This window comes from Arsukibacterium indicum (assembly GCF_019100565.1).
Taxonomy (GTDB): domain Bacteria; phylum Pseudomonadota; class Gammaproteobacteria; order Enterobacterales; family Alteromonadaceae; genus Alishewanella; species Alishewanella indicum.
Map to the genome: position 1 here is coordinate 57,672 of NZ_JAHRID010000008.1, position 115,343 is coordinate 173,014.

The following is a 115,343-nucleotide window of genomic DNA, read 5'->3' on the forward strand; positions in this document are numbered from 1 at the left end:
GGTCAGGTTTATGTGCTGGTCAACGATGATGATGCTCTTGATTTCGCGGAGCTCACCGAATTTGGGATGCGGGATGGGTATTATCAGCCGTTTAATATCCCTGCTAATACCGGTGAGCCTGTGCGCTATGAAGGGTCAACCACCGGGCCTGCATATAATACTAAGGGCTCACCATTACAGGTTTCCTGGAGTGTTCGACCAAAAGTTGCCATGGTCGATATTCAAAGCGTAGGTAAATGGTGTGACAACAATCCATTTGAAGAGAAAAGTGCACATGGTGTACGTAATCTGGTGATTAACCCAAAACTTATTTCAGATATTGATCAGTAAGACAAAGGCTGAAACGATAACCGGTGCCCCGCAGTGTCTGAATACAACCAGCACTGCCGGGGCACATTATTTTCTGACGGAGTCTGCTAATATAAACATCCACAATATTAGTTTGTGGATCGGCCTGAGTGCCCCAAACCCGGTTCAAAATGCGTTCACGACTGAATACCACGCCTTCGTTTTCCAGAAATAGCTTTAACAAATCAAATTCAATTTTGGTAAGTGACAACAGTTGTTCGCCACTCCATGCCTGATGGCTGTTTAAATCCAGATTAATGTGGCCAAGATGTAATGCGGTTTGCTGGGTTGGCGGTGCAGCTGTATTCCGGCGAAGCAGTACCTCAATTCTTACTAGTAACTCATCAAAATCAAAAGGTTTAGCCAGGTAGTCGTCAGCACCACTCTTTAATCCGGCAATCCGGTCACTTACCTCATGTAATGCCGAAAGCAAGATAATTTTCGCTTGTGGTGCGTCCCGTCTTAATTGCGGCAGTACCGTCAGGCTGTCTTCATCAACAAACAGCCGATCGAGCACAATCACATCAGGCTGACAAAGCCTGGCGGTGCTGCATAACTGATGTAATTGGGTAATACTCTGGCATTGATAGCCTTCAGCCGTTAAGCCGCGTGCTAAAAAGTTAACCAGTGGCAGTTCATCATCTGCTATCAGTAATTTCACTGCAGTATCTCCGTGGGCAATACCACATTGAACACGGTGCCTTTAGCAGGCTCGGATTGCACGTCAATCTGGCCTGCATGGGCAACAATAATCTCTTTGGCAATTGCCAGACCAAGACCGGTACCGTCTTTGTTACGTTGTAACCTGACAAAACGGTCAAAAATGTAGGGCAGGTCAGTGGGCGCAATGCCCGGGCCATTGTCAGCAACGGTAATTGTCAGCAGGCTGTTTTTCATTGAGGCAGTTAAGGTAATGGTGCAGCCGGCATTAGTATATTTAATCGCGTTATCCAGAATCGCAGCAATGGCCTGACTTAGCCTTGATTCATCAGCCAGTAAAACCAGCAACTGGCAGCTTTCTTCAATCCTGTACTCAAAATGATGGCTGCGGGCATAACTACGCCATTGTTCAGCCAGTGTGATAAGCCAGTCTGCCACGTCAATTTCTGCCAGCTCCAGTTTAAGCTGGCCAATATCTGCGCGTGCCAACAGCAGCAAATCATCAATTAACCTGCTCATTGCTACCGCCTGCTCCAGCACAGATTGCAGCGCTTGCCGGTAATTTTGCTGGTTGGCATCCGTTTGCCGTAGCGTCACCTGGGCCTCCCCCCGGATAATGGTCACAGGGGTACGCAATTCGTGACTAATATCAGTCAAAAACTGTCGTCGCTTATTATCGGTAGCCGTTAAAAGTTGGTTGGCCTGCACCAGTTGCTGAGTTCGCTGCTGTACTTCACTCTCCAGTGCTACCCTTGAACGCTGATCATCCTGCTGGTGTTGCCATAATTTTTCTGCCATTGAATTAAACGCCAGCGCCAATTGGCGGAACTCATCATCCAGGTTCTCTGGTAAACGGTGAGTATATCGGCCTTGTGCGAGGGCTTCGGTACCTGCTTTAATGGTTTGCAGTGGTTGATACAGCTGGTTTAACAGCCATAAACAGCTCAGCACAATCAGCGGGATACCCACCACGCCCAGGCCAATGCTGAACCATATAATGGTGCTATTCAAAGTGTCTATTCGTGAGTTTATGGCACCCACTACAAGGGTTTGACGTGAAACTGCGGCGTTAATGGCGTCCCGAAACTGATTGTCTATGGTCACTTCAAGCAAACGTCTTACCTGTTCTCGCTGGCCGGGTGCAATGGTTGCCGGCTCGGCGGTAATGATGGCAAATTCACTGACAATAGTGTTAATCAGCCGGGCCAAATCTTCAGTGTCTTCAACACTGCCCTGGGTCATTTCCGGGCCCAGATCATCACGCTGCTGGCGTTCAAGCATCCTGATTTTATTTAACGACTGATCAATGAGCTTTTGTTTATTGCGTATGTTTGCCTGGTTGGCATTTTTACCAAATAAAAGTTCGTCGGTTAGTTGCTTAAACAGCCGGTAAGAAATACTGGATAACTGCTGATGCTCTACCAGCAAGCTTTGAGCTGTTGTGCTTTGTGCCAGATTTTTGCTGGTAACATGCGCAGAAAGCGCCGCAGACACCATAACAACCGTCAGCACTAATGTCAGCGCTGCCCCCAGTATAAATAACTTATATCGATACATAGTCGCTCAAAACATAAGATAACGAATGAATTCATAAGTTACGGCCAGCAGCACGTAACCTGACTGACAGCTAGTCTAAGCCAGTTAATTCATTTTATGAATCTTTAGCTGTCAGGTATTTCAGTTTTAGCCAGCCTGACCCTGATAAGGGTGTAGCAAGCAGGTTCTGGCAATGGCTGATAAAGCCGCTGAAACATTAACCATCAGTAACGTCTGGTTGTCAGGCTGTAGTCGATATCAGACAGTCACAAAATGCCCTATTGTTTTAACCTTAGAATCAGCTCGGCCACTTCGGCCACCCCGCGCTGCACGTCGTCAAGCCCGCTGCTCACCCCCGATATTTTTTGCTGACCCTGAGCCGACGCCTGCTGAATTTTACTCATTTGCTGATAAATCTGGCTGATTAAGCCGGCGTTGCTTTCAATAACCGTTGCCACTTTATTGGTGGCCTCGCTGGTGCGCGCGGCTAAAGTACGCACTTCATCGGCTACCACGGCAAAGCCCCGGCCCGACTCTCCGGCCCGGGCCGCTTCTATTGCTGCGTTTAATGCCAGTAAATTCGTTTGATCCGCTATCGCTCTGATGGTGGTAACAATTTCCTGAATACTGTTAGACTGCTCGTTCAACTGTTTGCTGATAGCACTGGCACCGTCGACCTCGCTGGCTATCATGCCAGAGGTGGTGACGGCTTCGCTAAGCGCCTGGCTGGCCGATGCGGTTATCCGGGCTGTTTTGTCTGAGGTGGCCGAGGCCTGATCAGCAGCATCATAAGCCCGGATAATGCGCGCGGTAATGTCGCTGGCCAGTTTAACAATTTTGGTAACCTGGTTTTTTTCGTTAAATATCGGATTGTAGCTGGCTTCCAGCCATATCGACTGGCCAGCTTTGTTTTTTCGCTCAAACAAGCCTGAAAAAGCTTTGCCCGCCGCCATTTCCTGCCAGAACCGGGGATTTTTTTTATAGAAATCGGGGTAACAGAACATTTCGTGATGCTTACCAACTATTTCCTGCTTCTGGTAGCCGGTTGCTGCCAGAAACAACGAGTTAGCATCTTCAATAATGCCTTGTGGTGTAAAGTGAATAATGGCGGTGGTGCGGTCAAACGCGTCAAACACCGCATTCTGAAAATCCAGCCGCTGCTGGTTTTTGGTAATATCACGGGCAATTTTTATAATTCTGGTTACCTTGCCTGCCGGATCTTTCACCGGAAAATAACTGGCATCCAGGTACATTACCTCTGCCTGTTTAGTACGCCGTTCAAATACACCACTATGGCTTTGCCCCACCGCCAGCTCGCGCCAGAATTGTTTATAATCGGCCGACGCCGCATAGTCTTTGTCACAAAACAGCCGGTGGTGCTGGCCCAGTACCTCATGTTCCTGATAACCGGTTGCCTGCAAAAACAACGGGTTTACCCGGCTGACCACGCCATCGGGGGGTAAATTCAATATAGGCAACATGGGTGCGAATGGCTTGCAGAGCAGCGTTGCTCTCGTCCAGCTGCTGCTGGCAGGCCGTCAAAGCGGGTTGCAAATCAGGTGTATTCCAGAACATAGGTACTCCGTAGTTTGGGCTATATGTCAACGCTATCAGGGCGTCAGTTAGTTTTGCGTCTTAATAAACCGCATCGGTGCTCCGTTACACCCTTAAGTTGCAACTTTTTGTACCAACCAAACTGTCCTGGTATTTCAGTAAGCGTTAATCAATCAACCGCCAGCCTCTGCTGGTTATCGGTATTAAATCCATGCGTCTCCAGCCAGTCGAACGCCTGCTGCGGGTGCATAAATCTTTGCAATTCAAAGCGCTGTGGAACCTTCTTCACCATCTTGTCCAGCTGGAACTCTTTCACCGTATTGGGCCAGTAAACATGGGCCGAGTAACGCAAATTATGCTCAATAGTCCAGCCAACCAGTTCTTTAATAATTGGCTCAATACCGGGCACGCCTAAATGCCAGTTTTCCAGAAAGGTAATATTAGCCCAGTCACCACCAGTTAATGGTATTGCTGCAGCTTTAAAATCACGGGCATAATCTTTAGCATCCAGCTCGGTCCAGCTGCCTTTTACCATGGCGATTAATACGTTGTTATCCAGCCAGATATTAAATTTAGGGTTGTATTTCATATCAGCGGCCTTGCTGTCAAAAACAGTTTAAGCGTAGCAGGCATTGCTAAACCGGGCGCAATTTTAACCGGTATTAACAGAACAGCTGAGCCTAACCGTAATTCCAGCTTAGACCATGCTGGGCGAACAGGGCACAGTCTTTATCAAACCACTGTTTAAAGGGTGACACATCAAAGCCGTGCAACTGGGCCAGGTAGGCATAGCGCAGCGAGGTGCTCAGTAAATCAGGGTAGCGCCATATTTTGCCAAAGGCCACCACGCAAAGCGTTGGCTGTTCGGCCAGTATTTCAAGCACTTTCATTACCTGGTGTAAGTAGCGTAGCTCTGCAGTTAGCGCCGGGCTAATTGGTGCAGGCGGTGGAGTATGCTGCATAAGCCGGCCCTGTTAGGTTGTACTGTGCTTAATTTAGGGTATCGGCCGGGGTAATAATAGGTTTAGTCAGTTATCGTCAGTTTGATGTGTACTGATATCGTACATATCAGCATTCGCTCAGTGAACAATACATAGCTTCAGGGAGAATCGGTTTGCTCTAAGTCAACCGTTGAGGCCCTGGACGGGCGGACAAATGCGCATGGAGCGCATTTGAACAGCTCTGCTGGCCCGAAGGGTAAACTTCATGGATGGAAGTTTATAAACGAGCCCCCATGGATGGGTTCACGGCGTGTTGACGTGAGCAAACCGGTTCGGACTATCAACAATCTTTTTCCAAAAAGCACGCTGTTTAACTTCACCTATCAGGCTAACTGAGTCGGCTCTGTGGCTTAACTCTGGTTTGGTAAAGGTGCTCCAGTGCTTCGCTAATGGTCATATCGTCGTTTTCGCCAAGGTAACGCTCTACCTGCTTATTCACAAAAATAACCGCTTGTCTTTGTGCTGCTTAAAACATGAGTGAGCTTCTCCTCTAATAATTCACCGAAATTCAAATTTATATTGATGCGATAGCTGGTTATTGGTACAACAATCGCCAGTTAAGTAAGGCGCTAATGATGTCAGTCGAGTTTTATAACCTTAATGCCAGCCAATTTGCCGCAGACACGACTAATGTCGATATGTCAGAGCTTTATGCCCGTTTTTTACCAAAACTGCCGTCGAATGGCGTTATATTAGATGCGGGTTGTGGCACAGGGCGTGATAGTCGTTTTTTTCTAGCTAAGGGTTTTACTGTTTGTGCATTTGATGCTAGTACGGAAATGGTGCGTTTAGCCCGTGAGTTAACCGGGCTTGATGTTCGTCTTGATACTTTTTTGTCTTATCAGTCCGATATCCATTTCGATGGGATCTGGGCTTGTGCATCTTTGTTGCACGTCGCGGAGGCTGAGCTTGCTGCAACATTTAATCACCTTGGCACGTTTTTAAAACCAAATGGTGTTCTTTATTGCTCTTTTAAGTTAGGTTTAGCTGAAATGCAGCGTGATGGCCGCTGTTTTACCCAAATGACGGCTGACCGCTTGGGTGTTGCTTTATCCGATACTCGACTACAAATATCAGAGCACTGGATCTCGGATGATGCCAGACCGGGCCGTAGCCATGAGCAATGGCTTAATGCGTTATTGGAACCTAGGGTTTGACATCCTCAACTTTGTATCAAGGTAATATTCTCACCACTGGCGGTGCCGTTGATCCTTTACTGCCAAAATTAATCTATGCCATCAATCATGCCTCTGAGATTGAAATTAGCGTGTCTTTTATTCAAACCTCTGGCATACATTTATTGTTACCGGCACTTACCGATGCGCTTGAAGCTGGTGCTAGCATCAAAATTCTGACGTCAGATTATTTGCAAATTACTGCGCCGGAAGCGTTACGCCAACTGTTATTACTCTCTGAGCGCGGCGCAGCCATCAGGTTGTTTTGCTGTGGTGCCAGCACTGCCTTTCATATGAAGGCTTATATTTTTGTCAAATGCCAAAACGGGACAACAGAGCAAGGTTGCGCTTATGTCGGTTCAAATAACATCAGCCGCACCGCCCTGTTAACTTCGCATGAATGGACCTTGCGGCATGATTTTGTCGCTGCCGAGGCTAATTGTCAGTTCAGTGATATTCGCCGCCAGTTTGTCAGTATTTTTACTCATAAACAGAGCGTACCACTGACCGAGCAGGTTCTGGCAGGCTACCTTAAGCGCTATCAGCAAAATCGCCAGCAACGTTTGCAGCTAGTTGGCGCAGAGCTTGAACAAGAGGCCGTCATCACACCTAACCCGGCCCAACAGGATGCATTGGCAGCGCTACAACTTAGTCGTCAGCAAGGTTATAAACGTGGCTTAGTTGTATTGGCTACCGGCATGGGTAAAACCTGGCTGGCAGCCTTTGATGCAAGGCAAGTTGACGCGAAAAAAATACTTTTTGTTGCACACCGCGAAGAGATATTGCTGCAGGCACAGCAAAGTTTTGCCCGCTTAAACCCGTTAAAGAGCAGCGGTTTATATTTCAGTGGCGAAAAAGCTGCAACTGCAGATATGGTTTTTGCATCTATTCAAACATTAAGTAAAAAAGAGCATTTACAGTTATTCGCCACAGATCACTTTGATTACATAGTAATTGATGAGTTTCATCATGCTGGCAGCCCCAGCTATCATCAGGTGTTAAACCACTTTAAACCGAACTTTTTACTGGGCTTAACCGCGACGCCTGAGCGCAGTGATCAGGCGGATATTCTGGCGCTGTGTGATAACAACTTAGTGTTCGAGCGTAACCTGGTGCATGGTATTGAAAGTGGTATTTTGGTGCCGTTTCATTACTTTGGTGTTTACGATCAGTTTGTCGATTATCAGGAAATTCCCTGGCGTAGCGGTAAATTTGATGCCACAGCACTGGATGCCGCTTTTGCCACCCGCCAGCGGGCAAAGCATATTTTTGAACACTGGAATAAGCACAAACAACACCGGACATTGGCGTTTTGCGTGTCACGCAAGCATGCCGATTACATGGCAGACTATTTTACCCAGCAAGGGGTGAAAGCGGCTGCGGTTTATCAGGGGAGTACTTTGCGTCGCAATGAAGCCCTTGAGCAATTGGATAACGCAGTCATTCAGGTATTGTTCTCTGTCGACTTATTCAATGAAGGAACAGATTTACCCTCAATAGACACGGTGTTAATGCTTAGACCAACCGAGTCAAAAATCTTATTTTTGCAGCAACTAGGGAGGGGCTTGCGCCGAGCTGACTTATTGAATAAAAGCCGTCTGGTGGTGGTTGATTTTATTGGTAATCACCAGTCTTTTCTTAATAAACCTGCCGCTTTATTTAATGTCAGCGGCGTGAAAAATATTAGCCGCACCATCATAGATGAACCGGTAATAGCACCAGGCTGCTACATAAATTTTGCGCCGCAAGTTGTTGAGTTTTGGCAGCAACTGGTACGCAGAGTTAAAAACACAGCAGCAGAAGATTTTGTCCAGCTGACAGCTGAAATTGGTCGCCGACCAACCGCTGCTGAGTTTGCTTTAGCCGGTTATGATCTGCTTAAAGTGCGTAAGCAACACGGCAGCTGGTTTCAGCTGGTAGCAGAGCAAACGCAGGATCAAGACTTGGCTAGGTTAGTGCAACGTTATGGTGATTGGTTGCTCGACGGCATTGAAACTACGGCTATGGCTAAGTGTTTCAAAATGGTGTTGCTGCGAGCTTTTCTGCAGTTAGATGGTTTTAATACTGCGGTTAATACTGAAGAGTTGTCAGCACTGAGTTGGCAAATTATTAAGCGCAGGCCAGATCTGATTGAAAAAGACGTACCAGCGGAGCTGCAACACCAAAAGGAAGCTAGTGTAAAATGGCATCAATATTGGTGTAAAAACCCGATCCATTTTTACGCCAAACAAGATAAGCATGCGGCAAAAGCCTGGTTTGTGCTGAGCGAAGAGCGATTTAGCGCCAACTTCAGCGTTCAGCCGGATGACGTGGCTTTGCTAACAGAGTTAAGTCACGAGCTGATAGATCTTCGCCTGCTGCAATATACTTTGCGCACGCCAGCTCCAGCAGAAACCTCTAGCGAGTTGGATCGCCAGCAACAGAACGTGACCAATGTGCTGCCGTTTTATCCCGCACTAAAAATTGCTTGTGGCCATTTTGGTAGAGGTATGCCGGATGGTGCAAAAATGCTGCAACTGCCAGAGCATTATGGCCATTTAAATTCTGAACAACATTTTATTGCACCGGCAAAAGGCAATTCGATGAACGGTGGTAAGCAGCCTATAGTAGATGGTGATTTGTTGCTACTGGAATGGGTTACACCTGTAAATGCAGGTTCAATTTCGAATAATGTTATGGCCATTGAGCGCCTAGATGAAGCCGGTGATGCCGAGTATTTGTTAAGGATAGTGAAAAAGCAGGGACCAGGCGTTTACCTGCTTAAAGCGCAAAACCCGGATTACAGCGACTTAGCAGCAAATGAGACTATGCGCACTTTCGCCAGGTTAAAAGCAGTGATTTTACCGCAAGATATCACCAAACTGTAGGCGGTAGGCAGTCAACACCTTTTTAGCTTCTATACTACTAAACCAATTTTCGGCTTCCTCTTTTTCTTCAATCCGACGACAGTGCCATCAAAAGACTGCAGGGCGGTTAGCTTTCAGGTTGTTTGGGTATCAGGTAAAAATAAGTATTACCTTGTTTTTTATAGGGTAGTTTGCCAGCTTCCCGAAGATGCATAAGCTCGCAGCTAGACACCTTCAGCGCAGCCTTCGCTTTTTTACTCGTCAACCAACTCTGATTATCTGGTTCTGGTTTAATTGGCTTTACTGGCACAGTAGCCTCCTGAATCAATGTGGTTGGGAAAAAGCTACTACCGCTTCGCCGCTATCTCCGCCAAATCATCCGCCAGCGATTTTGCTGGTTTTTCTATTATTCTCCCTAACTCGCGGCCGTTATCCAGCACGATAATTGTTGGGGTATAACGCAGGTTGTACTGGCTGTGCAGTTGCTGCGGGTGTTGTTTTTGCTGGTTTACCGTTTCTAACTGCAGAGTGTTAAGGGCAACGCCAGACTGCTGCACTAATTTTAGCAGGCGGGGTACTTCGCGTTCGCTGTCGTGACACCAGCTGCCGAATAGCACCAGTAGCTGCAGGCCGGTAAGCTGTTGCATTTGGGCCAGTGCCCCGGCTGACGGCTGATAACTGGCGTATTCTGCGGCGAAACCCGGGTACTGGGCCAGCAGCGCTTCACCGCTGATGCTGCCAATGGTTGCTGGCTGTACCATGCTGTGCGGGTTGGCTTTTGCGGGGGCCGTCGTTAACGCTAGGCTGGCGATGGCAGCACTAAGAACCGCAGCAGTAACAACAGCATAATAACGCATGGTAAAAACCTCAGGGCAGGCAGGGCAAGTTTGCGCTTTATAGTAGGCAAGCGGCGGCCAACATACAATGGCTTTAACCACAGCGCGTGGCTGCTTGCAGTGGGCTGCAAACCTGCAAGAAATACCTGTGTTATTGTAATTATTTTAAAAAACCTGCCAGCGATCTTTTAAAAATTAATATAAAACAAATGCTTACAGTTGGTTCGGTTTTTGCTTTTTCTGGGTGTTTTAAAGTAACTGCAGCGTGTTTATTACTGCAGCCAAATTTTTTAGCTTTTGCAAAGCAAGGAGAACACCATGGAAAATAAAACACCCCGTTGGTTAAGTTTAGTTATGGTTGCCTTATTCAGTACTGCTGTGGCGTCTTGTGCCACCATTGAAGGTGCCGGTAAAGATATTGAGAGCGCCGGTGAGGCCATTCAGGAAGAAGCTGAAGAAAATAACTAAGTTTGCTACCTGGCGTTTAGGCCATTAAGCCGGCTTTGTTGTTATGCAAAGCCGGCGATTATTGTTCAAAAACAGCTGCTTAGCATTCCCTTGTTATTATTTACAATTCTGGTTAAAAAAAACACTTAACATATGTTCCTAAATGTTCTGGCTACTGGTATGATGTGCTCGTTTAGTAACCGCTAATTAGCAGAATGTTTGAGGGATCAAGATGTCATTAGTTTCTGTTCGTACTTTATTAGGTGCCGCCACTTTGCTGGCTGCCAGCTTCAGTAGCCAGGCTACCTTAATCGTTAACGGCGATTTTGAAGAAAACTTTGTTGCTAGCAATAACTGGAAATCTTTTGCCAGCAGTGCTGTAGCAGGCTGGCAGGGTAGTAATATTGAAATTTGGAATGCGTTAAATGGTGTTATTGCCGCCAGTGGCAAAAACTTCATTGAATTAAATGCCCATGGTAGCAACGTTGGTGCCTGGTCTATTTTCCAGACTTTTGCTACCGAAGTGGGTCGTGATTACCAGTTAAGCTTTTATTACCGTGCCCGCAATAATAACAGTGAAGCTTTTGAAGTTAGCTTCGCCGGTTTAACTCAGGCCATGACCGACCACACCAAAGCGGGCTGGAGCTTTTTCAGCAGCATTTTTACTGCAACCGCTGAAACCTCAACGCTGCGTTTTACTTCATTAAACAGCGGCACCCAAGGTAACTTAATTGATGCGATAAACGTTTCGGCGTTACCAGTGCCTGCACCTACTGCTGTGCCAGAGCCTGCTACGCTGGCTGCCTTTGGTGCTGGCTTGCTGGCGTTAGTAGGTGGCCGCCGGCTGCGTCGCAACAAAGCGAAAAACAGCTTATAAGCAACCTGCTTAGCTAAATAACGCCAACCTCCGGGTTGGCGTTTTGCATTGTGGCGGGCAGAAGGTCAGGTTGTCATACGGTTGCAATATTCGCGTCTTATTCTACCCAGCTGCAGGGATGTAGCAACTGCCACGGACAGGGTTGGCTAAAGCGGTAAGCTAACTGAAAGAGTAATCAGCTTGGGTTTAAGTGACTATCATCGTGACGAGCTGCGCCATATTCTGGCCAACAAACGCCTGACCCCATTGTTTCAGCCCATAGTGCGGCTGAGTGATGGTCAGAATCTGGGCTTTGAAGCCTTGATCCGCGGGCCGTCGAACAGTGCCCTGCACTCGCCGGGCAACTTATTTAAAACCGCCATTAGTTATAACCTGCTGGAGCCGCTGGAGCTGCTGTGTCGCGAGCTTAGCATTAATGCTTTTGCCAAAGCCGGCGCTGCTGGTCTGCTGTTTTTAAATGTAAACCCGCTACTGCTGTTAACCTCTGATCACCCGTCCGGCCTGACTAAAAAAATGATTGAAGCGGCCGGCCTGGCGCCGGAGCAAATTGTTATTGAGCTGTCAGAACAGTTTCAGGTAGAAGACACCGACCTGTTTATTAATGCGGTAAAGCATTATCGCGAGTTTGGCTTTAAAATTGCCATTGATGATTTAGGCAGTGGCTTTTCCGGCCTCAGGCTCTGGTCAGAATTACGGCCGGATATTGTGAAAATAGACCGCTATTTTATCGACCAGCTGCACCAGGACCCGATTAAAAAAGCCTTTGTAAAAAACATTATTGAAATAGCCAAAGATACCGGCTCCAGCATTATTGCTGAGGGTATTGAAACCAGCGAAGAGCTGCAAATGTGCCGGGAGCTGGGCGCCGAATATGGCCAGGGTTATTTGCTGGGACGGCCGCAAGCCGATTTTCAGGACAGCCCCACTGCGCTGGCACCGCTGCTGGCCCAAAGCCCGGTAAAACTGAACCAGGCGCTGGACCCGGTAATTATTGCTATTGCGCCGGTGCTGCTGACAACCCCGGCAGCCGACGTAGCCGAGTTATTTACCGCCGATAAAAGCCTGGCTTGCATTGCCGTGGTGGACGACCAGCAGCGGCCGGTTGGTGTGGTCAGCCGCAGTGTGCTGAATGAAAAATTCTCCCATACCTTTGGCCGGGCGCTGTATCAGCGTAAACCGGTAAGCTACTGCATGGAAAAAGCCCCGCTGGTGGTCGAAAAAAGTATGTCGATAGACGATGTCAGCAGTCTGATCAGTGATGATGCCGACGACGCCAGCCTGTATTTTCTGGTAACCGACAACGGCCGTTATTATGGCCTGGGTTCGGTGCGCAAAGTGCTGAAGCAAATAAGTGAAAATAAAGTGTTTTTTGCCCGCTACACCAATCCGCTAACCCTGCTGCCGGGCAATGTACCGCTGAACCTGCATATCGATAACCTGCTGTAACAGTTCGGTAATTAACTGCTGGCTGTCGATACCGGACAAATCAGTAGCCCAGGGTTTGGCGTAGCGGTATAAGTCGCGCAGAATGCTGTCGCGCTGCCAGGCAGGCTCGATATCCTGCAGAAAATAGCGGCCGTAAACGTTATCGTTAATGGCGCTGATGGCCATAGCTGCAAGTCTTGCTGTGAGTCGAAGTCCTCATCGGTGAGTTCTTCATATTCTTCAGGTGTAATCAGCTGATTATCAATAGCCTCACGCAACTGCGCTTTTACCAGCATAATATCGTACGGGAACCCATGACCAGAGACGACAGCTTCCCGAATCAATTGCGGGTTATAGCACTCAACATGGCAGTATTTTCTTAATACGGTTTTAAGTGGTTCTTTAATTTTAGTCATTGATACATATTGGTTATGAGATTAGGAGGTAAACTAAAACCTATTCCGGATAAAGGGACTGCAAGCTTGCCCGACATTCCAGTAATCGATTTTTTATCCATACATCTTCAATTACGTCTGTCTGACATTTTTTATCAAGTAAAAGCTGTTTAACATTCACAAATTGATCAAACTCACCTTGCTGATGAATCTTTTTCATTGATTTCAAACAGGCTTCAACGTCTTTAACGTAAATCCATTCGTCATTTGACCAAATGGTGTTTTTAGTTTTATAGGCCTCTGAAATTCTTTTCACGGCTTCACTTTTACCGTCAATATAGTCAAGTAGCAGGTCTAATAAATTGGTCTTTGATATTTTCATTGATGTAACCAGGATCATACTAAGCTGTACCTCGGGCGAAACGTGCTGCGGCGTGTTGTTATCAATCGTGGCGATTTTTTTTATTAGTCGCTAGCTTCAGGGCATCATATTTCATAACTTGTTAAGAGTATGCTTTAGGAGCTGAATACAGGACCGGTTATTAAGTGATACCCAACTGACTCAGCAAGGGTAATAGCACGCTTTCCACCCGCTCATCAGTTATCTGAAATTCTTGTGGACGGGACGCCATAATATGCGATTTGCGGCTTTTATTTACAATTTTAAAGCCAGGTTTGGCGTAGTCACCCGCGTTCATACTGCGGCCCAGTAAAATCTCTTCACCGCTAAAAGTGGCCGCAACACTATGCTGATCTTTGGGTAAGCCGCCTGCCGATGGTTGACGCCAGAATCCGTTAATAATTGTGTCCTTCAGCCAGGGCAATGCAGTAAGGGGCAGTTCAAGCTGATTTTCCGTATCGTACAGTTTACCCTTGCTAATACGGTAAATAATCAGCAGTTTATCGCCAGTAAAATACTGAACAAGTTTATTAGCAGCGTCATCCAGCTGCTCGTCCGCTAGATGGCGATATGAAGTTCTTGCGGCAACCGTGTTTAGAAGAGTAATCTCATTCATAGTTTGCATTATTTCCCGGTAAGCCGGATGGCTTTAATTGTGTTACGGGACTCCAGCATTCTCAGCGTCTACGGCTTAAGCAGGTTCCGGGTGACTTCATCTATCAGGTTTTGCAGTACCATTTGCTCCGGGCTGGCAAGTTCTCGTGACGCCAGAACGGCATAGGTAAATTTCGTTCCCGACGATAGCTCGGTAGATGGATTCTTGCCAGCTGCGGCATTATCACGAATAAATACCATCTGGTTCCTAGTCGATATCAATACATCGGGCGAAACGTGCTGAGGCGCGTTGCAATCAATAGCGGCGATTACTTTATCTGCCGCCTGCTTCAAGGAGTTATAGTCCATAACTTGTTCAGAGTGCGCTGTAGGTGGTTTACCAATAAGGTAGGCTGATGTACTGACGAAACAGCAGCATGGATGCTGTGCAGGCTGAAGGGGCACAAGGATGTGATCCTTGAAGCCGGTGAAGTCGGTATTTCTGCCTGCCTGATATGTAATGAGTTTTAAAGCGCATTCTGCTGATATTTGTCTGCAAGGGTATGCCAGGTGTCTAACAAACCACCTTCAAATAGCAAGCTATCTGAGAACGAAATTTGCTGAAAAGTACTTGGCACTTTGCGATCTTCCCGGGAGAGGTTATTGATCTGGTAGCCGCCGTCACCACGTTGATTACCAGCATCGACTAATCTACAAATCGCCAACTGTTCTTTTGCTACTGGCTCCTCGTTTGTCATAATTTTGCCATGGGGTAAGCCGCCTTCATGTGGCATTTTCCTAAAAAAATTCAGCTTCTCGATAAACCATGGTAGTACTTCTAACGGAGCGTCAAATTGAGACGTAATTTGAAATTCTGGGCCGTCTTTGGGTTTTATAATTCTGTGACGGCAAATAGATAAATACGTATCTTGTTTGAAGAAAGAATAATAACGTCCTGGATAGTTCAGATGATCTTCAACCTTAGCAATTAGTTTGATTCCGGCAGGAGGGTCTGTAGGATCAGTTATAGTCTTAGTACTTTGTAAAAACAGCTGGTTCATGATTATCCTTTAATCGGCGTCAGTTTAGGATTAACAACAATAGCATCGCCATATTTGTCTATGGAGATCATCCTCCGTTCAAAGTTAACTGTCTCAACAACGCCATACTGTTGTTTACCGCCCAGTAAATTTTTGGTGAGGCCATTTCCAAGATAGTGCTGGTTGTTACCCAACGTTTTGTGCATGTCCGTTCTTTTTTTAAGTAGTGCCAACTCATCCTCAGGCATATTCTGCTCAGTAAAGTAATCATAAGCACCATCAATATCAGCTGGAGATTCCATAAACGGAGAGTTACAAGCTTCTTCATACTTCTTTGCGTAGTATTGCTGGTTTTCATCAGACAACAATAAATCAATTTCTTCATCAGTGAACTTGCTACTAAGCTCTTCTTTACAAAACTGATTTAATCCTTCAAACGATGCCACGACACATTTGGTATCAGCTATTTGGTAAGCTTTTTCAGTATCGATAATTGCTAATGCGTACTCTGTGTTTGGATCATACTCAATACCAATCATTTTGCAGATGAGTTCAGGGTCTGAATCTGCCGCTTCCATTTGGTCAAAGGTTGTAGACCAATATTTTGCTCCTTTGCCTGTATTGCCCTCCATTGCAGCGCCTAAAGAATTGTATTTTAAATTGCTGGCCGCCATAAATCTGACATGGAAACTCTCGTTGGCAACTTCACCGGCTTCTGCCATAGCCAACAACTCGGCATCTGAATACTTGGGCTGATAACCACTTTGTTCAATTTGTTTACGCCGCTCTGCCAGAATTTGCTGAGCATGTTCAAGGCTTTCTGGTATTACCTTTTTAGACGGTGCCGCTTTGGCGGTTGGTGTGCTGTTTGCCTCATGCCCCGCGGTTTTGGCGGCTACCGGCTGAGTTGTAGTGGTAGCGCCGCCTTTGGGTTTGCTGGCTTTGCTGCCAGAGCCAGAAGGGCTAGCGGAGTTTGCGGCAGCTGCACTATTGCCGGGCATGGCGGTGCTACCCGCCGGGGTGTAGGTATTGCCGCCGATGGGCTCGGGTGGGGAGGCCCAGCCGTCGGTCAGCTGCCATACCCGCAGCTCGTCCTGCTGAAATAGCTGCAACAGCTCGGTAATTAATTGTTGGTTGTCGATGCCGGATAAGTCACTGACCCAGGGTTTGGCGTAGCGGTACAATTCGCGCAGAATGCTGTCGCGCTGCCAGACAGGCTCGATATCCTGCAGAAAATAGCGGCCGTAAACGTTATCGTTAATGGCGCTGATAGCAAAAGTGCTGGCCATATCGGTATAACAGAGCCGGTTTTTACTGACAAAAAAGATCTCGCCCCATTTGCCATAAAACAGCTGGCCGTCGAATAACAGGGGTGTTAACTCCGCCGGGATTTCCGTTTCCGTGATCATTGCCGCATCCGTTACTGTAGATATTAACGTTTAATTAATTATTGGTAGCATTTTGTTTTCTTATTGACAGCTTGTCAATGCCAGATGGGCTTTTAGCAAGGATAAAAAAGGCCGGCAATTGCCGGCACCTAGACGAGTATAAACGGGTACAGACGGGTAGCAGATATCAGCCGTTGTAACTAATGTGTTGATGAAAGCGGACGGTTAAATCCTGTTTCTCCGGGTTAACGGCCAGTTTGTCGGCAAAGCTGCGCAGGGCAGTCTCAACCTGATTCATAAAGCGACCATAGCCGGTTTCGGTCATATCATCATTACCGGCAACGATAATAATATGGATGGCTTCCACCAGGTTATCGCCCTGCCAGTCACTGATAAACTGCGCGCTGTTATTGGCCGGGTCAAAGCCCAGTAGCTGCAGCTCGCCGGTGGTTTCCGGTTTATCAAACTTACTGTTGCGTACCAGCGGCGTTAAGCCGTTGCCAATAATGGCTACCCGGTTTAAGTCTTTAGCCTGAATGGCGCTTTTCAGCTGCTGCTCAAGCTGTTGATACAGCGGGCTGTAATCCAGACTGTCATTGGCGACATACTGCTGCTTCAGTGCCCGGCTAAGTGGCAGAGTAAGGTGCACATAGGTTAAGGCGCTATGCTCTGGTAATTTGAGCTTGCGGGTAGCATAACGGCCGGCAATCGCCCGCAGCTTATAGCCGTAACTTTCCCTGTCGCCTTTATTTTTCGCCAGTAAGTCGTAAGACAAATGCTGGTGGTCGCGGATTTTAACTTTCAGGTTCTGCTCTGGCAGGGTGGCTTGCAATTGCTGCAGCAACTGTAAAACCCGCTGATGGAAGTCTGCCGCATTGGCCCGGATGTCAGTACCGGTTGCCAGGAATAACAACCGGATTTTCCGGGCCTGATAGCCTGGCTGGCTGAACAGGTTTTGCGCCTCGTGGTAAGCCGGATTATAGAAAAACAGAATTTGTTCAGTAGTCTGAAATACATGGGCTTCGGTGTGAAACCGCACCACCGGCAGTTTATCAGTGGCAATTAAATGCACGTTATGCAGGTTCAGACTGTCGGCCAGACCAAACAGCTGCTGACTAAGTTGCTGATAGCACGCCTGCTCGCTGCTAAAATGCTGGTAAAGTGCCTCGGTGGCTTTAATTTCTGCCAGGATGTACTGGTTAGATTTCGCGCTGGCCGGAAGATACACTTTATGTTGGGTGCTGATAGGCATGGAAACTCCTGTATTGTCTGCGACGGGCGCATTATACCCTGATGCACGCTTTTTAGCCGCTGTTTAGCGGCTAATTAACCCGATTTTTTGCAATTTTTTTGCCGCAAATCAATGTCCGGCCGCAACAAGCTCCGGCCGGCACTACAACACGCCGGGATTAAGCTGCCAGATACTAAAGTTAAGTACAGCGGCAAAGCTGACCCACAAAATATAGGGGATCATCAGTAAGCCCGCCCGCTTTTTATGACGCCAGAATAGCAGCGACGTGATAATAATCAGCGGCAGCAACAGCATAATATTAACAAAGGCCAGCGCACCCTGATACCAGGCAAAAAACAACCAGCTCCATAATGCATTCACCGCCAACTGGACGAAATACAGCCCCAGCGCCAGTCTGGTTTGCTGGCCAGTGCGCCAGACCAGCCAGGCGGCTACGGCCATCAGGGTATAAAGTGCGGTCCAGACCGGGCCAAATAGCCAGGCTGGTGGCGCGAAAGCCGGTAATTGCAGTTCAGTATAAAAGCTGGCTGCGTTAATGGAGCCCAGCGCGCCGATAGCAGCGGCCAGATAAGTGAGTGCCAGTAAGGTCAGCAGCATCAGCGCCTGGCGTAACACAATTGTCAGATGCATAGTGAATAACCTCCCAAACGATTATTGCCAGATGTACGGAGCATATTCAGTTTAGATCATCTCAACCTCTGGCCGCAGTTTGCTGGCACAGCTGACGGAGTATTTGTAGGGCATGGCTGTCCTGATTACGGCCATGGGCCAGTACCAGGGTTCGTTCCAGCTGCAAGCCCTGAATTGGCCGCAGGGTAACATCGCTGCGCTGGCGCAGGCTGTCCAGATCGGGTACCAGGGCGCAGCCGACACCGGCCGATACCAGGCCAAGCGCGTATTCGATGGTTTGAATATCGGCGCGGATATCGGGCCGGATGTCGCGACGCAGTAACTGCGGATAAAACGCAGCCCAGGCATCGCATGGCAGCCGTTTAATTAACGGTAAGTCGGTAAAGTCGTCCAGGCTGATATGCGGCTGCAAACTAAGCGGCCAGGCGGGCGGCAGGGCCAGTAAGTAGCGGTCATGCCACAGCGGTTGCAGCACTTCGCCGGTTTTCTGTTGTTGCGGGGTAATAATCCGCGCATCGCAGGGTTCGTCCGGTTCCACTAAATGCAGTTCAAGGCCTGCTACCTGCTGGCTGAACTCGCGCAGCAGCGCACTCATCCGTTCTACCCCCAGTGCCTTAATTAAACCAAGCCGGAACTGCACCCGGTTTACCGGGGTATGAAACGACGCTTTTAACGATTGCAGCTGACTTAGCAATTTACCGGCATGCTCGTACAGTTTATCACCATCTTCGGTGGCCGTTACCCCTTTGGCCAGGCGAATAAACAGCTTAACGCCAAGCTCCAGCTCTAGCTGGCGTAACGCCGCCGACAGCGAGGGCTGCGCCACACAGCACTGCCGCGCCGCAGCACTGATGCTGCCTTGCTCATACACGGCGACAAAGTAGTTAAGCTGACGAATATCCATAGTCAAAAACTATACCAGATACAGAATTAATATATTTTAACTTTATATCAGGCCGCAGTAGAGTGAGCAACAGACATACGATAATGTTAATTTTTGACCCAGCATGAGGTAGCGATATGGCCCGCCCGGTATTCGATTGGCAAGACCCGTTTCAATTATCCGCAATGTTAAACGAAGAAGAGCGGATGATCCGCGATACCGCTCATCAGTATTGTCAGCAAAAATTGCAGCCACGGGTATTGCTGGCTAACCGCAATGAACATTTTCACCGCGAAATAATGACCGAACTGGGTGAACTGGGCCTGCTGGGTGCTACCCTGCCGGAAAAATACGGCTGTTCGGCAGTAAATTATGTTTGTTATGGCCTGGTAGCACGGGAAGTAGAGCGGGTAGACAGCGGCTATCGCAGTGCGATGAGTGTGCAGTCATCGCTGGTGATGCACCCTATTCATGAATATGGCACTGAAGCGCAGCGCCAGAAATACCTGCCGAAACTGGCCAGCGGCGAGTGGGTAGGTTGTTTTGGGCTGACCGAACCTGATGCCGGCTCAGACCCGGCCGGTATGCGCACCGTAGCGAAGAAAACCGCCAACGGCTATTTGTTAAATGGCAGTAAAATGTGGATCACCAATTCGCCGATTGCCGATGTGTTTGTGGTGTGGGCCAAACTGGATGGTGAAATCCGCGGCTTTGTGCTGGAAAAAGGCATGAAAGGCTTAAGTGCGCCGAAAATTGACGGTAAGTTCTCGCTCAGGGCATCCATTACCGGCGAAATTGTGATGGACAATGTGGAAGTGCCGGAAGATGCCATCTTCCCCGAAATCCGCGGTTTAAAAGGCCCCTTTGGCTGTCTGAATAAAGCCCGCTACGGTATTGCCTGGGGCGCCCTGGGTGCGGCCGAATTCTGCTGGCATGCAGCACGGCAATATACTCTGGATCGCACCCAGTTTGGCCGGCCGTTGGCTCAGACCCAGCTTATTCAGAAAAAACTGGCGGATATGCAAACCGAAATCAGTATTGGCTTACTGGGCTGTTTGCAGGCGGGGCGGTTAATGGATGCCGGCCAGCTGGCACCGGAGACTATCTCGCTGATTAAGCGCAATTCCTGCGGTAAAGCGCTGGATATTGCCCGCCAGGCCCGCGATATGCACGGCGGTAATGGCATTGCCGATGAGTACCATGTTATCCGCCATGTTATGAACTTAGAGGCGGTTAACACCTATGAAGGCACCCATGATGTACATGCGTTGATCCTGGGCCGGGCCCAGACCGGTTTGCAGGCATTCAGTTAGCCATGACAGAACCTTTTCATCCCTGGCTGCAGCAGTTTCTGCAGCAGATAGACAATAGCAGCCTGGCACCTGCCAGCAGTTTGCAACAAGGCCTGAGCGACAGCGAGCTTTACCAGCTGTGGCACAGCCAGCTTAGCAGCCGGCTGCTGGATTTGCAGTCTCGGCTGTTGCAGGCCAAAGGCCAGAGTTTTTATACCATTGGCAGCGCCGGCCACGAAGGCAATGCCGCAGTAGCCGCTGCACTGCGCTTAACCGATCCGGCGTTTTTACATTACCGTAGTGGCGCCTTTTTTATTGAACGCAGCAAGCAATTGCCGGGCAGCACGCCGCTGTACGATATGTTGTTGTCGTTTTGCGCCTCCAGTGATGACCCTATTTCCGGTGGCCGGCACAAGGTGCTGGGCAGCCTGGCCCTGAATGTGCCGCCGCAAACCAGTACCATTGCTTCACAGCTGCCCAAAGCTGTGGGTACCGCCTTTGCAATAGATTTAAGCAAGCGCCTGGGGCAACAGGGTACCTGGCCGGCAGATGCTATTGTAATGTGCAGTTTTGGTGATGCCTCGGCCAACCATTCCACTGCTCAGGGGGCGATTAATGCAGCCTGCTGGGCGGCGTATCAGCAGGTGCCGCTACCAATGCTATTTGTCTGTGAAGACAACGGCCTGGGTATTTCCACACCAACACCGCAGGGCTGGATAGAGCAAAGCCTGGCCGATCGGCCTGAGCTGCGCTATTTTGCCGCCGATGGTCGCGATTTGGCACAAACCCTGGCCGTTGCGCGTAAAGCCGCCCATTATGTGCGCAGTAAACGCCGGCCGGCACTGTTGCATTTATCTACCGTCAGGTTATTTGGCCATGCCGGTGCCGATACTGAAACCGCTTATCGCAGTAAAAACCTGATAAACGCCGAGCTGGAGCTGGATCCGATCCTGGCCAGTACCGCCACCATGCTGGCCCGCGGCATTTTAAGCCGGGCACAGTTATCAACAGCCGTGGTCGATTTAGCCCGCCAGATCAGCCGGGTGGCGGCGGTGGCCAGCAGCCGGCCTAAATTAGAAACTGCCGCTCAGGTAATGGCAGCCATAGCGCCACAGCGACCGGCATTGCCGGCGCCACCACTACCGGGCAGTGCGATTCGCAGCGCATTATTTGATTTTGATAAGCATAACCTGGGTAAACCACAGCATTTAGCCAAACTGCTGAACTGGACCTTGCATGACTTATTTGTTCAGTACAGTAATACCGTGCTTTTTGGCGAAGATGTTGCTAAAAAAGGCGGTGTTTACGGTGTATCGCAGCATTTAATTCAGGCGTTTGGTGGCAACCGGGTCATTAACACCCTGCTGGATGAGCAAAGCATTCTGGGTATGGCAATCGGGCTGGCGCAACAGGGCTTTTTGCCGGTTGCTGAAATTCAGTTTCTGGCTTACGTACACAATGCCGAAGATCAGATCCGTGGTGAAGCAGCTACCTTGTCGTTTTTCTCTAATGGCCAGTTTCATAATGGCATGGTGGTACGGATTGCCGGCCTGGCTTATCAGCGCGGCTTCGGTGGCCATTTTCATAACGATAATTCGTTTGCCATCTTCCGTGATATACCGGGTATTGTGGTGCTGTGCCCGTCTAATGGTGCTGATGCGGCCTTATTACTGCGCCAGGCCGTGCAGCTGGCGCATGAACAAAAGCGGCTGGTGATATTTTTAGAGCCGATTGCCCTGTATATGACCCGCGATTTACTGGCCCCCGGCGATGGCGGCTGGCTTTGTGAATACCCGCTACCCGATACGCCACTGCCGGCACTGGGTGAGCCGGCGGTGTTTATTCAGGGCCCTGAGCATGCCCCGGCAACACGGCCGCAACTGACAATTATCAGCTATGGCAATGGTTATTATTTAAGCCGGCAGGCAGCAGCCGAGCTGGCGCAGGCCGGTTATACCCTGCAGCTGCTGGATTTACGCACGCTGGTGCCACTGCATATCGAGGCCATTGCAGCGGCACTGGCCGATTGCAGCCAGGTGCTGATTGTTGATGAATGCCGCAAACGTGGCTCGCTTAGTGAAGAGTTATTTACTGGCTTACATGAAGCACGGCCGGGCTTTTATCAGCTTAGCCGGATAACTGCCCACGACAGCTTTATTCCGCTGGGCGCGGCTGCCTATGCGGTATTGCCGTCGAAGCAGCAGATTATCGAGAAGGTGCAGCAACTGCTAAGCGGAGAAAATGCAGCATGAGCCAGAAAAAAACCGCATTAGTGGTATGCCCGGGCCGTGGCAGCTATAACCGGCCGGAACTGGGTTACATCTCGCAGCAGCTGGCCGCTGACGCGCCGTTTCGCCAGCAGCTGGCCGAATTTGATCAGCTGCGCCGCGAGTTGGGCCTGGCAACGGTTACCGAGCTGGATAGCGCGGCCAGTTTCAGTAGAAGCCTGCATCTGAAAGCTGAAAACGCCGCTGCGCTGATTTTCAGTGCCGGTCTGGCCGATTTCAGCCAGATTAACCGCGATAAATACGATGTTGTTGCCATTACCGGTAATTCTATGGGCTGGTATACCGCGCTTGGTTGCGCCGGCGTCTGGCAGGGCCGGCAAAGTATGCAGCTGGTAACCAGTATGGCCCAGCTAACGGCTGGTGCTGCCGGCGCCCAGTTTATTTACCCGCTGGTAAACAGCGACTGGCAAATTGATATTGATCATCAGGCCCGGCTGGCAGAGCAATTGTATCTGCATCAGGGCGCGTTGTTTATGTCGATAGCCTATGGCGGTTATGCGGTGCTGGCCGGCACCCAAAGAGCGGTGCAGCAGGCAATGCAGGCATTGCCGCCTTGTGACGAACGGTTTCCGTTGCTGTTGCCGGGCCACGCGGCTTTTCACAGCCCGTTAATGCAACCAGCGGCAGATCAGGCCCAGGCCCGCTTCGCTGACAGCTTATTTACCACGCCACAATTTCCAATGATTGACGGCCGGGGCAAGCAGTGGCCGGCGCAACTGGCGCAGCCTGCTGCACTAAAAGCCTACACTCTGGGCCAGCAGGTTTGCGATACCTTTTATTTCAGCCGCGCCATTCAGGTTGCGGTTAAAGAGTTTGCTCCGGAGCACATTATTTTGCTTGGGCCGGGCAGTGGTTTGGGTGGTGCTGTGGCACAAAGCCTGATTGCGATTAACTGGCAGGGCCTGGAGTCAAAGCAGGATTTCAGCGCTGCCCAGCAGGCGCCATTGCCATTTGTCCTGAGTATGGGGTTGCCAGAGCAGCGCCAGCTGGTTATCTGATAGCGGCTTTATGCCGCTGTTTTTTCGTTTTATTCACCGTTAAAAGCCGGCTATTGAGCGCAAGCCGGTTTTTTTTGCTTGCTAACATACAGACGTGTATGTATATTGCCGGGCTAATCTGGCCGCAGTAGCCGGGTATTTTTATACCCGTATCCGGCGCAACGTTACTTTTAACTATCAACAGATATCGCCAATACAGGACACACTATGCAAGACATTAAGCCGTGGAGTAAACCACTGATGATGCTGGCCGGTATTTTGCTGCTGGCAGGCTGCAGCGAGCCCCCGGCGACAGCCAGCGTTAATAGCCCGGCGCCTGAAGTGGCGGTCGTCACCCTGGCTGAGACAACGGTACAGCTGACAACAGAATTGCCCGGGCGCACGACCGATTTTCTCCAGGCTGAAATCCGGCCGCAGGTTAGCGGCATTTTACAGCAACGGCTGTTTACTGAAGGCGAACAGGTGGCCGAAGGCCAGCTGCTGTATAAAATTGACCCTGCGCCATATCAGGCAGCACTGAGCAGTGCCCAGGCCGCGCTTAGCAGTGCCAAAGCAATGCAGCACAATGCCCGGTTAAAAGCACAGCGGATAAAGGGTTTACTGGGTAATAAGGTCATCAGCCAGCAGGATGCCGATGACGCAGAAGCTGCCCTGATGCAGGCCGATGCAGCTGTGGCCAGCGCTGAAGCCGCGTTGTTAACCGCCCGGATAAATTTAGATTATACCGGTATAACTGCGCCGATCGCCGGCCGGATTGGCCGCTCGATGGTAACAGTCGGCGCTTTACTTACTGCGAATCAGGCCGAGGGGCTGGCGACTATCCGCCAGCTTGATCCCATTTATGTTGACTTAACCCAGTCAGGCAATGAGCTGTTAAAGCTTAAGCAGCAACTGCGGGCCGATCCGACAAGCAGTGAAACCGCCAACATGCCGGTAGAGTTACTGCTGGATGATGGCAGCCGCTATAGCGCAACCGGCAGGTTACAGTTTTCTGAAGTAAATGTTGACCCTGGTACCGGGATGGTGACCTTGCGTGCGGTGTTTGGGAACGAACAAGGCGATTTGCTACCCGGTATGTTTGTCCGTGCCAGGCTGCACCATGGCAGCAACAACCAGGCGATATTAGTGCCGCAAAAAGCGGTAAGCCGCACGCCAAAAGGCGAGGCAACGGTGCTACTGGTAAACAGTGCCAATCAGGTTGAGCTCAGAGCAGTCAGCCTTGGCAAAAGCTATGGCCCAAACTGGCTGGTAACCGATGGCCTGCAAGCGGGTGACAGAGTGATTGTTGCCGGCTTACAAAAAGTGCGGCCGGGTGCCACGGTAACCGTAGTCAGCGCGCCAGACGGGGAGTAAGCCATGGCAAATTTCTTTATCAGCAGGCCTATTTTTGCCTGGGTTATTGCCATTGTGATTATGCTGGCCGGTTTGCTGGCTATTAAACAGCTACCCATTGAGCAATATCCGCGAATAGCGCCACCGGCAATCAGTATTAGTGCATCATACCGTGGTGCGTCAGCCCAGACCGCAGAATATGCGGTTACTCAGGTCATTGAGCAGGCTATGAATGGCCTGGATAACCTGATGTATATGTCGGGCAACTCAGACTCATCAGGTAACATCAGCCTGACCCTGACCTTTGAAACCGGCACCGATGCCGATATTGCTCAGGTGCAGGTGCAAAACAAACTGCAGCAGGCCCTGCCGCTGTTACCACAGGAAGTGCAGCAAAATGGCGTGCGGGTAGCGAAATCCAGCGGTGGCTTTCTGATGGTTGTCGGTTTTATCTCAGAAGATGGCAGTCTTGAGCGGGATGATATTGCCGATTTTGTGGTAGCCAATATTAAAGACCCGTTAAGCCGCACCTCCGGGGTTGGTAATGTCCAGGTATTTGGCAGCCAGTATGCGATGCGGGTATGGCTGGATGCCGATAAACTGAACCAGTTTCAGTTAACCCCGGCAGACGTGACCGCGGCGTTACGAGTACAGAATAATCAGGTTACGGCAGGACAGTTAGGCGGCGCACCAGCGTTACCCGGCCAGCAGTATAATGCGGCTATTCTGGCCCAGACCCGGCTGACGTCGGCCGAAGAATTTGGCCAGATTTTGCTGAAAGTAAACAGTGACGGTGCCATGGTTAAACTTAGCGATGTGGCGCGGGTTGAGCTGGGCGGTGAAGATTACTCTATTATTGCCCGCTACAACGGTAAGATGGCAACCGGTTTAGCAATAGAGCTGGCCACCGGTGCCAATGCGCTGGATACCGCTGCGGCGGTCAAGGCTAAGCTGGCAGAATTAGAGCCGTATTTCCCCCGCGGTTTAACGGCGGTTATTCCTTACGACACCACGCCTTTTGTTGAAGTATCAATAAGCTCAGTGGTGCAAACCCTGATTGAAGCGATTATTCTGGTGTTTCTGGTGATGTATCTGTTTTTACAGAACTTCCGGGCAACGCTTATTCCCACTCTTGCCGTACCGGTGGTGCTGTTGGGCACCTTTGGCGTTATGGCGGCCTTTGGTTTTACCATTAATACCCTGACCATGTTTGGCATGGTGCTGGCTATCGGTTTGCTGGTGGATGACGCCATTGTGGTGGTGGAAAACGTTGAGCGGGTGATGAGCGAAGAGGGCCTGGGCCCGGTTGAAGCCACCCGCAAATCAATGGGCCAGATCACCGGCGCGCTGGTGGGTATTGGTCTGGTACTATCGGCGGTGTTTGTACCCATGGCGTTTTTTGGTGGTGCCACCGGCGCCATTTATCAGCAATTCTCGATTACTATTGTTACCGCAATGGCGCTGTCGGTGCTGGTTGCGGTTATTTTTACCCCGGCGCTGTGTGCCACCATGCTCAAGCCTGTTCACGGCGATCACCAGGCGAAACGCGGCTTTTTTGGCTGGTTTAACCGCGGTTTTGAGCGCAGTAACCAAAGTTACCAGCGCGGTGTGGCCGGCATGCTGGCCCGGCCAAAACGTTCAATGCTGGTGTATGGCGTTATTGTAGCGGTAATGGCACTGATGTTTATGCGCCTGCCGACCTCGTTTTTGCCAGAGGAAGATCAGGGCGTGTTTTTAAGCATGATCCAGTTGCCAACCGGGGCCAGTCAGGAGCGTACCGAGGCGGTAATGGACAAGGTTGCCGCCCACTATGCCAGTGAGGATGCGGTTGAGTCGGTATTTACTGTATCGGGTTTCAGCTTTGCCGGGCGTGGCCAGAATATGGGCCTGGCGTTTGTGCGCTTAGCCGATTGGGACCAGCGTGGCCCTGCCGATAGTGTTCAGGCAGTAATAGGCCGGGCCTGGGGCTTTTTTGGTACGGTAAAAGAAGCACAGATTTTTGCCTTTAACCTGCCACCCATCGCAGAGCTTGGCCGGGCAACCGGTTTCTCGTTATTTTTACAGGACCGCGGCGGCCTGGGCCATGATGCGCTGCTTAACGCCCGTAATCAGTTGCTGGGCATGGCTGCGCAGCAGCCGAACCTGATAGGCGTAAGGCCCAATGGCATGGAAGATGCGCCGCAACTGCAAATTAATGTTGATCAGTTAAAGGCGCAGGCGTTGGGCGTATCACTAAGCGATATTAACCAAACCTTGTCGATTGGCTGGGGCTCTACCTATGTTAACGACTTTGCTGATCGCGGCCGGGTGAAAAAAGTGTTTGTGCAGGCCGAGCCTGAGTTTCGGATGACACCGGAAGATATTCAGCGCTGGCATGTGCGTAATCGCGACGGTGAGATGGTTAGCTTCGCGTCTTTTGCCAGCAGTGAGTGGGTTTACGGGCCGCAGCGGCTGGAACGTTATAACGGGGTATCGGCCATGGAAATTCAGGGCGAGCCTGCGCCAGGCACCAGTTCGGGTGACGCCATGGCAACCATGGAGCAGCTTATCAGTCAGTTACCTGACGGCATTGGCTTTGAATGGACGGCAACCTCTTATCAGGAAAAGCTGTCTGGCTCGCAGGCCCCGGCGCTGTATGCGCTGTCTGTTCTGGTGGTGTTTTTATGTCTGGCGGCGTTGTACGAAAGCTGGAGCGTGCCTTTTGCCGTTATTTTAGTGGTGCCACTGGGGATTATTGGCGCACTGAGCGCAGCCTACCTGCGTGGCATGGGTAACGATGTCTATTTTCAGGTGGGCCTGTTAACCACTATGGGGCTGGCATCGAAAAACGCGATATTGATTGTCGAGTTTGCCCGCGAGTTGCAAAACCAGGGCAAAGAACTTACCGCAGCCATTCTGGAGGCCGTGCGGCTGCGATTGCGGCCAATTATCATGACGTCGATGGCCTTTTCACTTGGCGTGCTGCCGCTGGTCATCAGTTCTGGTGCGGGTTCAGCCAGCCGCAATGCGATTGGTACCGGTGTGCTCGGTGGCATGATCTCGGCCACTGTGCTGGCAGTGTTTCTGGTACCGGTGTTTTATCTGGTGGTGATGAAAGTTTTTGCTAAAAAAGCGGCGGCGGTTAGCTGAGTTATGCCTTAGCAGTTCGCGCCGTTAACAGTGCGATTATAACAGCGCACTTATAACAGCGTGCTTATAACAGTTAGTACCTTTGCCAGCTGAACCGCCTAGCAATTGCGGCCAGCTGGCTTTTTTTATGGCTTTTTTAAACCCTGTAACATGGTATCAATCAGGGCCGGGGCATGCTGCATCAGATCACACTGCTGCGGCTTTAATAAAAAATGACTGATGATACCGCCAACGTACATATGCATGGCATTCGCTGCCAGCCTGGGCGTGATGCCGGCACGTAACAAGCCGGCGGCTTCGGCGCGTTCAAAGGCGCGCTGCATAACAGCGACTGTCTGGGTATCTAATTCATCCTGCTTGGTTACAGCGGGGTTTAACTCATCAATGTATTCGCAACGATGAAAAACAATAGTCAGGACCCGGCGCTTCTGCTCGCTGCTGGCGATCAGTTGCAAGCCATTGGCAAATAACTGCTGTAACTGGCTGAACGGATCAGCGTTAAGGTTATTATCTATTTCGGTTAACATGGTTTGAAACGGCAGCCGCACCCGCTCCATCATGGCATTAAATAAATCGGCTTTATTCTGAAAATGCCAGTAAATTGCGCCACGGGTAACATTGGCTGCTACCGCAATTTTCTCCAGAGTAGTGCGGGAAACACCCTGCTCAAAAAACAACAACTCGGCTGCATCCAATATGGCAGCACGGGTACTTTCTGCTTCGGCTTTAGTGCGTCTGGGCATAGTTAATTTACTGTCAGCTGGTTAAAAAATAGCATCTGCGAATTCTAACAGATCTGACGTAATTGGGTGCAGTTTTATGCCTGTAGCGGCAAGGTCAGGTAGAAAGTTGTGCCTTTTCCGGCCTCAGAGACGAAGGTGATATCGCCTTGCATGGCATGCATTAATTCCTGCGACAGCGCCAGACCTAAACCGGTGCCGCCCTGCTCTCTGGTGTTGCTGGCATTTTCCTGGGCAAACCGTTGAAATATCCGCTGCTGAAATTCAATAGCAATGCCGGGGCCTTCATCTGCAATGGCAATAATAAGATTGGTGCTTTGCTGTTGCAGGCTGATTTTTACCTCACCCTGCTCTGGTGAAAATTTAATGGCATTCGACAGCACGTTAGCCAACACCTGCAATAAACGGTTTTCATCAACCAGTGCAATGGTAGCCATGTTATCCGGCGCCGGTATATAACATAAGCTTACCTGGCGTTTATGGCCATAAGGAGAGTTTTCGGCAATGGATCGTTGCACAATTGCAGAAATATCGTGGGGTTGCATCGAGAACACCATCTGGCTGGCACTGAGTTTCTCTAAATCCAGTAAATCGTTAATCAGCAGGGTCAGGCGCTGGCTATTGCTGGCAGCAATCTGCAGTAAATGCTGCTTTTTATCCTGCTTGTCGTCAAGGGAGCCAGACAACACCAGATTAAGGGCACCGCTGATTGAGGTAAGGGGGGTACGCAATTCATGGCTGACAGTAGAAATAAACTGGTCTTTCATTAAATCAAGCTGCTGCAGTTCCTGGTAAGCCTGCTGCTGTTTTTTTAAACTGTGTTCCAGCTCAGTTGTCCGTTCGGCGACCGCTTGTTCCAGCAAGGTATTTACCTGATGTACCTTGCTAACGTGAGATTTAACGAGGTAACTTAACAGGCCGGTAATGGTTAGTAAAAATAGCGCCTGAATAGTTTTGCGTTGCCACCAGTGGGGCTGAACTTCGATGGTTAACTGGCTTATTTCGCCACTGAAAAGTTGCTGGTTGTTGCTGGCTTGCATATATAAGGTATAGGTACCCGGCGCCAGATTGGTATAAGACGCAATATTGCTGTTGTTCAGTTGTTGCCAGTTGTCGTCATAACCACTGAGTTTATATAAATAACGATTGCGGGCGGGATTGTTAAAGTCAAAGCTGGCGAAATGAAACGCTATTCTTGACACATCGGCCGGCACCGTTACTGATTCCAGTGGGGTTAACAATCCGCTGGCAGTGGCAGGCTTTTGATCAAATGTTACTTTGGTTATGGCTTGTGCAACCGCTGGTAAAGGTTGCAATAGCTGGCCGGGGGCAACTAACTCTAACCCGGCGTCCGATCCAAAATAAAGCTGGTGCTGATCTTCAGCCACCGCAGTAAACATTATTTCATTGCTGCGTAGCCCATCTACCTGGTCGAAGTGAGCAACAGTCCCGTCAGGCTTTATTACATCAAGACCAGTTGTACTCATTACCCAGATATTATTGAGCTTGTCGGTATAAGCCCCGACCAGTGATTTGCCAAAAAGGCCGGCATCGTTATCGATTAACCGGACGGCACCATTATCCGGGCTTATCCGCAACACCCCCTGTTCAGAACAGGCAACAACAGTATTGTCCGGTGCATGAGCAAGACAGGTAAGCTGGCCGGTGAAATCAGGCGACAATAACAACGAGTTAATTACGGTTGTGATTGGCACAATTGCCATCGTTTGCCGGTCGATTAAATATAAACCAGTCAGCCGGCTTGCCAGCCAGATATAGTCTGCTGTAACAAGCATGGCCTGAATGGCGTCGCCTACCATGTTCTGGCTGATATCGGCCAGCAAATGCCTGACCGCACCGGTTTGGTTGTCAACCAACAGCACCCCATTATTCCAGAGATTAATAATGGTTGTATGATCAGCAATAAATTGAATATCGCGGGCGTTTTGTTGCGCCAAGCCTATTGCGGTATAAGGCGAGGCAAACCGGCTAAACTGGCTGGTTGTATTATCATAATGGAAAATACCGTTGTCGGTGCCGACCCAGATTACGTTGTCGGGTGCACGGCGAATAACATTTACTCTGCCTGGCATGCTATGTTGCTGCACTTGCTGTGAGGTATGAGAATAACGACTTACGCTACCGTGCTGACCAAGCCATAGCTGGTCAGGTTCAGCCAGTAAACTTAAGACCGGGGCTGTAATATTGCTTTGCAATGTTGCCAGTGCCGGATCTGTAGTATTTTGGAAGGCACCGCGCTGGCGGGTTTTGAAGAACAAACCGCTTTCCCGGGTGCCAACCCAGGTAACCTGGCTTTTATCAATAAAAAATGTCCGGACATTAATATGCTCAAGCTCGACATAATGTTGTTGAAAACGTTTGATAAAAACCCGGTTTGCCGGGTCAACTGAATAGATGCCATTAAAGGTACCAATCAGTAAATTACCGTCCACGCTGGTACTCAGTACATTAATGACAGGTAGTGCTTGCTGATCAGGCAACCTGATCCGGCTAAAACGCTGTTTTTCAGGTTGATAGACGAATAAGCCCCGGCTGGTACCAAGCCACAGCTCGTTATCGATCACCTGCAACGCCCGGATAACATTATCGGCACTGCCACTGCCATGTGGGAAGAGTGGTTCAGCAAACCCTTTGTCTTCCTGCCAGCTTATCAACCCTGCAGAGGTGGCAATCCACAGTGTGTTATCTGTGGTTTGGGCAAAATCCCATATGCGTCTGCTGGGTAAGTTATCACTTTGCTGATCGATACGGCTAAAACCGCTTATTTCGTCATAGCGGTTTATTCCTTCGGTAGTCCCAACCCATACACGCTGCTGCTGGTCGGTAAATAACTTCTGCACAAACGGACTTGCCAGGGCGTCAGATGTGCCGTCAAACAGTTCAATTTTACCGCTGTCGGCATGAATTTTTGCCAGGCCGTAACCCCAGCTGCCTGCCCACAGGTTGTTTTGACGATCGAAGGCGATAGCATCAATATCGGGTACTGATTTCAGTTTGGTAAGGGTTTTGTTTAACAGTGGTTGCTGCTGGAACTGATAGCCGTCAAATTGCATTAAGCCGGTATTGGTAGATGCCAACCACAGGTAACCGTTGTGGTCCTGGTTAATACTGTAAATGCCGACATTGGGTAAATTGTTGTCTATCAGTATTTTTTCAAAATGTGTAGTAGTTGCGGCCGCTATGCCAGCAGCGCAGCAACCAAGGTAAACGATTACCAGAAGTGTGATGAGTCGCTTCAGAATTACAGCTGCCAAATGTTACTACCGCTGACACCAGAATAGCTTCAGTGTGTTAGATGGCACAACTGAAAGCAAGTTTTCAAGTGCGAAACTTGCCAGTTGCCGGATAATAAATCAGTGGCGGCACTGCTATTGCCGACAATAGCGGATTAACTGACTGGAAAGATATCGTCGCCATCCGCAAGGCTTAGCGGACAATAAAATCAAAATACTGATCGGTATACACCGGTGGCTGGTGGGTAAAATGCCACCATTCCATGCTGTACACCTTAAAACCGGCCTGCAACATAATGGTTTCCAGTAACTGACGGTTCGCTTGCTGCGCTTCACTGATAGTAGGGTTGCCGACATTGGATACCGGGTCAAACATATCAAAAGGCGAGCCCATATCCAGCGGTTGCCAGTTGCCCGCTTCATCTTTGGCCGCCAGGGTTAAATCAATGGTACTGCCACGGCTATGGCCGGATTTTTCAGCAATGTATTCCCCTACCAGTTTATCTTTCTCCAAATTAGGGTAGTACTCAGCTTTTGTGCTGGTATCGGATAAATCACTGGCCCAGCGCATAAAATGGTTTACTGCCCGCTGCGGCCGGTAGCAATCAAAAATCCACAGGGTTAAACCTCTGGCGGCGGCCGCTTGCTGGGCATGCACCAGGGCATTAGCAGCGTTCTGTTGTAAATAACATTTATTGGCCTGGTAGCCATCTACCTGACTGCCAACAAAATTATTGCTGCCAAGGTAGGCCATATGAATTTGCGCGTCAGGTACCAGCTTTGCAACGTTGATAAAGTCAGCAGGGACTTCAGGCTCTTGTTGCTGTGCTGCCAGCGCCGGGCTGGCAAGTGTGTATAAAGTAAGTAAGGTGATCAGGGTCTTTTTCATCTCATTGCTCATATCATTAGTACCCCGGCGATGACAAAGCCAGTCAGGGCAATGCCGCCACACACCAGCGCATAGGGCAGCTGGGTTTTTACGTGTTCCAGTAAGTCACAGCCGGCGGCTACCGAGCTTACTGCGGTGCTGTCGGAAATAGGCGAGCAGTGATCGCCAAACACCCCGCCGCTTAAAATCGCTGCCAGGATAAGCTGTGGTGGCAGCCCCAGCAGGCTGACCATCGGCATACCAATCGGAATAAGAATAGCAAAGGTGCCCCAGCTGGTGCCGGTGGTGAACGAAATTAATGCACCGGCTAAAAACAGCAGGGCCGGGATCAGCACCTGCGGCAGGTTCTGATCAACAATGCTGGCAATAAAGGTACCGGTGCCCAGCAGCTTTAAGCTGGAACCGAGCGACAGTGACAACAGCACTATAGTAACCAGTGGCAGTAACTCACTGATGCCTTTAAAGCCAATATCGACCAGTTGCTGGTGTTTAAAGCGCCGGCTTAGCAGCATCATGCAGTACACTACCACGCAGGACAGCGCCGTGGCATACAACACCGATTTAGAACCCGAGCCCTGCACCAGTTGGCCGTTACCGGTTAACAGCATAAAGCCCAGCATGGCACCCACCAGGGTGACCAGTGGCACTAACATGTAAGATGGATGGCTGGCTTCAGTTTCAATTTCAGAATGATGCGACAGGGTATGCAGCTGCTGCTCAGATTTACGCATTGGCCCGTATACCTTGCCGCTGATTATGGTGTAAAGCACCACTAACAAGGTGGTAAGCGCATAAAAATTAAGCGGAATAGTGCCAATTAAAATAGCCACCGGACTTTGTGGTAAATCGTAGGTGCTTAGCAGCCCCAGAATATAAGCGCCCCAGCCATTGAGTAAAATAATAATGCAAATAGGTGCACTGGTACTGTCGATAATATAGGCCAGGCGGGCCCGGCTCATTTTAAATTTATCAAATAAACCGCGCGAGCTGATACCGGCAGTCAGCGAGCTTAAATTAGACTCTATAAAAGTTACACTGCTGATAAAAAAGGTTAGCAATCCGGCCTGGCGGCCATTGCGGGCAATACCTTTGTTGACCAGCATCGCTACCGTGGCCGACACCCCGCCGGAATAGCGCATATAAGCCAGTAAGCCACCGACCAGCAATGAGAACATTAAAATACGGGCATTATCGGCATCACCAGTAACGGCAATAATCCGCTCCAGGGTCTGTATACTGCCATCAAGCAGTAAACCGGCACCAAAGCTCTGGCCATTCTGAATAAATATTAAAAGCTCAGCGGTGCATAGTGATAACAACAATGCCAGAATCACTTCTTTGCGCCACAGTACCACAGCAATGGCGACAACCGCCGGAAGTAGGGTTAACCAGTCTGCCACCATAGGCTCCTTTTATTATTGTTATTGTCTGGCTTAGTCATTTTCAAAGACTTAAGACAAGCTACTACTTTTATACAGAGAACCGCCGCGCCGGGCAAGCCAGCGACTGGCGTTTTAAAGGTTTTCTGCTTTACTTAGCAGGCTCTAAATTAAATATGATCAACCTGAGGTTTGCCTTCGTGGTCTGGTAAGCAGTTTAACCGGTGAAATGCAGCATCAATAACAGGGAGTGCTGGTTATGCGTTGCTTTAAATATGCTTTATTGGTGTTGCTGTTTTGTAGTTTTGTGGCTGAAGCTGCGTTAATCCGGGGCGCTGGTCGGGGCTCAGAAACGGCGACCAGCCCGCAAAGTTATGGTTTATATGATAATAGTTACCTAAGTACCGGGTATTTAGTGCAAGGTGCGCCTGCAGTTAACTACGTTAGTTTTACTTCAGGTGATATTCCGCTATTAGCGGTGCCGCGTGATTGTTGGTTAATAGTGCCCTTTGGTACTTTGCCGCCACCGGAGTTCTGGCAGGAAGATCCCTGCTACTACGAGTTTGAACAAGGCGAACAGCTGGACTTTGAAAGCGCATTGTTATGGGATTTCCCCTCCGCATTTGCCGCAGAGTTTAGCTGGACCCTGACGCAGGGCGAGCAAAGCTGGGCGTTTTCCGCTTTACGGGAGAATGGCTTTAATCCTGCTGCTGCCATGCCAGCCGATCTACTGCCCGGTCAATACTGGCTGACCTTTACCAGTACCTTTTACTCCGGCCCGGATCAGGACTTTTATTACCGCAATTTGCGGGATGACTGTTATCCCGTGTTTATCGATGATGGCGATGAGAATTGCTACTACCATCTTGGTCGCCCGTCCGATGTGCTGAGTTTTAGCTCGCCAGCGGAGTGGGTATTTATTCTGGAGCCCAGTGCGGTACAGGTGCCTGTGCCGGCGACGTTAAGCTTATTTGCCGGTTTGCTGTGGTTTTGCCGGCGCCAATTCAGCTTCGGCTCGCGCCAGCGCTAACTGGCGCTGCTCACTTATAGCCGTATCGAGTTGCTGGCGCAGTGGCGCCAGCTGCTCTGTCGGTAGTGTGGCAAATATCGGATCGTGAAAAGTCCACCATTCGCGCCAGCCATAGGCCATCGCTTGCTGTAATTGGTGTACTGCTAGTTCAGTATTACCATTTAGCGCCGCCAGCCGGGCAGCCAGATGATTCAGGTAACTATCGCGGAGCTCACTTTGCAGTGCATCGTGTAATTGTTGCTGGCATTGGGCCAGCAGTTTATCAGCTTGCTGAATTTGTTCTTGTTGCCGCAAAGCCCAGGCTATTTCAATGGCAGGGCTGCACATTGGCATACTATAAAGTTCTGTATCGCTAAAGACAGGGTAGCTTTTAAGAAGCAAATTGACGGCTTCTGAGCCGTCACCTCGCAACATTTGGTATAACGCTGCCTCGAATTGCAACCATATGTCCCCGGGGCGGGCAGCTAACTCAAATTCCATTTCAGTAAATAGCGTCTGTGAATCACCAACACGGAGTAAATAGTTGGCGCGATATATGGGGTTGGTTGCCAGCTCTGGCTCCAGCTCAATCAGATTTAGGGTTAGTAATAAGCCGCGGTAATTTTGCGGATAGTAACTGTTATCTGGTGATAAATGCCAGGCCTGCTGCCAGTGGTACAGACTATCTGCCAAGTGTCCCTGATGAAAGGCCGTTAGCGCCAGACCAGCATGACCCAGTGGTGACGTTGGAAAGTCGTTCAGTAACTGGTTAAAGTTTTTGATGGCCTCTGCAAACTGGCCGCGAATGGCCTGCTCATAACCTTGGTTATATAACACGGCGACTGACACCGGGTCCAGTTGATAAGCAAGTTGCAGAGAACTTAAAGCCTGGTCATAGTGACCCAAACGTTTAAGTGTCAGGTATTGCCACATATGGGCGATGGCCAAGTTGGGGTTAAGCTGGATTGCTATAGCAAAGTTGCTAAGCGCCTGCTCCTCCTGTTGCAACATATCGAATAACCTGCCCTTAACCGCATAAGCTTCCGCGAGTTGTGGAGCCCGGGCAATTGCTTTATCCAGATATTCCCTGCCCAGGGTCGTCGCTATCTCAGTTTTTATGATGCCAAACTCTTTGCTGCTATCAGCCAATAGCAGTAGGGTATCCGCCAAGCCGACATAAGCCAGGGCATACTCCGGGTCCTGGCCTATCGCCTGTTCAAACAAACTGCGGGCCTGCTGCATCGCTTCACTGGTTTGCAGCCGGTAGTGTTCGCGGGCTTTTAAATAACTGATATAAGCATCGGCACTGTCGGTGCTGGCATTGGCGGATAAATCTTTAAGTGACTGGCTGTCTGTTAAGCGCGCCTGTAGTGCATTGGCCACTGAACGGGCGACTTCACTCTCCAGTTCAAAAATGTTTTTCAGCTCGCGCGTAAGCTGCTGGCTCCACAAAGTCTGGCCACTCTGGCCATCGAGCAGCTGCAAACGGATGTGCAGTTGCTGGCCGGTAGTACTGATAGTGCCGGTCAGCAATGCAGCAACATTAAGCCGGCTGGCGATGTCAACCGGGCTTAACTGCTGGCGGCTTAACACCTGACCGGAACTGGCCGCAGCCACGGTCAGGCCAGGGCTGCGACCGAGTTGGCTACTGATTTCCTCAGCCAGGCTGTTTGTCAGCAGCGCTAGCTCAGGTTCTTTTTCAGGTAAAGCGCGCTCAGGGCTGTCTTCAATTGGATTTATAGCGGTAAAAGGCAGTACGGCAATAGAGTTGGCTGTCAAACTTAATGGCTCTGCTGTCGCGACAGGCCGGCTAAGCAAATAATACTGATAGCCCAGCAGGGCACAGCACACCGCAAGCAGCAGTAAGCTGCTTTGCTGCTTAGCGCCAAACGTTGCTGGTCGCTTGCCATCAGCACCGGCAATTAGCTTAAGCCGGCCCTGCTGAACCTGATAATACCAGGCCAGATAACAGATGACCGGCACCGCCGCGACCAGGCTGATGGCGATAATACGACCGGGCAGCGGCGGCAGCTGCAACAGCTGACTGACCACCGCCACCACCTGCAACACCAGCCAGACCATAACCAGGTAGGCCAGTACTGTGGTTAACACTTTACGCTGGCGCAGTTGCTGGTAAAACTGCCGGGGACTGAACAATGAAATTATCCGGGTTGATTTAGCATTAGCTAAGCTTAGCTTACTGTCGCTAAAAATGCCCTGTACGGCCGGCTATGTTATGGTTAACATTTGTACCCGGTTACTTTGCGAAAAAAGAGGATGCCATGTTAAAGCACGTATCATTATGGTTAGCATTAAGTGCTGTGTTGTCGGGGCTGGCCAGCGCAGCGGATTACAGCAAATTTACTACCCCTGGCCTGGCCAAAGGCCAGATCACCCATAGCGATATTGCGCCGCTGATTAGTTACTATCAGCAACAAGACTGGCTGGAGACAACCGAGCTTGGCCGCTCGGTGGAGCAGCGGCCGGTATATCTGCTTAAAATAGGTAATGGCGAGCGCAAAGTGCTGGCCTGGTCGCAGATGCATGGCGATGAGCCTACAGCCACCGCGGCCATTTTCGATTTGCTGGCAATCATTGAAGCACAGCTGCAACAGCAGGCAGCAACCGGTGAGGGTGGCCCCGCCTGGCTGGATAAGATCACGCTGTATCTCGTCCCGATGCTAAACCCGGATGGGGCTGAGCGCAACAGCCGTTATAACGCGCTGGGCATTGACGTTAACCGTGATGCCCTAGCGCTGCAAACCCCGGAAGGCCAGCTGCTGATGCAGGCCGCTAAGCAAATTAAGCCGCATTATGGCTTTAACCTGCATGATCAGAACCGCTATCACGCTGCTGGTGACAATAAAAAACCAGCAACTATTTCGTTGCTGGCACCGGCTTTTAATCAGGCGCGGGAGATTAACCCAAGCCGCCATGCGGCGATGCAGCTGATAAGCGCGGTAAAGCCATTACTGGATAAAACGATACCTGAGCAGCTGGGCCGTTATGATGACGAATATTCTATGCGCTCGTTTGGTGATACGTTCTCAAGTATGGGCATTAGCACTGTATTGGTAGAAGCCGGTGGCAACTATAATGACCCGTTTCGCCAACTGGCCCGCCAGCTGAATGTGCAGTTGTATTTACGCTGGCTGGAATTGATTAGTACCAGCAGCTACCGCGATTACGATTTAAGCGGTTACAACAGCATACCGATGAACAACAGTGGCGGCATGAAGGATTTAATTATCCGCCAGGTTAATTTGCCGCAGGCTAACGGCACTGGCGTGCTGGCGCGGGTCGATTTAGCCTTTAATGCCGGTGGCAATGGCCGGGGCAGTGTTACGCTGCATGAAATTGGCGATGCCCGCATTTATGGTGCTTATCACCACCTCGATGCCAGTGGGATGGATTACAGTGCAGGTAAGGCATACGCCTTAAACGAGCCACTGACGTTAAGCCGCGAGCGTTATCTTCAGCTACTGGCTGATGGCTATAGCCACTTTAGCGGTAACGCCGGCCACCTTACCAACAATACTGATCTGCCGGTGGCACTGAACCCGCGCGGTGTAAACGGACCATGGCCGCAGCGCCATGCCAGCACGACTTTTTTGCTAAGCAAAGATAACAAGGTGCAGGTTGCGGTAATTAATGGCCGGCTAATCAGGCTGGTGGATGGCAGCCTGATCGATCCGTTTGCCGGCAATTAAAGCAGCACGAGTGTTTCAGCTTTTCTGGCCATTTAAACGCTGCTGCCAGGCCAGCAGCGCGGCCAGCAACTTGCGGACATTCGCCTGAATTTTATCATCGGTTAAATCACCGTCGTTATCAAAGGCGCCGCTGAAGGCATTGGCAAACACCTCAGGCTGATTCAGCGGGTGCAGATTTAAGTACACACACACCTGGCGTAAATGGTATTGAGAGCGTGACGACCCCATACCGGCAGCAGAACCCATAATAGCAACAGGTTTGCCGCTTAATAAATGATTGTCAGGTTCGCGCGAAGCCCAGTCGAGTGCATTTTTCAGTGCCGGTGCCAGCGAGTAGTTATATTCCGGGCAGGCCAGCAATAAGGCATCGGCTTCGGCCATTTGTTGCAACAGGGTTTGCACGGCCGCTGGTTTTTCGCCCAGGTCTGCATTATAAAAAGGCACTTCCATTAAATCTGCCAGGTGAATTTTCATGCCGTCGGGGCTATTGGCCATGGCATAACGCACCAGCCCACGGTTAGTTGATTTTGCCCGCAGGCTGCCGCAAATTGCTAAAACATTAATACTCATCTTAACTCCTTTATATTGAGGCCGGCTTTCAGTGTAGCTCATCCGGGCCGGAAGTCTGTTTTAAGTTCAGGCTGGGTAAAGTTGGCGGGCCGACAATGACCGCTATACAGTAGCTTTCTGATACTACTAGCATTGCTACTATTTTTTTCCACGGAGCTTGTTATGCGTTACAAAGTTAGTCAGCCTGGCAGTAAATGCCATTTTAAAAATGTGTTTTACCTGCTTTTTGCCGTGACAGGCATATTTATGCTGACCGCTTGTCAGCCCGAATCGAGCCGCCCGGCCAGTGAGCCGGCTCAGCAACAGTCGCCAACACCTGCACATGCTGACAGCGTAAATATTGCCGGCAAATGGCAGCTGACTGAGCTGCAGCAACAGCCGGTAGACCCCGATAACAAGGTGTTTTTACAGTTTGACCCCGCTGGCCGGGTAACCGGCTATACCGGTTGCAACAGCCTGACCGGCACCTATCAGTTGCAGGGCAGCCGCCTGAGTTTCGGCCCGCTGGCGACAACGCGCAAAGCTTGTCTGGATGAGACTGTCGAGCCACAACTACTCGATGTACTGAACAATGTTGACAATATCAGCATTGCCGCTGATCAGTTGAGCCTGAATCGGGCCAGAATGGCGCCGCTTGCCCGCTTTAGCCGGGTGCCGGCAGCAGCAGAGCAATAACGGCTCAGCCTGCTGCAGACAGTGTATCAGGGGTAGAGCAAATATGGCTGACGCTGTTTGGCAAAAGCCTCAAGTCCGTTTTGCCAGCTGGCCCGGATTTGCTGCTCGCTCAGCCCCTGCTCAATTTGCTGGCGTAAGGTATCACCACCGGCCAGTTTATCCATAAAGCCCGGCGAGTTAAAAAAAGTGGCATTGTTAGCAGCAAATAAACGTTGCCAGTTAATTAAGTAGCTTAAATCCAGGCCACCGGCGTTTACCTGGCGCAGGTCCTGGCCTTTAGCTGTTGTATCTTTTAATGGCGGATTCATCGCTGCGCCGGGTGTGGCTACCGGAGTAAACGCAAACTCACCCAGGCTGAACTTATCATAACCCAGCACCTGAAACGGGAAAGGCGTTCCCCGGCCCACGCTTAGCGGGGTAGCCTCGAAAAAGCCAAGTGACGGGTACAGGGCAATAGCCTGATCATTAGGTAAATTCGGGCTGGGCGGCACCGGCAGGCTGTAGCGCATATTACGCTGGTAATTTGCCACCGGGACGACGGTCAGCTGCAGCTGTTCGGCCTGATTAATCCAGCGTTCGCCTTTGATCATCTGCGCCAGCTCGCCAACGGTCATGCCATGTAGCAATGGTATCGGGTGCATGCCAACAAAAGACTGAAAGGCTAAATCGAGTACCGGGCCGTCAAGATAACGGCCATTCGGGTTGGGGCGGTCGAGCACCAGCATCGCAACATTGTAATCAGCAGCTGCCTGCATCAGGTAATGCATTGAGCTTATATAGGTGTAATACCGCACGCCAACATCCTGAATATCAAAAATAACAATATCCAGCGCCTGCATTTGTTCGGCACTGGGTGCCTTATTGGCACCATACAGCGATAGCAGCGGAATACCGGTTTTGCTGTCGATGCCAGAGCTGACAGTGGCACCGGCATCATGATCGCCCCTGAAGCCATGCTCGGGCGCAAAAATACTGACAATATTAACTTTGTTGGCCAGCAGCACGTCTACCAGATGCTGGTTGCCGGTTAGGGATGTTTGATTGACCAGCAAGCCAACTCTTTTGCCTTGTAACAGTGGCAGATACTCTGGCAGTTGCTCTGCCCCGGGAATGATAGCGCCGGAATCTGCCGGTGTTTTTGCAACAGAAGGCGCGTCAGGGGCAGGGTGGCAACCGGCCAGCCATAGCAACAGCAGTGCGCTTAACAGACGCTTCATTTTGCAGCCTCCAATGCCTTACTGACGAAGCCATTGCTGGCGGCCAGGGCTTGCTGACAGCTGGCTAAATCCTGGCCGGTCAGGATCAGTAGAATGGCCAGTTTTGCATTCATGCTGGCCTGCAGCAGGGCAGCATTAGCCGTAACACTGTCGCAATCAGTGGCTTGCATTACGATCCGCACTGCCCGGGCTTCCAGCTTCTGATTGCTGGCATGTAAATCGACCATCAGGTTCTGATACACCTTGCCGCTGCGAACCATGGCTGCGGTGCTCAGCATATTCAGCAGCATTTTCTGGGCGGTACCGGCTTTCATCCGGGTAGAGCCGGTCAGTACCTCAGGGCCCACTTCGGCACAAATAGCAATATCTGCTGCTGCCAGAATGGGGCCGCTGCTATTGCAGCTTATCGCCACCGTAGTGGCGCCCAGTTTCCGGCCATAGGCCAGGCCGCCCAGCACATATGGCGTGCGGCCACTGGCTGCTATGCCGACCAACACATCATCCGGGCCAAAATTAATCCCGGTCAGCTCTTCAACTGCCAGTTCCGGGCTGTCTTCAGCGCCCTCAACTGCCTGTTGAATGGCGGTAGTACCACCGGCAATCAGGCCAATCACCTGGTTAGCCGGCACACTGAAGGTTGGCGGACATTCGGCGGCATCCAGAATGCCCAGCCGGCCACTGGTACCGGCACCAAGGTAAATTAAGCGGCCGCCACAGGCAAAAGCCTGCACTATCGTGTCGACGGCCCGCGCCACTGCCGGCAAGCAAGGAGTAATGGCTGCGGCAACTGTGTGATCGGCCTGATTAATCAGACTGACAATGGCCAGACTATTCAGCTGGTCAAGTTTGGCAGACGCGGGGTTACGTGCCTCGGTACTCATGCCGGCCAGCTGTTGCAGTAATTCAGATTGACTCATCAGACGCTCACTTTTTACTTGTTGAGTTATTGTTCAGACGCTATGGGTGCCTGCCAGTTGTCTGGCGGCCAGAATTAGGCCGCCGTCCAGCGCATCACCGTGTGGGGGCTGCAGCAAGCTGGAAACATCAGCACTTAACAGCGACTGGCTGCTGGCTGCCAGGCCACCCAGTAATACTACCGGTAACGCCCGGTCACCGCGGCAGCAATGAATAAGCTCGGTTATCGCAGCGGCCTGCTGACGCAGAATTTGCCGGGCCAGCGGGCAACTGCTGTGGCTGAATACCAGTGGCGCCAGCGCTGCAAAATCGGTTGCGCTGGCTTGCTTTAACCAGGGTAATACGGTGCTGACATTGTCGCCACAGTGACTGCCAAGCGCCCGGGTTAACGGACTGGTAAGCCCTTCACCGCTATCAAGTTGCCACAGTAGCTGGCGTACAGCCAGCTTGCCAAGCCAGGCGCCGCCGCCTTCGTCACCAATATTAAAGCCCCAGCCGCCAACCTGTTGCTCAGTGCCATCAGCAGCTAAGCGCATGGCAACCGAGCCGGTACCCAGCGCAACCATTACCACCGGCTGGCCATTATTGGCACCGTACAGTGAGGTACGGGCGTCGGTAGTCAGCTGCCAGGCTGCAAAATTAAGCTGCAGTTGCTGACAAAAAGCATGGTGTAATTGCGGATTGCCGGCGCCGGCCAGGCCCACACAGGCCATCACTTCATTCAGGCCAATACCGGCCTGCTGACAGAGTTGCAAACTCAGCTGACGCACAGTACTGATGGCCAGTTCAAGGTCATTCGACAATTGGGCAGGGCCGCCGGCTGCTTGCCATTGCTGGCCGCTAACGGCATGTTGCAACCTGGCCACAGTTTTGCTGCCGCCGCCATCAACTGCCAGTAAATACATTTAATTCTCCAGGTTATTGGCCATTGCCGACGTCTTTGCCGGCGGCGGGTTGCCTGCCATGCATACCAGCCAGGCAACCAGGGTGCCCAGGCATAATTGCCAGGTAAAGCCCAGGTCAAATGCAGCCAGCTCAGGGCTGATAAACTGCAACAGGTATGGCTGCATTAACAGGGTCACTGTAAAGCCGGTCAGCAGTGCCGCAGTAACGCTGGTGCTGTTGCCTCTTTTGCTGAACAGTGCGGTAAAAAACACCCCAAGTAAACCGCTGTACGAAAACACCATCACACTCAGTGCAAACGCCAGTAACGGCATATCAGAATATTGCTGCCAGTAAAAACAGACGATGGCCATTACCGATAAGGTTACTGCAGTTAACAACATGGCCCACTGGCCAGCTCTGACATAGTGGCGCTCACTGGTTGCAAGCTGCTGCCGCTGGCGCCAGGGTTGATAAATATCGGCCACCAGCACTGAAGCCATTGAGTTTAAGCCGGAGGTAATGGTGGACAGTGCAGCTGCAATAACGCCCACTACCACCAGACCACGCAAACCTGACGGCATTTCGTTTAATACATAATACATAAAGACCGTAATTTGTTCACCGCCAAAACTGCTGCTGTAGCTGGCACTATTACTGAATACGTCCGGGCGTTGATAATAAATATATAATAATAAGCCAATAACGATAAACACCAGCATTACCGGGATCACCATAAGCGCTGATGATAACAGCGCTTTGGCGCCACCTGCGGCGGTTTTACAGGTTAGTACCCGTTGGGTCATATCCTGATCCAGGCCAAAGGCCGCGATATTCAGCAGCACAAAACCGGTCAGGGCAGACCAGATGGTAAACACGCCGCTGCTGCTTAAGTCGGGCCGAAAATCAAATAACAGTAATTTAGAGGTGCCATCGGCCAACGGTTCGCTCAAAACCTTGTATAAACTGACGAGATCCAGTTGCAGGCTGCTGTAAAGATAGCCAAGTACCACCAGTGCCGCTGTGACATACACCGCGCATTGCATAGCGTCGGTATAAATAACCGAGCGAATACCGCCGGCCATCGTACAGGCCAGGCCGATAACAGCCAGCAAGGCGATTGCGGTAACAACACTGGTTGCCTCAATGTTGTTAAACAACAGCATGGCGACGGCCAACGCCGCCATATAAAGGCGGGCCCCACTGGCAAATACCCGGCCAAACAAATACATTTTGCCGGCATGGTTTTTAGCGGTGGCATTAAAGCGGCTTTCCAGCAACTCGTAAACAGTGGTGACTTTTAGCTGATAATAGCGGGGGATCAGCCATTTAATAACCAGTAAGGTGGCAATAATGGCACCAATGTTGGTTGCCAGATAGCTTAAATTACCCCGAAATCCCATGTCGGGGCCGCCCAGAAAGGTTGCTGCAGATTGCGAAGTTGCCAGCACCGATATCGCCACCAGAAAAGGCGGCATGGCATTGCCACCGAGAAAATAATCACTGCTGCTGTTGGCCCGGCGTCGGTTTACCCAGATTGCCAGGGTGGCCAGCAACAAAAAATAACCAAAAAAAACCGTCCAGTCTAATAACGTCAATTGCATGGCGAAGTTCCCGACACATCGTATTAGGGTTAATTTTTATTTAGCAGCGCACCACTACTGGCGGGCGCACGTTTTTTTTGTTTTACTGCAAGCTGTTACTTTAACAACGATTACCGTAGCACAGTTGTTGTTAACGAAGGTTACCTTAACACAAGCGGAGAAAACAGTGTGGCAGAACAGCAGAAAGGGCGGCAACGAAAATGGCTGGGTTGGGGTATCTGCAGCTGGGTTTTATCGGGTGCGCTGGTTATGAGCAGTCAGGCTGAGGTCACTTCAGCTGCCGCCCAGCCCACAGTCCGGCAAATGCTGGGCCAGAAGCTGATGCTGGATTTACGCTATTACTGCTCTGAACCTACCGCTGCTGGAAAATGCCGCACACCGTTAACCAGCCTGCCACCGGAGCTGGCCAAACTTATCAGTCAGTATGATATTGGCGGCGTTATATTATTTGCAGAGAACCTGCAGCACAGTGAGCAAATTATTGGCCTGAACCGGCAGTTACAGCAGGCCGCGGCGCGTTCTGCCCTGAAGCAGCCATTATTTATTGGTATTGATCAGGAAGGCGGGCGGGTGGCCCGTTTACCCCGCGAGCTGGCAACGTCGTTCAGTGGCAATATGGCTATCGGTGCCACGTACCCTGAGCATGGCAGCCACTTTGCAGAACTGGCTGGTGCCATTACGGCTGCCGAGTTGTTGGCACTGGGTATTAACGTAAATTTTGCACCGACGGTTGATGTTAATGTTAATCCGGACAACCCGGTAATTAACGTGCGGGCTTTTGCCGAGGATCCAGCTGTGGTCGCTGAGCTTGGCGGTGCGATGACGGCTGCCATGCAGCAACAGGGGGTTATTGCCGCGTTGAAACATTTTCCGGGCCATGGCGATACCCATGTTGACAGCCATCTGGGTTTGCCGCGCGTTGAGCATAGTCGGGAGCAGATTGATCAGGTTGATCTACTGCCGTTTACTGAAATAATTAACAAGCACCAGCCAGGGATGATTATGACCGCTCATATTCAATATCCGGCGCTGGACAGTAGCACCTTTACCGCCAAAGACGGCCAGCAGATGATTAAGCCGGCAACCTTATCAAGGGCTATCCTGCATGATCTGCTGCGCCAGCAGATGAGTTATAACGGGCTTATTGTTACCGATGCGCTGGATATGGCGGGTATCAGCCACTTTTTCAGCCCGCATGATGCGGTGATTGCGACTTTCCAGGCGGGTGCTGATATTGCGCTGATGCCGGTTAAATTACAAAGCCCGGCCGAACTGGCTGATCTGGCGGCATTGTTAACCGCGTTGGAACAAGCGGTGGCCGATGGTCAGCTGAATAAAAGCGAGTTGTTTGGTTCATACCAGCGGATAACACAACTTAAGCAGCAGTATCCGTTACTGCCAGAGGATACTGCTGCCGGGCAGCTGGCAAAAGCGAACGACCTGCTAGGCAGTGCAGCGCATCGTAAGGCCGAGCTGGCGCTGGCTCAGGCTGCCATTACCCGGATCCCGCTGCCACAAAACGATAAAAATACGGCGCTGCCAGCGCTTAGCGGCAAGCAGATTGTGCTGCTAATGCCAGACAGTAATAAAGCAGCAGCACTTAGCCTGGCCTTACAGCAACAAAGCCCGCAACCACTGACGATTAGCAGCCTTAGTTTATTACAGGACAACCTGACTGAGGCCGCTGCCCTGCTAACCAATGCCGATGTCGTGATCAGCGCCTTCATTACGCCAATGCCGTCTCTGGCAGAAATTGGCGGCATGGATGATATCAGTGCGCTGGGGCCACTGGCGGCCCGCTATCAGCGGCAGCAGCAGGACTTTCTGAACTTGTTACGCCAGGTAGCACAACAACAAACGCCACATGTGTTTATCAGTCTGCGTGCGCCATATGATGCTGCTGTCTATGGCCAGTATGCTGATGTCAGCCTGGCCAGCTATGCCTACAACAGCGAAGATAAGGCCATTGCTGCTGGTGATCCGGGCGCGACTTATACGGCACTGGCCCGGGTATTGCTCGGCCAGGTTGCTGCAAAGGGGCGTTTGCCGGTTACCGTCGACAGCCAGCTAGCCACGTCGTTAGCGCCGGCGGCAGACGATAGTGACAGGCAGGGCCGTTAAGATGCTGAACTGGCTGAAGGCCCATTGCGATACCATTCTGGCAAGCCTGCCACCACAGCGATTGCTGGCGTTAGATGCGTTACGGGGCTTAACCATTACTGCGATGATTCTGGTTAACAACCCGGGTAGCTGGAGTTATGTTTATGGGCCGCTGCGTCATGCCGAGTGGCATGGCTGGACCGTTACTGATTTGATTTTCCCCTTTTTTATTGTGATCGTCGGCATGTCACTGCAGTTCAGCATGCAGCGGCAAAGCACTCCGGGTATAAGCAGCCATTCCAACTCACAACTAATCCGCCATGCGGCAACGCGCAGCCTCAAATTGTTTGGTCTGGGGCTGTTTCTGGCCTTGTTCTATTATAACTTTGCTGATCCGGCCTACAGCTATCTTGAGCAGAAGCTGCTGAACCTGCGCTGGCTTGGTGTGCTGCAACGTATTGGTTTGGTTTACTTTGCGACGGTGCTGATTGTGCTGTATTGCGGCACCCGGGGCCGGATAGCCTGGTTGCTGGCGCTGGCTTTGGTCTATCTGCTGGCCATGTGGTTTATGCCCTATCAGGACAGCCAGGGCAACACTTTCAGTGGCCTGCTGTTGTTTGGCAATAGTTTTGCAGCCTGGCTGGACCACACCGTGCTGGGTGTTAACCATCTTTATTACCGCTCAGCCACACCGTTTGCCTTTGACCCTGAAGGTATCTGGTCAACTCTACCTGCTATTGCCAGTTGTTTAAGCGGAGTGTTGCTGGCGCAGTGGCTACAGAGCGGGCACAGCCTGACCCATAAAATCCGGGGCTTACTGCTGGTGGGTGTGATAGCGGTTTGGGTAGCCGAATTATGGCACTTCAGCTTACCAATTAATAAAAGCCTGTGGACCCCAAGCTTTGTGCTGCTTAGCAGCGGTTACTGCGCTATTGTGTTAGCGGCGTGCATCTGGCTGTGTGATGTTAAGCGCTGGCGGCGCTGGAGTGCGCCATTTGTGGTATTTGGTGCTAACGCCATATTGTTTTATATGCTGGCCGGTGTGTTGGCGCGGGTACTGGTTATGATCCCGGTTGGCGATGGTTTGCTGCAGGGCTGGTTATTCAGCCGGGTATTTCAACCGCTGTTTGGCAACTTTAATGGCTCACTGGCCTTTGCCCTGACATTTCTGACGTTATCTTACCTGTTGATGCACTGGTGTTACCGGCGGGGCTATATTTTTAAAGTATAACAATAGAAAAAGGTACAGCAGGCCAGGCCTGACAAAGTCCAGTTGCAATTTGAGCCGGCTGCAGTAAGCTCAGTAACAGAGTAACAACTAAGTGACGAGTTTATGCGCTGTACTGCCCTGTTAATGGCATTGCTAATGTCGGCTGGCAACGGTTTTTTTTATGCTTTTGCTGCCGACAAGCTTGTCCAACCAGGCGGCAGGACACTGGTTGTCGGCGTTTATCAGAATCCACCTAAAATTATGGTAAATGCGGATGGCATGCCAACTGGGATTTTCGGTGACTTACTGCAGCACATTGCCGACCAGCAAAACTGGCAGTTAAAACCGGTAGCGTGTGACTGGGCGTATTGCCTGGAATTGCTGGCAAGCGGCGATATCGATATTCTGCCTGATGTAGCTTATAGCCCGGAACGGGCACAGGGTATGAGTTTTCACCAGACGCCGGCACTTTACAGCTGGTCGCGCTTATACAGTTTGCCAGAACATAATATTACCGACTTATCAAAGTTAGCAGGGCTGCGGGTGGCAGTCTTGTTAAACAGTTCTCAACACAATTTTTTGCAGCATTACGGTCAGCATGAACAGATTAGTTTTCAACTGAAAGGTGTCAGTTCACTGCGGGCGGCGTTTAATCTGGTTGCTGCCGGTGACGCTGATGTCGCCGTGGCCAACCATTTATTCGGCGACAACCGGGCAGCTGAATTTCAGTTGCAGGCAAACCCTGTGCGTTTTGACCCGGTCGAGCTGTTTTATGCTACCACCAAGGATCGCAATCAACAGGTGTTAGCGGATATTGATCAGTATCTGCAACAATGGCAGGCCGATCCGCAGTCGTATTATTTTGAAACGGTCAGTCGCTGGAGTCAGCCGGGTTTCAACCTGCACCCTGCTGCCCCGATGCTGTTGATTTGGGCAGTGCTCAGCACTGTGTTATTGCTGTTAAGCGGTGGCGGTGTGCTCTGGTATCGCCGGCATGTAAACCAGCGGCTCAGAAACCTGCAGTTAAGTGAAGACCGGCTGACCACGATCCTGAACAGTGTTGACGCTCATATCTATATAAAAGATAAACGTTTTCGCTATCAGTATGTTAATCACAAGATTGCTGAGCTGTTCGGTAAGCCGGCTGAGCAGATCATTGGCCATACCGACAGTTTGTTTTTTGATGCTAATTCCGCGGAGCAGCTGCAGGTAAACGATCAGCGGGTACTGGTTGATGGTGAACGGGTGGTAATCGAGGAAACCAATACCACAGTTAGTGACAATGAGGAGCGGGTATTTCTATCCGTCAAGCTGCCATTGCGCCATAGCAATGGTGAAATTTACGCCTTATGCGGAATTTCAACCGATGTCACTGAGCACAAAGAAACCCAACGGGCCATTCATCAGCTGGCCTTTTATGATGCGTTAACATCGCTGCCAAACCGCCGGCTGCTGCTGGAGCGGTTAGAGCAGGCATTTAATATGGCCGCCCGCCTCCCCTGTCAGGGCGCAATCCTGTTTATTGACCTGGACCATTTTAAAGATTTAAACGACACCCTCGGCCATGCAGTTGGGGATGAATTGTTATGCCAGGTTGCCAGCCGCCTGAACGAACAGCTGCGTAAAAGTGATACGTTGGCCCGCTTTGGTGGTGATGAATTTGTGGTGCTGTTGTCCCAGTTACAACCACGGGCCGATTTAGCCGGTCAGCGGGTAGAGCTACTGGCCATGAAACTGATGGAGATACTAAGCCAGCCGTTTCAACTGGCAGAGCGCAACTACACCATAAGTGCCAGTATTGGCATTGCCATGTTCAGTGACGCTGGCAACGTTGATGAATTGCTGCAGCGGGCCGATTTAGCCATGTACGACGCCAAAAACCGTGGCCGCAACCGCTACTGTTTTTACGACAGTAAGCTACAGGCAAAAGTACTGGCACGTTCAGCATTGCAATCCGGTTTGCGCCAGGCTTTAAGCCTGCAACAATTCAGTTTGTATTTTCAGCCTCAATATCATAGCGACGGCCAGATGCTGGGAGCAGAGGTGTTGCTGCGTTGGTTTGACCCGGAACTGGGCCCTGTATCACCCGTCGAGTTTATTCCGCTGGCGGAAGACAGCGGTCTGATTTTGCCGATTGGTGCATGGGTACTGCAACAAAGCTGTCAGCAACTGGCCGACTGGCAGCGAGACCCGGTTAAAACCCACTGGCATCTGGCGGTTAACCTCAGTGTCCGCCAGTTGCATGATCCTGACTTTGTAAAACTGGTGCGTGATACGCTGCAACAAACCGGCGCCAGGCCTGAGAATTTGGTATTGGAACTGACCGAAACGCAGTTACTGGAAGATATCGAAGCAGTGATTGCGAAAATGCAGCAACTGGGAGAGTTAGGCGTGCGGTTTTCACTGGACGATTTTGGCACCGGCTATTCATCGCTCAGCTACTTAAAACGTTTGCCGCTGAACCAGTTGAAAATAGATGGCAGTTTTGTCCGTGATTTGCTGGACGACCCCAGTGATGAAGCCATTATCAGAACTATTCTGGCTCTGGGCAACAGTCTGGAGCTAGCCGTTATTGCCGAAGGCGTGGAAACTGAGGCGCAATATCAGGCTCTGTGCAAGCTGGGATGTCAGCAGTTTCAGGGTTATTTGCTGGGACGGCCGGCGCCGGTTGAGCAGTTAACGGTAACACCGCAGCGCCCTGGCCTGTAACCGGATAGTTTTATAAACCGGTTAAGACCAGAGAGCAAGCCGGCCCAGAAACAACTGGCCATGTTGCGACAACAACCAGATCAATAAAATACCATTGCCAATAATGACCAGTAAAAATTCTCTTTGAAACAAAAACTTGCGCTTCTTGTGGGCCAGCTTTTTCTGAGCCAGTAAAGCGCCGGGCCAACCGCCTATTAAGCTGAACAGCTGTAAACTTTGTTCTGGCAGCCGTTGCCGCTGGCGGGCGATGGCTGCCGCTTTATCAACCCGATACAGCCAGTACGTAAACAAGCTGGCTTCGATATATAAAATAGGCAACACATAAGGCAGGGTACCGAACAGCAGCGCGATAACAACCAGTACCAGAAAGGCGCAGCGAAAATATAAAGCAACATCCTGCGTGTAGTCGAGGTCTACCAGCTGCGTTTCAGGCAGTGGGGCCGCATTTGCCGGGGTAGCAATAACCTTTAGCTGGCTGGCAATGGGCCGCTGTCGCTTATCTTTGCCCAGAGTGAATTGCAAACGGCAACCTTCGGACGGACGGATGCTGCTGTCAGCAAAATCACGGATATGAAAGAACAGTTGCCGGTTGTCGCTGCCTTGTGTCGGGCCATCGGGTACCACAAAACCAAAGCCTTTATCGTCGCGCCAGTGCACAACTCTGCCGGTAAACTGTTCTGGTCCGGTTTTCTGTTCAGGCTCTGTCGGTTGCATTGACTATTACCAAACTACAGGTGTTGCAATGGCCTGAGTGTATCAGAAGTTTGCTGAACAGTGGTTTAACTAATTTGTGCTACTTTGGTTGCAAAAACGCTGCAGCTTAGTCGGAACTTTGCAGGCGCATTGACAAATCAATAGCCTGTACATGTTTAGTCAGGGCACCACTGGAGATAAAATTAACGCCGGTTGCTGCCAGCTCTGTTAAGCGTTCGGCAGTAATATTGCCCGACACTTCCAGTTTTGCCTGACCGTTATTCAGTTTTACCGCGGCCCTGATATCCGCCAGACTGAAGTTATCCAGCATAATGATATCGGCTCCGGCAGCCAGCGCCTGCTTAACTTCGTCAAGATTTTCGGTTTCAACTTCTACCGGTTTGCCTGGGAAGTTCTGGCGGGCCTGGCCAACCGCTGCTTGAATAGAACCTGCGGCCGCAATATGGTTTTCTTTAATCAGAAAGGCATCAAATAAGCCAAAGCGGTGGTTTAAGCCGCCACCGCAATGAACCGCATATTTCTGAGCAAAGCGCAGGCCAGGCAGGGTTTTGCGGGTGTCCAGCAAACGGGTGCCTGTGTTGGCCAGCAGACGGGTGTACTGAGCGGTAACCGTTGCGGTGCCACTTAGCAATTGCAGAAAATTCAGTGCGCTGCGCTCACCGGTCAGCAGCAGGCGGGCCGGGCCGGTCAGCCTGCATAACAGACTGTCGGCAGCGACGTTGTCGCCATCTTTTACCTGCCAGCTGACACTAACCTGGCCGCTGCCGCTCAGCTGATTCAGCTGGGCAAACACTTCATCCACCCAGGCGGTTCCGCATACTACACAAGCCTCGCGGCTGATAATGGTGGCAGTGGCCTGCTGGCTTTGTGGGATCAGGCTGGCGGTAATATCACCGTCGGTCAGGGCCAGAAAACCTAAGTCTTCTGCTAAAGACGCCTGGACGTTACGTTTTATTTCCGGTGCCAGATGAGCATGATGAGATATTGCAGTGGCTTGAGCAGTCATATTAATTTCGCTGAATTAGGGTCAGTTGGTTACCTTGCTGGCGGAATTCTAACTGGTTTAACGCGCTCATGCCTAACAAAATCTCGGTACCGGCTAAGTTGGGTACCACGCTGGCCGTAACTTGTTGTAGCACAATATCACCCAGTTGCAGCGATGCTATCTCGCTCAGATAGGCTGTGGTAATACCATTGGCAGTGGCAACCTGAATTTGCCGGCCACGGGGTAACCCCAGTTTTTGGGCAGTATCTTGCGCTATCGCCACGGTAGTGGCTCCGGTATCCAGCATAAAATCAACCGGCTGACCATTAAGTAGCGCAGTGCCAATATAATGGCCGGCGCGGTTGCGAATTAACACGGTGCTGACTTCGCCGGCTGCGCCCTGAATACTGTGCAGTTGCTGATTCGGGTTGCGTTTGTCTGTCAGATAATCCTGAAAGAACAGAAACAACATACTTAGCAGCAACAGCCAGGCTAACCAGCTGAAGGCTTTAGCAAAAGGTGTTCGTTGCTCAGGTGCTTGCATTCATGGGCCTCAACCTTGACAATAGGGCCCTAGCTTAATCACAGTGCGGGCTAAAGGCAAAATTCTGATGAAAACTAATACGCAACCAACTTGCCCGCCTATTTTGCAACGCCCTTCCACCCATTTTGATGAGCGCCCGGCCGGCGAGCAAATAAGTTTGCTGGTTATTCATAATATCAGTTTGCCCGCTGGCCGCTTTGCCAGTGCCCCGCAGCAGGGCAGCCATGTCGATAATTTATTTTGCGGGGTTCTGGATTGCGCTGCCCACCCTGACTTTGCATCGTTACAAGGGCTGAGGGTGGCTGCCCATTGCGTGATCTGGCGTGACGGCAGTATTTTTCAGTATGTGCCCTTCGCTAAAAGAGCCTGGCACGCCGGGAAAAGCGAGTTTGCTGGTCGGGCCAACTGTAATGATTATTCGATTGGGATAGAGTTAGAAGGCTGCGATAATATACCGTATACTGAGCAGCAGTATCAGAGCCTGATCGCGTTAAGCCATTACTTACTGACGCAGTATCAGGCAATGAACCCGGAGCGGATTGTTGGCCATTGTGATATCGCACCCGGGCGCAAAACCGATCCGGGACCGGCGTTTGACTGGCCGTACTACCGGGGGGCAATTCAGGCAGCAATTCAAGCGACGATTCAAGCCACAATAAAGGGGAGCAGGGAATGACATTAATCAGTATGTTGCTGGCATTAATTATTGAGCGCTTGGCGGTTCGCAGCGATGCCTGGCAGGCAAAGCGCTATGTCAGATCGTATTTAAAATTCAGCCTTAATACACCACTGGCCAAGCTGGCTCGTCATCAGCTGGGCCAGTATCTGTGGTTGCTGTTACCAGGCGCGGTGGTGACGCTGGTGCTGTGTCTGATTGACAGCCGGTTGCTTACCCTGATTGTCAATACGCTGGTGCTGCTGGTTGGTATTGGCTGCTGGCACTATCGGCAGTTATACAAACAATATCTGAATGCCCAGGAGCGCGGCGATGCTGAAGCAGCGCATCTTACCATGGAGCAAATCCGGTATGATTCAGGCAGCAGCATGGAGCAGCACAGCTATGGTCAGACTTTGGTTTGGCTGAATTTTCGTTATTACGCTGCGACGGCATTCTGGTTTTTAGTGCTGGGTGCCTTTGGCGTAATAACCTATGTGTTGTTACGTGAACTGCAGGAGCCGGCAACGGTTGCCGAAACAGAAACTGCACAAGGCAGTGCAGAAGACGCTCCGGCCTATGCTGAATTGCAACCTGATTCGGCAGGCCCTGATGCCGTGCATTACCTGACGTTCTGGGCGCAATGGCTGCCAACCCGGTTGTTTGGTATTGGGTTTGCGTTGGTCGGGTATTTTTCGCGGGCGTCAAACACATTACTGGCCTACTTTATGGATTTTAGTACCGACAACGAACAGGTATTGACTGAAGTGGCAGTTGCCGCAGAACCCCTGGAGCCGGAGCAAATTAATACTGTTGATGAAAGCAGTGCAATGGTGCAGTTGGGTAAACGCAATATGCTGTTTTTTCTGGCTTTGGTAGCTGTATTAACCCTAAGTGGCTGGTTGCACTAAGTTTTAATGGAACGGCATAACGAACACGGCGTGCGTATTGCAGCGGGGGCCGGTATTTTTCTGGTTGGCTGGCGGTCAGCTGTCTGAGGTAACAAGATGTCGTTAAGCAGGGAGCAGAAGCTCGGCGGTGTATTCGCTGCCAGTGCTTATACCCTCTGGGGTGTTGCCCCGTTGTATTTCAAACAAATTGATTTTATTGCCGCGACAGAGATCCTGGTGCACCGGATTGTCTGGTCGTGTCTGCTGCTGTTGCTGGTATTACTGGCGCTGAAACAGGGGCCCAGGCTTATTACACTGCTGCGCCAGCCAAAGCTGATGTTATGGTTGTTATTTACCGCGGTTATTCTTGGCTTCAATTGGGGCTTATTTATCTGGGCGGTCAACAGCAACCATATGCTGCAGGCTAGTCTGGGCTATTACATTAATCCACTGCTGAATGTAATGCTTGGCATGTTGTTTCTGGGAGAACGGCTGCGCCGCCTGCAATGGCTGGCACTGGGACTGGCGGCCAGTGGCGTGGCTATCCAGGTGGTAATATTTGGCTCGATACCTTTGTTAGCGCTGGCCCTGGCCGGCTCTTTTGCTGTTTACGGACTATTGCGCAAAAAGCTGGCGGTAGAGGCCATCACCGGTTTATTTGTTGAATCATTATTATTGTTGCCGTTGGCCATTGGCTACTGGTATTACTTTGCTGACAGCAGCGCTGTTAATATGTTGCACAATAGTGCTAGCCTGAATATGCTGCTGATTGCTGCGGCCTTTGTGACGACAATTCCATTGCTGTGTTTTATTGCCGGCGCCCGGCGTTTGCAGTTGTCGACGATGGGGTTTTTTCAGTATATCGGGCCCAGTCTGATGTTTATTTTCGGGGTCTGGCTATATCACGAGCCATTAAAGCCTGCCAGTTTAATCACCTTCGGCTTTATCTGGCTGGCATTGCTTATTTACAGTCTGGATGCCTGGCGACATATTCGTTACCAGCAAAAAATACTGCGTAATGCGGTATGCTAGCCCGCATTCGTTATTGTTCGTACTCAGCCTATTATTGCAGGAGTAGCCTATGCCCGGACCACTGGATTTAATTGCCGTTATCTGGTTTTTTATTTTATGGATTGGCTACACCCTGTACGCCAAGCGCCGGGCAAAGGTTGTCAGCTGTCTGTCATTCGAACTGCGACGAAAGCGTACCGACTGGATGCAAAAAATGCTGTTGCGTGATAACAAAATGGCTGACGTTGGCTTAATCTCTACCCTGGAACGTAATGTTACTTTTTTTGCCTCCAGCTCGCTGCTTATTTTAGCCGGTTTACTGACGGCGATGGCCTCGGCAGAAAAACTCAGCCTGATGTTGTCTAATCTGGTGCCCTGGGCCGACTATAGCGAAGGGTCAGTGCAGCTGAAGTTGTTGTTACTAACCTTTATTTTTGTGTTTGCGTTTTTCCAGTTTACCTGGTCATTACGCCAGTATGGCTTTTGCGGAGTTTTAATCGGTGCGGCGCCGGATGGCCGCAATCTTAATGAGGACGACCAGGCATTGTATGCCAATCGGGCGGCCAAGGTCATTGATCAGGCTGGTCATTCATTTAACTATGGCTTACGTGCTATTTACTTTTCCCTGTCGACCCTGTCATGGTTTATTGACCCGTTATTATTTATGGCAAGTACGGTAATAGTAATGATAGTAATGAAACAACGTGAGTTTCACTCCAAAGTGCTGAAAGCACTGCAGGAGTGCTAACAAGCAAAAGGGGCCGGATTAGCTGTGGCCCCTTTTGGGAATTCTTGATGGATTAGAACTTTAACGCCTCTCAAAGGCTTTAATAACCCGCGCTACGCCATCGACATTACGGGCAATATCTACCGCTTTGTCTGCTTCCGGCCCTTGTACCAAACCCATTAAAAATACTTCAGCATTTTCGGTAACCACTTTAATGTTCAGGCCTGCGACGTCGTCATCGGCCAGTAACTGAGTTTTCACCTTGGTGGTGATCCAACTGTCGCGGGTGCGGGTGGTTAAAGAGGTGCTGTTACCCAGCCGGATTTGATTATGAATATCCCGCACGCCCGGGGTGTCTTTAATCTGCTGCTCTGCCTGCTGTTTTATCGTGTTGTTGTTAACCTGACCCGTAAGCAAAACAACCCCATTGTAGCTGGTAACATTAATGTTGCTGCTGTCCGGAATGCTTTCGGCCGTGCCAATTGTCCGCCGGGCGCGGATAACAATGCTGTTGTCGTCCAGCTGTGAGCCAAGGGTGCGCCGATCGTTAGCGGCGCTGGCTGCGGTGGCGCCACCTGCAACCACGGCTGCGGCACAACCCTGTAACAGTAAAATAGCGGCAGTAAGTGCCATAAGTTTGCTGATATTCATAGTTCTCCCTGCTGTGGAAACAGCGTAGTGTCAATTAGTTCGCAAAGGCAATGCAGTAAAAAGGTGTAGCATTCAAATACCCGGGCCGGCCGGTGTGCCGGAACTTTTAGCTCCACATCCTGCTGGTTGAGCAGGCCGGCGAGTTCGCTATCATTATCAATAGTCAGCGCCACCACTTTCATATCACTGGTTACCGCTGCTTCGACTGCCTTAATTAAACTTTGTTCGGAGCCGGTAAGTGAAATAACCAGTAGTACGTCGGCTGCACTGCCCAGTGCCCGAACCTGACGGGCCAGATAATCCTGATTAATATGATTATTCGGGTGCAGGCTGGATATATCATTTTGCAGGGCCAGCGCCGGCAGACAGGGCCGCTCGGTTTCAAACTGGTCTAGCAACAGTTGGGCAAAATGGCCGGCCAGGCCGTGGCTGGCTCCGGCGCCGCAGCACAGGACCTTGCCGCCACTGATCAGGCTGTTAACGATAACCAGCGCACTGTTCTCAATTGGCTCCGCCAGCGCTTCGCTGGTGGCAATCATGGTTTGAATATTTTCACTGAAAAGCTGGCGGATATGTTCCTGCATCACTTTGTCCTTTTAACTGAAGGCATTTTGCAACCAGTTGTAGTGAAAGGGCTCGCGCCCTTCAATTGCTAATACGTCTATCCGGCATGGCTGGTTCTGGCCGCCATGCTGCTGCAAGTACCAGCGCACTGCCCTGAGCAGTTTCTGCTGTTTGGCAGCGGTTACTGCCGCCAGGGCGCCGCCAAAGGCGGCACTGGCCCGGTATTTTACCTCAACAAACACCAGTTGCTGCGCCTGGCGCATCACTAAGTCGATTTCGCCGGCTTTGCACTGGAAATTACGACATACCAGACTAAGCCCGTGTTGCAACAGGTAATCCAGCGCCAGTTGCTCGTAGTATTCCCCTTTGCTATTCATAATCAGCTTTTTACAATCCGTTGTTTAGGTTCAGGGTTCCTGCACGGCAACCAGGCGGTTATTCCGATAGCTGGCCCAGCTTAGCCGGCGTACCACGCTGCCATTTTTATCCAGACTAAGCTGACCGGTCAGGCCGGGGAAAACCAGCGCTGGCAGATGCTGTTGTTGCTTTAGGCGGGCTATCAGCTGATAGGCATCATGGCCCATCGCATATAACCGTTGCAGTATTTCGTCCTGGTCGGTAAACAGCTGCTGATACTCTTCACGCAATAGCACGCTGCTTTGCTCGCCCAGCATCCAGGGCATTTCAGTAAAGGTCAGGCCGTTTAAGTCGCGCTGTTCGTTGCGATCCAGGCTGGCACTGAAACTGCGCGAGCTGGCATAAACCGGTAACTTTGGCGCGGTTTGGTTTACCGATACATCGACATAGGGTTTAAATAACCGGGTTTGGATTGGATCTGCCAGCAGATAAATGGCATCAATGTCCAGCCTGCTGTGCGGTTCAGCCTCTAGTTTGGTATTGCCGCTGACTAAGCCGCTGATGCTGCGGATCCGGTTCTGGCTGATATCAGTTTCCAGCAGGTTGCTGACAATGGCTTCAAGCTCGGCTTTGGCACTGAACTGATAAAGCTCTGGTTTCGGATGGCCAAGTGCCTGCCACTGGCTGGCAAAATGCTGCTGCATCCGCTGACTGATATTATTGCGGGCACTGATCACCACCGGGCGCTGATAATTTTTCTGCTGAAACAACTCTGCCATCTGGCTGGCTTCATCTTCCAGGCTCAGGGCGTAAAAAAAGTGGTTTGGCCGTTTTGGCTGGTCAGGATTACGGCTGTTTAAAAACAGCGTAGGCCAGGGCCAGTCCTGCTGCTGACTGATAACATCAACCTGATCACGCAGTAGCGGGCCGATAACGAAATCTACCAGTTGCTGTTTTAATTCAGCGGTAATCTGCTCAGGACTTTGCTGGCTATCGATAAAAATCAGGTTCGCCGCACCCTGCCGGGCACTGGCAGCAGTAACTAAACCATATTGCAGGGCTTTGGCATGCGCCCGGAAATTACCGCTAAAAGGCAGTATTACGCCAATTCGGCTGGGTTGATAAGGCGTTAACGTTATCAGTTGCTGCAGTGCCTGGGGCAGGGCATCAGGTTCGGGCATAAAGGGGTAGCGCTGATGCCAGGCAACAAGGGCCTGTTGCAACGCTTGCTGCTGGCCGATGTTGGCCCGGCTTAACTCGGCCAGATTTAACCAGGCCAGATTGCGTTCGGTGGCATTGGTGCGCAGGGTACTGAGATTACCCGGGCTTAGAGCCGTAAGTTGCTGCCACAATAAATCCCATAGTTCCGGATAGTTAGCATCGGTTTGTTGCAGCTGATCCAGTTGCAACAGCCAACGACTGGCCGCCAGGCTACGTTGCTGGCTGGCATAAAAGCGGGCGCCCTGCCATAAGTATTCGCTAAGATCGGCTTGTGGCAGCGTATCCAGATTAGTTTGCTCCAGTAAGATACTGGCGCGCTCGAACTCATTGCTGGCCAGATAGGCCTGCAGCAAAAGCAGGGTATTGCGTTGGCGCACTACTGCATATTCACTGTTTGCCAGGCTATGGGTTATGGCCAGCGCCAGTGGATATTGCTGCTGCTCAAGCGCAGCCCGGGCAGCACGCAGCAAATGAATTTGCCGGGCTTCGCCCTGATAGTCGCGGGCATTCTGATACAGTTCACGGGCATCTGTCTCAACCGTTGCCGGTACCTCAGCGGGCGTTGTAACCACCGGCCGGTCTGCAGTTGGCGTCGGTTGCTGGGCGCAGCTGGCTAACAGGCCGCACAGGCTTAAAAATAGCAGTGGCTTTAATTTGCTGGAATTCACGTTGCACAGTACCATTAGGCTTTTAATAGGGCTATCTTACTTAGACTGCCCGCCAAGCTCAATTAAATAGCGAAATATGACCACACAAACCGGATCTTTGTATGTTGTTGCCACACCAATCGGCAATTTAGCTGACATTAGCGAGCGCGCAGTGGCTACGTTAAAGCAGGTTAGCTGTATCGCCGCTGAAGACACCCGCCACACCGGCAAGTTACTGGCGCACCTTGGGGTAACCACCCGCACTCTGGCGTTGCATGATCACAATGAAAAACAACGGGCGGCCAGTATTATAGAGCGCTGTCTGGCGGGTGAAGACCTGGCACTGGTATCGGATGCCGGCACGCCGCTTATTAGCGACCCGGGTTACAATCTGGTTCGGCAGTGCCGGGAAGCCGGAGTCAGGGTTGTGCCAATACCGGGGCCCAGTGCAGTTATTACTGCGCTGTGTGCAGCGGGGTTGCCCACAGACAAATTTTTGTTTATTGGTTTTCTGGCGGCCAAAAGTAACCAGCGGCAGAGCCAGCTAGCGGCATTGCCGGCCGATGTTGGCACTATTGTTTGTTATGAAACCGCCCGGCGTATTCAGGCTTGTTTAGATGATGTGGCCCTGGTGCTGGGCGCGGATCGCGAGCTGGTGCTGGCCAAAGAGCTGACCAAAACCTTTGAGGCCTTTTGTCATGGTACACCAGCGCAAATCCAGGCCTGGCTGAATGAAGACCCGCAGCGCTGTCAGGGCGAAATGGTATTGATGATAGCGTCTGAGCCGGCCCGGGCTGCCAGCGATATTAGTGAGCAGGCGCAAACTACCTTAAAAATTCTGCTGGCTGAACTGCCGGTAAAACAAGCCGCCGCCTTAACAGCACAAATTCATAACGAAAAGAAAAACGCCCTGTATAAGCTGGCATTGGAATGGGCTGGTGAAAGTTGACGATTCGGGTATAATCCGCGCTGAGTTGGCCAAGACAATCGCTGCTTGCGTAAGCAAGGGGAGGAAAGTCCGGGCTCCACAGGGCAGGGTGCCAGGTAATGCCTGGGGGGCGTGAGCCTACGACCAGTGCAACAGAGAGCAAACCGCCGATGGCCTGCTTTGGCAGGATCAGGTAAGGGTGAAAGGGTGCGGTAAGAGCGCACCGCGCGACTGGTAACAGTTCGTGGCACGGTAAACTCCACCCGGAGCAAGATCAAATAGGCCCTCTATGGCGCGGCCCGCGTTGAGGGCGGGTAGATTGCTTGAGGCTTAGGGTGACCTAAGTCCTAGAGGAATGATTGTCACTCTGGCAACAGAGCACAGAACCCGGCTTAATGGCCAACTCACCTATTTAACAGATAACCGCGCAAAGGCTGCTGCCTGGCGCGGTTTTTTTATGTCTGTTTACTGCCCTGAGCTTTTGCTCAGAAAAAAGCCCGCACAAGGCGGGCAAAAGGTACCAGGAACAACATGGGATTAGAAATCAATACCGACTGATAACTGGATCCTGCGTGGCAGGTAGAAACTACGGGCCTGGCCATAATTTGCCTGATAATCGTAGGGGTTCACGTTGTAGCCGGTCTGACGGTCGAACAGGTTAAAGATATCAATCTGAAACTTCATATTCAGTTTGTCAGTTACTGCAAAGTTCTGGGTATAGTTTAAATCTACCTGCCAGTGACTTGAGGTTCTGCGACTACCGGCCTTTTCGGCATAAGCGTTAGCAGCATAGTAAGCACTGGTAGGGGCATGGCCATAATACTCAGCTGACCAGGTTTCCCAGGCCTGACCGGATTGATACAGGAAGTACGCACCAACATTGGCATCCCAGTCCAGGGTGTAATAACCGAACACTTTCAGTAAATGCGGTTTATCTGCACTTAAGGTGCCGTCTTTGTTATCCCAAGAGAACTTACCTGGTTCATCGTTATAGAAGGATGAACCGATAAAGGTATTGGCATCATTGTTAGTGGTGGTATTGTCCTGGTCAAAGTTACCGGTGTAGCGGCTCCAGACATAAGAGGCATTAACATAGGTACGTTCACCTATCCATTCTGCTTCAATGCTGGCTTCCCAGTATTTGGTATAACCGCCATCCACTTCGGCAATAACATAGCTTGAACCACCAATTTCTGAGCGGTAGTCTGCCAGTTCAGGTATATAGAGCCCTCTTGCTGCAATGTCGGCAGGTACCTGACCGTTGCCATAGGTACCAGACAGCCGCGCTGCATTTGGCACGTCTTCCCAGAAATTTGAGCCTTTGCGATGGCGGATATGGCCACGCAAATACAGCTGACTGCTCATTGCTTTGGTAGTACCAATGGTAAACTCATCGATCCGGCGTGGCTTTAAGCCGTCTGCAAAAAACTTACCTGAGGAAGAGCCACGATAGCGCTCTTCAACAAAGTCACCGTTTTCGTCAAAATAGACATCGGTGATCCGGTTAAGGGTTGACCTGTCCCACGATGCGGCGCGGGCCAGTGAGTTGGCTTCAGGGTGATATACAGCGAAATTACCAAACACGGTGTTTTCGCCATCGTAACGCCAGGTAACACCCAGCCGGGGTTGGATCATATCATCCCAGTCCATGGTGTACATTTTGTACTTATTCCCGGGAGCCAGCTCAAAGCCAGACAGGTTATTGGGATTTTCCCGTAAACCCTGGCCGTAGAGCACGTCTTTACTGATCAGCACGCCAATGTTGTATTCAAAGTCGCCGGCAGTAATGGTGTCATTAATTTCCAGGTTATAGGTTTTAACTGAAGATTCCAGCACGTTCAGATCGCTACCGACACTGGGATCGGCACCTACTATGGTGGCCTGATAAAATGCACCCGGTACTGTAGTGCTTAAACCACCCAGAAAGCCAATAGTGCCCCAGCCATTTGACACCCGGCTTAACTCTTCTTTCAACTCTGAATATTTAAAGCCAATGTGGAAATTATGCCAGGCATTGCCCAGTTCCATTTCCCGATCCAGCGCAATTTCAAAGCTCTCGCGGGAGAATTCGGTGATATCAAATTGATTATATGCACCAACCCTGCCACCGCCAGTGCGGTTACCGCTGTCATCGATATAGCCATATTGATTAATAAGCATTTGTGCTGCCGCATTAAACGCTGCATTTTCCGGGGTATCTGGTCTTAATGTTGGCACACTGAACCGACCCATCTGGTTCAGGTTATTTAAATCGAGGCTTGAGCCAATTGTTGGGTTAACGCTGAGAATGGTATCGGGCGTACCAGAAGATTTCAGCGAGAAACTATTGATGTTAAAGGTCAATGAAGTGTCACCATCAATCAGCCATGAGCCATCCAGCGTAAAAATATCCTGTTCGGCTTTTTCACCCAGTGAGCCTTCATTGCTGTCCAGTGTCCCAATAGAGGCGCCTACCACTTCACGATCGGAACTGCGCTGGCTGATATTAAACAGCAAATCGTCGGTTGCCGCCCAGGTTAACTTGCCAAAAAACTCATCCCGGGTGCTGTTATAGCTTTTTACCGGACCATAAGCGGTTTCTTTATTTACCCGGTCTACTTCCGGCCGGTAGTAAGAACCATAAAAGTACAATGCATCTTTAATTATCGGACCGCCAAAGCCGGCAGTAATCCAGCTTTGATCGAGTTCATAAGGGATATCACCGGTAATGTCAGATACCATGCTTTTATCCTGCAGCTTGTATTCAACGCTACCTTTGTATTCATCAGTGCCTGATTTAGATACTGTATCGATGGCGAAACCGCCTGAACGGTTAAAGCCTACTGCTTTGGCGCCGCCGCGATCCATTGATACATGCAATACGTCGTGGGTTGACGGCTCTGACGCTAAGTTACCAAACAAGGGCAGCGAGACATCAACGCCATCGAAGCCATATTTGTTGTCGACACCTGAACCACCGGCTGCCGGGCCGAGTGTGGCATTTTCAGAGTATTGCACGCCGGGGATCAGCTTCAGCAAGTCACGGTAATTTTGACCAATTGGCAAACTTTCAATCGCGGTAGCACCAAGTGAATTGGTCAGGCTGGAATTACCTTCCCGCACGATAGTGCTACCAACAATTTCAATCACTTCAATATCACTGGTGCTGCCATCAAGTTGCACATCGACATTTGACGTTTGCTCGAGCCGTACTTCAACTTCGGTGCGGCGGACAGAGCCATCAGCAGCAGTAAAGGTTAGCTGGTAGCGACCAGGAATAAGTAAAGGTAATGAATAGCTACCATCTTCCTTGGTTATTGCCGTACGTGCACCAGGTAATACATTACTGGTTGCAGTGACGGTAACCCCTGCCAGTGAGTCACCGGTTTGCTCAGTGGTCACCTTACCGCGGATACCACCTACCTGTTGTGCTGCTGCCGGGGCACAGGTCAGAATTCCAGCCAGTACCATAGCGGTAACTGTAGCCGGGGAGCGAAAAGCGAATTGGGTTGCTTGCGCCAAACGACTTTTTATAAATTTAAGCTCGTTATACTTCATCAGTATCTCTCCTGGAGTTGCGTGTTGTAGCTGTCCGTAACAGGGTTCTGCTTGCCCTTTTTAATACCTGTTTATAGTTATAGTGCGAGGTGTTTATTTTCTGCACAAAATTAACATAGCAATAATTTTTTGGTTTTGAAAATAATTTATGCTAAAAATTATTATTAATTGGAATATTTGATTCTATTTGCAGCTATTATAAAAGTCAGTCGGCATTTTTCCTATGCTGATAAGAGGACAAAATGAGACTAGGTTATTGGTTAATATTACTTTTATGCTTTGGCAGCAGCTGTTTGCAGGAAAACGTTTATGCGAAGTCAGATATTCCTATGTTAACTACCGATCATCTTAGTGCCGATTTCTGGCTGGCGAAGGTTGCAGATGCCGATCAGCTATTGTTAACCAGCGCGCAAATCAGCGCCAGAAATAGCAAAACCTTTGCCTTGCAGCCAGAAATGAACCGGTTGGCCGACTTGCCGGCAAGCTTACCGGCAGCAAGGTTAGCGGCAATAATCGACAGCGCCAGCGCTTCAGCTAAGCATCCCCGGTTTTATGCTAATGGTGAGGCGGTAACCGCTTCGCAATGGCAAACTTACCGCCAGAACCTGAATAGCGAGGCTGTAAAAGCTGATAACCCAGTGCGCTTTGCGCTGGTGGTAAAGCGGACAGACTTGCGCAGCATGCCGACCGAAGACAGAGTGCACAATGAACAGATGGCGCTGGATTTAGATCGCTTTCAGGAAACCGCATTGTTTCCCGGAGAGCCAATAGCGGTGCTGCATTTAAGTAGCGATAGTAATTGGTTACTGGTGCAGAACTATCATTACACCGGTTGGGTGCAGGCCGCGGATGTGGCGATTGGCAGCCGGCAACAGGTGTTGGATTACAGTGAACAGACGCCATTTCTGCTGGTAACCGGTGCCCGCGCTACCACCAGCTATACGCCAGCCGTGCCGGCCATTTCAAAGTTGCTGCTGGATATGGGAACCCGGCTGCCGCTGCTAAGTACTGATGATACCGGCCATAATGTACATGGCCAGAACCCGCATGCCAGTTATATTGTAAAACTGCCGGTGCGCAACAGCGACGGCAGTCTGGCATTTACGCCGGCACTTATTGCCCGCCAGCAGGACGTCAGCATCGGTTATCTGCCTTATACGCCGGCTAACGTGCTGAAGCAGGCTTTTAAGTTTCTTGGCGATCGCTACGGCTGGGGCCATGACTATGATAGCCGGGACTGTACCGGCTTTATCATTGAAATCTACCGCAGTTTTGGCTTGTTAATGCCACGCAATTCCGGCCAGCAGGGCGAGGGCCGTTATGGCAGCAATATCCGTTTTAGCGATCAAAGTAGTGACAGCGATAAACTGGACGCCATCAGTCAGGCCAGGGTTGGCGATTTAATTTACCGGCCTGGCCATGTCATGCTGTATCTGGGGAGTGATAACGGTGAGCCCTTTGTTATTCACTCAGTACATGAGCTGGCGTATTTTTCTGATATGGGTGCCACTGAGGACAGCCAGACACAAAGCACACCGGCACTGTATCAGGGCATCTTAAATGGGGTGGCGGTAACGCCGCTAACCCCGCTGCGGCTTTCGGCCGACCACAGTTATCTGGATAAAATATACGCGATTAAATCGTTGCGTTAACCGAGGCACCTATGAAAATTACCGATATCCGGCTGGGCATGCTGACCATACCACTGAAAACACCGTTTAAAACGGCGCTGCGCACCGTGCAGCAAATCGAAGATGTCGTGGTAATGATTGAAACTGACACCGGCCATATCGGCTATGGCGAAGCGCCGGCCACCGCGGTAATTACCGGCGATATTCATGGTTCGATAATTGATGCGATTAAGAGCGTGCTTAAGCCAAAACTGGTAGGCCAGCAGATTGCCGATTTAAACCATATTATTCGCCTTATTCAGGGCGCGATTATGAAAAACTACAGTGCCAAAGCCGCGGTGGAAATGGCAGTGTATGACTTATTTGCTCAGCTTTATCAGGCTCCGCTTTATAAAATGCTGGGCGGTGGCGTACCAAAAATTACCACCGATATTACCATCAGTGTCGATTATATCGACAAGATGGTCGCTGACTCACTAAGCGCGATAGACCGTGGTTTTGAAACCCTGAAAGTGAAAGTGGGCAAAGATATCGGCGTTGATATTGAACGGGTGAAAGCCATTTATGCAGCGGTAGCCGGCAAAGCTTTGATCCGGCTGGATGCTAATCAGGGCTGGACAGCTAAAGAAGCGGTATATGCGCTACGTAAGCTGGAAGATGCCGGAGTGCGGCTGGAGTTGGTAGAGCAACCGGTGAAGGCATACGATTTAGACGGTTTAAAATACATTACCGAGCGGGTGCATACCCCGGTTATGGCTGACGAAAGCAGCTTTGGCCCGCGTGAGGTCATAGAACTGATTAAAATGCGGGCCGCCGACATTATTAATATTAAGCTAATGAAAACCGGCGGCATTGCCAATGCTATAAAAATTGCCGATATTTGCTCGTTTTACGATATGCAGTGCATGATCGGTTGCATGCTGGAAGGCAGTATCAGCGTGGCGGCAGCAGTGCATGTTGCGGTAGCCAAGTCTGACGTTATTACCAAAATTGATTTAGACGGCCCGTCTCTTTGCGCCTTTGACCCGGTTAGCAGCAGTGTTAGCTTTAATGATGCCGATATTACCATCGGCAATGCGCCGGGGCTTGGGATCACCGCTATAGACGGTTTAAAAATGCTGCCCTGACTTATTAGTTTTAAGTGTTAAATGTTGAGTGTTAAGTTTGCTGATGCAAATTAGGGTTTTTCCAGTAAGCCCATGAGTTCGGTGCTTTCAGTCAGCGCCAAATCGTTATTCTGCCACTGGCACAACTGCAAATACAGCATATGACACAGATGCTGCTGGGCCAGCTGGGTTAACAGCGGATTTAACCGGATATCTTCTTCTGCACTTAAGGTAAACAGGGTAATGTCAGCGGCCAGGCTCTGGGCGTTGGTTTTGTAGCTGGTCAGCGAGATAATTTTCAGCTGGCGGCTTTTGGCATAGTGCTCCAGCTTTAGCAAATCACTGTTCTGGCCGGAATCGGATACCAGCAGCAAGACACTGGTGTCGGTTAAGCTACGGGCCAGTTGCAACGCTAACGCCGGATCGGCGTGATGCAAAGCCAGCTTACCCAGCTGCAGCAGCCTGAATTGCATATCGGCCACCACTATTGCTGATTTAGCAAAGCCAGCCAGTAATATTTTGTCGGCACTTTGTAATAAGCGGGCTGCTTTTAGCAGAGTTTTTTCATCGTTAATGGTTAGTAAGGTTCGCAAATGCTGCTGCAAACTAAACTGCAACTGTTCGCCAATACCAATTAAGCTGCCGTCATCGCTATTCTTGTCGGCCTGATCCCGGTTCAGGGTGCTGGCGGTTACCACGGCTTCGTTGATCGCCAGCTTCAGATCAGGGTAACCCTTATAGCCAAGCTTCTGACAAAACTTCACCACACTCGACTGACTGATGCCAACGGCATCCGCCAATTGCTGTGAGGAGTAATCACGCAGCATATGGGCATTGTCCAGAATAAACTCGGCCAGCTTGCGCTCAATAACCGACATCTGGTCCAGCATGCCACGTATCTTCAGTAAACTCAGCATAGGCGGTGGTCTTAGGTTTAACCGGCGTGACAACCGGTGATAAAAAATTAGTTATGCGGTATGTAAATTTATATTGAATAATTTATTCGGCAATAGCAAGTTTTCTGCTGAAAAAGCCGGCAAAGGCAAATTAATTTGCTGCTGATCAGGATATAAACATTTTGGCCCGCGCCACTTTTCCCCACCAAAATCATCAACTTTAGCCGAGCGCCCGAATTTACTGGATCTTAATCGATCAGCAGACGCGGTTTTTACCTTGACATTGGTTAAAGCAGAGCCCTAAACTGTATCGTTGTGGGGATTTGTGGGTAATTGTGGATCATATTGGAATTTTCCGATCGATTCAGGCGGGCGCTGCGCTAAAAATCGCAGCCCGGTTAACCAGGCAGATAAGTTATGTTTCGTGGCTCGTTTACACTGACAATGGATGACAAGGGACGGTTGGCGCTACCTGCGCGTTACCGCGAGTTCCTGCTGTCTGAAAACCAGGGCCACTTGATCTGCACCATCGACTTGCATGACCCGTGCTTATTATTGTACCCGCTGGCTGAGTGGGAAGAAATAGAAGAAAAACTGAAGTCGTTGTCGAGCCTGAACCCGCAGGAACGTCGCCTGCAACGCTTGCTGCTGGGTAATGCAACGGATTGCGACATGGATAAAAATGGCCGTATTTTAGTGCCGGCGCCGTTGCGTCAGCATGCAGGCCTTACAAAAAATATCCGGCTGGTAGGCCAGCTGAATAAATTTGAAATATGGGACGAAGCCGCCTGGCATGAGCGTTTAACCGCTGATATTGAACTAGAACAGGCCCAGGCAGGCAGCGTTGAATTATCTGAAAGATTACAGGACTTTGTACTGTAAATGACTAGCCACGCTCATATCTCTGTCCTGCTGCACGAAGCACTTGACGGACTAGCAATTAAAGCCGACGGGGTATACCTGGACGGTACCTTTGGGCGTGGCGGCCATAGCAGGGAAATACTTAAACACCTTGGCCCTGACGGCCGCTTATTCGCCATAGATCGCGATCCCGCCGCCATTGCTGCTGCAGCCCCACTGCAAGCTGATGCGCGTTTTCATATCACCCATACCCCCTTTGCCGCCCTGGCATCCGTGGCTGAGCAACATCAGCTCAGTGGCAAATTAGATGGCATTTTGCTGGATTTAGGTGTGTCGTCCCCACAACTGGACGACGCTGAACGTGGTTTCAGCTTTATGCGTGACGGCCCGCTGGATATGCGAATGGACCCCGGCAGTGGTATGTCGGCTGCGCAGTGGCTGGCCAGCGCCGATGTTGAAGACATCAGCTTTGTGCTGCGGGAGTACGGTGAAGAGCGCTTTGCCTGGCGTATTGCCCAGGCCATCGTGGCAGCCAGGACAGAAACGCCTTTTACCCGCACCGCCCAGCTGGCGAAGCTGATCAGCGATGCGGTACCCAACAGCCAGAAAGAAAAGAAGCACCCTGCAACCCGAAGCTTTCAGGCGATCCGGATTTACGTTAACAGTGAACTGGAACAGGTGAATCAGGCGCTGCATGCTGCCATGGCTGTGCTTAAGCCTGGTGGCCGGCTGGTGGTTATCAGCTTTCATTCGCTGGAAGACCGGCTGGTTAAACAGTTTATGCGCCGTTACTCCAAAGGCGAACCGGTACCGCGTGGTATGCCATTAACTGATGCCCAGTTAAACAAAGCCATTCCGCTGAAACTGGTTGGCAAGGCTATTATGCCTTCAGACGCTGAACTTGCTGCCAATCCGCGGGCACGAAGCGCCGTGCTGAGAATTGCCGAGAAGCAGCATTTAAGCGGGGGGCAGCGGCTATGAGCCAGATCCAGCTCGAACGGCTAATCAGTCAGGACTGGCGCCAGCATAAGCTGGCCAGTGTGCTGCTGCTGGCTTGTATTGCTTCAGCCCTGGCGGTCGTGTATCTGGCCCACTTAAACCGGCAGTTAACCATTGCCCAGGATACCTATTATCAGCAGCGCGACCAGCTGGATACTCAGTGGCGTAATTTACTGCTGGAGCAACGTTCTCTGGCGGAGCACAGCCGGGTGGAGGATATCGCCAGAAGGCGCTTAAATATGCAGCGGCCCAGCGGCGAGCGCGACATTATGGTGAGGTCACAATGACGGCTAAACCACGTAAAAGCCAGGCCAAAGCCCGCCAGTATCCGTCAGTGATCAGCTGGCGTTTCGCCTTTGTAATGGTAATGCTGACATCAGTATTTGTGGCCTTGCTGGCCCGGGCTGCCTGGTTGCAGGTGGTGGAGCCGGATATGCTGGTAACTCAGGGCGATCGCCGCAGTTTACGGGTTGAAGCAGACACCGTAATGCGTGGCATGGTGTTTGACCGCCATGGTGAAGCGTTGGCGGTCAGCGTTCCGGTTGAAGCGATCTGGGCCGATCCGAAAATTGTCATTGAACGCAATGCCCCTGCGGATGAACGGCGCTGGCATGCCCTTGCCGATATTATGCAAATGACCCCACAGCAATTACTTAGCCGGGTGGGTGACGATCCGAAACGACGCTTTGTTTATCTGCAACGTCAGGTTAATCCGGCCGTGGTCGATTATGTTAAAAAACTGAAAGTACCGGGCATCTATTTCCGGCAGGAATCGAAACGCTATTATCCGGCCGGCGAAGTCACCGCGCAGTTAATCGGCTTTACCAATGTTGATGATGTTGGGGTAGAGGGTATTGAAAAACGCTTTAACGACTTACTGACCGGCACTGCCGGGCGCAAAGTGTTTCGTAAAGATGCCAAAGGCCGTGAAATAGAAGTGCTGGAGCGCCAGGACGCCACGGCGCCGGCTAATCTGCAACTGAGTATTGATCAGCGCATTCAGACGGTAGCCTACCGGGAACTGAAAAAAGCGGTGCTGTCGCATGGTGCAACCTCCGGCTCAGCGGTGGTGGTCGATGTTGCCAGCGGCGAAATTCTGGCGATGGTTAACAGCCCGTCTTTTAACCCGAATAACCGGCGTAACACTCCGGTACACCGCTTTCGCAATCGCGCTATTACCGATACCTTTGAGCCAGGTTCGACCATGAAACCACTGGCCGTGCTCAGTGCCCTGGAATTTGGCAGCGCCACCCTTGATACCGTGGTAGATACCAGCCCGGGTACCATGCGCATTGGCGGCAGCTGGGTACGCGATCCGAATAATTACAAAAAGCTGGATTTAACCGGCATTATTCAGAAATCCAGCAACATGGGCGTGGCCAAGCTGGTATTGGATATGCCGCATCAGCACGTGGTGGCGTTATATAACAATATGGGGCTTGGTGAAGAAACCGGGCTGGGTCTGGCAGGCGAAAGCAGCGGCATTTTCAGTTACCGCCAGCGCTGGTCAGATTTTGAGCGAGCAACCTTCTCCTATGGTTACGGCTTATCTGTTACTGCAGTGCAACTGGCCCGGGCCTACGCCACCATGGCAAATGGCGGTATCAACCGGCCACTTAGTATTATTAAAAATAACGAACCAGAGCCCGGCCAGCGGGTCCTGGCGCAAACGCATGCCCTGGCCATGCTGGAAATGATGGAAGCAAACATTGGCCCCGGTGGTACGGCTACCCGGGCGCAGGTACAGGGATACCGGGTTGGTGGAAAAACAGGTACTGCCCGTAAAGCGGTGGCTGGCGGTTATGGTGACGACTATATTGCATCGTTTGCCGGAGTTGGCCCTGTGTCAAACCCACGCATTGTTACGGTAGTGGTAATTAATGAACCGGCAGGTGATTTTTATCATGGTGGCGAAATTGCAGCGCCAGTGTTTGCCAGCATTATGGGCGCCAGCCTGCAACTGTTAAATGTCACGCCAGACGCCGATACCGGCCCGGCGCTGATCAGCCGGGCAGGAGGCAACAATGGCAACTAACCAGCTCCATTTATGGTTGCCTGAAGAGGCAGCAAAACTTGCAGACCGGCCACTGCAGCATTTACAACTGGACAGTCGCCGGGTAGCAGCAGGTGATGTGTTTGTTGCCCTGCCAGGTACCCGTGAACATGGTAATAAGTATATAACACAGGCGTTGGCTCAGAGTGCGGCGCTGGTACTGACCGATAGTGACTATGCTCAGCAACAACCGCTGGACCACGAAAAAATACTGGTACTGGCCGATTTGGTTGAGCAAATGCCTCTGCTGGCGGCGCGTTTTTATCAGCAGCCGCAACAGCATTTGCAGCTCATTGGCATTACTGGTACCAACGGTAAATCCAGTTCCTGTTGTTTTATTAATCAGCTGGCTGAGCAATGTGATACGCCGGCGGCGGTAATCGGTACTTTGGGTTATGGCCACTGGCGACAACTGACGCCATTGCAGAATACCACTCCGCATTACATTGAAATACAAAGCATTCTGGCAGAATTTGCTGCCAATAAGCGTCAGCTGGTAGCAATGGAAGTGTCGTCGCATGCGCTGGCACAGCAGCGGGTCGCCGGTATTCAGTTTCAGGTGGCAGTATTTACCAACTTAAGCCGGGATCACCTCGATTACCATGGCAGTATGGCAGAGTATGGCCAGGCGAAAAGCTTGCTGTTCCAACCTGAAATGAGCCGTTGTGCGGTGCTCAATGTGTCTGATCCGCTTGGCAAGGCATTGGCCAGTCGCAATGACATTCCGGTGTGGGCCTATGGCAAAGCAGAAGATTGCCAGGGCTTTAGCCGTTTTCTGGGCTATCACCAGCTCACCGCGACCGAGCAAGGCTTTCAATGCTTGTTAAGCAGTCAGGCGGGAGAGCATAAACTGAATTTACCGCTACTGGGCGAATTTAATATTCAGAACAGTCTGGCAGCCATCAGCAGTTTACTGGCGCTTGGCTATGACTTAACTGAATTACTGCATGCTGCCAGCAGCCTGCAACCACTTGCCGGCCGGATGGAGCAGTTCGTGTTCAGCCATGGGGTTACCGTGGTTGTTGATTATGCTCATACCCCTGACGCTCTGCAGCAGGCGCTACAGGCGCTGCGGCGGCACTGTGGCGGCCGGTTATGGTGTGTGTTTGGCTGCGGTGGTGATCGCGACAAAGGCAAACGGCCATTAATGGGCCAGCAGGCCCAGCAGCTGGCTGATCACTGCATTGTTACCTCAGATAATCCGCGCAGCGAAGACCCCATGCAGATTTGTCAGGACATCGCCGCAGGCATGCAGGACACCGACAATTACCGGATTGAGCCAAACCGGCAGCTGGCTATCAAGCTGGCTCTGGTCAGTGCCCAGCAGGGTGATGTGATCCTGCTGGCTGGCAAAGGCCATGAAACAACTCAGATTATCGGGCACGAACACCACCACTATGATGAGCGTGCTTACGTACGGCAACTTATGTCGGAGATGGCATTATGATAACGCTAAGCTGTGCAGAAATAGCCTCCCTGTTGAACGGGCAGTTAATTGGCGACAATCACTCAGTCAGCGATGTTAGCACCGATAGCCGAACGATAAGCGCAGGAGCGCTTTTCATTGCCTTAAAGGGCCCGAATTTTGATGGCAGCCGCTTTGTTGCCGACGTAATGGCAAAGGGGGCAGCGGCAATAGTGGTCGACCGGCCACTGGATTGCGATATCAGCCAGATAGTCGTGGCCGATACCCGGGTAGCCCTTGGCCAGTTGGGAGCGGCTGTTAAAGCCCGCTTGCAGCCAAAAACGATTGCAGTAACCGGTAGTGCCGGTAAAACCACCGTTAAAGAAATGCTGGCCGCCATTTTGTGCCGCTGCGGTCAGGTGCTGGCCACTCAGGGCAATTTTAATAACGATATTGGTGTGCCACTTACCTTGTTACGTTTAACGGCAGAACACCAGTTTGCAGTGATGGAGCTTGGGGCCAATCATGCCGGCGAAATTGCCTATACTACGTCGCTGGTAAAACCTGACGTTGCCATTATTACCAATGCTGCAGCTTCGCATCTGGAAGGCTTTGGTGATACCTACGGCGTGGCCCGGGCGAAAGGCGAAATTTTTTCTGGCGTGGCCGACAGCGGCATTGCCATTATGCAGCACGACAGTGAGTTTACCGACTACTGGCGCAACCGTTGTAAGCGTTTAAAAATAATCAGTTTTGAAAGTGATTTTAAAAATGATAGCCGCGAGGCCAGCAGCGCTGACATCCGGGCAGAGCGCATTACCCTCAATAGTCAGGGTTGTGCCCGCTTTACTCTGGTTTATCAGAACGAGCAGGTGCTGGTGCAGCTTAGCTTGCCCGGTAAGCATAACGTGGCCAATGCCCTGGCGGCAGCTGCTGCAGCAATAGCCGTAGGGGCCAACCTTAGCGATGTGCAGCTGGGGCTGGCGCAAATGGCCGGGGTAAAAGGTCGCACCAATATTATTGAGCTCAACAAAAATATTAAGCTGATTGACGACAGTTACAACGCCAATGTTGAGTCGGTAAAAGCAGCAATTGATTTACTGGCCAGTTATCAGGGCTATCGGGTGCTGCTGCTCGGTGACATGGCTGAGCTGGGCGCGAACGCCCGTTTGTACCACGAAGAAATAGGTTTATACGCCAAAGAAGCCGGTATTAATCTGTTATTCACCCTGGGTGTGTTATCACAGAGCGCCAGTGACTTGTTCAACGGACAAGGTTCACATTTCAGCTCGCGGCAGTCGATGTTAGACCGGCTGTTACCGCTTATTACAACCCAGCAGAATGTCACCCTACTCGTTAAGGGCTCTCGTAGTGCGAAAATGGAGTTAGTTGTGCAGGACTTGCTAGAACGATGTCAGCAGGAGAGTAGCCCATGCTAGTGTGGTTAGCCGAATATTTAACCCAGTACATCAGCTTTTTTAATGTGTTCAGCTATCTGACCTTCAGGTCGATACTCGGCGTGTTAACGTCGTTATTTCTAAGCTTATACTTCGGGCCTATTCTGATCGCCCGTTTGCAGAAAATGCAGATTGGCCAGGTAGTGCGAGGTGATGGCCCGGAAAGTCATTTTTCTAAAAAAGGCACACCTACCATGGGTGGCCTGCTGATATTAGGCTCTATTCTGGTCAGTACCCTGTTGTGGGCCAATTTAAGCAACAAATATGTCTGGGTGGTGCTGTTTGTACTGGTCAGTTTCGGTGCTATCGGCTTTATAGATGATTACCGCAAAGTCATCCGCAAAGATTCAAAAGGCCTGATTGCCCGCTGGAAGTATTTCTGGCAGTCGGTTTTTGCCATTGTTACCGCGCTATTTTTATATATGACCGCTGAGCGCCCGGCCGAAACCGCGTTGCTGGTGCCTTTCTTAAAAGATGTGATGCCACAGCTTGGCTTGTTATTTCTGGCACTGAGTTACTTTGTCATAGTCGGCACCAGTAATGCCGTAAACCTGACAGATGGTCTGGATGGCCTGGCGATTGTGCCAACCATTATGGTAGCCGGTGCTTTTGCCATTATTGCCTACGCCAGCGGCAACGTGAATTTTGCCGGCTATCTGAATATTCCTTATCTGCCTTATGCCAGTGAACTGGTGGTGTTGTGCGCCGCAATGATAGGCGCAGGCCTTGGCTTTCTGTGGTTTAACACTTATCCGGCTCAGGTTTTTATGGGCGATGTCGGCTCCCTGGCGCTGGGTGCGGTGCTGGGTGTAATCGCTATTTTAGTCCGCCAGGAAATTGTGCTGTTTATTATGGGCGGCATTTTTGTGATGGAAACGGTATCGGTCATTCTGCAGGTGGGCTCTTATAAATTACGGGGCCAACGTATTTTCCGGATGGCACCTATTCATCATCATTACGAATTAAAAGGCTGGCCGGAGCCGCGGGTTATCGTCCGCTTCTGGATTTTATCAATCATTTTTGTACTGGTGGGTCTGGCGACCCTGAAACTGAGATAACTGATGCAAACTAACCTTAACGCCAAACGCATAGCAGTAGTGGGGTTGGGCCTGTCGGGCCTGGCCACAGTGCGCTTTTTGCTGGCGCAAGGGGTTAAGCCGGTGCTGATGGACAGCCGCAGCAAACCGGCCGGCCTGGAGCAGATTGCCGCCGACAAGGTTGACGGTATCTATCTGGGCGAGTTTGATGCCAACCGGCTGGCGCAGATGGACATGATTATCGTCAGCCCCGGGCTGGCACCAAGCCATCCGGCAATCCGTTTTGCCAAAGCCCAGGGCGTGGAAGTGCTGGGCGATGTTGAACTGTTTGCCCGTTTTAATAAAAAACCGGTTATTGCCATAACCGGCTCAAATGGCAAGTCGACGGTAACCACTCTGGTAGCAGAAATGCTGCAGCAAAGCGGCATTAACGCTGTGGCTGCAGGTAATATAGGTTTACCTGTACTGGATGCCATTCGCCAGCAGGACGCCGCAGTGTATGTGCTGGAATTGTCCAGTTTTCAGTTGGACACCACCACCAGCCTGCAAAGCCGGGCCAGTTGCCTGCTAAATGTCAGCGCCGATCATCTGGATCGCTATGCCGACATGGCAGCCTATACCGCATCAAAACAACAGGTTTATCAGCAAACCGAACTGGCCGTTTATAATCAGGCTGACCCGTTAACTTACCCTGGCGCGCTGGCCAGCAAAGCAACGCCGCTGGCAATCAGTCTGGATGACGCTGACTACGGTACAAAAATTGTAAAAGGTCAGCCATGGCTGAATGTTGCCGGTGAGCCGTTGCTGCCGGTCAGCCAGTTGGCGATTACCGGCAGCCATAACCAGTTTAATGCGCTGGCCGCCGCGGCATTAGCGCTTAGTGCAGGTGCCAGCCGCACTGCAATAGTTACCACCTTGCAGCAGTTCAATGGCCTGGCGCATCGTTGCCAGCTGGTACGGGCCGAAAAAGGCGTTCGCTGGATTAATGACTCTAAAGCGACCAATATTGGCGCCACACTGGCTGCCATTGCCGGCCTGCGACCAGCTGTCAGTGGCAAACTTATTCTGATTGCCGGCGGCGACGCCAAAGGCGCTGATCTGACAGAACTAAAACCGGTGCTGCTGCGGGATGTCAGTCACGTTATCACACTTGGCCAGGACGGGCCGGCTATTGCCGCTTTGCACCCGCATGCCATTCAGGTAAAAGATTTAACCGGCGCAGTGCAGCAGGCCGCCAAACTGGCGCAAAGCGGCGATATGGTGTTGCTGTCGCCGGCCTGTGCCAGCCTGGATATGTTTAAAAGCTACGCCCAGCGTGGCGAGCTGTTTGCCAAAGCGGTTAAGGAGCTGAAACTATGAAACAGCTTAGTTTAACCATCTGGCAAAATGGCTGGCAAAATCCGTGGCAGAGCATAAGCGCAGCCTGGCAGCGCGACGATACTGCGCCATACGATAAATTGTTTTTAACCCTGCTGATGCTGATCCTGGCCATTGGCGTGGTAATGGTAACCAGCGCCTCAATGCCGGTGGCCGAACGGCTATTTAATAACCCGTTGCATTTTACTATTCGCCATCTGGTGTATCTGGGCATTGGCCTGACACTGGCAGTGCTGGTGTTACGGATACCGGTAAGCTGGTGGCACCGGGGCAATATGTGGTTGCTGCTGCTGGGTATCCTGTTATTGGTTGCGGTGTTGCTGTTTGGCCGCAATGTGAATGGCAGTACCCGCTGGTTATCTTTAGGCCCCATCGGTTTACAGGCTGCTGAGCCGGCCAAGTTATTCTTTTTTGTATATCTGGCCAGTTATCTGGTGCGCCGGCATGAAGAAGTGCGTGACAACCTGAAAGGCTTTTTAAAACCGTTAGCGGTGTTGTTCTTATTTGCTGTATTGCTGCTGATGCAACCGGATTTAGGCACCGTTATTGTAATGTTTGCCACCGCTGTGGCCTTGCTGTTTTTAGCTGGTGCCAAAATCTGGCAGTTTCTCTGCTTAATGGCGACCGGCATTATGGCCATTGGCGTGTTAATCGTTTACAGCGAATACCGCTGGAAGCGGGTTACCGCCTTTCTCGACCCCTGGGCTGACCCTTTTGGCAGCGGCTACCAGTTAACCCAGTCGTTAATGGCGTTTGGCCGGGGCGGCTGGTTTGGGCAGGGTCTTGGCAACAGCATTCAGAAACTGGAATACCTGCCGGAAGCCCATACCGACTTTATTCTGGCGGTTATTGCCGAAGAAACCGGTTTTATTGGCGTGGCAGTACTGATGACGCTGGTTTTTGTACTCGTATACCGTGCGCTATGGATTGGTCAGCGTGCCCTGGCAAAACAATTAAGTTTTCATGGCTTTATGGCGTATGCGTTAGCTATCTGGATTGGTTTTCAGGCTGCAGTAAACGTAGGTGTGGCGACCGGTGCTCTGCCAACCAAAGGCTTAACCCTGCCATTTGTCAGCTCGGGTGGCAGTAGTCTGGTAATCATGTTGATTGCCGCCGGTCTGCTGTTACGAATTGACTTTGAAGTACGGCTCAAAGGCAAACACGCGCTAAGCGGAGGCAAACATGGCTAAACCGCTGGCACTGATCATGGCAGGTGGTACCGGAGGCCATATTTTCCCGGCGCAGGCTGTGGCTAAGGCCCTGGCAGCAGAAGGCTGGGACATTGCCTGGCTGGGCAGCAGTGACCGGATGGAAGCGCAGCTGGTGCCGGGCTTTGGCTGGCCATTTTATGGTATCAGCGTGGCAGGTTTAAGGGGTAAAGGGCTGCTGAGTAAATTAGGTGCGCCGTGGATGCTGCTAAAAGCACTGTGGCAGGCCCGCCGGGTATGTCGTCAGTTAAAGCCTGCTATCGCCCTGGGCTTTGGTGGTTATGCCAGCGGCCCCGGTGGTCTGGCAAGCTGGATAAGCGGTACACCATTGCTTATTCATGAGCAAAATGCCGTAGCCGGCAGCACCAATAAGTTGCTGGCGCGGCTGGCAAATAAGGTACTGGTTGCCTTTGACAGCGCCTTTAAAGGTAACCGTAAGCGACAACTGGTTGGCAACCCAATCCGGGCTGAATTGCTGCAATGCCGGGACAACCGGCCGCAATATGACAGCCTGAATATTTTGATTGTTGGCGGTAGCCTTGGTGCGCAGGCACTGAACAGGGCACTGCCGGCGCAATTAACTGCTCTGGCCCAGAACGGCACTATAGCTGTACGGCATCAAACCGGTGCTGCTATGCAGGCTGAAGTAGAGCAGGCGTATCAGACACTTAAAGCAACGGGTTGTCAGGTAGAGGTTAGTGCTTTTATTGACGATATGGCTGCGGCGTATCGCTGGGCTGACGTACTGATTTGCCGGGCCGGCGCATTGACTGTCAGCGAAGTGGCGGCAGTGGGGGTGGCAGCCATTTTTGTACCGCTGCCAGGCGCAATTGATGACCATCAGAGCGCCAATGCCAGGGTGCTGGCCGACAAGGACGCTGCAGTGTTATTACCGCAGCAGCAATTACAACAACAGGGCGTGCAACCGATAATGCAACCCTGGTTAACCGATAAGGCGCCGCTGCAGCAAATGGCGCAGCGGGCCCGCAGTATGGCAACAACCGACGCGGCAACGCATATTGCCGCGCTGTGCCGGCAAGTAACAGGACAAGTAGTATGATTAGTACCCTGCAACATAAAAAACAGGCAATGCGCCGGGTAGAGCGGATCCACTTTGTTGGTATCGGCGGTGCCGGTATGGGTGGTATTGCTGAAGTATTGTTGAACGAAGGGTACAAGGTTACCGGCTCAGATCTGGCCAGCAACCCGGTGGTGGAACGTCTGATGTCACTGGGTGCAGAGGTCAAATTTGGCCATCATGCCAGTCAGGTTGACGGTGCCAGTGTGGTGGTGGTGTCCAGCGCTATTAAAGCGGCAAACCCCGAAGTGGCTGCTGCCTTAGCCCAGCGTATACCGGTGGTGCGCCGTGCCGAAATGCTCGGTGAGCTAATGCGTTTTCGTCACGGTATTGCCATTGCCGGTACTCATGGTAAAACCACTACCACCAGTTTACTGGCATCTGTTTTTGCCGAAGCAGGTACCGACCCCACCTTTGTGATTGGTGGCTTACTGAATTCAGCCGGCTCGAATGCCCGGTTAGGCTCAGGCCGCTACCTGATTGCTGAAGCGGATGAAAGCGATGCGTCTTTTCTGCATTTACAACCGATGGCAACCGTCATTACCAATATTGAAGCTGATCATATGGACACCTATGAAGGTGACTTTGAAAAGCTGAAAGACACCTATCTGGAATTTTGTCATAACCTGCCATTTTACGGCATGGCTGTAGTTTGTATTGATGACAAAGTGCTGCGTGGCCTGATCCCGTCTATCGGCCGCACTGTGCTGACCTATGGCTTCAGCGACGATGCAGATTATAGGATCAGCGAATTCAGCCAGCAGGGTACCCGCAGCTTTTTTGTTATTACTGACCCGGCCGGTAACCAGCGCGAAGTGCAGCTTAATTTACCCGGTAAACACAATGCGCTTAATGCCACCGCTGCTTTTGCCCTGGCGGCAGACGAAGGCATTAGCGAGCAGGCTATTCTGGCGGCACTGGGTAAATTTGAAGGCATAGGCCGGCGTTTTCAGCAATACGGCGAGTTTGATACCGGCCGCGGCAAAGTGCTGTTACTTGATGATTACGGCCATCACCCGACTGAAGTGGCTGCGACCATTGCCGCGGTACGCAGTGCCTGGCCGGAGCGGCGGCTGGTTATGGCCTATCAGCCACACCGGTTTAGCCGTACCCGCGATTTATACGAAGATTTCACTCAGGTGTTATCCAGTGTCGATAAGTTATTGCTGCTGGAAGTTTATGCAGCCGGTGAAGCGCCGATTGCCGGTGCTGACAGCCGCAATTTGTGCCGATCTATCCGGGCCCGTGGCCAGTTAGAACCGGTGTACGTGGCAGAACCCAAAGCCCTGGCCGGTGCGCTGGCCGAGGTGCTGCAGGACGGCGATGTCGTGCTGACGCAGGGGGCCGGCAACATTGGTGCCCTGGTTAAAGAGCTGGCAGCAACCCGGTTGGATATCAGGCAGCTGAAACAATTGTCGGAGGATGCGCTATGAGCACCAGCATCAGCAACTTTGGCAAAGTCGCCGTGATGTTCGGCGGCCATTCTGCTGAGCGCGAGGTGTCACTGCGCTCGGGCAAAGCGGTGCTGGCGGCGTTACAGCAGGCCGGCATTAATGCCGTTGCATTTGACCCGGCAGAGCAATCACTGGCGGCGTTAATCAATGAAGTAAAAGCGGATCGGGTATTTATTGTACTGCATGGCCGCGGCGGTGAAGACGGCACTATGCAGGGCGCACTGCAACTGCTGGGGCTGCCTTATACCGGCAGTGGTGTGCTGGGATCGGCGCTGGCCATGGATAAAATTCGCTGTAAGCGCTTGTTTATCGCCCAGCAATTGCCTACCGCGCCGTTTGCCGTGGTACATAACGACACCGTCGATTATGCCGCTTTACTGCAAGAGCTGGGTGGCAAGGTCATGGTAAAGCCTGCCAATGAAGGCTCCAGTATTGGCATGAGCGCCGCCAGCAGTGCCGCAGAGCTGGAGCAGGCAATAGCCGCCGCGCTGAAATACGACAGCGAAATATTGGTGGAACGCTGGATTAATGGCCGCGAGTTTACCATCGCTATTCTGGGCGACACAGTGCTGCCGGTAGTGGAAATGCGTACCCCAAGGGCTTTTTATGATTATGAAGCAAAGTATCAGGCTAACAGCACTGAATACTTGTGTCCGGCGCCATTAACGGCGGAACAAACCGCTGCTATGCAAGCCGATGCGCTGGCTGCATTTAAAGCCGTAGGTGCTTCAGGCTGGGGCCGGGTTGATTTAATGCTGAATGCACAAGGCGAGCATTTTTTACTGGAAGTGAACACGGTGCCGGGAATGACAGAAAAGTCACTGGTGCCAATGGCAGCCAAGGCTGCCGGTTTAAGCTTCAGTGAACTGGTGCTGGCTATTTTGCAGCAAACATTGGCAACCGCTAACACGGAGCAGGATTAAGCAAATGAGCTTGCGTCAGTACTTCAGCCAGTTAAACCACAGGCCCGGTTTTATCGGTGGCTTGCTGTTTTTTGTGCTGGCACTGGCACTACTGAGCTGGGGCGGCTTTCAGGTTTATGGCTGGCTGCAAAGCCAGCAGGGCGCACCGATAAAACAGGTGCGGTTATATGGTGATTTTCAGCATATTCAGCAACAGCGGTTACAACAGCAGTTGCAGCAGCAATATGTTGGCAATTTTTTTCGGGTGGACGTTGATCAGGTGCAGCAGTTCCTGCAACAACAACCCTGGGTATATCAGGCAGCCGTGCGCAAACAATGGCCCGATACTCTGGTGGTGGTTGTGACAGAGCAGCAGCCGGTCGCAGTCTGGAATCAGCAGCAATTGCTAAATAATAAAGGGGAGTTGTTTATCGCCCCGCTAAGCGAACTGATCCCGGCACTGCCAAAGCTGCATGGCCCCGAGGGCACCGAGCAGGATGCCCTGACAATGTTTCACCATATGCAAACGTTATTACAGTTACACCAGTTCAGTGCAGAGCAACTGTGGTTAACCGAACGTTTTTCCTGGCGGCTGCAGCTGCAGGGTGGGCTGGCACTGCAGCTTGGACGGCAGGACACCATGAAAAGGTTACAACGTTTTATTGAGCTATACCCAACCATGCAACAGCATCGGGAACAGGAATTAGCTGAAGTCGATTTGCGCTATGACACCGGCGTTGCCGTGCGTTATGCCAATACGGAGCCAAAGAGAAAAGCATGACAAAGTCGATAGAACGAGATCTGATTGTAGGGCTGGATATTGGTACTGCACAGATTAAAGCCGTAGTAGGTGAAATAACCCCCGATAACCGGCTGAGTATTGTTGGGGTAGGCACCCATGCCTCGCGTGGCATGGATAAAGGCGGCGTTAACGATCTTAATCTGGTGGTACAGGCGGTGCAGCGGGCAATAAATGAAGCCGAGCTGATGGCCGATTGCCAGATTTCGTCGGTGTATTTAGGCATTACCGGCAAACATATCCGCTGCCAGAACGAGAGTGGCATGGTGCCGATTAACGACACCGAAGTTACCGCTGATGATGTCGCCAGCGTTATTCATGCTGCCAAGTCAGTGCCTATATCAGCCGAACGACGCATGTTGCATGTTTTGCCACAGGAATTCTCGGTTGACATGCAGGAGGGCATTAAAAGCCCGGTAGGTATGTCAGGGGTAAGAATGGAGGCAAAAGCCCACATTATTACCTGTGCCAACGACATGGCAAAAAATATAGAAAAGTGTGTCGAGCGTTGTGGCCTGGCAGTCGATCAGCTGATTTTCTCATCGCTGGCCTCAAGCTACGCAGTATTAACCGACGATGAGAAAGAGCTGGGCGTTTGTGTGGTTGATATGGGTGGTGGCACCATCGACTTATCTATCTACACCAACGGCGCACTGCGCCATACCGCGGTTATACCGGTAGCCGGTAATCAGGTAACCAGTGATATTGCCAAAATTTTCCGCACGCCAATCAGCCACGCGGAAGATATCAAGGTGCAATATGCCTGCGCCCTGCGCAGCATGGTAGGTAAAGAAGAAAGCATTGAAGTGCCCAGTGTTGGCGGCCGGCCGGCGCGGTCTATGTCGCGCCATACTCTGGCTGAAGTTATTGAGCCACGCTATCACGAATTGTTCGAGCTGGTGCTGGAAGAAATTCGCAGTTCTGGCCTGGAAGAGCAAATTGCCGCCGGTTTAGTGTTAACCGGTGGTACCTCGAAAATGGAAGGTGCGGTGGAGTTTGCCGAAGATGTGTTTCAGATGCCGGTGCGGGTAGGCCAGCCAATGCACGTCAGTGGTTTAAAAGAATATGTACAAGACCCGGCCTACGCCAGCGTAGTGGGTTTGTTGCTGTATGGCAAAGATGTACGTGCCCAGCAAAAAAATGCGGCGTTAAGTCGCGATCCAGTTAGCAGCTTGCTGAAAAAAATCAGCAGCTGGTTCAAAGGTGAGTTTTAACAGAGCGTAAAAACGGAGAGAGAGCTATGTTTGAGTTAATGGAAAACCACAGCCAAGAAGCTGTAATTAAAGTAATAGGTGTTGGTGGCGGTGGCGGCAACGCTGTCGAGTATATGGTAGCCAGCAATATTGAAGGGGTAGAGTTTGTGGCGGCGAATACTGACGCCCAGGCCCTGCGTAATTCGTCTGCCAACATTACCCTGCAGTTAGGTGCCGGCGTCACCAAAGGTTTAGGCGCAGGTGCTAACCCGGAAATTGGCCGCCGCTCGGCTGAGGAAGATCGCGAAACCATCAAAAAAACCCTGCAAGGTGCTGATATGATCTTCATCGCTGCTGGCATGGGTGGTGGTACCGGTACCGGTGCTGCACCTATCGTGGCTGAAGTAGCACGCGAGCTGGGTATTTTAACAGTGGCCGTGGTGACCAAGCCATTCCCGTTCGAAGGTAAAAAGCGTACCGCTTATGCCGACGAAGGTATTCTGGAATTAAGCAAGTATGTCGATTCGCTGATCACCATCCCGAACGACAAGCTGTTAAAAGTATTAGGCAAAGGCACCAGCCTGCTGGATGCGTTTAAAGCAGCAAATAACGTGTTGCTGGGTGCAGTACAGGGTATTGCTGAATTAATTACCCGGCCAGGTTTGATCAACGTCGACTTTGCTGACGTACGTACTGTTATGTCTGAAATGGGCACTGCCATGATGGGCACCGGCCGTGCCTCAGGCCCGGACCGGGCAGAAGAAGCAGCAGAGCAGGCGATTTCCAGCCCGCTGCTGGAAGATATCGACTTGTCAGGTGCGAAAGGCATTCTGGTTAATATCACTGCCGGCCTGGATATCAGCATTGAAGAGTTTGAGACTGTTGGTAATGCAGTTAAAGCTTTTGCTTCTGAAAATGCCACAGTAGTGGTAGGTGCAGTCATTGACCCGGAAATGCACGACGAGCTGCGGGTTACCGTGGTTGCAACCGGCATTGGTGCTGACCGCCGGCCGGATATCAGCCTGGTACCAAGCCATCGGGCAGAGCCGGTACAGGCTTATGTGCAGCAGGGTAACACCATGCGCCATGCCGCACCGGCACCAAGCGTGCAAAAAGAAGAAGCAGTGCAGGCTAAAACTCAGCCGGAGAGCAAAGGTGGTATCGATATTTTTGATATCCCTGCGTTTTTACGCAAGCAGGCAGACTAAACCGCCTGCTGCGGCAGGCTGCTGAAATCTGGCGCATGCCCGGTGAAGAAAGTAATATTAGCAATCGTTGAAGTTAAGCTGTAGTTCAGCTACGGTTAGCCAACATAGCGACTTACAGGTGTTGCCATTACATTGGTAAAATGACTGAAGTTGTGCTAAGCTTCGCCGCCATTTTGTGATTGCTTAAATTTTGAGCAGGAAGAAATTATGATTAAACAACGTACCGTTGCTAAAACAGTCAGTACTATTGGTGTTGGGTTACACAAGGGTGAAAAGGTTACGCTCACTCTCCGGCCTGCACCTGACAACACGGGCATTATGTTCCGTCGTGTTGACCTTGACCCGATAGTCGACTTTAAAGTTACCCCCGAAATGGTGGGTGACACAGTGATGTGTACCTGTTTAATCAATGATCAGGGCGTGCGCCTGTCTACCACCGAGCATTTAATGGCAGCCATTGCCGGCCTGGGTATTGATAACCTGATTATCGAAGTCGACTCAGCTGAAATTCCGATTATGGATGGCAGCGCTAACCCCTTTGTTTACCTGTTACTGGAAGCGGGTATCAGCGAGCAGAAACTGGCCAAGAAATTTATCAGGATCAAGCGTGCGGTGCGGGTTGAAGACGGCGATAAATGGGCCGAAATTAAACCTCACAACGGTTTTAAAATCGACTTCGCCATTAACTTCGACCACCCGGTAATCGCTGAAACCACCCAGCGCATGCAGCTGGATTTCTCCGCAGCCGGTTTTATTAAAGATATCAGCCGGGCCCGTACTTTTGGCTTCCTGCACGATATCGAATACTTGCGGGCCAATAACCTGGCGTTAGGTGGCAGCTTCGATAACGCTGTGGTGCTGGACGAATTCCGGGTATTAAACCAGGACGGCCTGCGTTACGAAGACGAGTTTATCAAGCACAAAATACTTGATGCCATTGGCGATTTGTATATGGCAGGTTACAGTGTGCTGGGCGAGTTTGTGTCATACAAAACCGGCCACGCCCTAAATAACCAGTTATTATGTGCGGTATTAGCCGAGCAGGAAAACTGGGAATTTGTCACCTTTGAAGATAAAGCTGATATGCCTATATCCTATCTGGCACCGCAACTGGCCTGAGATAACTTTCGATAAAAAACCGACGTGTAGTCGGTTTTTTTATATCTGAAATTGGGTTAGTTTATTTTGCCAGTAGCCGGGCCAGCGCTTGTTTTACTTTGTCATCACTGTGTTCCAACGCTTCTGTTAGTGCGGCGCGAGCCTTAGCAGAAAGGGCTTTGTTTGGGGTTTCAGCTGCAGTTTTGACCGTTGTTTTAGCAGCTGGTCGCGCTATCTGGCCATGGGGCGATACTTCAATATCAATTCCGGCTAAATCAGGCAAGATTTTTTGTCTGAAATTGTCTAGAATGGCATCGCGCTGCATCTTTAACCGGTTTGCCCAGCCAGGCGATTGACATAAAATAACTGCACGCCCGGCATTGATGCTGGACACCTGACAAAAACTCAGTTGTTCCAGCTGCAAAATATGGCATAACTCGGAATTTAATTTGCGAACAAGTTCATACTGTTGCTGCATCGTTGCCAGCGAACTCTGGCCAAACAGCTTGGTTAAATCTTCAGGTTTATGGCTATAGCGTTTCATCAACAGCTTACTTAACGGGCTTATCAGCAGGCGGGTTAAGTGTAACAGGTTTTATCTGTGCTGCCACAGTTAGCCGGGCTTGAAACCGGCTCTGCCTGGCACCATATCCTGTCAGGAGCCGTTTTACCGGCAGGCAGTACAGTACAACGACAATAAATAACTGGCCTGGCCAGGGCTGCAAAGCAGTTTTAACTTAAATGGTATCTGGATAATGTTTGGAAAATTTTTCGCCAAATTAGTTGGCAGCCGTAACGACCGCTTCCTGAAAAAGCAGCAGAAATATGTGAAGCAAATTAATGCCCTGGAAGCCGAGTATCAGGCATTATCCGATGAAGCCTTAAAGCAGAAAACCGCTGAATTTAAACAGCGGGTGCAGCAGGGCGCCAGTCTGGAAGACATCTTACCTGAAGCATTTGCTACGGTGCGTGAAGCCAGCACCCGGGTATTTAAAATGCGCCATTTCGACGTGCAGCTGCTGGGCGGTATCGTGCTGCACCAGGGCCGTATTTCTGAAATGCGCACCGGTGAAGGTAAAACGCTTACCGCTACGCTGCCAGCTTATTTAAACGCATTAAGCGGCAAAAGCGTGCATGTTATAACGGTAAACGACTATCTGGCGCGCCGCGATGCCGAAACTAACGAGCCGCTGTTCAGCTTCCTTGGTTTAACTGTTGGCGTTAATGTGCCGGGTTTACCCCATCAGGCTAAGCAACAGGCCTATCAGGCCGACATTACTTACGGTACCAATAACGAATTTGGTTTTGACTATCTGCGCGACAACATGGCGTTTTCTCCGCAAGACCGGGTGCAACGCGATCTGGCTTTTGCCATTATCGATGAAGTTGACTCAATACTTATTGATGAAGCCCGAACGCCGTTAATTATTTCCGGCCCGGCCGAAGACAGTTCAGAGTTGTATAAAAAAATTAATACTCTGGTACCGCAGTTGGAAAAGCAGGAAAAGGAAGACGAAGAAGGCAACCATGGCGATGGCCACTTTACCGTTGACGAAAAGGCCCGTCAGGTTTATCTGACCGAGCTTGGCCAGATTAAAGTTGAAGAAATGCTGCGCGAAGCCGGCATGATAGGCGAAGATGACACCTTGTTCTCTGCAGCAAATATTACACTGCTGCACCATGTTTATGCCGCATTACGGGCGCATCAGCTGTTTAAGCGCGATGTAGACTACGTAGTGAAGGAAGGCGAAATTGTTATCGTTGACGAGCATACCGGTCGTACCATGGAAGGCCGGCGCTGGTCAGAAGGCTTGCACCAGGCGGTTGAAGCCAAAGAAGGCGTGCGCATTCAGAACGAAAACCAGACCCTGGCATCTATCACCTTCCAGAACTATTTCCGCTTATATAATAAGCTGGCCGGCATGACCGGTACCGCTGATACCGAAGCGTTCGAATTCCAGCAAATTTATGGCCTGGAAACCATTGTTGTGCCAACCAACCGGCCTATGGTCCGTAACGATATGGCCGACCTGGTGTACTTAACCGCCGAAGATAAGTACAACGCGATTATTGAAGATATTATTAAAGCCCGCGATGCCAAACGGCCGGTGTTGGTGGGTACTGCCTCAATTGAAAGCTCTGAATACCTGTCTAATCTGCTTAAGAAAGCCAAGATCAAGCATCAGGTGCTGAATGCCAAGTTTCATGCTAATGAAGCCCAGATTATTGCTGATGCCGGCCGTCCTGGCACCGTTACCATTGCTACCAACATGGCAGGTCGGGGTACCGATATTGTGTTGGGCGGCAGCTTGCAGGCCGAATTAGCAGCCCTGAGTAATAGTACAGACGAAGCGGTAGCAAAAGTAACAGCTGATTGGCAGCAACGGCATGACGAAGTTATTGCAGCCGGTGGCTTGCACATAATTGGTACCGAGCGCCATGAGTCGCGGCGGATAGATAACCAGCTGCGTGGCCGTTCTGGCCGCCAGGGTGACCCGGGTTCATCACGTTTTTATCTGTCGCTGGACGATGCGTTAATGCGGATCTTCGCCTCCGACCGCATGGCTGGCATGATGCGCCGCTTAGGGATGGAAAAAGGCGAAGCTATTGAACACCCCTGGGTAAGCCGTGCTATCGAAAACGCCCAGCGTAAGGTTGAAGCCCGCAACTTCGATATCCGTAAACAATTGCTGGAATTCGATGATGTGGCGAATGACCAGCGTAAAGTAGTGTACGAGCAGCGCAATGAACTGCTGGATGCAACTGATATCAGCGAAACGGTTAATGCCATTCGGGAAGATGTGGTCGACTCGGTAATAAGCCAGTATATTCCGCCGCAATCGTTAGATGAAATGTGGGATATTCCGGGCCTGGAGCAACGTTTAAAAGCCGACTTTGCGTTAGATTTACCGATTGGCAAGTGGCTGGCAGATGACAAAAAACTGTTCGAAGAGAAACTGCGCGATAAAATTCAGCAGCAATTTGCAGATGGCTACAAACAAAAAGAGCAGATGGTTGGTGTGGAAGTACTGCGCCAGTTTGAAAAAGCCATTATGTTACAAAGTCTGGATACTCACTGGAAAGAGCATCTGGCAGCAATGGATCACCTGCGTCAGGGTATTAACCTGCGTGGTTATGCCCAGAAAAACCCGAAACAGGAATATAAGCGCGAAGCTTTTGAACTGTTCTCAACTATGCTGGACGAGCTTAAAACCGACGTAATCGGCATATTAAGCCGGGTGCAGGTAAAAGCCGCAGAAGATGTTGATGCGGTGGAACAGCAGCGCCGCAAAGCTGATGCTGTGCCGCATAATTATCAGCACGATGACGCCAGCCAGATGGCAGGCAGTGCTGGTGCAGCAGGCCAGACTGCAACTGGCGGGATGCCTGAGCCAGTAGTGCGCGATGGTGAAAAAGTAGGGCGTAACGACCCCTGCCCATGTGGTTCAGGTAAAAAGTATAAGCAGTGCCACGGCAAGCTTAGCTAAGCCTGTGTCCAGCGTAATAACAAACAGCAGTTCGCAAACCGATCCACTGCAGCAGCTACATGTGGCGGTGGGCGTAATCATCCGCCAGCAAGGCCGGCAAACGCAGGTATTGCTGGCGCTACGCAGCAGCAAGCAGCATCAGGGTGGCAAATGGGAGTTTCCGGGCGGTAAAGTTGAGCCCGGCGAAACCGTCGAAGCCGCATTATCCCGCGAGCTGCAGGAAGAGCTGGCGATTACCGTCAGTAAAGCTAAGCCGTTTATGTTGTTAAATTATACCTACCCTGAGCGCCGGGTAACGCTGGATATCTGGTTGGTTACTGAATTTAGCGGCACCCCCGAAGGGCTGGAAGGCCAGCCATTGCAATGGGTTAACATTAGCGACTTAGCCAGTATTACTTTCCCCGATGCCAACCAGCCAATAGTAGCTAAATTACAACAGGATATTGGCTTGTTGGTATAAATGCTATGGCAAAGGTTATTACGTTAGTGGAACACTGAAAATGTTTTTATATTTATTTTTGGTCGGCCCACTATTGTTAACTTCATGGTTTTGGTATTACGAAGAATATCGCTACTCTGCTAAGCCACTCTCCTTTTATCAACTGGCAGGGCTGTTTTTTTTTATCAGCTATCTTGCTTGTTGTCTGGTTGCTGGCCAACAGGGAATGCTGGAGCTTTTCAGCGATCACCACTATAAAATGGGTCGAGCGCTCTCCATTACAGGCCTGTGGACTTTCATTATTCCCGGTATTATCTGGCCTTTACTAATATTTCCACGTGAATTACAGCTGTATCTGTTTAATCTGCCTACTGCAGGACCCTATACCGCGGCGTTGGGTTATTTTCTGGCCTTTTTCACTTTGCTCCGCAATCTGCTCATTTTATAGTTCAGGTGGCCAGATAGTTTCCAGAATAATGATGCCGTTGAAAGGTTGCTTCAGACTTTCTATCGATTCAAAGGTTTGTCTCAAGTCAGCTGGTAACGCTTGGTAGTTTCTGATAATGGTAAGGTTATCGAAAGTAAAGCTGACGGAGTGCTGCTGCTTTAAATAGTTTGTCACATCCTGATTGTTAGCAGATTGGTTTAATTGGCCTAATATCAAAAGCGATTCCATATAATCCGCTTTCTCGGGTAGGACACAATTGTTAAATGCTCGCTCGGCGAGATAGGGTAAAATACCGGGGTGATAGGCAATATTTTGTAAACGTAATTTTTCTTCGTCTGTTAAACTTGTATTTTTTTTCTGTTTTGCTCTGCAGCCAGTTATTTTCTGCTCATATGTTTGCAATGCCGATTGGCTGTAGTCAAAAGCATAATCTATTTCCGCTGCCAGCACAGGTGAGCAAATAAAAAGGAAAATAACTAAAGAGAGTAAAGCCTTATTCATCGATGCTGCACCCCAGGTAAATAGCACGCCAAAACTGATATTCTTTTGGTTTCTGAAAATGAAGGTTAGCCTGGCGAAAAGCGATTTTTTCAATTTGAGCTAACTTTATAGCGCTTAACGAGCTATTTGCTTTAAAAAATAATTCCCAGTTACTGGCATAAATTGCATAACCAGACTGAGCAGAATCGGAAGATGCAACCTTAAAAGCTAGCGATTTTTCATACTGTTCAAGCCCTGAACCGCTGGCGCCCTTTCGATGCCCCCCCGAAAATTGACCAGAGTTGGCCGAAAAGTAATGCTGATCTTGCTAGTTTTTCCAGGTCACTTAACTCAGCAATTTCTTTGATAGCTTCAAGGCTGCTTTCGCTAAGTTCAAGATTTACAATCGTTGGGCATTTCATATCCGTGAGCCTTCTTCTGAATTTATTGTTAAAAGAATAGCAATATGAAAACTAAAAGTAAACAAAATATGTTTTTTATAAATTAAAGAGTGGCAACAGAAGATTGGCCGCTATTGCGTATTTCGGTTTAGCCGGCCACCTTTTCCGGTTTCATCCCGAAATACGCAGCTATCATGTGATTGCTAGTTTTTTCAGGGTTTTAAGCTGGCCAGCGCCTCACTAAAGCCCCGTAGCGAAAACTTCAGCTGGCGCGGTGTTTGTTCACTGACAAACAGTTTTACCGTGTACGCAGGGTGGTCTTTTAATTGCTGCACTATTGCCGGGGTTAACTGCAGCAGCACCTTGCAGCCTTCTGGCAAGCATACCGCCACCGGCGCCCGGTGTTCGTTTTCGCCAATATCAATTGCCACACCCGGTGGCAGATAAATACCCAACGGTAAATTAAGCTGCAATACCGGATCGGTGCTATTACTGACATAGGAAATCTGGCTGGAGTAAATAATGGCTGGCTGCTCCGGGTTTTGCAGGCCCTGGGCAATAACACATTGGGTGTTACATACTAACCGCCAGTCGCCAAATTCTGTTACGTCAGGTTTAGTTTCAGCAGTAGCAGCTGTACAGGCCAGAGCTGACAGCAGCAAGACAGTTTTAGTAACAGTTGCGTAAATCTTAGTGGAGTATAATTTAAAGGTTGCCATAATTTTATTCCATTAAACAGGCTGGTAGGGCTTAGCGCTATTATTCGCTAAAAAATAAAGCCCTGCATTACAGCAAGGCTTTACCAGTACTTACATTAAAAGTCGTACTCAGATTGCTGTGCTCAGTAAATCTGAATTACAGCTTAGCATAGCGTTGACGACGGGCAAACAATGCCAGTAACCCACTTGCAAACAGCAGCGCACTGGCAGGTGCCGGTACCGCAACCGGATCGTCCGGGTCAATAATTACGGTACCACCTACTCCGGCAAAACCGAAAATATAGGTTGGAGTAATTTCACCGTTGGCATCACCAAAACCATCCTGATCAACATCTAAACCAGACCAGCCCAGAGAGTAAACCTCAGCGCCAACACTGGCTAAAGCACTTAACGCGGCATTGCGGTTCGCTGCGCCACCATAGAAAATTTCAAAGGTGTAGCTTTCACCGGCCAGTAAGGCACCAAAGTCAAAGTCGAAGTTAGAGCCAATATCGCCCGGACCACCCGCAGTAAAATCGCCGCTATTGCCGCCAGTTGGCGAACAAGAAGCTAGTGGGCTAGAATTGCAGAAACCATTATCGTTAGCAGCTAGCACAGCAGTAGCGCCAGCAGTTCCGCCAATAGTTACAAATTCATTAAAGGGTGAAGGTGACGTATCCCAGTCGAAAGTACGACGGTATAACAGATTAGCAATATCGGCACCGCTGATATTTTCAATGGTTACTGCTACCCGGTATAAGTTGTCGCTTTCGGCAGAAAGGGCAAAATCGTGGGTAATTTGCAGCAGGCCACCCATAGTGGTTACTGACGTAGCAGTTGATGCAGTGCTGTCAAAACTAACCAGGCTCAGGCCAGCTGTACCTGAAGCGTTGTTGGCATAGCCAGCAGTGCCATTAACAGCAACACCCCAGCCTTCACATAAACAGCCGTGGTAGGTTGCTTCATATTCAAGGCCATCGTCCAGGTAACGTAAACCGACACCAGTTAAACCGGTAACGTCAGCTACTCCACCACTTACATTAAGCTGGCCAAGTTCATCGACACCCAGTTTTACATTGCCATCAGTAATAATCATTGATGCCTGGCAGGCACCAGCGATACTAAATAAGGCTGCAGCAGCAGCCAGTTTTAAAAGTTTCATAATTTTCATCCTGAAAGTTAATCATAGTTGAACAGTACAACGCCCTTTCAAAGCACAAAATATGCCATTAATTAAGTTGTTGTTTTAAAAGTAAAATATGTTGTACCCATTATATAAATGTAAAGAATTGTGACGAAGAGATGACGGGAAGTGAAGGGTAGTAAACCTATTTTTTGAAAAACTGATTATCCTGAGCAATAAATTCCTGTTCCAATTCAGCCAGATATTGCTCTGACAATTCAGCGTCTATTGGCGCTTTATCAGGAATGCGGTGGTTTTCCGCCGCCCAGTCACCTAAATCAATTAACTTACAACGCTCAGAGCAAAAAGGCCGGAAAGCCGAATCGGCATTCCAGACAACGGCAGTACTGCAAGTGGGGCATTTAACGGTAGTTGGCATAAAAATAAACTCTGATTGAAACTTTAAAACGGCAATTAGTATAGCCGATAAGTTGTTATTGCTGAACCCGGATTGCTCACGCCGACACGCCGTAAACCCATCCATGGGGGCTCGTTTCCGCCCGTCCGGGGCTTCAACGGTCAGCTTAGAGCAACCCGGATTCTGCTTTCAAAGTTGGGCTAACAACAAGCCAGTTGAAATTGCTGTGATTTAGCGGCAGCGCTGCGGGCGCTGTCGGCATCCAGCTGCATAAAGCGAATGGCATAACGGTACTTATTGCCACTTACCGTAGGATAAGTACCTTCACCGGCCGGGTATTTTATTCGCAATAACTCAAACTGCTCAGCGTTTTGCTGATAAAAGCCGTTATCGGCCAGTACATCCTGATAATGGCCGCGCTCACGAATAAAGCTCAGCACATAGCGAATAGCCTGTTCTGCCAGCATTATCTGGTTAAGCCAGTCTGCTGCCTGCGCCTGGCGCTCACTAAGCGGTAAACTAAACCAGTATTGCAGTTGTGGCATATCAAAGTAACAGCAACCACCGGGAATACTAAAACGCTGGCGCAGCGGTGCTAAAAAGTTATCGTCTTTTAACCCAGCCAGTAACTTGCCGCTGCGCAGTAATTCTGACTGCATTCTCACCGCCGCCTGCAGCATGGTTTGTAACTTAGTATCTGAAACCGACGGGTGTTGCGACCACATTACCAGCTGGCTTTCACAGCGCTCAATATCTTTAATTAAGTCGGGCCGCACATCATTGCGATCCATCACTTCTATTAACGCAAACAGGTTGGTAAAAAAGCTTTGCTGTTGGTTTTCATCAGCCAGCGCCAGCTGGGCGTGAACCTGCTGGAATAAAAACTCCAGGCGCAGGTAGGTGCGGATTTTTTCGTTCAGCGGATGTTCGTAAATAATGTCAGCTGTATCCGTCATGCTATCTGTCATAAAAATGGTTGGCCTGTTTGGTTAAACGTTTTGTGCCAGTGCTTTATAGCGTTGGTGTAGTTGCTGTACCTGCTGCTGCAGCGAGCTGGCGTTGCCCTGGTGTTCAACAGGCGTATTCGCCAGATCCAAGCCACCGATATCAGCATTATTATCAATAATATCATCAGCTAAGGCTAAGCGTTCAGCCCGGCTGATCTGGCTGGCAATAATAGCCCGCACCTGCTCCGGTGTCGCACCGGCGTTAACAGCATCGCGGTTTAGAGTACGGCTGAGCTGGTTTTGTTCAGTTATATCTACCACCAGTACCCGATCTACCAGAGTATGCAGCTTATTTTCCAGTAGTAAAGGCGCCACTAACAGTACATAAGGCGCTGCCGGCAGTGCGGCTAACTGGCTAAGCATTTCGCGGCGAATCGCCGGGTGCATAACGCTATTCAGCCAGGCTTTGGCTGCCGGGTCATTAAAAATTAACTGGCGTAGCAAAGGCCGGTTCAAGGTGTGCTCAGCTGTCAGCAACTCTGGCCCGAAATGGTCGACTATTTCGGCTAACAGCGGGCTGCCTTTGGCTACAATCTCGCGGGCCACAATATCAGCGTCTACTGCTGGTATACCAAGTTCGTTAAACAGCCTTGTCACGGTCGACTTACCACTGCCAATCCCACCGGTTAAGCCAACAATAAAACGTTTAGCAGAGTTAACCATTACTATTAACCATTAGCACTTGTCCGGGCCTTCAGTAGGCCCCCAGGTAACTTCAGTAGGCCCCGAGGTAACTTAAGTAGGCATTAGTCAGTTGCTCGCCCCACAGCAGGGCGATAAAGCCAGCGGCAGCAATGTATGGGCCAAATGGTATAGGGGTTGCCTTATCCCGGCCCTGAATCGCCAGCATGCTGGCGCCTATTACCGCACCCACTACCGACGATAATAAAATAATCAGCGGTAGCTGTTGCCAGCCAAGCAGGGCGCCAAAAATCGCCAGCAATTTAAAATCGCCATAGCCCATACCTTCCTTGCCGGTTAGCAGTTTAAAGCCCCAGTACACCAGCCATAAACTCAGGTAGCCCGCAGCGGCGCCAACAATAGCCTGTGACGGATTAACTAAGGCTGAATCGGTCAGGCTGAATAATAATGCCAGCCACAGCAGCGGTAAGGTCAGGCTGTCGGGCAACAGCATGGTGTCGATATCAATAAAACTCAGCGCAATTAAGCCCCAGGTTACAAATATAAGCACTAATGCCAAGGTACCAAAGCCATACTGCCAGGCCACCAGCGCCGACAACAACGCGGTTAATGCTTCCACCGCCGGGTAGCGGCTGCTTATTGGCGCATTACAATGGCGGCAGCGGCCCTTTAACAGCAACCAGCTAATTACCGGTATATTATCGCGGGCGGCAATAGGGGTATGGCACTTAGGGCAGGCCGAACGTGGTACCGCCAGGTTAAAACGCTCTTTGTTATCAGCATTAGCCGGGCTAATGGCTGTGTCAGCGTTAAAATACGCCTGATATTCCTGCTGCCACTCGCGCTCCATCATCTTTGGCAAGCGGTACACCAGCACATTTAAAAAGCTGCCAATCAGTAAACTGATTAGCGCCACAAGGCTAATAAAAAGCCAGCTATGCTGGCTTAAATAATTGATAAATTCAGTCATTAGATAATTGAACCTAACTGGAATATAGGCAGATACATTGCAATAATTAAACCACCGATTATGACCCCTAACACTGCCATTATCAGCGGTTCTAATAACGCGGTTAAGCCTTCAACGGCGTCATCCACTTCCTGCTCATAAATATTGGCCACTTTTTCCAGCATACCATCCAGTGCACCGGACTCTTCACCAATCGACACCATCTGAATCACCATTTCCGGAAACTGATCAGTTTGTTTCATCGCTAAGTACATCTGGGTACCGGACGATACCTCTTCCCGAATATGCATAATAGCATTGCGGTATATTTCATTGCCCGAGGCGCCGGCGGCCGATTCCAGTGCTTCGATTAACGGTACACCGGCGGCAAAGGTGGTCGATAAAGTACGGGCAAAACGGGCGACTGCCGCCTTATTTAAAATATTACCAATAACCGGTGCTTTTAAAATCATCGCATCGGCCCGGGTTCGAAACTTTAAGCTATTAGCATAAGCTTTTTTCACCACATAACCAAAAGCAATTAGTCCAAATAATACTACCCACCAGTATTGCTGCATCATTTCTGAAATACCCAGCACAAACTGGGTAAAAGCCGGTAATTCAGCACCAAAACCAGCAAAAATACTGGCAAATTGTGGTACCACAAAAATCAGCAAGATCGACGTTACAATAGCGGCCACCACTAATACCGCTACCGGATAGAACATGGCTTTTTTAATTTTAGATTTTAGCGCTTCGGCCTTTTCTTTATAAATGGCTATCCGGTCAAATATCCGGTCCAGCGCACCAGATTGCTCGCCCGATTTAACTAAATCGCAATACAGCTCATCAAAATATTTGGGGTGTTCACGCAGCACTTCTGATAATGGCAAACCGGCCTGAATTTTTACTGATATTTTCTGCATTAAGGTGCGCAGGCTTTTATTATCAGCACCATTGGCAATTAAGTCGATACTTTGTACCAGCGGCACACCTGCGCCGAGCATAGTAGCGATCTGGCGGGTTACCACGGCAATATCGGCCGGGGTGATTTTTTTCTCGCCACTAAATAATGATTTAGGCTTGCGTTTAACCTTGGATGGGGTAATGCCCTGCTGGCGTAACAGTGCTTTTACTTCGGCAATACTATTGCCTTTTAACTCGCCATCGGCTTTTTTACCGCGGCGGTTTACCCCTTTATATTGGTATATTTCCAGCTCTTTAATTTTAAATTTTTGTGCCTGAGCCATACTAATTGTCCTGTTGCCGCGCCAAGGCGCACTATGTAAAAACGATATTCATTAACCAGGTAGCATTAAAAAACCTAAACACTCACCACTCAACACTTATAACCAAGCACTCACCACTCAAAACCGGCAATTAGCCTTTAGTCACCCGGTTTACTTCGGCCAGGCTGGTTACGCCGGCGGCAGCTTTCAGCAGCCCCGACTGGCGTAAGCTGTTAATGCCTTCTCTGGCCGCCTGGTTGGCAATATCCAGTGAGTTACCGTCGGCCATAATAATATCGGCCATTTTACCGCTAATTGGCATTACTTCGTAAATACCAACCCGGCCTTTATAGCCATTGGTGCAATGATCACAACCCACCGGTTTAAAAATAGTAATGCTACCAAGCTGTTCTTCAGTAAAGCCCTGGCGCAGTAACTCCTGGTCAGGCAGCTTCTCCGGCGCCTTGCACTGGGTGCATAAGCGCCGGGCCAGCCGCTGGGCAATAATTAAGCTGACTGAGCTGGCAACGTTGTAAGCCGGCACCCCCATATTCAAAAGGCGGGTTAAGGTTTCCGGCGCCGAGTTAGTGTGCAGGGTCGACAGTACTAAGTGGCCGGTCTGGGCCGCTTTAATGGCGATTTCGGCGGTTTCTAAATCCCGGATCTCACCCACCATTACTACATCTGGGTCTTGCCGTAAAAACGATTTTAAGGCGCTGGCAAAGGTTAAACCGGCCCGCGGGTTTACCTGCACCTGGTTAATACCCGGTAAGTTAATTTCAACCGGGTCTTCGGCGGTGGAAATATTGGTTTCGCTGGTATTAAGTATCGCCAGGCCGGTATACAGGGATACCGTTTTACCGCTACCGGTGGGGCCGGTTACTAAAATCATGCCCTGCGGCTGGGCCAGTGCAGCTAAATAGCGCTGCTTCTGAATATCTTCATAGCCCAGTACATCGATACCGAGCATGGCGCTGTCGGAATCGAGAATACGCATTACAATTTTCTCGCCCCATAAGGTGGGCAGGCTGCTAACCCGAAAGTCGATAGACTTTTTAGCCGATAATTTCAGCTTAATCCGGCCATCCTGTGGTACCCGTTTCTCGGCAATATCCAGCCGCGACATTACCTTTAACCGCGCTGAAAGCCGGCTGGCCAGCGCCACCGGCGGGTTGGCCACTTCATGCAGAATACCGTCGATCCGAAAGCGAATGCGGTACATTTTCTCATAAGGCTCAAAGTGCAGATCCGACGCGCCTTTGCGAATGGCATCCAGCAGCATTTTATTAATAAAGGCAATAATCGGCTGGTCTTCTTTGTCGGTGCTAACCCCGCCTTCGTCTTCCTCTTCTTCAACAATGCCTAAGGAGCCTAAATCCCAATCGCCGGCATCACCTGCCATATTAAAACTGCTGTCAAACAGCTTTTCTATCAGCTTTTGCAGTTTATCAAACTCAACCACCACCACTTCGGCGTTTAAGCCGGTGTTAAATTCAAAGTCTTCAATGGCGGCAATATTGGTGGGGTCGATAACAGCCAGGTACATGGTACGGCCACGTTTAGCCAACGGCAGCATATCGTTTTTACGTATCAGCTTTTCGTTACGTAAATCTTCCGGTACCGACACTAAATCGTAATAATCCAGGTCAATACTCAGGGCATGGCTTACCTGGGTAGCCATCTCGGCCAGCCGGGCTGAGCCAATTAATTTTTCATTTATCAGCAGTTCCGGCAGGGTACGGTAATTACTGCTTTTTTCGCTAATAACTTTACTGGCTTTATCGCTGTCGATAATACCTTGCTGCATTAACCGTTTTAACAGGGTGGAATTTGCATTAACCGCCATACAGCGTACTTGTCCTGAATTGCTATTAACTTTATGTGAATGCCTTGATTATGCCAGCATTTAGTACTTATTCAAGTTTATAGTGCCACAGCTTAAATTAGGGTCAGAACAAAATTAAATTATCGGCTACGCTTAAGGTATTTTTACTTGCTGATATGGAAAAATAAGTGTTATGGCAAGACTTCCCCGGGTGCATCTGGCAGGTGTGCCAGAACATATTATTCAGCGTGGCAATAACCGGCAGGTGTGTTTTGCCAGCGATGATGATTTTGCAGCCTATGCCAGCTGGCTGCAGGAGTTTGCTGAAAAATTTCAGGTGCAGTTACATGCCTGGGTATTTATGACTAACCACGTACACTTGCTGTGCACCGCTTCAGACAGCAGTGGCATAAGCCTGATGATGCAAAGTCTGGGGCGGCAGTATGTGCGCTATTTTAACCGTAGATATAACCGCAGCGGTACCTTGTGGGAAGGGCGCTTTAAATCGTGCCTGGTACAAAGCGAGCGTTATGTTATGGCGGTGTATCGCTATATTGAACTGAACCCGGTGCGGGCGGGGATGGTTAGCTCGCCGGCAGCTTATCATTGGTCTAGTTATGCTACTAATGCGTTAGGCAGGCCATCGGCGCTTTGTCAGCCGCATGGCTGCTATCTGACAATGGCTGACACCGCTGCAGCGCGCCAGCAACAATACCGGGGGTTATTTACCAACGAATCAGATGACACCATGCTGCAGCAAATTCGCAGTGCAACAAATAGCGGTATGGCGCTGGGTAATGACCATTTTAAAAAACAGGTGGCTGAGCTAACTGGCCGGCGCCAGCAATTGGCAAAACGTGGCAGACCAAAGGGCAGCAGCAAAGGTAGTTAATTTTGTTCTGACCCTATTTTTTACTAACTTTCCTGCCCCTAATTTTTTGGTAATCAGCTATAATCTGGCGTATTATTTATTGGTCGAATCGAACGAAATAAGGTGGCAATTGTGGAGTCTTTAACAGCAAACCAGGCTAAAACAAACTTTGGCAGTATGTTATTAAAAGCTCAGGTTGAGCCTGTTCAGATTAGCAAAAATGGTCGTCAGGTTGCGGTTGTAATGTCCGCAGAGCAGTATGAAGCGTTGAGTAAAGCTCTTAGCCGCTCGCTGCGTGAATCAGCAAATCGTGTGCAAACCATGTCAGAGCAGCAGTTAAATCAGCTGGCAGACTCGGATGCTTTTTTAAATGATCTGGCAGCAGGCCGGTACGATTGAAAAAAAAGTTATCAGACGAAGCAAAAGCAGATCTGGTTGAAATTCGGCACTACACCTTGCATCAGTGGGGTGCAGCACAATCCTCAAAATATATTGCCGCTATTAGTGCAACCATTAACAACCTTGCTGACAACCCCCTAATGGGCGTGCCAAGAGACGACATTAAAGAGGGCGTCAGGTTGTTTGTGCATGGCAGGCATGTAATTTATTACATAGTACGGCATCAGCTGCTTATTGTTATTCGTGTTTTAAATACCATGGTGCAGCCTGAACCCCGGCTGGTAGAGGTAGAAATACCAGACTAGCGTTGTGAAAGTGTATGGCGGGAATAGCTAAGGGCGGTTAGGGCAGTTAATTTTGTTCTGACCCCAATTTTACTGACCCCAATTTTATCCTATTAACTTTCTGTGAATGCCTTGATTATGCCAACATTTAGCTGTTATTCAAGTTTATCGTTTACTATGCACTTTGCTCGCACAGTAGGTTTCTTGCATGTTAGAAATAAAAAAGCCAGCTATATTAGCTGGCTTTTAAAATATGTGACACTTAAAGCCACTTTACCACAAACAAATTATAACGTTATTGTGGGCAAGATTTTGGTGCTAATGACGCTTTTGAGGCACCAGCTGTAGCACAAGTCCACTGACCAGTTGCTGCGTTGCGAGTCCAGGTCAAGGTAGCACCAGCAACTTGTGTAGGTGCATTTACAATTGTACAAACAATAGTAGTTGCTGTTGCTGTAATGGTACAGTTTTGAGTCGCTGCATTAGGGATGCTGGTTAAATCAGCAACTGATGCAACTGCTTCGCCATTGTTTGCTAACATTTCAAACTCTGTTTTAGCGCCAGTGATTTCAGCTAAACCAGCAGTTAACTTAGATGAAGCCTGATAATCAGAGTAAGCAGGCAGAGCTACTGCTGCTAAGATACCGATAATCGCTACCACGATCATTAATTCAATTAAGGTAAAACCTTGTTGTACGCGTTTCATAATTTACTTCTCCTGATGTTTTAATAGCCGCTGGGGCTAACCGTTATTTTGGCTATTTTTCAGGGTAGCGCAAGCTAATTGTTAATAAATGTCCGAAAAATATCTAACTTATTATCCTGCTTAAAAAAATAGTTTTTTTTGATAGTTTATAACTACGGTTTTATATAGTACAAAGGTATTAGTTTTAAAGTTTATTTTTCGGTCTCCGGCGAAATTGCTGTCGATTTTGATCGCAGGATCCTGTGGATTGATCGCGCCGGATCTAAAAGGGGCACAGCAATTTTGCTTGCTTATGGTGAATTGAGGGCTAAGCAAAATTCAGATAAATCCCCCTGTGGTTCCCTTTGCTAAAGTGGGACGAGTTAGTTAACCCCTCTTTGGTTAAGAGAGATTTGGTGATCGAGGCAATTCGGTAGTTTAAATAAGCTTGCGGTCGGTAAGCGCTGCGGTCAGTGCGGTAGCAAAATCTTGTAATAAGGAAATAAATTGACGGGCAGCGTTAATGGCCTCAGCCAATATTGCCGGGTCTTCAATATATTCGTGGACCATTTTATTGCGAAGTTGCCTGGCTACCAGCCAATTGTCTGCAGAGCTTAACCAGCCATATTTTTCTGCTTTATTGAGATTATCCAGAACCGGCCCGGTTTTTTCACCCAGTGCGGCCAGGGTTGCTGGCAATAATTTATCGCCAATATTATCCTGAAGTCTGCCGAAGCGGCTGGCAAAAGCATCCAACTGTTCTGACAAATCAATATTGCTTTCTAACGTAGCCAACAGCCTGGCATCAACGGGTTGGCTGAAAAGCCTGCTGGCAGTTTGCTGTAAGTATTTACTTTCTTTGCCAATCACTCTTACCAGAAACTGCAAACGTAGGGTGTTGTCGTTTGTCATAGCGTGATGCCCCGGGCGGCAATATCATGCACTGGGGTAACAGCCAGATTTGGTGCACTAACAATGACATCTATTTTTTGCATACCAAGTGCCCGCATTAACCTTGCCTCCAGGGTGGCGCTGGCGATCACGGCATCTGTTACCGGATGCGGTAGCTCTACCAGCAGATCAATATCACCGCCACGACGGTTGTCGTCAGTGCGGGAGCCAAATAACTTAACACTCGATTCCGGACCAAAAATCTCTTTGGTTATCGCTGCTATGGTATCTGCCTGTTGTTGACTAAGACGCATAAAGATCTGCCTGTTGTAACTTATGCTTAATGAATGGGTTAATTACAACAGAGTGTAGCAAAGCCAGAGTTTTAAGCACAGTTATGTTGCTAATCATACTTACCTAACATTTGGATCTGACCCCTAAGGTTGATATCTCCACCACTTTGTATATATTTTGTTAAATACACAAAATCGGGTGGCGGCGCTATGGCAAGACAACCGCGATATAGAATTCCGGGATTGGCCCAGCATGTTGTTCAGCGTGGTAATAACAAACAGGCATGTTTTTATCATGATGATGACTACAGAGTCTATCTGGACAGGCTGAAGTTATATGCTGAGCAGTATGGCGTGAAAATTCACGCTTTTATTTTAATGACAAACCATGTCCATCTGTTGCTGACACCTGAAGCTGAAAACAGTGTCAGTTTATTTATACAAGCGCTTGGCCGGTTTTATGTGCAATATGTTAACAAGCGCTATGATAGAAGCGGTACCTTGTGGGAGGGACGTTACCGGGCAACGCTAGTAGACACCGACAATTATTATCTCGCGGTAAGCCGCTATATAGAACTAAATCCTGTTAGAGCCTTGATGGTAGATCATCCGGCAGCGTATCCGTGGTCCAGCTTCCATGCTAATGGGCTGGGGAAACCTATTCAGCTGTGGCAACCACATCAAACCTATATGGCACTTGGTGAGACGGCAGAGCAACGCCAGAAAGCATATTGTGAGTTGTTCAGTCAGGATTTTAGCGCGAAAGCATTGGCCGAAATTCGTTATGCAACGCAAAAAGGCTGGGTGCTTGGAAGCGAAAGGTTTAAACAACAGATAGCAAAGCAGACTTCCCGGCCGGTTTCACCAAGAAGACTGCGTTAACAATTGGATCTGACCCCTAAGGCAGCGATTGGATCTGACCCCTAAGGTAGCGCTTGGGCAGTGCTTACTCATCATACTTATGGGCGCTAAACAGTTGTTGCGCCGCCAGCCAGACATCGCCAACTTCGCCTGTGCCTACGGTATGTTCATTTACTTTAAGTACCGGCGCTATTTCTTTGCTGGAACTGGTAAGCCAGATTTCGTCGGCGGCGAATACTTCCTGTTCGGAAATATCGCGCTCTTCTACTTTAATGTTGCTGTGCTTACGCAGAATATTTAGTAGTAATAAGCGGGTAATACCCGGCAGTAGTTTAGTGGTAAGCGGCGGCGTGGCAATAACGCCGTTTTTTATTACAAACACATTTACTGCCGCGCCTTCGGTTAAGTTATCATCTTTATCAAACAGCAGAATTTCCTGGGCACCACTGGCGTAACCCTGCTGATAATGCAGCACATTGCCAAGCAAGGAGGTAGATTTAATATGGCAGCGCTGCCAGCGTAAGTCTTGCCCCGTTACCACGTTATAGGTAGTGGCTTTACTTTTATCAGCTACCGGCTCAGCAGCAATTGGGAAGGCATAGGCAAATACCGTGGCTTTGATATTGGCCGGAAAGGCATGGTTGCGCTTGGTATCGGTGCCGCGGCTAACCTGAATATACACTGCCTGATTGTCGCCATTAAAGTGCTGATTATCGGTTAGCAGGCGCTGGCAAATGGCTTGCCAGTCGTTAAGGTTAAGCGCCGGATCAATTGACAGCTGCGCCAGGCCATCCTGCATGCGGGCGATATGCGGCTTAAAGCCGACAAAGCGGCCATGGTAGCTGGGGATAACTTCGTAAATGCCGTCGCCAAATAAAAAGCCGCGATCCATTGGCGAGATTCTGGCTTCGCTTGCCGGGATAAAGTCGCCATTTAAATATACTATGCTCATGCTGTTCTCACTTTATAAACGGTTAGACGGAACCTAATACGAACGATTTAAAACGAATCGATTTGCCCTAAGCCAACCGTTGAAGCCCTGGATTTGCCGGACAAATGCGTCAGGAACGCATTTGAACAGCTCTGCTGGCCCGCCGGGGTGAACTTCATGGATGAAGTTCATAACCGAGCCTACAAGGACGTATTCACGGCGTGTTGGTGTGGGTATATCTGTTCGGCTGTTACACCGACTCTCATTTCGTTAGTAATTCAAGTTCACTAATTAGTTGTTCACCTTCGGTATGAGCCAGGCCATCTTCGGTTAAGGTATTAAGCCGGGTTACGCCATCAACACTGCCGTGGGCTGATAAAAACTGTAAAATGGCCAGCGGATCAGCACCTGCTAATAAATCACGGCCCTGTAATACCGATACCATGGCAATAATACCCCAGGCTGCCCAGTTAGACACGTCGGCAACCACCAGTTCGTCGCATTCAGTTACGGCCGGGGTAATATTCAGCTGGCCTAAAAACGCTGCCATATTGCCCATGCCAATTTCATTGCCGCCATCGCCAATACCAATGGTGGGGCAACTGGCCAGGCTTAAAAAATGGTCGAAACTGGCACAGCGCTCGGTAATATCTTCGCCGCGCATATTGGCGTAGCGGTTGTTGGCGGTAAAGCCAGGCCGTTCAATTGAAATAACCAGCTGCGGTTTAAGTTCTGCCAATGCCGCGCTGGCAATAGCCGGCAGGTTTTGCTGCTGATTAACGCTTATTTGATAAGTGCGGTAGCGGCTGGCCAACACGCTACACAGCGGATTGCCGCTTACCAGCACTGGTTTGGCTCCCAGCTGCTCAAGCAGCTGATACAAGGCAATGGCGCCAACCGGGCCGTCGGTTTCAAAGGTATCAAGTACCGGAAAACCAGTACCAATTAATACCGTGCCCCGGCACTGATTAATAAGCCTGGCCGTGCGCAGAATATAGCCCGGGCGCAGCTGTTGTTGCAGCAGTTGCATGCCGCGTAAATTGCGGCTAACCAGTAATTGTTCTATTTGCTGACTGATTGCCAGATATTCGGCTGTTTTGTTGCCCATTTAAACGCTCACCAGTTGGCCGGCTATGGCGTCAGTGTACACTTTAGCCAGACACAGCGCATTGTGGGCGTGTTGCGGGCTTATCGGCGTGAAATACACCCTGGTGCCCGCGGGTGCCTGCGCCAGTAATGCGCAGTCGAGTGACAATACGGCACCTATTTTGGGGTAGCCACCGAGGGTCTGACGATCATTCAATAAGACGATGGGTTGGCCATCGGGAGGAATTTGCACTGCGCCATAGCAAATGCCTTCAGATAACAGCTGGCTTTGCTGGCATTGAATGGCGCTGCCACTGAGTTTATAACCCATGCGATCAGCCTGCGATGTGACGGTATAGCTGTTAAGATAAAACCGCTGGCGCTCTGTGTTGCTAAAGCTATCTACCTGATACCCTTCCACCAGCCGTAACGTAATAATGTTATTAAAGCGGGGCCTGTGCGCCCCTGGCAGCTGGTATGTTGGCAAGCTGTTTACTGCCTGGCAGGGCAGTAGGTCATTTGGTTGCAGTTTATTGCCATTTAAACCGCCGATTTTTTCACGCAGCACCGTAGCACTGCTGCCAAACTGAGCTGTAATATTAAAGCCACCTGCTACGGCCAGATAGGCCCTTAGCCCCTGGCTAACCATACCCAGCTCTATTACATCGCCCTGCTGTACTTTATGAACTGTCCATTGTTCTGCCGCTTTACCGTTAATACTAACGTTCAGCACAGCACCGGTAACAGCAATATAGCTATTGATATTCGCCTGCAGCTGCAAACCGCCGACGCTGCATTCGACAAGGGTAGTATTTGGCGGATTACCCAGCAGCCGGTTAGCCCAGGCAGCTGACGGGGCATCCATTGGCCCGCCCGTTGTTAAACCCAGTGCAGCCTGGCCAAGCCGGCCATTGTCCTGCAGTAAGCTCAGCACGCCGGGGCTGATAACAGTAAAGCCAGTCAAGGTTTATTCCCTGGCAATTCTGGCTCTGGCAGTTCACCGCCTAAGCGTAAAAACTCGTTTTTATCAATGGCCACAAAGCGTACCTCGTCTCCCACGGCTACCGGCATAACCGGGCTGGCATTGGGGTTAAACATGGCAACCGGGCATAAGCCTATCAGGTTCCAGCCACCGGGAGAGGCTGCCGGGTACACTGCAGTTTGCCTGTCGGCAATGGCCACCGCACCCCGGGGCACTTTAGCGCGCGGGGTGGCTAAGCGTGGCATTTGTAATAATGGGTCTACTTCACCTAAATAGGCAAAACCGGGCGCAAAGCCTATGGCATAAACACGATAGCTTATTGCCTGATGTCGCTGAATAACCTCGTCGATGCTGATACCTTTGCTGTTGGCAATAAGAGTTAAATCAGGGCCGCTTTGTTCGCTGTAATACACCGGCAGTTCAACCCGTTTACCCTGAGTATGACTGCCGGTTTGCAGCTGCTTAAGGCAGTGGCGCAGTTGTGCCTGTACCTGGTAATGGTCGGTTGTAAACGGATTATAGATCACCAGTACCGATGCATATGAAGGCAGCAAATCGATGATATCGTCGGTTAGTTCGGCGCGGATAAGCTGGCAGGCCTGCTGCACTAACGCGGAGATAGCCGGGTCGATGCGCTGATCAAAATACAGCATCAGGGCATTTTCTCCGGCGGTGGTCAGATGATACTGCGCCTGGCTCATCTGGATGCTCTTGCCTGTGGCTCAGCGCGGCTAAGCAGTGCCCGGATTTGCGCCACCTGATCAACTGCGCCCGGGTTATCGCCGTGCACGCACAGAGTGTCGGCACTTAGCGCCAGCCGCTGGCCACTGGCGGTAGTAACACTGCCATCATTAATTAACTGGCTAACCTGAGCTAACACCTCATCGCCATGCAATACCGCGCCTTGTTCGCTACGCGGCGTTAGTTTGCCTTCGTCGGTGTAGCGCCGGTCGGCAAAGGCTTCAAACAGCAACTCAACCTTTACTGAGGCGGCGTCAGTGCGGTAAGCCTGGTTGTTATTATCGGCCAGCAGCATCAGCTTAAGGGGTTTGTGGTAGCTGGCAATGGCCTGTAATACCGCCTGCCACACTGCCGGTTTGCTCATCATATCGTTATACAGGGCGCCGTGCGGTTTTACGTAACTCAGTGTTAAGCCGTTACACTGCGCCATGCCGTCCAGCGCGGCAATCTGGTAATGCAGCAGGTTAATTATTTCATTATGCGAGCACTGCATGCTACGCCGGCCAAAGCCATTAAGATCGGGGTAGGCAGGGTGGGCACCGATTTGCACGCCATGTTGTTTTGCCAGTTGCAGAGTGCGCTGCATAACATCAGGGTCGCCGGCATGAAAACCACAGGCAATATTGGCCTGGTCGATATATGGCATAACCTGGCTGTCGAGACCCATGTTCCAGCTGCCGTAGCTTTCGCCTAAGTCGCAATTAAGTTGCATGCTGCCTCCTGTCGCGCTATCAGACTGCATTGATACCGCACAGTTGTGTTGGTTAACCCGAAAAAAACCTGCTCAGGAATAAATTATTCATGTTGTCCGGTTAATAAGCAATAGCGAGGGAGGAGGTATTACACAAAGTGGATTATGTTTAAGCAGCAACCAATAACCCGCAGTGCAGATTATTGGTTGATTATACTGCTTTACTCACGATAAAAGGCTTCGACTTTACCTTTAAATGTCATTAGCAGTGGCTGGCCACGGCGATCCAAAGCTTTGGCAGCTGCAGCTTTAACCCAGCCTTCACTGATGCAATATTCTTCTACGTCAAAACGCTCTTTGCCGTTTAGTTTTATGCCCACATCATATTGAAAAATGTCCTTTACGTAATGTGGGCTGCGTGGGTTAACGGACAATCTGTCTGGTAATTCCGGGCGGGCATGCTCGTTGGTTACAGAAGCCGGGGTCGTTGTGTCATTCATGGCGTGGGCCTTAATAAGCAAAAGTGGCCTATTGTAGGCAAAGCCGGCAAACTGCTCAATAGCGATAATCGTAACCAGCAAAAATGCTGAACATTTGAAATTGGCTACTAACTACAAGAGGGGGAGGCTGCCCGCTGTAGTTTGCAATTTGCTGAGTTTAAGTTATTACTTAACTGTTAACTTAGGGCCAGCAACATGCACAGCGACACCCAGTCAGAGCAGCGCAAGCCGAAAACCGGACCGAAACGGATTGCTGGCCTGATTCTGCTGATGGCTGCCTTACTGGCGCTGGTGGTGTTTGGTTACTATCGATATAGCCAGGCCCGGGCCAGTGTGATTAATCAGGATTATTTCCGGGTGCTGGCAGAGGCAAGTAACACCTTTACTGAAAACCTGATTAAATTACAGAGCCTGTATGATTATCAGGAAAGTGAAACCGCCATCAGGGCACTATTTCCCAGTTATAAAGTCAGCAACCGTCAGCCGGCAGTTAACGATTGCCCCTCTGCGCTCACCGAAAATGGCAAATGTCCCCGCTATAACAATCGTTACTGGCTAACCCAGGATAAGGTGCAGTTGCGCTGGTATCTGCAACCAGAGGGTGAAGATGCCTATTATATTGAAGCCGAAATACAGCATGCGGATTTTTTGCCCGAACCGGAGCGGGGTTTCAGCCAGCTGCTGTTTGTCACTGAAGACAGCCAGGTACTGGCCAGCACCGGTGGCGAAACCACCATTTCGTTTGTTAACTTAACCAGCGTAACGGAAGCGCTGAGCAAGCAGCAGATCAGTGATTTTTTCAGTGAAGTTACTGACAACAGTGAGCAGCCAACGCCACGACTGCCCAGCTACAGTGTTCATCTGGACATGAAATTGTCTTACGGTGACTATCGGTTGTTTATTTATCCAATGCGCCTCGCTGCCGGGCTGGTAGGAGTAAACAGTGGCGCTGATGAGCAGGCAGTGCAGCAGTTATATCTGGTTGGTTTGTTGCCCCGCCAGCAATTGGCGGAGCAGGGTAGCGGATACTGGAATATTCCATTACTGTTTGCCACCCTGATTAGCCTGATTTTTGTCTGGTCGGTATTGCGGATGTATCTGCAACCAAAAAACCAGTCGGTTAACCGCTTATATGCCAGTTTCTGTTATCTGATTGCCTATGGTTTTTACGCAGTATTGCTGGCACTTATATGCAGCTATCTGGCGGTATCGGTGTGGCAGCAAAGCCGGCAGCAACAAGCTGAAGATTATATCGGGCAGTTGCGTGCAGGATTAACTGCCGATATTGGCGCGGTATTTACTGAATTGCAGCGCTACAGTAGTTTTTATCAGCGGCACTGGCAAGGCGATGCACCCTATGCCGAGTTGCTGCAGCCAGTGCGCGAGCTGCAAAAAGTAAATTATCCACAGTTACTTAGCGGCTGCAAGTCGACGGAATTAGCGTATGACTTTTACCCCCGTACTATGCAGGTCGCCGCTGATCCGCCTTGCTCGTTGCGAACTTACTACCGGCGGGATGAAACTGTAACTCCCGGGCGGATGCTATCCGTTACGCTGCTGGATGCGGCCGGGCGCTCCAGCCTGCCATCGGTATACTTTCTGGAAAATAATGCGGCACCAAAGATCTATGATTTATCCCATCGTGACTATTTTAAACGGGTACGCCAGGGCAGTGGCTGGCAACTGGATATTGCCGGCGAGCAATTTAACAATGTTTATATTCAGCGTTTGCTTAACATCAATAATGGCACGCGCGGTACTACGATAGCGATGCCATTGCTACCAAAACCGGACATCGCTGGCTTTGCCGATGCCGGTTTTGTGCTGGTTGCTGATGTGGTGCTGCCATCGGTCAGCCTGGCACCGCCGCCGGTAAACGGCCTGCAGTTTATGGTGGTGGAGCGCCGAACTGGCAAAGTGCTTTATCACAATGATAACAGCCGCACTTTTGTTGAGAATATTTACTACATAGGTAGCGAAAACAGTTTGCTAAGCCAGATAATTAAATCAGGAGAGCCAACCGGAGAAGATTTAAGAGCCGGGCTCTCGGGGTATTATCATGGCCAGCCGGGTAATTTTATTCTGACCGGAACACCAGTTGATGACTGGGCGCTGGTGCTGTTTTATCCACAGGATCATGTTGACGCCATTATGAGTAATCAGTTTCTGATCTTCAGCGTGAGCATGATCGTGTTTTTTATGTTGCTGATAACGGGCCTGCAGCTTGTCCGGCGCTTTATTAACAGCAAACTGGTAAAAAACCGGCTGGCTATTCCACTTGGTTTTGACAGCCGGCGTTTAATGTTACTGGTATCGCTGATCTGGGGCCTGGTTTACGGCTTTTTTGCCCTGCGAACAGCATTACAGCTTACCATCCCGTCGAGCCAGCTTAACCTGCTGCTACCCTGGTTAACGGTTGTGTTGCTGTTGCTGATTATCGGTTGCTGTGCCCTGTTTTTACGCCAGCGTAAGCCACAGACACCAGTAATAAAACCTGCTGCCAAACTGATTATTGCCGGTAGTGTGGTGTTAATCAGCCTGTTGCCGTTCAGTTATCTGTCGTACATCAGTAAGGTGCCGCAGCAGGCGTTACAGGCACACTATGCCAAAATGCAATGCATTGAATTTAATCGGGAGCGCGCTGAGTTGCATGAGTTTGCCCTGAACCGATTTCCCAACTCGATGACAGAACAACGACTGCAGTCCTGGCAATTGTTGCCGGTTAACTGGTCTTATGCTGATTTTCAGCAGCGTTGTGCCGGTGTTAATAACAGCGGTTTACCGGACGACTACCCAAAGTTAAGTACCATTATTGGCAATACGTACTTATGGCAGTGGGTAAAAACTTTTCTGGTAAGGGTTGAGCCACTTGATGCAGCTGGTGACACGGTGCAGCAGTTAAGTGATCATGCTAACACTCCGCTGACAGCGGGCCAGCTGCTAGGAGTTGGGCTGCGGTTTTTGATACCGATGTTATTACTACTGTTGTTGTGGCAGCTTTATGTACGGCGGGTATTGTGGCAACGCCTTGGTTATAACAGCGATTTTCTGCGACATATTCAGCAACTTTGTCATCAGACCCAACTTACTCCCGGTAAGCGGTTAGTTGCCGGATTGCATCTGCAGCTAACTGCCTGCCCGCCGGCCGGGGTTAATTTAATGCTGCTGCTAAAACAAATGCAGCTGGCAGACAGTGACAGCAACAATTGCTCACAGCTGGTACCTGGTTTTGCCCAGCTTTACCGGCAAAGTGCCATATTGCAGCAGCTGAATAATGACTCACCCCTGCAAAACGTCTCGATAATATTGCAGCAAACGGGTACAAAGGGCCCACTGCGGGTTACTCTCAGCCAGATTGATACCTGTCTGGATGGGCCAAGGCGCCGTCAGCATTTACTGGCCCTGATTACTGAGTTTAAAACGCTGACAATATTGGGACAGTTAACGGAATTTAACCTGATAATGGGCTTTAACAGTCTGCAACGGTTAACAATAAAAGATGATTTAGCCGCCGCCGATGGCAGCATGCTGGAGCAGGCTGAATATCTTGCCTGGTCAGAGTGTTTGCTTAATTTTAATGTTCAGCTACCAGCGACACTGGCACAGCCGCTGGATCCTGACATGCTGCAACAGGAACTGGCGGCCTATCCTTTGCTTGGCCCGCTGGCAGTAACCGCTGAACAACTTAGCCCGCAACCAGCAGAGGCTCCACAAAGTATTTGGCGGGGCAGTGACGGCCTTAGCACCCGGCAGTGGGCAACCCTGCATTATATTTTGCATCATGCTGATGCGCTGTACCGCTACAAGTGGGAAAGCTGTAGCAACGAAGAAAAGCTGGCGCTGTTTAATCTGGCCAATGGCCATCAGCTTAACCCGCTGAATCATCTGATGATTGAACATCTGGCGATGAATGGCCTGTTGCGGGTAAGCCGGGGCCGTTTAGAGCTGGTTAACCGTAGTTTCCGCCAGTTTGTCCAGAATGCTGAGCCTTCTGAAACCCTGCGCCAGCTGGTTAAAGTAGGCGAGGCCGGCGTATGGAAAAATTACCGGCTTAGCTTTGCAGTTGTGGTGGTGGTTATAGTCGGTGGTATTGCCCTGACGTCAGGGCAATCACTTCACATTGTTGCAGCATCTATTGCCGGCATATTGGGCAGTATGATCAGCGTGTTCAGCAGCGGCAGTACCCTGCGAAGCTATTTTAAAAGCTGAGCTATCTGTCACTGTGCTTAGGGCGTGTTGACGTTTGCTGGTTAGATTTTGTTCTTCTGGCGGCGTTTTGATCGCGAAACGAGGAGTGCGATTTAGTTATTCTAAATAAACGACGAGTGACAAAGAACAATGCGCCGCCAGATGAACCCTTCGGGCAGCGTGTGGCTGGCATTTCTACTGCATTATCGCTTGTTCATGTAGAGTAACTACACATCACAAGCTCTGCCTTGTATAAATACCAGCCACCCAGCTGCAAAAACAACCAGCAAACGTCAACACGCCCTAGTTAGAGAACCGATAATTTACTGTTTGGTACATCGGTTATCAGCATATGGCCGGGGCTGTGGGTAATGCAAAAGTCTACTTTGGCATTGGCGATGGCTACCTGCGGCGTTACACCGCAGGCCCAGAATACCGGTACCTCGCCGGGCTTTATGCTGACAGCATCACCAAAATCCGGTTTGCTGATATCAGCAATGCCAATCGCCGCCGGGTCGCCAAAATGCACCGGCGCGCCATGTACCTGCGGGAATCGCGAGCAAATCTGAATAGCGCGGATGGCATCGGCGGGTTTCATAGGCCGCATGCTGACCACCATACCACCGTGAAACACGCCGGCCGGAGTGCAGGCAATATTGGTACGATACATTGGTACATTGACCTTTTCGGTAATATTGCGGATTTCCAGGCCGTCGGCCAGCAAGGATTCTTCAAATGAAAACGAGCAGCCAATCAAAAAAGTGACTAAATCATCGCGCCAGACAACCCGCACATCAGTCAGTTCGTCAGTGAGCTCGCCATTTTTAAATACCCGATACTTTGGTAAATCGCTACGAATATCCAGATCCTTTGCCAATGTGGGCATATCAATGGCGCCAGGCGTTGCGGCCATGCCAAGTAACGGGCAGGGCTTGGGGTTAAAGTGGCAAAACTGCAGAAAATCGGCGGCATATTGTTTGGGCAATATCGCCATATTGGCCTGGACAAAACCCGGCGCAAAGCCCGAGGTATTACCATTGAAAGCGCCACTACGGCACTGCTGACGCAACTGATAAGGGGTAAGTACTGACATAAAGCACTCCGGGAAGCAGCAAAGTTATGCCAGTGTACTGCAGTGTGGCAGCGGGGAACAGTGCCAACCTATAGTGAAAACCGATGGCCGCCATTAGCATGTAAGTTGGCTCGCCTGGTTTTTTGCCAGGGAAATAAAGGTTTGCAGATGGCGGTTTTGTTGCTCCTGTTTTCGGTAGCCCACATAAATATGTTTATGAACACCGTTTTTACCTAATCTCACCGCCTTTAGCGGCAGCTTATCAGTATATTCTGACACCAGCCATCTGGGCATGGCTGCGACGCCTCTGCCAGCAGCCACCATATGCAGGATAATATCGGTGGCCTCCAGGGTTTTATGGTGTCTGGGCATGCATTTAGCGGGTAACAGAAACTGCTGAAAAATATCCAGCCTCGCTGTTTCAACCGGGTAAGTTAACAGAGTCTGATCGCTGAGATCTGCAGGCATGATCTGATGTAATGCACCGAGCGGGCTGGTAGTGCTGACTACCAGTACTAACTCATACGGAAATACGGCTTCAAAGACCATCCTGTCTTTTTGGATAGGGTCCGGTGTAATCAGCAGATCGATATCGTAATTAAACAGTGCAGCCATCCCACCAAACTGAAAACGTTGTTTAACATCAATGTCGATACCGGGCGACTGGGTCAGAAAAGGCGGCACCACTTTTAGCAGCCATTGGTAACATGGATGACATTCCATTCCGATCCGTAAACTGCCCTTTTCGTTGCCGGCAAACTGACGCAAGGTCTCATCGATCCGCTCAAACTGCGGCAATAACCGGTTTGCTTGCTCCAGCAAATATTCGCCTGCTTCGGTCAGACGGATTTGCCGGCCGTCTTTTAGCCATAAACATGTGCCGGACTGATGCTCGAGCTTTTTGATACTGTGGCTCAAGGCGGACTGGGTCAGATTCAGGCTGCTGGCAGCAGCAGTAACCGAGCCCTGACGGTCTATTTCGCGCAAAATATTAAGATGAATTTTTTCAATCATGGCAAACCTATGAATAGAAATCATTAAATGACAAAGGTACAGCGTTTTGTTGGATAGGGATAGGGAGAAAACAGTAATCAATGGCTGGGATGCTGTTAAGTGTCGAACAACGGCTATATAGATGAACAAAAATCATGTAAATATGAAAAAGTATCATTTTTTATCATCAATAAAATCGCCTATCCTTTCTTGTATTATTGGACGTCCAGATGTCTACATTGGTATGCGTGAGCAAAAAATATTTCAGCTGGGGCAAACCAGCAAGGAGGATGGCAACGATGAGTAACGATTTTACCTTTACTATTACAAGCACCGGTTTTGATGA

Annotated in this window: 106 protein-coding genes, 1 other RNA gene and 1 pseudogene (2 of these 108 cut by a window edge); 51 read left to right on the plus strand and 57 right to left on the minus strand. The window is 50.3% G+C overall.

Annotated features, from left to right (window positions below; genetic code table 11):
- A protein-coding gene (locus tag KQY15_RS15470; RefSeq protein ID WP_217670768.1) for a delta-class carbonic anhydrase crosses the window boundary here: on the plus strand, positions 1-330 show its 3' portion. Its footprint begins 528 nt before the window's first position; only the last 330 of its 858 coding nucleotides appear in the window; its start codon lies off the left edge, out of view; it ends in the stop codon at positions 328-330.
- Here the strand turns inward: KQY15_RS15470 and KQY15_RS15475 are convergent.
- From KQY15_RS15475 to KQY15_RS15500, 7 genes and pseudogenes are all read right to left on the minus strand, one after another.
- Positions 308-1,009, minus strand: coding sequence for a response regulator transcription factor (locus KQY15_RS15475; protein ID WP_217670770.1), 702 nt, complete (start codon positions 1,007-1,009; stop codon positions 308-310). The two genes, KQY15_RS15470 and KQY15_RS15475, sit on opposite strands and share 23 nt — an antisense overlap.
- Positions 1,006-2,565: a sensor histidine kinase gene (locus KQY15_RS15480; protein WP_217670772.1), complete on the minus strand. Its 1,560-nt coding sequence runs from the start codon at positions 2,563-2,565 to the stop codon at positions 1,006-1,008. The genes KQY15_RS15475 and KQY15_RS15480 overlap by 4 nt, the downstream gene beginning before the upstream one ends.
- Before the next feature lie 257 nt (positions 2,566-2,822).
- The gene (locus KQY15_RS19310; RefSeq protein WP_372449324.1) at positions 2,823-3,236 is read right to left on the minus strand and encodes a methyl-accepting chemotaxis protein; all 414 of its coding nucleotides are present in this window, start codon (positions 3,234-3,236) and stop codon (positions 2,823-2,825) included.
- A 123-nt stretch (positions 3,237-3,359) separates the two neighbouring features.
- A pseudogene (locus tag KQY15_RS19315) lies at positions 3,360-4,025 on the minus strand (PAS domain-containing protein); the annotation flags it as partial.
- Positions 3,937-4,119 carry a hypothetical protein gene (locus KQY15_RS15490; RefSeq protein ID WP_217670965.1) on the minus strand — a complete coding sequence of 61 codons (183 nt, stop codon included), beginning with the start codon at positions 4,117-4,119 and terminating at the stop codon, positions 3,937-3,939. The gene KQY15_RS15490 and the pseudogene KQY15_RS19315, both read right to left, overlap by 89 nt.
- A 148-nt stretch (positions 4,120-4,267) precedes the next feature.
- Positions 4,268-4,687 (minus strand): hypothetical protein, encoded by a 420-nt coding sequence (locus KQY15_RS15495; RefSeq protein ID WP_217670776.1) that lies wholly within the window; start codon positions 4,685-4,687, stop codon positions 4,268-4,270.
- Between the two features lie 91 nt (positions 4,688-4,778).
- Positions 4,779-5,060 carry a hypothetical protein gene (locus KQY15_RS15500; RefSeq protein WP_217670778.1) on the minus strand — a complete coding sequence of 94 codons (282 nt, stop codon included), beginning with the start codon at positions 5,058-5,060 and terminating at the stop codon, positions 4,779-4,781.
- A 611-nt stretch (positions 5,061-5,671) separates the two neighbouring features.
- Between KQY15_RS15500 and KQY15_RS15505 the strand changes: the two genes are divergently transcribed.
- Both KQY15_RS15505 and KQY15_RS15510 read left to right on the plus strand, forming a co-directional pair.
- Entirely contained in the window at positions 5,672-6,256 is a 585-nt protein-coding gene (locus KQY15_RS15505; protein WP_254795762.1) for a class I SAM-dependent methyltransferase, read from the plus strand.
- On the plus strand, positions 6,253-9,141 hold the full coding sequence (locus tag KQY15_RS15510; protein WP_217670780.1) for a DEAD/DEAH box helicase family protein: 2,889 nt from the start codon (positions 6,253-6,255) through the stop codon (positions 9,139-9,141). Before KQY15_RS15505 ends, KQY15_RS15510 begins: the two co-directional genes overlap by 4 nt.
- A gap of 326 nt (positions 9,142-9,467) precedes the next feature.
- On the opposite strand, the gene KQY15_RS15515 is transcribed toward KQY15_RS15510, so the two are convergent.
- A complete protein-coding gene (locus KQY15_RS15515) occupies positions 9,468-9,977 on the minus strand; it encodes a TlpA family protein disulfide reductase (RefSeq protein WP_217670782.1) in 510 nt (169 codons plus the stop codon).
- A 297-nt stretch (positions 9,978-10,274) separates the two neighbouring features.
- Between KQY15_RS15515 and KQY15_RS15520 the strand changes: the two genes are divergently transcribed.
- The 3 genes from KQY15_RS15520 (at position 10,275) to KQY15_RS15530 (ending at position 12,726) form a co-directional block, all read left to right on the plus strand.
- Entirely contained in the window at positions 10,275-10,424 is a 150-nt protein-coding gene (locus tag KQY15_RS15520) for an entericidin A/B family lipoprotein (RefSeq protein WP_254795763.1), read from the plus strand.
- 211 nt (positions 10,425-10,635) lie between these two features.
- A complete protein-coding gene (locus KQY15_RS15525; RefSeq protein WP_217670959.1) occupies positions 10,636-11,280 on the plus strand; it encodes a DUF642 domain-containing protein in 645 nt (214 codons plus the stop codon).
- 180 nt (positions 11,281-11,460) lie between these two features.
- Positions 11,461-12,726 (plus strand): EAL domain-containing protein, encoded by a 1,266-nt coding sequence (locus tag KQY15_RS15530; protein ID WP_254795764.1) that lies wholly within the window; start codon positions 11,461-11,463, stop codon positions 12,724-12,726.
- On the opposite strand, the gene KQY15_RS15535 is transcribed toward KQY15_RS15530, so the two are convergent.
- The 9 genes from KQY15_RS15535 to KQY15_RS15575 form a co-directional block, all read right to left on the minus strand.
- Positions 12,670-12,891: a hypothetical protein gene (locus KQY15_RS15535; protein ID WP_217670784.1), complete on the minus strand. Its 222-nt coding sequence runs from the start codon at positions 12,889-12,891 to the stop codon at positions 12,670-12,672. The two genes, KQY15_RS15530 and KQY15_RS15535, sit on opposite strands and share 57 nt — an antisense overlap.
- Positions 12,892-13,161: 270 nt before the next feature.
- Positions 13,162-13,482 carry a hypothetical protein gene (locus tag KQY15_RS15540; RefSeq protein ID WP_217670786.1) on the minus strand — a complete coding sequence of 107 codons (321 nt, stop codon included), beginning with the start codon at positions 13,480-13,482 and terminating at the stop codon, positions 13,162-13,164.
- 160 nt (positions 13,483-13,642) lie between these two features.
- Positions 13,643-14,125, minus strand: coding sequence for a hypothetical protein (locus tag KQY15_RS15545; protein ID WP_217670788.1), 483 nt, complete (start codon positions 14,123-14,125; stop codon positions 13,643-13,645).
- A gap of 59 nt (positions 14,126-14,184) precedes the next feature.
- A complete protein-coding gene (locus KQY15_RS15550) occupies positions 14,185-14,355 on the minus strand; it encodes a hypothetical protein (RefSeq protein WP_217670790.1) in 171 nt (56 codons plus the stop codon).
- Between the two features lie 266 nt (positions 14,356-14,621).
- On the minus strand, positions 14,622-15,155 hold the full coding sequence (locus KQY15_RS15555; RefSeq protein WP_217670792.1) for a hypothetical protein: 534 nt from the start codon (positions 15,153-15,155) through the stop codon (positions 14,622-14,624).
- 2 nt (positions 15,156-15,157) lie between these two features.
- Positions 15,158-16,543: a hypothetical protein gene (locus KQY15_RS15560; RefSeq protein WP_217670793.1), complete on the minus strand. Its 1,386-nt coding sequence runs from the start codon at positions 16,541-16,543 to the stop codon at positions 15,158-15,160.
- 166 nt (positions 16,544-16,709) lie between these two features.
- The gene (locus KQY15_RS15565) at positions 16,710-17,774 is read right to left on the minus strand and encodes a DUF3083 family protein (protein ID WP_217670795.1); all 1,065 of its coding nucleotides are present in this window, start codon (positions 17,772-17,774) and stop codon (positions 16,710-16,712) included.
- A gap of 141 nt (positions 17,775-17,915) precedes the next feature.
- Entirely contained in the window at positions 17,916-18,404 is a 489-nt protein-coding gene (locus KQY15_RS15570; RefSeq protein WP_217670797.1) for a TspO/MBR family protein, read from the minus strand.
- 61 nt (positions 18,405-18,465) lie between these two features.
- A complete protein-coding gene (locus KQY15_RS15575) occupies positions 18,466-19,308 on the minus strand; it encodes a LysR family transcriptional regulator (protein ID WP_217670960.1) in 843 nt (280 codons plus the stop codon).
- Between the two features lie 116 nt (positions 19,309-19,424).
- Here KQY15_RS15575 and KQY15_RS15580 point away from each other — a divergent pair, with 116 nt between their 5' ends.
- From KQY15_RS15580 to KQY15_RS15600, 5 genes are all read left to right on the plus strand, one after another.
- Positions 19,425-20,600: an acyl-CoA dehydrogenase gene (locus tag KQY15_RS15580; protein WP_217670799.1), complete on the plus strand. Its 1,176-nt coding sequence runs from the start codon at positions 19,425-19,427 to the stop codon at positions 20,598-20,600.
- A gap of 2 nt (positions 20,601-20,602) precedes the next feature.
- On the plus strand, positions 20,603-22,831 hold the full coding sequence (locus tag KQY15_RS15585; RefSeq protein ID WP_217670801.1) for a dehydrogenase E1 component subunit alpha/beta: 2,229 nt from the start codon (positions 20,603-20,605) through the stop codon (positions 22,829-22,831).
- Complete coding sequence (locus KQY15_RS15590; RefSeq protein ID WP_217670803.1) at positions 22,828-23,865, plus strand: malonyl CoA-ACP transacylase; 1,038 nt, start codon at positions 22,828-22,830, stop codon at positions 23,863-23,865. The genes KQY15_RS15585 and KQY15_RS15590 overlap by 4 nt, the downstream gene beginning before the upstream one ends.
- Positions 23,866-24,072: 207 nt before the next feature.
- The gene (locus KQY15_RS15595; protein ID WP_217670805.1) at positions 24,073-25,218 is read left to right on the plus strand and encodes an efflux RND transporter periplasmic adaptor subunit; all 1,146 of its coding nucleotides are present in this window, start codon (positions 24,073-24,075) and stop codon (positions 25,216-25,218) included.
- A 3-nt stretch (positions 25,219-25,221) separates the two neighbouring features.
- Positions 25,222-28,326 (plus strand): efflux RND transporter permease subunit, encoded by a 3,105-nt coding sequence (locus tag KQY15_RS15600; protein WP_217670807.1) that lies wholly within the window; start codon positions 25,222-25,224, stop codon positions 28,324-28,326.
- A 125-nt stretch (positions 28,327-28,451) separates the two neighbouring features.
- Here the strand turns inward: KQY15_RS15600 and KQY15_RS15605 are convergent, their stop codons facing one another.
- From KQY15_RS15605 to KQY15_RS15620, 4 genes are all read right to left on the minus strand, one after another.
- Entirely contained in the window at positions 28,452-29,069 is a 618-nt protein-coding gene (locus tag KQY15_RS15605; RefSeq protein WP_217670809.1) for a TetR family transcriptional regulator, read from the minus strand.
- Positions 29,070-29,143: 74 nt separating this feature from the next.
- Positions 29,144-32,341 carry a sensor histidine kinase gene (locus tag KQY15_RS15610; protein ID WP_217670811.1) on the minus strand — a complete coding sequence of 1,066 codons (3,198 nt, stop codon included), beginning with the start codon at positions 32,339-32,341 and terminating at the stop codon, positions 29,144-29,146.
- Between the two features lie 172 nt (positions 32,342-32,513).
- Positions 32,514-33,221 carry a M15 family metallopeptidase gene (locus KQY15_RS15615; protein WP_254795765.1) on the minus strand — a complete coding sequence of 236 codons (708 nt, stop codon included), beginning with the start codon at positions 33,219-33,221 and terminating at the stop codon, positions 32,514-32,516.
- Positions 33,218-34,612 carry a Na+/H+ antiporter NhaC family protein gene (locus KQY15_RS15620; protein ID WP_217670813.1) on the minus strand — a complete coding sequence of 465 codons (1,395 nt, stop codon included), beginning with the start codon at positions 34,610-34,612 and terminating at the stop codon, positions 33,218-33,220. Before KQY15_RS15620 ends, KQY15_RS15615 begins: the two co-directional genes overlap by 4 nt.
- Before the next feature lie 235 nt (positions 34,613-34,847).
- Between KQY15_RS15620 and KQY15_RS15625 the strand changes: the two genes are divergently transcribed.
- Complete coding sequence (locus tag KQY15_RS15625; RefSeq protein ID WP_217670815.1) at positions 34,848-35,618, plus strand: hypothetical protein; 771 nt, start codon at positions 34,848-34,850, stop codon at positions 35,616-35,618.
- Here the strand turns inward: KQY15_RS15625 and KQY15_RS15630 are convergent.
- Positions 35,556-37,754 carry a tetratricopeptide repeat protein gene (locus tag KQY15_RS15630; protein WP_217670817.1) on the minus strand — a complete coding sequence of 733 codons (2,199 nt, stop codon included), beginning with the start codon at positions 37,752-37,754 and terminating at the stop codon, positions 35,556-35,558. The genes KQY15_RS15625 and KQY15_RS15630 overlap by 63 nt on opposite strands.
- Positions 37,755-37,879: 125 nt before the next feature.
- On the opposite strand from KQY15_RS15630, the gene KQY15_RS15635 reads away from it, so the two are divergent.
- Positions 37,880-39,307, plus strand: a complete 1,428-nt coding sequence (locus KQY15_RS15635) for a M14 family zinc carboxypeptidase (protein WP_217670819.1) — start codon at positions 37,880-37,882, stop codon at positions 39,305-39,307.
- A 15-nt stretch (positions 39,308-39,322) separates the two neighbouring features.
- On the opposite strand, the gene KQY15_RS15640 is transcribed toward KQY15_RS15635, so the two are convergent.
- A complete protein-coding gene (locus tag KQY15_RS15640; protein WP_217670821.1) occupies positions 39,323-39,877 on the minus strand; it encodes an NADPH-dependent FMN reductase in 555 nt (184 codons plus the stop codon).
- Positions 39,878-40,039: 162 nt separating this feature from the next.
- On the opposite strand from KQY15_RS15640, the gene KQY15_RS15645 reads away from it, so the two are divergent.
- Positions 40,040-40,552, plus strand: a complete 513-nt coding sequence (locus KQY15_RS15645) for an META domain-containing protein (RefSeq protein WP_217670823.1) — start codon at positions 40,040-40,042, stop codon at positions 40,550-40,552.
- A gap of 26 nt (positions 40,553-40,578) precedes the next feature.
- Here KQY15_RS15645 and KQY15_RS15650 read toward each other — a convergent pair whose 3' ends face one another.
- From KQY15_RS15650 to KQY15_RS15665, 4 genes are read right to left on the minus strand one after another with little or no spacing between them, the layout of a single operon-like run.
- On the minus strand, positions 40,579-41,769 hold the full coding sequence (locus tag KQY15_RS15650; protein WP_217670825.1) for an exo-beta-N-acetylmuramidase NamZ family protein: 1,191 nt from the start codon (positions 41,767-41,769) through the stop codon (positions 40,579-40,581).
- Positions 41,766-42,686, minus strand: a complete 921-nt coding sequence (gene murQ, locus KQY15_RS15655) for an N-acetylmuramic acid 6-phosphate etherase (protein ID WP_217670827.1) — start codon at positions 42,684-42,686, stop codon at positions 41,766-41,768. The genes KQY15_RS15650 and murQ overlap by 4 nt, the downstream gene beginning before the upstream one ends.
- Before the next feature lie 33 nt (positions 42,687-42,719).
- The gene (locus tag KQY15_RS15660) at positions 42,720-43,589 is read right to left on the minus strand and encodes a glucosamine kinase nucleotide-binding domain-containing protein (protein WP_217670829.1); all 870 of its coding nucleotides are present in this window, start codon (positions 43,587-43,589) and stop codon (positions 42,720-42,722) included.
- Entirely contained in the window at positions 43,590-45,170 is a 1,581-nt protein-coding gene (locus KQY15_RS15665) for a sodium:solute symporter (RefSeq protein ID WP_217670831.1), read from the minus strand.
- Positions 45,171-45,338: 168 nt separating this feature from the next.
- Between KQY15_RS15665 and KQY15_RS15670 the strand changes: the two genes are divergently transcribed.
- The 3 genes from KQY15_RS15670 to KQY15_RS15680 all read left to right on the plus strand — a co-directional run bounded on the left by KQY15_RS15670 (position 45,339) and on the right by KQY15_RS15680 (position 51,189).
- A complete protein-coding gene (locus KQY15_RS15670; RefSeq protein WP_308160254.1) occupies positions 45,339-47,291 on the plus strand; it encodes a glycoside hydrolase family 3 N-terminal domain-containing protein in 1,953 nt (650 codons plus the stop codon).
- 1 nt (position 47,292) lies between these two features.
- A complete protein-coding gene (locus KQY15_RS15675; RefSeq protein ID WP_217670833.1) occupies positions 47,293-48,501 on the plus strand; it encodes an acyltransferase family protein in 1,209 nt (402 codons plus the stop codon).
- A gap of 135 nt (positions 48,502-48,636) precedes the next feature.
- Complete coding sequence (locus KQY15_RS15680; protein ID WP_254795766.1) at positions 48,637-51,189, plus strand: EAL domain-containing protein; 2,553 nt, start codon at positions 48,637-48,639, stop codon at positions 51,187-51,189.
- Between the two features lie 21 nt (positions 51,190-51,210).
- Here KQY15_RS15680 and KQY15_RS15685 read toward each other — a convergent pair whose 3' ends face one another.
- The 3 genes from KQY15_RS15685 to KQY15_RS15695 form a co-directional block, all read right to left on the minus strand.
- Positions 51,211-51,903: a DUF1294 domain-containing protein gene (locus KQY15_RS15685; RefSeq protein WP_217670837.1), complete on the minus strand. Its 693-nt coding sequence runs from the start codon at positions 51,901-51,903 to the stop codon at positions 51,211-51,213.
- 106 nt (positions 51,904-52,009) lie between these two features.
- Positions 52,010-52,909 (minus strand): carboxylating nicotinate-nucleotide diphosphorylase, encoded by a 900-nt coding sequence (gene nadC, locus KQY15_RS15690; protein WP_217670839.1) that lies wholly within the window; start codon positions 52,907-52,909, stop codon positions 52,010-52,012.
- A 1-nt stretch (position 52,910) separates the two neighbouring features.
- On the minus strand, positions 52,911-53,432 hold the full coding sequence (locus KQY15_RS15695) for a retropepsin-like aspartic protease family protein (RefSeq protein WP_217670841.1): 522 nt from the start codon (positions 53,430-53,432) through the stop codon (positions 52,911-52,913).
- A gap of 67 nt (positions 53,433-53,499) precedes the next feature.
- On the opposite strand from KQY15_RS15695, the gene ampD reads away from it, so the two are divergent.
- The 4 genes from ampD (at position 53,500) to KQY15_RS15715 (ending at position 56,736) form a co-directional block, all read left to right on the plus strand.
- On the plus strand, positions 53,500-54,108 hold the full coding sequence (ampD, locus tag KQY15_RS15700; protein ID WP_217670843.1) for a 1,6-anhydro-N-acetylmuramyl-L-alanine amidase AmpD: 609 nt from the start codon (positions 53,500-53,502) through the stop codon (positions 54,106-54,108).
- Positions 54,105-54,998, plus strand: coding sequence for a regulatory signaling modulator protein AmpE (gene ampE / locus KQY15_RS15705; protein ID WP_217670845.1), 894 nt, complete (start codon positions 54,105-54,107; stop codon positions 54,996-54,998). The genes ampD and ampE overlap by 4 nt, the downstream gene beginning before the upstream one ends.
- A 96-nt stretch (positions 54,999-55,094) precedes the next feature.
- Positions 55,095-56,009 carry an EamA family transporter RarD gene (gene rarD, locus KQY15_RS15710; RefSeq protein ID WP_217670847.1) on the plus strand — a complete coding sequence of 305 codons (915 nt, stop codon included), beginning with the start codon at positions 55,095-55,097 and terminating at the stop codon, positions 56,007-56,009.
- Between the two features lie 49 nt (positions 56,010-56,058).
- Positions 56,059-56,736 carry a DUF599 domain-containing protein gene (locus KQY15_RS15715; RefSeq protein ID WP_217670850.1) on the plus strand — a complete coding sequence of 226 codons (678 nt, stop codon included), beginning with the start codon at positions 56,059-56,061 and terminating at the stop codon, positions 56,734-56,736.
- A 60-nt stretch (positions 56,737-56,796) separates the two neighbouring features.
- Here KQY15_RS15715 and dolP read toward each other — a convergent pair whose 3' ends face one another.
- From dolP to KQY15_RS15735, 4 genes are read right to left on the minus strand one after another with little or no spacing between them, the layout of a single operon-like run.
- Positions 56,797-57,366: a division/outer membrane stress-associated lipid-binding lipoprotein gene (gene dolP, locus KQY15_RS15720; RefSeq protein WP_217670852.1), complete on the minus strand. Its 570-nt coding sequence runs from the start codon at positions 57,364-57,366 to the stop codon at positions 56,797-56,799.
- A complete protein-coding gene (locus KQY15_RS15725) occupies positions 57,363-57,950 on the minus strand; it encodes an SIS domain-containing protein (protein WP_217670853.1) in 588 nt (195 codons plus the stop codon). Before KQY15_RS15725 ends, dolP begins: the two co-directional genes overlap by 4 nt.
- A gap of 12 nt (positions 57,951-57,962) precedes the next feature.
- Complete coding sequence (locus tag KQY15_RS15730; protein ID WP_217670855.1) at positions 57,963-58,307, minus strand: YraN family protein; 345 nt, start codon at positions 58,305-58,307, stop codon at positions 57,963-57,965.
- Between the two features lie 30 nt (positions 58,308-58,337).
- Entirely contained in the window at positions 58,338-60,176 is a 1,839-nt protein-coding gene (locus tag KQY15_RS15735) for a penicillin-binding protein activator (RefSeq protein ID WP_308160255.1), read from the minus strand.
- Between the two features lie 76 nt (positions 60,177-60,252).
- Between KQY15_RS15735 and rsmI the strand changes: the two genes are divergently transcribed.
- Both rsmI and rnpB read left to right on the plus strand, forming a co-directional pair.
- Positions 60,253-61,104 (plus strand): 16S rRNA (cytidine(1402)-2'-O)-methyltransferase, encoded by an 852-nt coding sequence (gene rsmI, locus KQY15_RS15740; protein WP_217670859.1) that lies wholly within the window; start codon positions 60,253-60,255, stop codon positions 61,102-61,104.
- Positions 61,105-61,125: 21 nt separating this feature from the next.
- Positions 61,126-61,494: RNase P RNA component class A (rnpB, locus tag KQY15_RS15745), an RNA gene on the plus strand.
- A gap of 126 nt (positions 61,495-61,620) precedes the next feature.
- Here rnpB and KQY15_RS15750 read toward each other — a convergent pair.
- Complete coding sequence (locus tag KQY15_RS15750) at positions 61,621-64,620, minus strand: TonB-dependent receptor (protein ID WP_217670861.1); 3,000 nt, start codon at positions 64,618-64,620, stop codon at positions 61,621-61,623.
- A 329-nt stretch (positions 64,621-64,949) separates the two neighbouring features.
- Between KQY15_RS15750 and KQY15_RS15755 the strand changes: the two genes are divergently transcribed.
- Positions 64,950-66,272 (plus strand): SH3 domain-containing protein, encoded by a 1,323-nt coding sequence (locus KQY15_RS15755; protein ID WP_254795767.1) that lies wholly within the window; start codon positions 64,950-64,952, stop codon positions 66,270-66,272.
- 11 nt (positions 66,273-66,283) lie between these two features.
- Positions 66,284-67,378: a dipeptide epimerase gene (locus tag KQY15_RS15760; RefSeq protein ID WP_217670865.1), complete on the plus strand. Its 1,095-nt coding sequence runs from the start codon at positions 66,284-66,286 to the stop codon at positions 67,376-67,378.
- A gap of 50 nt (positions 67,379-67,428) precedes the next feature.
- On the opposite strand, the gene KQY15_RS15765 is transcribed toward KQY15_RS15760, so the two are convergent.
- Positions 67,429-68,274: a MurR/RpiR family transcriptional regulator gene (locus KQY15_RS15765; protein ID WP_217670867.1), complete on the minus strand. Its 846-nt coding sequence runs from the start codon at positions 68,272-68,274 to the stop codon at positions 67,429-67,431.
- 396 nt (positions 68,275-68,670) lie between these two features.
- Between KQY15_RS15765 and mraZ the strand changes: the two genes are divergently transcribed.
- The 16 genes from mraZ (at position 68,671) to lpxC (ending at position 86,403) form a co-directional block, all read left to right on the plus strand.
- Entirely contained in the window at positions 68,671-69,135 is a 465-nt protein-coding gene (gene mraZ / locus KQY15_RS15770) for a division/cell wall cluster transcriptional repressor MraZ (protein WP_217670869.1), read from the plus strand.
- Positions 69,136-70,095 carry a 16S rRNA (cytosine(1402)-N(4))-methyltransferase RsmH gene (gene rsmH, locus KQY15_RS15775; protein ID WP_217670871.1) on the plus strand — a complete coding sequence of 320 codons (960 nt, stop codon included), beginning with the start codon at positions 69,136-69,138 and terminating at the stop codon, positions 70,093-70,095. It abuts the gene before it with no gap.
- On the plus strand, positions 70,092-70,400 hold the full coding sequence (ftsL, locus tag KQY15_RS15780) for a cell division protein FtsL (protein WP_217670873.1): 309 nt from the start codon (positions 70,092-70,094) through the stop codon (positions 70,398-70,400). The genes rsmH and ftsL overlap by 4 nt, the downstream gene beginning before the upstream one ends.
- Complete coding sequence (locus KQY15_RS15785) at positions 70,397-72,148, plus strand: penicillin-binding transpeptidase domain-containing protein (RefSeq protein ID WP_217670875.1); 1,752 nt, start codon at positions 70,397-70,399, stop codon at positions 72,146-72,148. The genes ftsL and KQY15_RS15785 overlap by 4 nt, the downstream gene beginning before the upstream one ends.
- Positions 72,138-73,613, plus strand: a complete 1,476-nt coding sequence (locus KQY15_RS15790) for a UDP-N-acetylmuramoyl-L-alanyl-D-glutamate--2,6-diaminopimelate ligase (protein WP_217670877.1) — start codon at positions 72,138-72,140, stop codon at positions 73,611-73,613. Before KQY15_RS15785 ends, KQY15_RS15790 begins: the two co-directional genes overlap by 11 nt.
- Positions 73,610-75,010: a UDP-N-acetylmuramoyl-tripeptide--D-alanyl-D-alanine ligase gene (locus KQY15_RS15795; protein WP_217670879.1), complete on the plus strand. Its 1,401-nt coding sequence runs from the start codon at positions 73,610-73,612 to the stop codon at positions 75,008-75,010. The genes KQY15_RS15790 and KQY15_RS15795 overlap by 4 nt, the downstream gene beginning before the upstream one ends.
- The gene (gene mraY, locus KQY15_RS15800) at positions 75,004-76,086 is read left to right on the plus strand and encodes a phospho-N-acetylmuramoyl-pentapeptide-transferase (RefSeq protein WP_217670881.1); all 1,083 of its coding nucleotides are present in this window, start codon (positions 75,004-75,006) and stop codon (positions 76,084-76,086) included. The genes KQY15_RS15795 and mraY overlap by 7 nt, the downstream gene beginning before the upstream one ends.
- A gap of 3 nt (positions 76,087-76,089) precedes the next feature.
- Complete coding sequence (gene murD / locus KQY15_RS15805; RefSeq protein WP_217670883.1) at positions 76,090-77,424, plus strand: UDP-N-acetylmuramoyl-L-alanine--D-glutamate ligase; 1,335 nt, start codon at positions 76,090-76,092, stop codon at positions 77,422-77,424.
- Positions 77,421-78,632 (plus strand): cell division protein FtsW, encoded by a 1,212-nt coding sequence (gene ftsW / locus KQY15_RS15810; protein WP_217670884.1) that lies wholly within the window; start codon positions 77,421-77,423, stop codon positions 78,630-78,632. The genes murD and ftsW overlap by 4 nt, the downstream gene beginning before the upstream one ends.
- Positions 78,625-79,710: an undecaprenyldiphospho-muramoylpentapeptide beta-N-acetylglucosaminyltransferase gene (gene murG, locus KQY15_RS15815; RefSeq protein ID WP_217670885.1), complete on the plus strand. Its 1,086-nt coding sequence runs from the start codon at positions 78,625-78,627 to the stop codon at positions 79,708-79,710. Before ftsW ends, murG begins: the two co-directional genes overlap by 8 nt.
- Positions 79,707-81,161: a UDP-N-acetylmuramate--L-alanine ligase gene (murC, locus tag KQY15_RS15820; protein ID WP_217670886.1), complete on the plus strand. Its 1,455-nt coding sequence runs from the start codon at positions 79,707-79,709 to the stop codon at positions 81,159-81,161. The genes murG and murC overlap by 4 nt, the downstream gene beginning before the upstream one ends.
- A complete protein-coding gene (locus KQY15_RS15825; protein ID WP_217670887.1) occupies positions 81,158-82,105 on the plus strand; it encodes a D-alanine--D-alanine ligase in 948 nt (315 codons plus the stop codon). Before murC ends, KQY15_RS15825 begins: the two co-directional genes overlap by 4 nt.
- A gap of 4 nt (positions 82,106-82,109) precedes the next feature.
- A complete protein-coding gene (locus tag KQY15_RS15830; RefSeq protein ID WP_217670888.1) occupies positions 82,110-82,865 on the plus strand; it encodes a cell division protein FtsQ/DivIB in 756 nt (251 codons plus the stop codon).
- Entirely contained in the window at positions 82,862-84,097 is a 1,236-nt protein-coding gene (ftsA, locus tag KQY15_RS15835; protein ID WP_217670889.1) for a cell division protein FtsA, read from the plus strand. Before KQY15_RS15830 ends, ftsA begins: the two co-directional genes overlap by 4 nt.
- 26 nt (positions 84,098-84,123) lie before the next feature.
- Positions 84,124-85,284 carry a cell division protein FtsZ gene (gene ftsZ / locus KQY15_RS15840; RefSeq protein WP_217670890.1) on the plus strand — a complete coding sequence of 387 codons (1,161 nt, stop codon included), beginning with the start codon at positions 84,124-84,126 and terminating at the stop codon, positions 85,282-85,284.
- Positions 85,285-85,491: 207 nt separating this feature from the next.
- Positions 85,492-86,403: a UDP-3-O-acyl-N-acetylglucosamine deacetylase gene (gene lpxC, locus KQY15_RS15845; protein WP_217670891.1), complete on the plus strand. Its 912-nt coding sequence runs from the start codon at positions 85,492-85,494 to the stop codon at positions 86,401-86,403.
- Between the two features lie 61 nt (positions 86,404-86,464).
- Here lpxC and KQY15_RS15850 read toward each other — a convergent pair whose 3' ends face one another.
- The gene (locus KQY15_RS15850) at positions 86,465-86,926 is read right to left on the minus strand and encodes a DciA family protein (RefSeq protein WP_217670892.1); all 462 of its coding nucleotides are present in this window, start codon (positions 86,924-86,926) and stop codon (positions 86,465-86,467) included.
- A 211-nt stretch (positions 86,927-87,137) separates the two neighbouring features.
- Between KQY15_RS15850 and secA the strand changes: the two genes are divergently transcribed.
- The 3 genes from secA to KQY15_RS15865 are packed head-to-tail and all read left to right on the plus strand — an operon-like array spanning position 87,138 to position 90,757.
- Positions 87,138-89,870, plus strand: coding sequence for a preprotein translocase subunit SecA (gene secA, locus KQY15_RS15855; protein ID WP_217670893.1), 2,733 nt, complete (start codon positions 87,138-87,140; stop codon positions 89,868-89,870).
- Between the two features lie 4 nt (positions 89,871-89,874).
- Entirely contained in the window at positions 89,875-90,330 is a 456-nt protein-coding gene (gene mutT / locus KQY15_RS15860) for an 8-oxo-dGTP diphosphatase MutT (RefSeq protein ID WP_308160256.1), read from the plus strand.
- 40 nt (positions 90,331-90,370) lie between these two features.
- Complete coding sequence (locus KQY15_RS15865; RefSeq protein ID WP_217670894.1) at positions 90,371-90,757, plus strand: hypothetical protein; 387 nt, start codon at positions 90,371-90,373, stop codon at positions 90,755-90,757.
- On the opposite strand, the gene KQY15_RS15870 is transcribed toward KQY15_RS15865, so the two are convergent.
- From KQY15_RS15870 to pilB, 9 genes are all read right to left on the minus strand, one after another.
- Positions 90,752-91,351, minus strand: coding sequence for a hypothetical protein (locus KQY15_RS15870; RefSeq protein WP_217670895.1), 600 nt, complete (start codon positions 91,349-91,351; stop codon positions 90,752-90,754). The two genes, KQY15_RS15865 and KQY15_RS15870, sit on opposite strands and share 6 nt — an antisense overlap.
- Positions 91,352-91,850: 499 nt before the next feature.
- On the minus strand, positions 91,851-92,357 hold the full coding sequence (locus tag KQY15_RS15875) for an invasion associated locus B family protein (protein WP_217670896.1): 507 nt from the start codon (positions 92,355-92,357) through the stop codon (positions 91,851-91,853).
- Between the two features lie 136 nt (positions 92,358-92,493).
- On the minus strand, positions 92,494-93,498 hold the full coding sequence (locus KQY15_RS15880; protein ID WP_217670897.1) for a hypothetical protein: 1,005 nt from the start codon (positions 93,496-93,498) through the stop codon (positions 92,494-92,496).
- A gap of 166 nt (positions 93,499-93,664) precedes the next feature.
- Complete coding sequence (gene yacG / locus KQY15_RS15885) at positions 93,665-93,898, minus strand: DNA gyrase inhibitor YacG (RefSeq protein WP_217670898.1); 234 nt, start codon at positions 93,896-93,898, stop codon at positions 93,665-93,667.
- A 179-nt stretch (positions 93,899-94,077) separates the two neighbouring features.
- On the minus strand, positions 94,078-94,833 hold the full coding sequence (gene zapD, locus KQY15_RS15890) for a cell division protein ZapD (protein WP_217670899.1): 756 nt from the start codon (positions 94,831-94,833) through the stop codon (positions 94,078-94,080).
- 33 nt (positions 94,834-94,866) lie between these two features.
- Positions 94,867-95,547: a dephospho-CoA kinase gene (gene coaE / locus KQY15_RS15895; RefSeq protein WP_217670900.1), complete on the minus strand. Its 681-nt coding sequence runs from the start codon at positions 95,545-95,547 to the stop codon at positions 94,867-94,869.
- A 52-nt stretch (positions 95,548-95,599) separates the two neighbouring features.
- Positions 95,600-96,496, minus strand: a complete 897-nt coding sequence (locus tag KQY15_RS15900) for a prepilin peptidase (RefSeq protein WP_217670901.1) — start codon at positions 96,494-96,496, stop codon at positions 95,600-95,602.
- Positions 96,496-97,725 carry a type II secretion system F family protein gene (locus KQY15_RS15905; RefSeq protein ID WP_217670902.1) on the minus strand — a complete coding sequence of 410 codons (1,230 nt, stop codon included), beginning with the start codon at positions 97,723-97,725 and terminating at the stop codon, positions 96,496-96,498. Before KQY15_RS15905 ends, KQY15_RS15900 begins: the two co-directional genes overlap by 1 nt.
- A gap of 130 nt (positions 97,726-97,855) precedes the next feature.
- A complete protein-coding gene (gene pilB / locus KQY15_RS15910) occupies positions 97,856-99,550 on the minus strand; it encodes a type IV-A pilus assembly ATPase PilB (protein WP_217670903.1) in 1,695 nt (564 codons plus the stop codon).
- Between the two features lie 172 nt (positions 99,551-99,722).
- Between pilB and KQY15_RS15915 the strand changes: the two genes are divergently transcribed.
- The 3 genes from KQY15_RS15915 to KQY15_RS15925 all read left to right on the plus strand — a co-directional run bounded on the left by KQY15_RS15915 (position 99,723) and on the right by KQY15_RS15925 (position 101,104).
- Positions 99,723-100,421 (plus strand): transposase, encoded by a 699-nt coding sequence (locus KQY15_RS15915; protein WP_217670904.1) that lies wholly within the window; start codon positions 99,723-99,725, stop codon positions 100,419-100,421.
- Positions 100,422-100,532: 111 nt separating this feature from the next.
- Positions 100,533-100,799 carry a type II toxin-antitoxin system Phd/YefM family antitoxin gene (locus KQY15_RS15920; protein WP_217670905.1) on the plus strand — a complete coding sequence of 89 codons (267 nt, stop codon included), beginning with the start codon at positions 100,533-100,535 and terminating at the stop codon, positions 100,797-100,799.
- Positions 100,796-101,104, plus strand: coding sequence for a type II toxin-antitoxin system RelE/ParE family toxin (locus KQY15_RS15925; RefSeq protein WP_217670906.1), 309 nt, complete (start codon positions 100,796-100,798; stop codon positions 101,102-101,104). Before KQY15_RS15920 ends, KQY15_RS15925 begins: the two co-directional genes overlap by 4 nt.
- Before the next feature lie 274 nt (positions 101,105-101,378).
- Here KQY15_RS15925 and KQY15_RS19200 read toward each other — a convergent pair whose 3' ends face one another.
- The 3 genes from KQY15_RS19200 to KQY15_RS15940 form a co-directional block, all read right to left on the minus strand.
- Positions 101,379-101,789 (minus strand): pilin, encoded by a 411-nt coding sequence (locus KQY15_RS19200; protein WP_217670907.1) that lies wholly within the window; start codon positions 101,787-101,789, stop codon positions 101,379-101,381.
- 417 nt (positions 101,790-102,206) lie between these two features.
- Positions 102,207-102,680, minus strand: coding sequence for a hypothetical protein (locus KQY15_RS15935; protein WP_217670908.1), 474 nt, complete (start codon positions 102,678-102,680; stop codon positions 102,207-102,209).
- Positions 102,677-102,973: a nucleotidyltransferase domain-containing protein gene (locus tag KQY15_RS15940; RefSeq protein ID WP_217670909.1), complete on the minus strand. Its 297-nt coding sequence runs from the start codon at positions 102,971-102,973 to the stop codon at positions 102,677-102,679. The genes KQY15_RS15935 and KQY15_RS15940 overlap by 4 nt, the downstream gene beginning before the upstream one ends.
- 189 nt (positions 102,974-103,162) lie before the next feature.
- Between KQY15_RS15940 and KQY15_RS15945 the strand changes: the two genes are divergently transcribed.
- The gene (locus KQY15_RS15945; protein WP_217670910.1) at positions 103,163-103,834 is read left to right on the plus strand and encodes a transposase; all 672 of its coding nucleotides are present in this window, start codon (positions 103,163-103,165) and stop codon (positions 103,832-103,834) included.
- A gap of 64 nt (positions 103,835-103,898) precedes the next feature.
- Here the strand turns inward: KQY15_RS15945 and KQY15_RS15950 are convergent, their stop codons facing one another.
- The 6 genes from KQY15_RS15950 to KQY15_RS15975 form a co-directional block, all read right to left on the minus strand.
- A complete protein-coding gene (locus KQY15_RS15950; protein WP_217670911.1) occupies positions 103,899-104,765 on the minus strand; it encodes a D-amino acid aminotransferase in 867 nt (288 codons plus the stop codon).
- A 241-nt stretch (positions 104,766-105,006) separates the two neighbouring features.
- Positions 105,007-105,852, minus strand: coding sequence for a glutamate cyclase domain-containing protein (locus KQY15_RS15955; RefSeq protein WP_217670912.1), 846 nt, complete (start codon positions 105,850-105,852; stop codon positions 105,007-105,009).
- Positions 105,853-106,794, minus strand: a complete 942-nt coding sequence (locus tag KQY15_RS15960) for a 5-oxoprolinase subunit C family protein (RefSeq protein WP_217670913.1) — start codon at positions 106,792-106,794, stop codon at positions 105,853-105,855. It lies immediately after the preceding gene.
- A complete protein-coding gene (pxpB, locus tag KQY15_RS15965; RefSeq protein WP_217670914.1) occupies positions 106,791-107,513 on the minus strand; it encodes a 5-oxoprolinase subunit PxpB in 723 nt (240 codons plus the stop codon). The genes KQY15_RS15960 and pxpB overlap by 4 nt, the downstream gene beginning before the upstream one ends.
- Positions 107,510-108,265, minus strand: coding sequence for a 5-oxoprolinase subunit PxpA (locus KQY15_RS15970; RefSeq protein WP_217670915.1), 756 nt, complete (start codon positions 108,263-108,265; stop codon positions 107,510-107,512). The genes pxpB and KQY15_RS15970 overlap by 4 nt, the downstream gene beginning before the upstream one ends.
- 200 nt (positions 108,266-108,465) lie before the next feature.
- Positions 108,466-108,744, minus strand: coding sequence for a DUF3297 family protein (locus KQY15_RS15975; protein WP_217670916.1), 279 nt, complete (start codon positions 108,742-108,744; stop codon positions 108,466-108,468).
- Positions 108,745-108,939: 195 nt separating this feature from the next.
- Between KQY15_RS15975 and KQY15_RS15980 the strand changes: the two genes are divergently transcribed.
- Positions 108,940-112,953 carry a hypothetical protein gene (locus tag KQY15_RS15980; protein WP_217670917.1) on the plus strand — a complete coding sequence of 1,338 codons (4,014 nt, stop codon included), beginning with the start codon at positions 108,940-108,942 and terminating at the stop codon, positions 112,951-112,953.
- A 286-nt stretch (positions 112,954-113,239) separates the two neighbouring features.
- On the opposite strand, the gene KQY15_RS15985 is transcribed toward KQY15_RS15980, so the two are convergent.
- Positions 113,240-114,025, minus strand: coding sequence for a putative hydro-lyase (locus KQY15_RS15985; RefSeq protein ID WP_217670918.1), 786 nt, complete (start codon positions 114,023-114,025; stop codon positions 113,240-113,242).
- 93 nt (positions 114,026-114,118) lie between these two features.
- Positions 114,119-115,018 carry a LysR family transcriptional regulator gene (locus KQY15_RS15990; RefSeq protein ID WP_217670919.1) on the minus strand — a complete coding sequence of 300 codons (900 nt, stop codon included), beginning with the start codon at positions 115,016-115,018 and terminating at the stop codon, positions 114,119-114,121.
- A 121-nt stretch (positions 115,019-115,139) separates the two neighbouring features.
- Between KQY15_RS15990 and KQY15_RS15995 the strand changes: the two genes are divergently transcribed.
- Positions 115,140-115,304 carry a hypothetical protein gene (locus KQY15_RS15995; protein ID WP_217670920.1) on the plus strand — a complete coding sequence of 55 codons (165 nt, stop codon included), beginning with the start codon at positions 115,140-115,142 and terminating at the stop codon, positions 115,302-115,304.
- Positions 115,297-115,343, plus strand: the 5' portion of a protein-coding gene (locus KQY15_RS16000) for a DUF1852 domain-containing protein (protein WP_217670921.1). The gene runs 922 nt beyond the window's last position; only the first 47 of its 969 coding nucleotides appear in the window; the start codon lies at positions 115,297-115,299; its stop codon lies off the right edge, out of view. Before KQY15_RS15995 ends, KQY15_RS16000 begins: the two co-directional genes overlap by 8 nt.

Excerpts from the sequence above, each read along its gene's own strand:
- KQY15_RS15480 (WP_217670772.1), bottom strand. The coding sequence starts at position 2,565 with ATGTATCGATATAAGTTATTTATACTGGGGGCAGCGCTGACATTAGTG.
- KQY15_RS19310 (WP_372449324.1), bottom strand. The coding sequence starts at position 3,236 with ATGATAGCCAGCGAGGTCGACGGTGCCAGTGCTATCAGCAAACAGTTG.
- KQY15_RS15490 (WP_217670965.1), bottom strand. The coding sequence starts at position 4,119 with ATGTTCTGGAATACACCTGATTTGCAACCCGCTTTGACGGCCTGCCAG.
- KQY15_RS15495 (WP_217670776.1), bottom strand. The coding sequence starts at position 4,687 with ATGAAATACAACCCTAAATTTAATATCTGGCTGGATAACAACGTATTA.
- KQY15_RS15500 (WP_217670778.1), bottom strand. The coding sequence starts at position 5,060 with ATGCAGCATACTCCACCGCCTGCACCAATTAGCCCGGCGCTAACTGCA.
- KQY15_RS15505 (WP_254795762.1), top strand. The coding sequence starts at position 5,672 with ATGATGTCAGTCGAGTTTTATAACCTTAATGCCAGCCAATTTGCCGCA.
- KQY15_RS15515 (WP_217670782.1), bottom strand. The coding sequence starts at position 9,977 with ATGCGTTATTATGCTGTTGTTACTGCTGCGGTTCTTAGTGCTGCCATC.
- KQY15_RS15520 (WP_254795763.1), top strand. The coding sequence starts at position 10,275 with ATGGAAAATAAAACACCCCGTTGGTTAAGTTTAGTTATGGTTGCCTTA.
- KQY15_RS15525 (WP_217670959.1), top strand. The coding sequence starts at position 10,636 with ATGTCATTAGTTTCTGTTCGTACTTTATTAGGTGCCGCCACTTTGCTG.
- KQY15_RS15535 (WP_217670784.1), bottom strand. The coding sequence starts at position 12,891 with ATGGCCATCAGCGCCATTAACGATAACGTTTACGGCCGCTATTTTCTG.
- KQY15_RS15540 (WP_217670786.1), bottom strand. The coding sequence starts at position 13,482 with ATGAAAATATCAAAGACCAATTTATTAGACCTGCTACTTGACTATATT.
- KQY15_RS15545 (WP_217670788.1), bottom strand. The coding sequence starts at position 14,125 with ATGCAAACTATGAATGAGATTACTCTTCTAAACACGGTTGCCGCAAGA.
- KQY15_RS15550 (WP_217670790.1), bottom strand. The coding sequence starts at position 14,355 with ATGGTATTTATTCGTGATAATGCCGCAGCTGGCAAGAATCCATCTACC.
- KQY15_RS15555 (WP_217670792.1), bottom strand. The coding sequence starts at position 15,155 with ATGAACCAGCTGTTTTTACAAAGTACTAAGACTATAACTGATCCTACA.
- KQY15_RS15560 (WP_217670793.1), bottom strand. The coding sequence starts at position 16,543 with ATGATCACGGAAACGGAAATCCCGGCGGAGTTAACACCCCTGTTATTC.
- KQY15_RS15565 (WP_217670795.1), bottom strand. The coding sequence starts at position 17,774 with ATGCCTATCAGCACCCAACATAAAGTGTATCTTCCGGCCAGCGCGAAA.
- KQY15_RS15570 (WP_217670797.1), bottom strand. The coding sequence starts at position 18,404 with ATGCATCTGACAATTGTGTTACGCCAGGCGCTGATGCTGCTGACCTTA.
- KQY15_RS15575 (WP_217670960.1), bottom strand. The coding sequence starts at position 19,308 with ATGGATATTCGTCAGCTTAACTACTTTGTCGCCGTGTATGAGCAAGGC.
- KQY15_RS15580 (WP_217670799.1), top strand. The coding sequence starts at position 19,425 with ATGGCCCGCCCGGTATTCGATTGGCAAGACCCGTTTCAATTATCCGCA.
- KQY15_RS15585 (WP_217670801.1), top strand. The coding sequence starts at position 20,603 with ATGACAGAACCTTTTCATCCCTGGCTGCAGCAGTTTCTGCAGCAGATA.
- KQY15_RS15590 (WP_217670803.1), top strand. The coding sequence starts at position 22,828 with ATGAGCCAGAAAAAAACCGCATTAGTGGTATGCCCGGGCCGTGGCAGC.
- KQY15_RS15595 (WP_217670805.1), top strand. The coding sequence starts at position 24,073 with ATGCAAGACATTAAGCCGTGGAGTAAACCACTGATGATGCTGGCCGGT.
- KQY15_RS15600 (WP_217670807.1), top strand. The coding sequence starts at position 25,222 with ATGGCAAATTTCTTTATCAGCAGGCCTATTTTTGCCTGGGTTATTGCC.
- KQY15_RS15605 (WP_217670809.1), bottom strand. The coding sequence starts at position 29,069 with ATGCCCAGACGCACTAAAGCCGAAGCAGAAAGTACCCGTGCTGCCATA.
- KQY15_RS15615 (WP_254795765.1), bottom strand. The coding sequence starts at position 33,221 with ATGAGCAATGAGATGAAAAAGACCCTGATCACCTTACTTACTTTATAC.
- KQY15_RS15620 (WP_217670813.1), bottom strand. The coding sequence starts at position 34,612 with ATGGTGGCAGACTGGTTAACCCTACTTCCGGCGGTTGTCGCCATTGCT.
- KQY15_RS15625 (WP_217670815.1), top strand. The coding sequence starts at position 34,848 with ATGCGTTGCTTTAAATATGCTTTATTGGTGTTGCTGTTTTGTAGTTTT.
- KQY15_RS15635 (WP_217670819.1), top strand. The coding sequence starts at position 37,880 with ATGTTAAAGCACGTATCATTATGGTTAGCATTAAGTGCTGTGTTGTCG.
- KQY15_RS15640 (WP_217670821.1), bottom strand. The coding sequence starts at position 39,877 with ATGAGTATTAATGTTTTAGCAATTTGCGGCAGCCTGCGGGCAAAATCA.
- KQY15_RS15645 (WP_217670823.1), top strand. The coding sequence starts at position 40,040 with ATGCGTTACAAAGTTAGTCAGCCTGGCAGTAAATGCCATTTTAAAAAT.
- KQY15_RS15650 (WP_217670825.1), bottom strand. The coding sequence starts at position 41,769 with ATGAAGCGTCTGTTAAGCGCACTGCTGTTGCTATGGCTGGCCGGTTGC.
- murQ (WP_217670827.1), bottom strand. The coding sequence starts at position 42,686 with ATGAGTCAATCTGAATTACTGCAACAGCTGGCCGGCATGAGTACCGAG.
- KQY15_RS15660 (WP_217670829.1), bottom strand. The coding sequence starts at position 43,589 with ATGTATTTACTGGCAGTTGATGGCGGCGGCAGCAAAACTGTGGCCAGG.
- KQY15_RS15665 (WP_217670831.1), bottom strand. The coding sequence starts at position 45,170 with ATGCAATTGACGTTATTAGACTGGACGGTTTTTTTTGGTTATTTTTTG.
- KQY15_RS15675 (WP_217670833.1), top strand. The coding sequence starts at position 47,293 with ATGCTGAACTGGCTGAAGGCCCATTGCGATACCATTCTGGCAAGCCTG.
- KQY15_RS15680 (WP_254795766.1), top strand. The coding sequence starts at position 48,637 with ATGTCGGCTGGCAACGGTTTTTTTTATGCTTTTGCTGCCGACAAGCTT.
- KQY15_RS15685 (WP_217670837.1), bottom strand. The coding sequence starts at position 51,903 with ATGCAACCGACAGAGCCTGAACAGAAAACCGGACCAGAACAGTTTACC.
- nadC (WP_217670839.1), bottom strand. The coding sequence starts at position 52,909 with ATGACTGCTCAAGCCACTGCAATATCTCATCATGCTCATCTGGCACCG.
- KQY15_RS15695 (WP_217670841.1), bottom strand. The coding sequence starts at position 53,432 with ATGCAAGCACCTGAGCAACGAACACCTTTTGCTAAAGCCTTCAGCTGG.
- ampD (WP_217670843.1), top strand. The coding sequence starts at position 53,500 with ATGAAAACTAATACGCAACCAACTTGCCCGCCTATTTTGCAACGCCCT.
- ampE (WP_217670845.1), top strand. The coding sequence starts at position 54,105 with ATGACATTAATCAGTATGTTGCTGGCATTAATTATTGAGCGCTTGGCG.
- rarD (WP_217670847.1), top strand. The coding sequence starts at position 55,095 with ATGTCGTTAAGCAGGGAGCAGAAGCTCGGCGGTGTATTCGCTGCCAGT.
- KQY15_RS15715 (WP_217670850.1), top strand. The coding sequence starts at position 56,059 with ATGCCCGGACCACTGGATTTAATTGCCGTTATCTGGTTTTTTATTTTA.
- dolP (WP_217670852.1), bottom strand. The coding sequence starts at position 57,366 with ATGAATATCAGCAAACTTATGGCACTTACTGCCGCTATTTTACTGTTA.
- KQY15_RS15725 (WP_217670853.1), bottom strand. The coding sequence starts at position 57,950 with ATGCAGGAACATATCCGCCAGCTTTTCAGTGAAAATATTCAAACCATG.
- KQY15_RS15730 (WP_217670855.1), bottom strand. The coding sequence starts at position 58,307 with ATGAATAGCAAAGGGGAATACTACGAGCAACTGGCGCTGGATTACCTG.
- rsmI (WP_217670859.1), top strand. The coding sequence starts at position 60,253 with ATGACCACACAAACCGGATCTTTGTATGTTGTTGCCACACCAATCGGC.
- KQY15_RS15750 (WP_217670861.1), bottom strand. The coding sequence starts at position 64,620 with ATGAAGTATAACGAGCTTAAATTTATAAAAAGTCGTTTGGCGCAAGCA.
- KQY15_RS15755 (WP_254795767.1), top strand. The coding sequence starts at position 64,950 with ATGTTAACTACCGATCATCTTAGTGCCGATTTCTGGCTGGCGAAGGTT.
- KQY15_RS15760 (WP_217670865.1), top strand. The coding sequence starts at position 66,284 with ATGAAAATTACCGATATCCGGCTGGGCATGCTGACCATACCACTGAAA.
- KQY15_RS15765 (WP_217670867.1), bottom strand. The coding sequence starts at position 68,274 with ATGCTGAGTTTACTGAAGATACGTGGCATGCTGGACCAGATGTCGGTT.
- mraZ (WP_217670869.1), top strand. The coding sequence starts at position 68,671 with ATGTTTCGTGGCTCGTTTACACTGACAATGGATGACAAGGGACGGTTG.
- rsmH (WP_217670871.1), top strand. The coding sequence starts at position 69,136 with ATGACTAGCCACGCTCATATCTCTGTCCTGCTGCACGAAGCACTTGAC.
- ftsL (WP_217670873.1), top strand. The coding sequence starts at position 70,092 with ATGAGCCAGATCCAGCTCGAACGGCTAATCAGTCAGGACTGGCGCCAG.
- KQY15_RS15785 (WP_217670875.1), top strand. The coding sequence starts at position 70,397 with ATGACGGCTAAACCACGTAAAAGCCAGGCCAAAGCCCGCCAGTATCCG.
- KQY15_RS15790 (WP_217670877.1), top strand. The coding sequence starts at position 72,138 with ATGGCAACTAACCAGCTCCATTTATGGTTGCCTGAAGAGGCAGCAAAA.
- KQY15_RS15795 (WP_217670879.1), top strand. The coding sequence starts at position 73,610 with ATGATAACGCTAAGCTGTGCAGAAATAGCCTCCCTGTTGAACGGGCAG.
- mraY (WP_217670881.1), top strand. The coding sequence starts at position 75,004 with ATGCTAGTGTGGTTAGCCGAATATTTAACCCAGTACATCAGCTTTTTT.
- murD (WP_217670883.1), top strand. The coding sequence starts at position 76,090 with ATGCAAACTAACCTTAACGCCAAACGCATAGCAGTAGTGGGGTTGGGC.
- ftsW (WP_217670884.1), top strand. The coding sequence starts at position 77,421 with ATGAAACAGCTTAGTTTAACCATCTGGCAAAATGGCTGGCAAAATCCG.
- murG (WP_217670885.1), top strand. The coding sequence starts at position 78,625 with ATGGCTAAACCGCTGGCACTGATCATGGCAGGTGGTACCGGAGGCCAT.
- murC (WP_217670886.1), top strand. The coding sequence starts at position 79,707 with ATGATTAGTACCCTGCAACATAAAAAACAGGCAATGCGCCGGGTAGAG.
- KQY15_RS15825 (WP_217670887.1), top strand. The coding sequence starts at position 81,158 with ATGAGCACCAGCATCAGCAACTTTGGCAAAGTCGCCGTGATGTTCGGC.
- KQY15_RS15830 (WP_217670888.1), top strand. The coding sequence starts at position 82,110 with ATGAGCTTGCGTCAGTACTTCAGCCAGTTAAACCACAGGCCCGGTTTT.
- ftsA (WP_217670889.1), top strand. The coding sequence starts at position 82,862 with ATGACAAAGTCGATAGAACGAGATCTGATTGTAGGGCTGGATATTGGT.
- ftsZ (WP_217670890.1), top strand. The coding sequence starts at position 84,124 with ATGTTTGAGTTAATGGAAAACCACAGCCAAGAAGCTGTAATTAAAGTA.
- lpxC (WP_217670891.1), top strand. The coding sequence starts at position 85,492 with ATGATTAAACAACGTACCGTTGCTAAAACAGTCAGTACTATTGGTGTT.
- KQY15_RS15850 (WP_217670892.1), bottom strand. The coding sequence starts at position 86,926 with ATGAAACGCTATAGCCATAAACCTGAAGATTTAACCAAGCTGTTTGGC.
- secA (WP_217670893.1), top strand. The coding sequence starts at position 87,138 with ATGTTTGGAAAATTTTTCGCCAAATTAGTTGGCAGCCGTAACGACCGC.
- KQY15_RS15865 (WP_217670894.1), top strand. The coding sequence starts at position 90,371 with ATGTTTTTATATTTATTTTTGGTCGGCCCACTATTGTTAACTTCATGG.
- KQY15_RS15875 (WP_217670896.1), bottom strand. The coding sequence starts at position 92,357 with ATGGCAACCTTTAAATTATACTCCACTAAGATTTACGCAACTGTTACT.
- KQY15_RS15880 (WP_217670897.1), bottom strand. The coding sequence starts at position 93,498 with ATGAAACTTTTAAAACTGGCTGCTGCTGCAGCCTTATTTAGTATCGCT.
- yacG (WP_217670898.1), bottom strand. The coding sequence starts at position 93,898 with ATGCCAACTACCGTTAAATGCCCCACTTGCAGTACTGCCGTTGTCTGG.
- zapD (WP_217670899.1), bottom strand. The coding sequence starts at position 94,833 with ATGACGGATACAGCTGACATTATTTACGAACATCCGCTGAACGAAAAA.
- coaE (WP_217670900.1), bottom strand. The coding sequence starts at position 95,547 with ATGGTTAACTCTGCTAAACGTTTTATTGTTGGCTTAACCGGTGGGATT.
- KQY15_RS15900 (WP_217670901.1), bottom strand. The coding sequence starts at position 96,496 with ATGACTGAATTTATCAATTATTTAAGCCAGCATAGCTGGCTTTTTATT.
- KQY15_RS15905 (WP_217670902.1), bottom strand. The coding sequence starts at position 97,725 with ATGGCTCAGGCACAAAAATTTAAAATTAAAGAGCTGGAAATATACCAA.
- pilB (WP_217670903.1), bottom strand. The coding sequence starts at position 99,550 with ATGGCGGTTAATGCAAATTCCACCCTGTTAAAACGGTTAATGCAGCAA.
- KQY15_RS15915 (WP_217670904.1), top strand. The coding sequence starts at position 99,723 with ATGGCAAGACTTCCCCGGGTGCATCTGGCAGGTGTGCCAGAACATATT.
- KQY15_RS19200 (WP_217670907.1), bottom strand. The coding sequence starts at position 101,789 with ATGAAACGCGTACAACAAGGTTTTACCTTAATTGAATTAATGATCGTG.
- KQY15_RS15935 (WP_217670908.1), bottom strand. The coding sequence starts at position 102,680 with ATGACAAACGACAACACCCTACGTTTGCAGTTTCTGGTAAGAGTGATT.
- KQY15_RS15940 (WP_217670909.1), bottom strand. The coding sequence starts at position 102,973 with ATGCGTCTTAGTCAACAACAGGCAGATACCATAGCAGCGATAACCAAA.
- KQY15_RS15945 (WP_217670910.1), top strand. The coding sequence starts at position 103,163 with ATGGCAAGACAACCGCGATATAGAATTCCGGGATTGGCCCAGCATGTT.
- KQY15_RS15950 (WP_217670911.1), bottom strand. The coding sequence starts at position 104,765 with ATGAGCATAGTATATTTAAATGGCGACTTTATCCCGGCAAGCGAAGCC.
- KQY15_RS15955 (WP_217670912.1), bottom strand. The coding sequence starts at position 105,852 with ATGGGCAACAAAACAGCCGAATATCTGGCAATCAGTCAGCAAATAGAA.
- pxpB (WP_217670914.1), bottom strand. The coding sequence starts at position 107,513 with ATGAGCCAGGCGCAGTATCATCTGACCACCGCCGGAGAAAATGCCCTG.
- KQY15_RS15970 (WP_217670915.1), bottom strand. The coding sequence starts at position 108,265 with ATGCAACTTAATTGCGACTTAGGCGAAAGCTACGGCAGCTGGAACATG.
- KQY15_RS15975 (WP_217670916.1), bottom strand. The coding sequence starts at position 108,744 with ATGAATGACACAACGACCCCGGCTTCTGTAACCAACGAGCATGCCCGC.
- KQY15_RS15980 (WP_217670917.1), top strand. The coding sequence starts at position 108,940 with ATGCACAGCGACACCCAGTCAGAGCAGCGCAAGCCGAAAACCGGACCG.
- KQY15_RS15985 (WP_217670918.1), bottom strand. The coding sequence starts at position 114,025 with ATGTCAGTACTTACCCCTTATCAGTTGCGTCAGCAGTGCCGTAGTGGC.
- KQY15_RS15990 (WP_217670919.1), bottom strand. The coding sequence starts at position 115,018 with ATGATTGAAAAAATTCATCTTAATATTTTGCGCGAAATAGACCGTCAG.
- KQY15_RS15995 (WP_217670920.1), top strand. The coding sequence starts at position 115,140 with ATGAACAAAAATCATGTAAATATGAAAAAGTATCATTTTTTATCATCA.